Origin of the sequence: Amycolatopsis sp. NPDC088138, from assembly GCF_044741685.1 — a bacterium.
In the GTDB taxonomy this organism is placed as follows: domain Bacteria; phylum Actinomycetota; class Actinomycetes; order Mycobacteriales; family Pseudonocardiaceae; genus Amycolatopsis.
In genome coordinates, this window is record NZ_JBIUTB010000002.1 from 1,319,475 (window position 1) to 1,431,254 (window position 111,780).

105 protein-coding genes, 2 tRNA genes, 1 pseudogene and 1 riboswitch (1 of these 109 cut by a window edge) are annotated in these 111,780 nt (G+C 70.6%); of the genes and pseudogenes, 48 read left to right on the forward strand and 60 right to left on the reverse strand.

Annotation, left to right across the window (positions count from 1 at the left end; all coding sequences use genetic code 11):
- The 7 genes from ACIOD2_RS13820 to ACIOD2_RS13850 form a co-directional block, all read right to left on the reverse strand.
- Positions 1-2,840: NACHT and WD repeat domain-containing protein (locus ACIOD2_RS13820; protein ID WP_400537545.1), on the reverse strand; the 2,840-nt coding region annotated here is incomplete at its 3' end.
- Positions 2,841-3,277: 437 nt separating this feature from the next.
- On the reverse strand, positions 3,278-3,862 hold the full coding sequence (locus ACIOD2_RS13825) for a CU044_2847 family protein (protein WP_400537547.1): 585 nt from the start codon (positions 3,860-3,862) through the stop codon (positions 3,278-3,280).
- 359 nt (positions 3,863-4,221) lie between these two features.
- Positions 4,222-7,989, reverse strand: coding sequence for an SAV_2336 N-terminal domain-related protein (locus tag ACIOD2_RS13830; protein WP_400537549.1), 3,768 nt, complete (start codon positions 7,987-7,989; stop codon positions 4,222-4,224).
- The gene (locus ACIOD2_RS13835) at positions 7,982-8,896 is read right to left on the reverse strand and encodes an AAA family ATPase (protein WP_400537551.1); all 915 of its coding nucleotides are present in this window, start codon (positions 8,894-8,896) and stop codon (positions 7,982-7,984) included. The genes ACIOD2_RS13830 and ACIOD2_RS13835 overlap by 8 nt, the downstream gene beginning before the upstream one ends.
- Positions 8,893-10,893, reverse strand: coding sequence for a hypothetical protein (locus tag ACIOD2_RS13840; protein ID WP_400537553.1), 2,001 nt, complete (start codon positions 10,891-10,893; stop codon positions 8,893-8,895). The genes ACIOD2_RS13835 and ACIOD2_RS13840 overlap by 4 nt, the downstream gene beginning before the upstream one ends.
- On the reverse strand, positions 10,890-11,771 hold the full coding sequence (locus tag ACIOD2_RS13845; RefSeq protein ID WP_400537555.1) for a hypothetical protein: 882 nt from the start codon (positions 11,769-11,771) through the stop codon (positions 10,890-10,892). The genes ACIOD2_RS13840 and ACIOD2_RS13845 overlap by 4 nt, the downstream gene beginning before the upstream one ends.
- 547 nt (positions 11,772-12,318) lie before the next feature.
- Positions 12,319-13,266 carry a hypothetical protein gene (locus tag ACIOD2_RS13850; RefSeq protein WP_400538064.1) on the reverse strand — a complete coding sequence of 316 codons (948 nt, stop codon included), beginning with the start codon at positions 13,264-13,266 and terminating at the stop codon, positions 12,319-12,321.
- Positions 13,267-13,348: 82 nt separating this feature from the next.
- On the opposite strand from ACIOD2_RS13850, the gene ACIOD2_RS13855 reads away from it, so the two are divergent.
- Entirely contained in the window at positions 13,349-14,731 is a 1,383-nt protein-coding gene (locus tag ACIOD2_RS13855; RefSeq protein WP_400538044.1) for a tyrosine-type recombinase/integrase, read from the forward strand.
- A gap of 65 nt (positions 14,732-14,796) precedes the next feature.
- Here the strand turns inward: ACIOD2_RS13855 and ACIOD2_RS13860 are convergent.
- Positions 14,797-14,869: transfer RNA gene (locus ACIOD2_RS13860), tRNA-Lys, on the reverse strand.
- Positions 14,870-15,035: 166 nt separating this feature from the next.
- On the opposite strand from ACIOD2_RS13860, the gene ACIOD2_RS13865 reads away from it, so the two are divergent.
- Entirely contained in the window at positions 15,036-16,232 is a 1,197-nt protein-coding gene (locus tag ACIOD2_RS13865) for an Ig-like domain-containing protein (protein ID WP_400537557.1), read from the forward strand.
- Here the strand turns inward: ACIOD2_RS13865 and ACIOD2_RS13870 are convergent.
- Entirely contained in the window at positions 16,229-16,567 is a 339-nt protein-coding gene (locus ACIOD2_RS13870) for a winged helix-turn-helix transcriptional regulator (protein ID WP_392761845.1), read from the reverse strand. The genes ACIOD2_RS13865 and ACIOD2_RS13870 overlap by 4 nt on opposite strands.
- A gap of 75 nt (positions 16,568-16,642) precedes the next feature.
- Here ACIOD2_RS13870 and ACIOD2_RS13875 point away from each other — a divergent pair, with 75 nt between their 5' ends.
- Positions 16,643-17,320: an alpha/beta fold hydrolase gene (locus ACIOD2_RS13875; RefSeq protein WP_400537559.1), complete on the forward strand. Its 678-nt coding sequence runs from the start codon at positions 16,643-16,645 to the stop codon at positions 17,318-17,320.
- On the opposite strand, the gene proP is transcribed toward ACIOD2_RS13875, so the two are convergent.
- The 3 genes from proP to orn all read right to left on the reverse strand — a co-directional run bounded on the left by proP (position 17,317) and on the right by orn (position 19,621).
- On the reverse strand, positions 17,317-18,723 hold the full coding sequence (proP, locus tag ACIOD2_RS13880; RefSeq protein ID WP_400537561.1) for a glycine betaine/L-proline transporter ProP: 1,407 nt from the start codon (positions 18,721-18,723) through the stop codon (positions 17,317-17,319). The two genes, ACIOD2_RS13875 and proP, sit on opposite strands and share 4 nt — an antisense overlap.
- 139 nt (positions 18,724-18,862) lie before the next feature.
- A tRNA-His gene (locus ACIOD2_RS13885) sits at positions 18,863-18,938 on the reverse strand.
- 74 nt (positions 18,939-19,012) lie between these two features.
- Entirely contained in the window at positions 19,013-19,621 is a 609-nt protein-coding gene (gene orn, locus ACIOD2_RS13890) for an oligoribonuclease (RefSeq protein WP_400537563.1), read from the reverse strand.
- Between the two features lie 114 nt (positions 19,622-19,735).
- Here orn and ACIOD2_RS13895 point away from each other — a divergent pair, with 114 nt between their 5' ends.
- Both ACIOD2_RS13895 and ACIOD2_RS13900 read left to right on the forward strand, forming a co-directional pair.
- Positions 19,736-21,271, forward strand: a complete 1,536-nt coding sequence (locus tag ACIOD2_RS13895; protein ID WP_400537565.1) for a helicase HerA-like domain-containing protein — start codon at positions 19,736-19,738, stop codon at positions 21,269-21,271.
- Positions 21,272-21,344: 73 nt separating this feature from the next.
- A complete protein-coding gene (locus ACIOD2_RS13900) occupies positions 21,345-21,722 on the forward strand; it encodes a DUF3224 domain-containing protein (protein WP_400537567.1) in 378 nt (125 codons plus the stop codon).
- 123 nt (positions 21,723-21,845) lie between these two features.
- Here the strand turns inward: ACIOD2_RS13900 and ACIOD2_RS13905 are convergent, their stop codons facing one another.
- The 3 genes from ACIOD2_RS13905 to ACIOD2_RS13915 all read right to left on the reverse strand — a co-directional run bounded on the left by ACIOD2_RS13905 (position 21,846) and on the right by ACIOD2_RS13915 (position 25,071).
- Positions 21,846-22,859, reverse strand: a complete 1,014-nt coding sequence (locus tag ACIOD2_RS13905) for a S1C family serine protease (protein WP_400537569.1) — start codon at positions 22,857-22,859, stop codon at positions 21,846-21,848.
- Positions 22,860-22,968: 109 nt separating this feature from the next.
- The gene (locus ACIOD2_RS13910) at positions 22,969-24,291 is read right to left on the reverse strand and encodes a M20 family metallopeptidase (RefSeq protein WP_400537571.1); all 1,323 of its coding nucleotides are present in this window, start codon (positions 24,289-24,291) and stop codon (positions 22,969-22,971) included.
- Positions 24,292-24,300: 9 nt separating this feature from the next.
- Positions 24,301-25,071: a class I SAM-dependent methyltransferase gene (locus ACIOD2_RS13915; RefSeq protein ID WP_400537573.1), complete on the reverse strand. Its 771-nt coding sequence runs from the start codon at positions 25,069-25,071 to the stop codon at positions 24,301-24,303.
- Between the two features lie 165 nt (positions 25,072-25,236).
- On the opposite strand from ACIOD2_RS13915, the gene ACIOD2_RS13920 reads away from it, so the two are divergent.
- The 3 genes from ACIOD2_RS13920 (at position 25,237) to ACIOD2_RS13930 (ending at position 28,715) form a co-directional block, all read left to right on the forward strand.
- Positions 25,237-26,154: a DNA-3-methyladenine glycosylase family protein gene (locus ACIOD2_RS13920; protein ID WP_400537575.1), complete on the forward strand. Its 918-nt coding sequence runs from the start codon at positions 25,237-25,239 to the stop codon at positions 26,152-26,154.
- Between the two features lie 373 nt (positions 26,155-26,527).
- Positions 26,528-27,250 (forward strand): M50 family metallopeptidase, encoded by a 723-nt coding sequence (locus ACIOD2_RS13925; RefSeq protein WP_400538046.1) that lies wholly within the window; start codon positions 26,528-26,530, stop codon positions 27,248-27,250.
- 232 nt (positions 27,251-27,482) lie between these two features.
- Positions 27,483-28,715 (forward strand): aldehyde dehydrogenase family protein, encoded by a 1,233-nt coding sequence (locus ACIOD2_RS13930; RefSeq protein ID WP_400537576.1) that lies wholly within the window; start codon positions 27,483-27,485, stop codon positions 28,713-28,715.
- Between the two features lie 65 nt (positions 28,716-28,780).
- Here ACIOD2_RS13930 and ACIOD2_RS13935 read toward each other — a convergent pair whose 3' ends face one another.
- Positions 28,781-29,056, reverse strand: coding sequence for a hypothetical protein (locus ACIOD2_RS13935; RefSeq protein ID WP_400537578.1), 276 nt, complete (start codon positions 29,054-29,056; stop codon positions 28,781-28,783).
- A 55-nt stretch (positions 29,057-29,111) separates the two neighbouring features.
- Between ACIOD2_RS13935 and ACIOD2_RS13940 the strand changes: the two genes are divergently transcribed.
- Entirely contained in the window at positions 29,112-30,203 is a 1,092-nt protein-coding gene (locus ACIOD2_RS13940) for a dihydrofolate reductase family protein (protein ID WP_400537580.1), read from the forward strand.
- Positions 30,204-30,253: 50 nt separating this feature from the next.
- Here the strand turns inward: ACIOD2_RS13940 and ACIOD2_RS13945 are convergent, their stop codons facing one another.
- Entirely contained in the window at positions 30,254-31,462 is a 1,209-nt protein-coding gene (locus ACIOD2_RS13945; RefSeq protein ID WP_400537582.1) for a chitinase, read from the reverse strand.
- Between the two features lie 195 nt (positions 31,463-31,657).
- Between ACIOD2_RS13945 and ACIOD2_RS13950 the strand changes: the two genes are divergently transcribed.
- On the forward strand, positions 31,658-32,449 hold the full coding sequence (locus ACIOD2_RS13950; protein ID WP_400537584.1) for a hypothetical protein: 792 nt from the start codon (positions 31,658-31,660) through the stop codon (positions 32,447-32,449).
- Here ACIOD2_RS13950 and cobN read toward each other — a convergent pair.
- Positions 32,413-36,003 (reverse strand): cobaltochelatase subunit CobN, encoded by a 3,591-nt coding sequence (cobN, locus tag ACIOD2_RS13955; protein ID WP_400537586.1) that lies wholly within the window; start codon positions 36,001-36,003, stop codon positions 32,413-32,415. The genes ACIOD2_RS13950 and cobN overlap by 37 nt on opposite strands.
- 50 nt (positions 36,004-36,053) lie before the next feature.
- Positions 36,054-36,129: riboswitch (cobalamin riboswitch) on the reverse strand.
- Positions 36,130-36,275: 146 nt separating this feature from the next.
- On the opposite strand from cobN, the gene ACIOD2_RS13960 reads away from it, so the two are divergent.
- Both ACIOD2_RS13960 and ACIOD2_RS13965 read left to right on the forward strand, forming a co-directional pair.
- Positions 36,276-36,446, forward strand: coding sequence for a hypothetical protein (locus ACIOD2_RS13960; RefSeq protein ID WP_400537588.1), 171 nt, complete (start codon positions 36,276-36,278; stop codon positions 36,444-36,446).
- A complete protein-coding gene (locus tag ACIOD2_RS13965) occupies positions 36,443-37,195 on the forward strand; it encodes a hypothetical protein (RefSeq protein ID WP_400537590.1) in 753 nt (250 codons plus the stop codon). Before ACIOD2_RS13960 ends, ACIOD2_RS13965 begins: the two co-directional genes overlap by 4 nt.
- Here the strand turns inward: ACIOD2_RS13965 and ACIOD2_RS13970 are convergent.
- The 3 genes from ACIOD2_RS13970 to ACIOD2_RS13980 are packed head-to-tail and all read right to left on the reverse strand — an operon-like array spanning position 37,192 to position 39,203.
- A complete protein-coding gene (locus tag ACIOD2_RS13970; protein ID WP_400537592.1) occupies positions 37,192-37,425 on the reverse strand; it encodes a helix-turn-helix transcriptional regulator in 234 nt (77 codons plus the stop codon). The genes ACIOD2_RS13965 and ACIOD2_RS13970 overlap by 4 nt on opposite strands.
- Before the next feature lie 3 nt (positions 37,426-37,428).
- Positions 37,429-38,280 carry an ABC transporter permease gene (locus ACIOD2_RS13975; protein WP_400537594.1) on the reverse strand — a complete coding sequence of 284 codons (852 nt, stop codon included), beginning with the start codon at positions 38,278-38,280 and terminating at the stop codon, positions 37,429-37,431.
- The gene (locus tag ACIOD2_RS13980) at positions 38,277-39,203 is read right to left on the reverse strand and encodes an ABC transporter ATP-binding protein (RefSeq protein ID WP_400537596.1); all 927 of its coding nucleotides are present in this window, start codon (positions 39,201-39,203) and stop codon (positions 38,277-38,279) included. Before ACIOD2_RS13980 ends, ACIOD2_RS13975 begins: the two co-directional genes overlap by 4 nt.
- A gap of 108 nt (positions 39,204-39,311) precedes the next feature.
- On the opposite strand from ACIOD2_RS13980, the gene ACIOD2_RS13985 reads away from it, so the two are divergent.
- From ACIOD2_RS13985 to ACIOD2_RS14000, 4 genes are read left to right on the forward strand one after another with little or no spacing between them, the layout of a single operon-like run.
- Positions 39,312-39,626 (forward strand): DUF6191 domain-containing protein, encoded by a 315-nt coding sequence (locus ACIOD2_RS13985; protein ID WP_400537598.1) that lies wholly within the window; start codon positions 39,312-39,314, stop codon positions 39,624-39,626.
- Between the two features lie 4 nt (positions 39,627-39,630).
- On the forward strand, positions 39,631-40,695 hold the full coding sequence (locus ACIOD2_RS13990) for a precorrin-3B synthase (RefSeq protein WP_400537599.1): 1,065 nt from the start codon (positions 39,631-39,633) through the stop codon (positions 40,693-40,695).
- Positions 40,692-41,315 carry a precorrin-8X methylmutase gene (locus tag ACIOD2_RS13995; RefSeq protein WP_400537601.1) on the forward strand — a complete coding sequence of 208 codons (624 nt, stop codon included), beginning with the start codon at positions 40,692-40,694 and terminating at the stop codon, positions 41,313-41,315. Before ACIOD2_RS13990 ends, ACIOD2_RS13995 begins: the two co-directional genes overlap by 4 nt.
- The gene (locus ACIOD2_RS14000; RefSeq protein ID WP_400537603.1) at positions 41,312-42,799 is read left to right on the forward strand and encodes a precorrin-2 C(20)-methyltransferase; all 1,488 of its coding nucleotides are present in this window, start codon (positions 41,312-41,314) and stop codon (positions 42,797-42,799) included. Before ACIOD2_RS13995 ends, ACIOD2_RS14000 begins: the two co-directional genes overlap by 4 nt.
- Positions 42,800-42,859: 60 nt before the next feature.
- On the opposite strand, the gene ACIOD2_RS14005 is transcribed toward ACIOD2_RS14000, so the two are convergent.
- From ACIOD2_RS14005 to cbiE, 6 genes are all read right to left on the reverse strand, one after another.
- The gene (locus tag ACIOD2_RS14005; RefSeq protein ID WP_400537605.1) at positions 42,860-45,955 is read right to left on the reverse strand and encodes an arabinosyltransferase domain-containing protein; all 3,096 of its coding nucleotides are present in this window, start codon (positions 45,953-45,955) and stop codon (positions 42,860-42,862) included.
- A 33-nt stretch (positions 45,956-45,988) separates the two neighbouring features.
- Positions 45,989-46,633 (reverse strand): 5,6-dimethylbenzimidazole synthase, encoded by a 645-nt coding sequence (bluB, locus tag ACIOD2_RS14010; protein WP_400537607.1) that lies wholly within the window; start codon positions 46,631-46,633, stop codon positions 45,989-45,991.
- Positions 46,630-47,349 carry a cobalt-precorrin-6A reductase gene (locus tag ACIOD2_RS14015; protein ID WP_400537609.1) on the reverse strand — a complete coding sequence of 240 codons (720 nt, stop codon included), beginning with the start codon at positions 47,347-47,349 and terminating at the stop codon, positions 46,630-46,632. Before ACIOD2_RS14015 ends, bluB begins: the two co-directional genes overlap by 4 nt.
- On the reverse strand, positions 47,346-48,362 hold the full coding sequence (locus ACIOD2_RS14020) for a Gfo/Idh/MocA family protein (RefSeq protein WP_400537611.1): 1,017 nt from the start codon (positions 48,360-48,362) through the stop codon (positions 47,346-47,348). The genes ACIOD2_RS14015 and ACIOD2_RS14020 overlap by 4 nt, the downstream gene beginning before the upstream one ends.
- The gene (cobM, locus tag ACIOD2_RS14025) at positions 48,359-49,117 is read right to left on the reverse strand and encodes a precorrin-4 C(11)-methyltransferase (protein WP_400537613.1); all 759 of its coding nucleotides are present in this window, start codon (positions 49,115-49,117) and stop codon (positions 48,359-48,361) included. Before cobM ends, ACIOD2_RS14020 begins: the two co-directional genes overlap by 4 nt.
- Before the next feature lie 961 nt (positions 49,118-50,078).
- Complete coding sequence (cbiE, locus tag ACIOD2_RS14030) at positions 50,079-51,287, reverse strand: precorrin-6y C5,15-methyltransferase (decarboxylating) subunit CbiE (protein ID WP_400537615.1); 1,209 nt, start codon at positions 51,285-51,287, stop codon at positions 50,079-50,081.
- Positions 51,288-51,363: 76 nt separating this feature from the next.
- Here cbiE and ACIOD2_RS14035 point away from each other — a divergent pair, with 76 nt between their 5' ends.
- The 4 genes from ACIOD2_RS14035 to cobC are packed head-to-tail and all read left to right on the forward strand — an operon-like array spanning position 51,364 to position 56,279.
- Positions 51,364-53,325, forward strand: a complete 1,962-nt coding sequence (locus ACIOD2_RS14035; RefSeq protein ID WP_400537617.1) for a putative cobaltochelatase — start codon at positions 51,364-51,366, stop codon at positions 53,323-53,325.
- Positions 53,325-53,939 (forward strand): cob(I)yrinic acid a,c-diamide adenosyltransferase, encoded by a 615-nt coding sequence (gene cobO / locus ACIOD2_RS14040; protein ID WP_400537619.1) that lies wholly within the window; start codon positions 53,325-53,327, stop codon positions 53,937-53,939. Before ACIOD2_RS14035 ends, cobO begins: the two co-directional genes overlap by 1 nt.
- Positions 53,933-55,270, forward strand: a complete 1,338-nt coding sequence (locus ACIOD2_RS14045; RefSeq protein ID WP_400537621.1) for a cobyrinate a,c-diamide synthase — start codon at positions 53,933-53,935, stop codon at positions 55,268-55,270. Before cobO ends, ACIOD2_RS14045 begins: the two co-directional genes overlap by 7 nt.
- Complete coding sequence (gene cobC / locus ACIOD2_RS14050) at positions 55,263-56,279, forward strand: Rv2231c family pyridoxal phosphate-dependent protein CobC (protein WP_400537623.1); 1,017 nt, start codon at positions 55,263-55,265, stop codon at positions 56,277-56,279. The genes ACIOD2_RS14045 and cobC overlap by 8 nt, the downstream gene beginning before the upstream one ends.
- Here cobC and ACIOD2_RS14055 read toward each other — a convergent pair.
- From ACIOD2_RS14055 to ACIOD2_RS14075, 5 genes are all read right to left on the reverse strand, one after another.
- Positions 56,254-56,730, reverse strand: coding sequence for a hypothetical protein (locus tag ACIOD2_RS14055; RefSeq protein ID WP_400537625.1), 477 nt, complete (start codon positions 56,728-56,730; stop codon positions 56,254-56,256). The two genes, cobC and ACIOD2_RS14055, sit on opposite strands and share 26 nt — an antisense overlap.
- Complete coding sequence (locus ACIOD2_RS14060; protein ID WP_400537627.1) at positions 56,727-57,242, reverse strand: SigE family RNA polymerase sigma factor; 516 nt, start codon at positions 57,240-57,242, stop codon at positions 56,727-56,729. The genes ACIOD2_RS14055 and ACIOD2_RS14060 overlap by 4 nt, the downstream gene beginning before the upstream one ends.
- Before the next feature lie 14 nt (positions 57,243-57,256).
- Positions 57,257-57,988 carry an adenosylcobinamide-GDP ribazoletransferase gene (locus ACIOD2_RS14065; RefSeq protein ID WP_400538048.1) on the reverse strand — a complete coding sequence of 244 codons (732 nt, stop codon included), beginning with the start codon at positions 57,986-57,988 and terminating at the stop codon, positions 57,257-57,259.
- A gap of 196 nt (positions 57,989-58,184) precedes the next feature.
- Positions 58,185-59,198, reverse strand: coding sequence for a nicotinate-nucleotide--dimethylbenzimidazole phosphoribosyltransferase (cobT, locus tag ACIOD2_RS14070; protein ID WP_400537629.1), 1,014 nt, complete (start codon positions 59,196-59,198; stop codon positions 58,185-58,187).
- A 13-nt stretch (positions 59,199-59,211) separates the two neighbouring features.
- Positions 59,212-59,814, reverse strand: a complete 603-nt coding sequence (locus ACIOD2_RS14075) for a bifunctional adenosylcobinamide kinase/adenosylcobinamide-phosphate guanylyltransferase (RefSeq protein ID WP_392761758.1) — start codon at positions 59,812-59,814, stop codon at positions 59,212-59,214.
- Positions 59,815-59,850: 36 nt separating this feature from the next.
- Between ACIOD2_RS14075 and ACIOD2_RS14080 the strand changes: the two genes are divergently transcribed.
- The gene (locus tag ACIOD2_RS14080; RefSeq protein WP_400537631.1) at positions 59,851-60,909 is read left to right on the forward strand and encodes a cobalamin biosynthesis protein; all 1,059 of its coding nucleotides are present in this window, start codon (positions 59,851-59,853) and stop codon (positions 60,907-60,909) included.
- The gene (locus ACIOD2_RS14085; RefSeq protein WP_400537633.1) at positions 60,906-62,387 is read left to right on the forward strand and encodes a cobyric acid synthase; all 1,482 of its coding nucleotides are present in this window, start codon (positions 60,906-60,908) and stop codon (positions 62,385-62,387) included. Before ACIOD2_RS14080 ends, ACIOD2_RS14085 begins: the two co-directional genes overlap by 4 nt.
- Before the next feature lie 3 nt (positions 62,388-62,390).
- On the opposite strand, the gene ACIOD2_RS14090 is transcribed toward ACIOD2_RS14085, so the two are convergent.
- The 3 genes from ACIOD2_RS14090 to ACIOD2_RS14100 form a co-directional block, all read right to left on the reverse strand.
- Positions 62,391-63,014, reverse strand: coding sequence for a septum formation family protein (locus ACIOD2_RS14090; RefSeq protein WP_400537635.1), 624 nt, complete (start codon positions 63,012-63,014; stop codon positions 62,391-62,393).
- Between the two features lie 64 nt (positions 63,015-63,078).
- On the reverse strand, positions 63,079-63,846 hold the full coding sequence (locus ACIOD2_RS14095; protein ID WP_400537637.1) for a CbtA family protein: 768 nt from the start codon (positions 63,844-63,846) through the stop codon (positions 63,079-63,081).
- Between the two features lie 18 nt (positions 63,847-63,864).
- The gene (locus ACIOD2_RS14100; RefSeq protein ID WP_323334015.1) at positions 63,865-64,074 is read right to left on the reverse strand and encodes a CbtB-domain containing protein; all 210 of its coding nucleotides are present in this window, start codon (positions 64,072-64,074) and stop codon (positions 63,865-63,867) included.
- Positions 64,075-64,267: 193 nt separating this feature from the next.
- On the opposite strand from ACIOD2_RS14100, the gene ACIOD2_RS14105 reads away from it, so the two are divergent.
- Complete coding sequence (locus ACIOD2_RS14105) at positions 64,268-65,167, forward strand: ROK family protein (RefSeq protein WP_400538050.1); 900 nt, start codon at positions 64,268-64,270, stop codon at positions 65,165-65,167.
- 332 nt (positions 65,168-65,499) lie between these two features.
- Here the strand turns inward: ACIOD2_RS14105 and ACIOD2_RS14110 are convergent, their stop codons facing one another.
- The 4 genes from ACIOD2_RS14110 to gltB all read right to left on the reverse strand — a co-directional run bounded on the left by ACIOD2_RS14110 (position 65,500) and on the right by gltB (position 73,995).
- Positions 65,500-66,285, reverse strand: coding sequence for a DeoR/GlpR family DNA-binding transcription regulator (locus tag ACIOD2_RS14110; protein ID WP_400537639.1), 786 nt, complete (start codon positions 66,283-66,285; stop codon positions 65,500-65,502).
- A 50-nt stretch (positions 66,286-66,335) separates the two neighbouring features.
- Positions 66,336-67,733 (reverse strand): Dyp-type peroxidase, encoded by a 1,398-nt coding sequence (locus tag ACIOD2_RS14115; protein WP_400537641.1) that lies wholly within the window; start codon positions 67,731-67,733, stop codon positions 66,336-66,338.
- Between the two features lie 246 nt (positions 67,734-67,979).
- Positions 67,980-69,431: a glutamate synthase subunit beta gene (locus tag ACIOD2_RS14120; RefSeq protein ID WP_400537643.1), complete on the reverse strand. Its 1,452-nt coding sequence runs from the start codon at positions 69,429-69,431 to the stop codon at positions 67,980-67,982.
- Positions 69,424-73,995, reverse strand: coding sequence for a glutamate synthase large subunit (gene gltB / locus ACIOD2_RS14125; RefSeq protein WP_400537645.1), 4,572 nt, complete (start codon positions 73,993-73,995; stop codon positions 69,424-69,426). Before gltB ends, ACIOD2_RS14120 begins: the two co-directional genes overlap by 8 nt.
- Positions 73,996-74,527: 532 nt before the next feature.
- Between gltB and ACIOD2_RS14130 the strand changes: the two genes are divergently transcribed.
- Together ACIOD2_RS14130 and ACIOD2_RS14135 are read left to right on the forward strand one after the other, a co-directional pair.
- Positions 74,528-75,160, forward strand: a complete 633-nt coding sequence (locus tag ACIOD2_RS14130) for a YigZ family protein (RefSeq protein ID WP_400537647.1) — start codon at positions 74,528-74,530, stop codon at positions 75,158-75,160.
- A gap of 283 nt (positions 75,161-75,443) precedes the next feature.
- The gene (locus ACIOD2_RS14135; protein ID WP_400537650.1) at positions 75,444-78,164 is read left to right on the forward strand and encodes a GH92 family glycosyl hydrolase; all 2,721 of its coding nucleotides are present in this window, start codon (positions 75,444-75,446) and stop codon (positions 78,162-78,164) included.
- Between the two features lie 40 nt (positions 78,165-78,204).
- Here the strand turns inward: ACIOD2_RS14135 and ACIOD2_RS14140 are convergent, their stop codons facing one another.
- The 3 genes from ACIOD2_RS14140 to ACIOD2_RS14150 all read right to left on the reverse strand — a co-directional run bounded on the left by ACIOD2_RS14140 (position 78,205) and on the right by ACIOD2_RS14150 (position 79,656).
- Positions 78,205-78,771 (reverse strand): GNAT family N-acetyltransferase, encoded by a 567-nt coding sequence (locus ACIOD2_RS14140; RefSeq protein ID WP_400537652.1) that lies wholly within the window; start codon positions 78,769-78,771, stop codon positions 78,205-78,207.
- A 43-nt stretch (positions 78,772-78,814) separates the two neighbouring features.
- Positions 78,815-79,072, reverse strand: a complete 258-nt coding sequence (locus ACIOD2_RS14145) for a hypothetical protein (RefSeq protein WP_400537654.1) — start codon at positions 79,070-79,072, stop codon at positions 78,815-78,817.
- 128 nt (positions 79,073-79,200) lie between these two features.
- Complete coding sequence (locus tag ACIOD2_RS14150) at positions 79,201-79,656, reverse strand: Lrp/AsnC family transcriptional regulator (RefSeq protein WP_400538052.1); 456 nt, start codon at positions 79,654-79,656, stop codon at positions 79,201-79,203.
- Positions 79,657-79,736: 80 nt separating this feature from the next.
- Between ACIOD2_RS14150 and ACIOD2_RS14155 the strand changes: the two genes are divergently transcribed.
- The 3 genes and pseudogenes from ACIOD2_RS14155 (at position 79,737) to ACIOD2_RS14165 (ending at position 82,016) form a co-directional block, all read left to right on the forward strand.
- Positions 79,737-80,747, forward strand: coding sequence for a Glu/Leu/Phe/Val dehydrogenase dimerization domain-containing protein (locus tag ACIOD2_RS14155; RefSeq protein WP_400537656.1), 1,011 nt, complete (start codon positions 79,737-79,739; stop codon positions 80,745-80,747).
- 321 nt (positions 80,748-81,068) lie between these two features.
- A pseudogene (locus ACIOD2_RS14160) lies at positions 81,069-81,266 on the forward strand (cold-shock protein); the annotation flags it as partial.
- A 30-nt stretch (positions 81,267-81,296) separates the two neighbouring features.
- Positions 81,297-82,016, forward strand: coding sequence for a cold-shock protein (locus ACIOD2_RS14165; protein WP_400538054.1), 720 nt, complete (start codon positions 81,297-81,299; stop codon positions 82,014-82,016).
- A 304-nt stretch (positions 82,017-82,320) separates the two neighbouring features.
- On the opposite strand, the gene ACIOD2_RS14170 is transcribed toward ACIOD2_RS14165, so the two are convergent.
- Complete coding sequence (locus tag ACIOD2_RS14170; protein WP_400537658.1) at positions 82,321-83,130, reverse strand: PHP domain-containing protein; 810 nt, start codon at positions 83,128-83,130, stop codon at positions 82,321-82,323.
- A 37-nt stretch (positions 83,131-83,167) separates the two neighbouring features.
- On the opposite strand from ACIOD2_RS14170, the gene ACIOD2_RS14175 reads away from it, so the two are divergent.
- Complete coding sequence (locus ACIOD2_RS14175) at positions 83,168-85,906, forward strand: FAD-binding and (Fe-S)-binding domain-containing protein (protein WP_400537660.1); 2,739 nt, start codon at positions 83,168-83,170, stop codon at positions 85,904-85,906.
- Between the two features lie 10 nt (positions 85,907-85,916).
- On the opposite strand, the gene ACIOD2_RS14180 is transcribed toward ACIOD2_RS14175, so the two are convergent.
- The 5 genes from ACIOD2_RS14180 to ACIOD2_RS14200 form a co-directional block, all read right to left on the reverse strand.
- Positions 85,917-86,480, reverse strand: coding sequence for a TetR family transcriptional regulator (locus tag ACIOD2_RS14180; RefSeq protein WP_400537662.1), 564 nt, complete (start codon positions 86,478-86,480; stop codon positions 85,917-85,919).
- Between the two features lie 42 nt (positions 86,481-86,522).
- Complete coding sequence (locus ACIOD2_RS14185) at positions 86,523-86,720, reverse strand: ferredoxin (protein ID WP_400537664.1); 198 nt, start codon at positions 86,718-86,720, stop codon at positions 86,523-86,525.
- A gap of 10 nt (positions 86,721-86,730) precedes the next feature.
- Positions 86,731-87,945, reverse strand: coding sequence for a cytochrome P450 (locus ACIOD2_RS14190; RefSeq protein ID WP_400537666.1), 1,215 nt, complete (start codon positions 87,943-87,945; stop codon positions 86,731-86,733).
- Positions 87,942-88,445: a PadR family transcriptional regulator gene (locus ACIOD2_RS14195; RefSeq protein ID WP_400537667.1), complete on the reverse strand. Its 504-nt coding sequence runs from the start codon at positions 88,443-88,445 to the stop codon at positions 87,942-87,944. Before ACIOD2_RS14195 ends, ACIOD2_RS14190 begins: the two co-directional genes overlap by 4 nt.
- Before the next feature lie 229 nt (positions 88,446-88,674).
- Entirely contained in the window at positions 88,675-88,920 is a 246-nt protein-coding gene (locus ACIOD2_RS14200; protein WP_400537669.1) for a hypothetical protein, read from the reverse strand.
- Between the two features lie 160 nt (positions 88,921-89,080).
- On the opposite strand from ACIOD2_RS14200, the gene ACIOD2_RS14205 reads away from it, so the two are divergent.
- Complete coding sequence (locus ACIOD2_RS14205; RefSeq protein WP_400537671.1) at positions 89,081-90,271, forward strand: cytochrome P450; 1,191 nt, start codon at positions 89,081-89,083, stop codon at positions 90,269-90,271.
- A 15-nt stretch (positions 90,272-90,286) separates the two neighbouring features.
- The gene (locus ACIOD2_RS14210; protein WP_323334049.1) at positions 90,287-90,502 is read left to right on the forward strand and encodes a ferredoxin; all 216 of its coding nucleotides are present in this window, start codon (positions 90,287-90,289) and stop codon (positions 90,500-90,502) included.
- Here ACIOD2_RS14210 and mtnA read toward each other — a convergent pair.
- Positions 90,499-91,467 (reverse strand): S-methyl-5-thioribose-1-phosphate isomerase, encoded by a 969-nt coding sequence (gene mtnA / locus ACIOD2_RS14215; protein WP_400537673.1) that lies wholly within the window; start codon positions 91,465-91,467, stop codon positions 90,499-90,501. The genes ACIOD2_RS14210 and mtnA overlap by 4 nt on opposite strands.
- Positions 91,468-91,503: 36 nt before the next feature.
- On the opposite strand from mtnA, the gene ACIOD2_RS14220 reads away from it, so the two are divergent.
- On the forward strand, positions 91,504-91,911 hold the full coding sequence (locus tag ACIOD2_RS14220) for a RidA family protein (RefSeq protein WP_400537675.1): 408 nt from the start codon (positions 91,504-91,506) through the stop codon (positions 91,909-91,911).
- 6 nt (positions 91,912-91,917) lie between these two features.
- On the opposite strand, the gene ACIOD2_RS14225 is transcribed toward ACIOD2_RS14220, so the two are convergent.
- Positions 91,918-92,712, reverse strand: coding sequence for a PIG-L family deacetylase (locus ACIOD2_RS14225; RefSeq protein ID WP_400537677.1), 795 nt, complete (start codon positions 92,710-92,712; stop codon positions 91,918-91,920).
- Between the two features lie 71 nt (positions 92,713-92,783).
- On the opposite strand from ACIOD2_RS14225, the gene ACIOD2_RS14230 reads away from it, so the two are divergent.
- Positions 92,784-93,266, forward strand: a complete 483-nt coding sequence (locus ACIOD2_RS14230; RefSeq protein ID WP_400537679.1) for a DinB family protein — start codon at positions 92,784-92,786, stop codon at positions 93,264-93,266.
- On the opposite strand, the gene ACIOD2_RS14235 is transcribed toward ACIOD2_RS14230, so the two are convergent.
- Positions 93,263-94,063: an Fpg/Nei family DNA glycosylase gene (locus ACIOD2_RS14235; protein WP_400537681.1), complete on the reverse strand. Its 801-nt coding sequence runs from the start codon at positions 94,061-94,063 to the stop codon at positions 93,263-93,265. The two genes, ACIOD2_RS14230 and ACIOD2_RS14235, sit on opposite strands and share 4 nt — an antisense overlap.
- Before the next feature lie 20 nt (positions 94,064-94,083).
- Complete coding sequence (locus tag ACIOD2_RS14240; RefSeq protein WP_400537683.1) at positions 94,084-94,722, reverse strand: TetR/AcrR family transcriptional regulator; 639 nt, start codon at positions 94,720-94,722, stop codon at positions 94,084-94,086.
- A gap of 74 nt (positions 94,723-94,796) precedes the next feature.
- On the opposite strand from ACIOD2_RS14240, the gene ACIOD2_RS14245 reads away from it, so the two are divergent.
- The 4 genes from ACIOD2_RS14245 to infA all read left to right on the forward strand — a co-directional run bounded on the left by ACIOD2_RS14245 (position 94,797) and on the right by infA (position 97,631).
- Positions 94,797-95,654, forward strand: a complete 858-nt coding sequence (locus ACIOD2_RS14245) for an NAD(P)H-binding protein (protein WP_400537685.1) — start codon at positions 94,797-94,799, stop codon at positions 95,652-95,654.
- A gap of 324 nt (positions 95,655-95,978) precedes the next feature.
- Positions 95,979-96,638 carry a hypothetical protein gene (locus tag ACIOD2_RS14250; protein WP_400537687.1) on the forward strand — a complete coding sequence of 220 codons (660 nt, stop codon included), beginning with the start codon at positions 95,979-95,981 and terminating at the stop codon, positions 96,636-96,638.
- A gap of 40 nt (positions 96,639-96,678) precedes the next feature.
- Positions 96,679-97,410: a GNAT family N-acetyltransferase gene (locus ACIOD2_RS14255; RefSeq protein WP_400537689.1), complete on the forward strand. Its 732-nt coding sequence runs from the start codon at positions 96,679-96,681 to the stop codon at positions 97,408-97,410.
- A complete protein-coding gene (infA, locus tag ACIOD2_RS14260; protein ID WP_392761619.1) occupies positions 97,410-97,631 on the forward strand; it encodes a translation initiation factor IF-1 in 222 nt (73 codons plus the stop codon). Before ACIOD2_RS14255 ends, infA begins: the two co-directional genes overlap by 1 nt.
- Here infA and ACIOD2_RS14265 read toward each other — a convergent pair.
- The gene (locus ACIOD2_RS14265) at positions 97,594-98,553 is read right to left on the reverse strand and encodes a helix-turn-helix domain-containing protein (RefSeq protein ID WP_400537690.1); all 960 of its coding nucleotides are present in this window, start codon (positions 98,551-98,553) and stop codon (positions 97,594-97,596) included. The two genes, infA and ACIOD2_RS14265, sit on opposite strands and share 38 nt — an antisense overlap.
- A 72-nt stretch (positions 98,554-98,625) precedes the next feature.
- On the opposite strand from ACIOD2_RS14265, the gene ACIOD2_RS14270 reads away from it, so the two are divergent.
- The gene (locus ACIOD2_RS14270; protein ID WP_400537692.1) at positions 98,626-98,961 is read left to right on the forward strand and encodes a cupin domain-containing protein; all 336 of its coding nucleotides are present in this window, start codon (positions 98,626-98,628) and stop codon (positions 98,959-98,961) included.
- Here the strand turns inward: ACIOD2_RS14270 and ACIOD2_RS14275 are convergent.
- A complete protein-coding gene (locus ACIOD2_RS14275) occupies positions 98,958-99,578 on the reverse strand; it encodes a glyoxalase (protein ID WP_400537693.1) in 621 nt (206 codons plus the stop codon). The genes ACIOD2_RS14270 and ACIOD2_RS14275 overlap by 4 nt on opposite strands.
- 75 nt (positions 99,579-99,653) lie before the next feature.
- Between ACIOD2_RS14275 and ACIOD2_RS14280 the strand changes: the two genes are divergently transcribed.
- Genes ACIOD2_RS14280 through ACIOD2_RS14290 form a run of 3 tightly spaced genes read left to right on the forward strand, consistent with a single transcriptional unit; the run spans position 99,654 to position 101,695 of the window.
- Complete coding sequence (locus tag ACIOD2_RS14280) at positions 99,654-100,433, forward strand: SDR family NAD(P)-dependent oxidoreductase (RefSeq protein WP_400537694.1); 780 nt, start codon at positions 99,654-99,656, stop codon at positions 100,431-100,433.
- Positions 100,434-100,445: 12 nt separating this feature from the next.
- A complete protein-coding gene (locus ACIOD2_RS14285) occupies positions 100,446-101,063 on the forward strand; it encodes a hypothetical protein (protein ID WP_400537695.1) in 618 nt (205 codons plus the stop codon).
- Positions 101,060-101,695 (forward strand): Fic family protein, encoded by a 636-nt coding sequence (locus tag ACIOD2_RS14290; RefSeq protein WP_400537696.1) that lies wholly within the window; start codon positions 101,060-101,062, stop codon positions 101,693-101,695. Before ACIOD2_RS14285 ends, ACIOD2_RS14290 begins: the two co-directional genes overlap by 4 nt.
- Here the strand turns inward: ACIOD2_RS14290 and ACIOD2_RS14295 are convergent.
- Together ACIOD2_RS14295 and ACIOD2_RS14300 are read right to left on the reverse strand one after the other, a co-directional pair.
- Positions 101,679-102,140, reverse strand: coding sequence for a phage tail protein (locus tag ACIOD2_RS14295; protein ID WP_400537698.1), 462 nt, complete (start codon positions 102,138-102,140; stop codon positions 101,679-101,681). The two genes, ACIOD2_RS14290 and ACIOD2_RS14295, sit on opposite strands and share 17 nt — an antisense overlap.
- 49 nt (positions 102,141-102,189) lie before the next feature.
- Complete coding sequence (locus ACIOD2_RS14300; protein WP_400537700.1) at positions 102,190-103,053, reverse strand: alpha/beta fold hydrolase; 864 nt, start codon at positions 103,051-103,053, stop codon at positions 102,190-102,192.
- A 65-nt stretch (positions 103,054-103,118) separates the two neighbouring features.
- On the opposite strand from ACIOD2_RS14300, the gene ACIOD2_RS14305 reads away from it, so the two are divergent.
- A complete protein-coding gene (locus tag ACIOD2_RS14305; RefSeq protein ID WP_400537702.1) occupies positions 103,119-103,574 on the forward strand; it encodes a MarR family winged helix-turn-helix transcriptional regulator in 456 nt (151 codons plus the stop codon).
- Between the two features lie 6 nt (positions 103,575-103,580).
- Here the strand turns inward: ACIOD2_RS14305 and ACIOD2_RS14310 are convergent, their stop codons facing one another.
- The gene (locus tag ACIOD2_RS14310; RefSeq protein WP_400537704.1) at positions 103,581-104,213 is read right to left on the reverse strand and encodes a TetR/AcrR family transcriptional regulator; all 633 of its coding nucleotides are present in this window, start codon (positions 104,211-104,213) and stop codon (positions 103,581-103,583) included.
- Between the two features lie 115 nt (positions 104,214-104,328).
- Between ACIOD2_RS14310 and ACIOD2_RS14315 the strand changes: the two genes are divergently transcribed.
- Genes ACIOD2_RS14315 through ACIOD2_RS14325 form a run of 3 tightly spaced genes read left to right on the forward strand, consistent with a single transcriptional unit; the run spans position 104,329 to position 107,304 of the window.
- Positions 104,329-105,315, forward strand: a complete 987-nt coding sequence (locus ACIOD2_RS14315; protein ID WP_400537706.1) for a PhnD/SsuA/transferrin family substrate-binding protein — start codon at positions 104,329-104,331, stop codon at positions 105,313-105,315.
- Positions 105,312-106,304, forward strand: coding sequence for a 4,5-dihydroxyphthalate decarboxylase (locus ACIOD2_RS14320; RefSeq protein ID WP_400537708.1), 993 nt, complete (start codon positions 105,312-105,314; stop codon positions 106,302-106,304). Before ACIOD2_RS14315 ends, ACIOD2_RS14320 begins: the two co-directional genes overlap by 4 nt.
- Before the next feature lie 10 nt (positions 106,305-106,314).
- Positions 106,315-107,304, forward strand: coding sequence for an amidohydrolase family protein (locus ACIOD2_RS14325; RefSeq protein WP_400537710.1), 990 nt, complete (start codon positions 106,315-106,317; stop codon positions 107,302-107,304).
- Here the strand turns inward: ACIOD2_RS14325 and ACIOD2_RS14330 are convergent.
- Positions 107,294-108,190: an SDR family NAD(P)-dependent oxidoreductase gene (locus tag ACIOD2_RS14330; RefSeq protein ID WP_400537712.1), complete on the reverse strand. Its 897-nt coding sequence runs from the start codon at positions 108,188-108,190 to the stop codon at positions 107,294-107,296. The genes ACIOD2_RS14325 and ACIOD2_RS14330 overlap by 11 nt on opposite strands.
- On the reverse strand, positions 108,187-108,804 hold the full coding sequence (locus ACIOD2_RS14335) for an NAD(P)-dependent oxidoreductase (RefSeq protein ID WP_400537714.1): 618 nt from the start codon (positions 108,802-108,804) through the stop codon (positions 108,187-108,189). The genes ACIOD2_RS14330 and ACIOD2_RS14335 overlap by 4 nt, the downstream gene beginning before the upstream one ends.
- Before the next feature lie 116 nt (positions 108,805-108,920).
- Between ACIOD2_RS14335 and ACIOD2_RS14340 the strand changes: the two genes are divergently transcribed.
- Positions 108,921-109,679: a hypothetical protein gene (locus ACIOD2_RS14340; protein WP_400537716.1), complete on the forward strand. Its 759-nt coding sequence runs from the start codon at positions 108,921-108,923 to the stop codon at positions 109,677-109,679.
- A 42-nt stretch (positions 109,680-109,721) separates the two neighbouring features.
- On the opposite strand, the gene ACIOD2_RS14345 is transcribed toward ACIOD2_RS14340, so the two are convergent.
- Positions 109,722-110,402: a hypothetical protein gene (locus ACIOD2_RS14345; RefSeq protein ID WP_400537718.1), complete on the reverse strand. Its 681-nt coding sequence runs from the start codon at positions 110,400-110,402 to the stop codon at positions 109,722-109,724.
- Between the two features lie 76 nt (positions 110,403-110,478).
- Here ACIOD2_RS14345 and ACIOD2_RS14350 point away from each other — a divergent pair, with 76 nt between their 5' ends.
- Positions 110,479-111,303: a DUF72 domain-containing protein gene (locus tag ACIOD2_RS14350; protein WP_400538056.1), complete on the forward strand. Its 825-nt coding sequence runs from the start codon at positions 110,479-110,481 to the stop codon at positions 111,301-111,303.
- A gap of 40 nt (positions 111,304-111,343) precedes the next feature.
- A protein-coding gene (locus ACIOD2_RS14355) for an SAM-dependent methyltransferase (protein ID WP_400537720.1) crosses the window boundary here: on the forward strand, positions 111,344-111,780 show its 5' portion. The gene runs 337 nt beyond the window's last position; the window shows 437 of its 774 coding nt (coding positions 1-437); it begins with the start codon at positions 111,344-111,346; its stop codon lies beyond the right edge, outside the window.

Consider the following 111,780-nt stretch of genomic DNA (forward strand, 5'->3'; position numbering starts at 1 on the left):
CCTGTGGCCGGGTCCCATAGCCGCACAGTCTGGTCGTTGCTGGCGGAGGTGAGTAGATCGCGACCATCGACCCGCACTGCACACACTCCACGCACACGGTTGGTGTGGCCGGTGAACTTGCGAACCTCTGCACCAATATCCGGATCCCATAGTCGCACCGTGCGATCTTCGCTAGCGGAGGCAATCAGGTCGCGGCCGTCAACTCGCACTGCGCACACGTCGCGTACCCGGTTGGTGTGGCCGGATAGTCGGCGGATTTCCTCGCCTGTGGCGGGATCCCATAGCCGCACCGTGCGATCGTCGCTGGCGGAGGCGAGCAGATTACGACCATCCACCTGCACCGCGCAAACCTCAACCACCCAATTCGTGTGGCCGGTAAGCTGCCGTATTGTCTTGCCCGTGGTGGGATCCCATAGTCGAATCGTGCGCTTGTCGCTGGCGGAGGCGAGCAGATCACAACCATCCACTCGCACCGCACATACCCCAAACATCCGGCCGAGGTGGCCGGTGAGTTTGCGAACCTCCGCGCCTGTAGTTGGATCCCACAGTCGTACTGTGTGATCGTCGCTGGTAGAGGCGAGCAGGTCCCGGCCGTCCACCTGCACCGCGCACACTCCGAGCACTATGTTTGTATGGCCTGTAAGCGTTCGGATATTTTCTCCTGTGTTCGGGTCCCAAAGTCGTACCGTGTGATCGCTGCTGGCGGAGGTAATCAATTCTCGGCCGTCGACCTGCACAGCGCACACCCCAACCACCTCATTAGCGTGGCCGGCCAGTTGGCGGATTTCCCTACCTGTGGTCGGATCCCATAGTCGCACAGTGTGATCGTTGCTGGCAGAGGCGAGCAGGTTTTGGCCGTCCACCTGCACAGCGCATACCGCGCGCACCCGGTTGGTGTGGCCTGCGAACTGACGGATCTCCTCGCCTGTGGTCGGATCCCATAGTCGCACGGTGTGGTCGTTGCTGGCAGAGGCGAGCAGGTTTTGGCCGTCCACTTGCACCGCGCACACTCCAACCACCTCAGTGGCGTGGGCAGTCAGGATGGAACGTTCGGCCCGAGGCGCAACCTTCGCCCACTGGGCCCGATACGGAGCCGGGCCAGGGTGTCTGCGATACCCGGTATCGAGCGCGTCCAGTGCCTCGGTTACCGAGAACAAGGCGAGTCGATTACCGGGATCGGCGTCAATCGCAGCAGGCGTACGGTGTAGCAGGCTTACAATGCTCCTGGCTCGCTCGCTGGCAGTCGATGAGGCATGGATGAGCCGGCGCAGGTCCGCGTGCAAAGTGAAGTCGACGTCAGTTAGCAGCTCGTCGACCAAGCCGGAGCGCTGGGCCAGGGACGGGAGCATTCTTCGCAAGTACGCTGGAGCAGAATGCCAGCCCAGCTCTCGCCCGTAGCTGATGAACGCTCGCGCGATCGCAGCCTGATCCTCGATCGGTGACGACCGATCAGCAAGAGTCTCGTTGAGAGCCTGATGAAACAATCGGTATACCGGGTCGTTGGAATGGGTGGCCTCCACCAGAAAGTTCGCCGCCGAAGTGCTAGCAAACTCTCGCAACTGGTCATGTGTCGGGGCGTGGCCGAGTAATGCATGCACGGCCACGCGCCACAAACTGATAGGCACACCCGGTGCGTCGATGTAGGCCAGCCCGGTTAGAAGATCTACTGGGGACACTCCATCGATTTGCGGTAGGTGTCGCAGAAATTCAAATAGGGCGTCTTGGACGCTGGGCGTGAACTGCAGTTCGTCTACGGCGATGGGGTAGCTGTCGTACAAGCCGTGCGTTCGCGCTACCAGCCCGGCGACCAGGAAGTTTTGCTCGGCCAACACCGCGATACGTCGCGCGACTGGCTCGGCGACGTCGTCTGACTGATACGGGTTGTCGAAGCGTTCTGAGCCTAATAACTGAAGAGTAGCTTGCGCGTACGCGGCCAGGTCGTCCACGTCAAAGTACGTGGCGCTGTCTAGGTCGATCACCAAAACGCGCGAACCAAAGACCCGGAGTAGGTCCCCGTCCGCGTCGAAGCGACGCGTGCCAACCAGGATTTGTGCGTTCGCGTGGCCGCGTCCGGCCACGAGCGGCAGCAGCACGTCCCGAACAATTATGCGGGCCTGGTCTGGATCGCTGGCTTCATCCAGTGCGTCCAGGACCAGCGTGAAAGGACTGGCCCGTCCGGCCAGCACCGCTGCCAGGATGGCGGGGAGCTCGGCTGCTTCCTGCGGCAACCGAGCAGAAGCAGAACGTGCTATTTCTTGTGCGACCTCCAATGCTGTCTTTCCCTTGACATGCACCGCGCACGCCACCGATCCAACCGGAGCTTGCACGCTCTCCTCTACGGCCATTTCGGGCGCCAGATCTTCAGCCTCGCCGTCTGCAGTTACCACGATTCTGCCTAGTACTGCAGATTTTCCTGCTCCCGGCGACCCGGTGACGATCTGGACCGGACGGTCGCTGGCAGGTCGGACCAACCAACTCACGATCTGCTGCAGTGCGGTGGTGCGGCCGCGGAATCGGTGGCCGCGCTCAGCGACGGACATAACGCCCCTCGACCTGGGGCGCCAGTGTCGGTCTGCTTCCTTATCACTCGCCAGCGTCCATCTCCAGCCCCACGCCTGCTGTGCGATTTCACCACTTGAACGCACGCTCCAACCAGCCAGCAAGACGATCTTGTCCTCGGGTAGGAACTGGTCGGCAAGAAGCAGTGTCAGTGCCTGCCCGTCGCCGCGGGCGTTGGCTTCACCGACGACAGCAACTACCGCGTCGTAGTCCGGGCACCACAGGCCCCCTCCGCTAAAGCCTTGGTCAACCGGGTAGCGAGAGGTGGTGTCCAGTCGCACCCATCCGTAAGCCAGACTCGGCCCGAATACCCCCCGCGCGTCGTTGCCTTTCCAATCTCCGTCCGGAAATCCGAATCCGCGCCACCGCAAACCTTCCAGTGCGTCTGGAGGGGGACATCGCAATCGCGCTGGGACGACGCCGGCAGGCACAGGGCACTCCAAGTCTAGGATCGCGAGATCCGCTTGGTCGGCAACCGCGTGGCGGACCAGTCGCACGCGAACGCGAGTAAGTACCCCGTCTAGTCCTGCAAATGGAAATGCAACCCACAGATCTGCTCGTGGCCGTCCGCCTGCACGGGTTACGTGTGCGGCGGTCAGAATCCTGCGCTCGTCCAGTACCAGTCCGGTCCCGACCGGCGTTGAGTCCTCTGGGGACACGTGCACAGCCGCGATCCATGACCATGACGGCGATGCGGGGCCGCTGCTCATGTCCGTGACTACCCTTCCGCTGCGGGCTGTGCGGTGGCAGGCTCCACGGGGGGCTCCTCCACCGCGCTCGGCCGCCAGATCATCTCAACTTCGAAGTTCCCCTCAACTGACGTCTTGGCTACCAGCCAGGTCGCGCCGCCGCCCACCTTGATGCCGAACTTCAGTTTCACCTCGTCCGGACGGACTTGGCGCACGCGATCTAGCACCACCCGGGCGGCATCCACGGCGGGGGAGACTGCCTCCCGGATCCGGCCGGCGATCTCCTCGGCGCCAGCCGGACGAAATCCCGGCGGCGGCTCGATCTCGAACCGTACTACAGTCTGATCATCTATCGAGTACTGCACGACATTCGACATTGCGGCTACCCCTTGCATCTGGTTTGGTTGACCATCACGGCTTGACGTCGCATGCGGCCGCTGGATTGTTACGTGCATTTCGATGATTGCAATCAGATTGTAATTTGCTACGTCGTCGACCGAGTGTCTTTGAAACACGGCGGCCGAGGCGGTTTGGCATCCGCAAAAGGACGTTGGTGAGTTTTCAGTTGATCTCGATTTCCGGCCGGCGGTGTTTACTGTGAGCGTGTCAATCAACGGCGGATCGGCGATGTCCGAAATTCGCCGCGCGTGGCATCCGGTAGTTGTGAACAGCTGGCCGGCCGGGGTGGTCGAACATGGGCAGTCGCCTCCAGTGAGAGGTAACGTTGACCCGTGTGCGCGCATAATGACTCTTATGCGTGACTATGTATAGCTGTCCTTAAAGCTATCCGAGCGGCGGGCGCCGCTACGTCGGTGGCGTCGAAGCAAGGTTTTTGTCGCTGTGAAATTGGCTTCTCGGGTGTGCGAACTCCACGCTGCGTGGCTGCGGCGCCGAGTCGATGGCTGGAGCAGTCGGAAATTTGCTGCCAAATACCGGAACGTGGGGCCGACGCACGCTGCGCTGCGCATGTTGCTCACCTCTGCAGTTGTTCGACGATGCGGTCCCATAGTGCTGTGAAGAACTCCTCCTTTGTATATGTGCGATCGCTGCTACCTATGCTGCTGAAGACGGAGAAGTCCATCATTTTAAGCTTCGGAATCTGTGCTTCAAGATCGAAGTATGGTGTGGCGTATCCGTTGCTCGAGTTGCCGCCTGATCCTGTACGTCGGGTTCCGATGACGAAGTTGAGGCTGTTGTCTCCGAATGAGCTGCTCTTATGTATGTCGAGTCCGTAGACCGGTCGGCTCTGGTGTTCGATGCGGACGGTGATCTTTGACGCTCCTTGGTGCACGGTGGCGATAAAGCCGACAGACTCGAGTTGGTGCACAGCACCTTGCAGCTGATCGGCCAAGTAGTCGTAGGTGATGTCGAGTTCTCGGGAAGAGCTGAAGTTCTGCGGTGCGACGTGTGGCATGCGGAACTGGAATGCTTCCTTCGCAATCTTGCCGACGTCGCGGGTCGACTGCTGGCCGCTCACTCTGATGCGCTGTGCCGCGACGTCCGCCAATTGCTCCGGTGTGTAATCTTCCGCGTTCACGTAGGCAATAGCCGGGCTCAATAGGTCGGTCGGCACCTCGACGCGCCCCAAGAGGACAGGTAGCACATAGCCGTCCCCCTGGTTGAACGCGGCCCTCATCGCAGCTCGCAACCCGTCTCGCGAGATCGGTTGGGTCAGGTATTCATTTGAGATGAAAGGCATGAAGTAGCGGACGGTCTTGCCGTTGACTTTGCCCAGCTCGTGGATGAAATCCTTCCCCCGCCACTCGTCGGTGAGATCGCGGTCGTAAAAGACGGAGATGCCTCGTGCCTTGCAGGCCTCGACGAACTGGTCGACGTAGTCACGCTGCTCGGCAGCGAAGGAGACGGCGATGTCATAGGTCGAGGCGGCATTTTGCTGGTCCAGCTGCCGAAGGATCTCGGCAGCCTCGTCGGCCGTAGTTAGGCCTTCCGTGTGGTGGCCGAGGAGGTTGAGCAGGTGCGCGCGGTTGTTGAGGCTCGTCGCGAGGTTGGCCAGGTAGGCGTCGGGACGCTGCTGGACTAGCCGGCGGTAGATGTTGATGGCCTCATCGATTGCGACCAGGCCTTCCGTGTGGTGGCCGAGGAGGTTGAGCAGGTGCGCGCGGTTGTTGAGGTTCATCGCGAGGTCGGGCAGGTAGGCGTCGGCACGCTGCTTGACCAACTGGCGGTAGGCGACGACGGCCTCATCGATCGCGGTCAGGCCTTCAGTAGGACGTTGCAGTGCACTGAGGCAGGCCGCAAAATGTGTGAGGCTCGTCGCGAGGTCGGGCGCGTAGGCGTCGGGACGCTGCTTGACCAGCTTGCGGTAGGTGTCGACAGCCTCGTCAATCGCAGCCACCGCCTGGTCACGCCGCTCCACCGTGCCGTAATGGACGCTGAGAGCGCTTAGCGCGCCGGCGAGGTCGGGCAGGTAGCCGGGATCCTGCTGGGCCAGAATTCGATACTGTATGAGGGCTTGTTCGGTCAGGTCTACTGCCTCGTGACGTTGCCTCACCTCGCCGTAGCGGACGCTGAGGTTGCTCATCGCGATCGCGAGGTTAGGTAGGTAACCCGGGTTCTGCTCCGCAAGAACCCGATATCGGGCTACAGCTGCTTCGGTTGACTTCACTGCCTCGTCACGCCGCCCCACTGCGCTGAGACGATTGCCGAGATTGCTGTAAGTCATCGCGAGGTTAGGCAGGTGGTCTGGGTTTTGCACTGCCAGGTCCCGGTACTGGGTGAGGGCCTGCTCTGTCAGCTCGACTGCCTCGTCAAGCCGCCCTGCCGCGCCATAGCAGATCCCGAGGTTGTTCATCGCCATCGCGAGGTCAGGTAGGTGGCCCGGGTTCTGCTTCGCCAGAATCCGATATCGGGTGACTGCTTCTTCGAGCAGGGCCATCGCTTCGTTACGCCGGCCCACTGTGCTGTAGCGGACGCCGAGGTCGCTTAGCGCGCCAGCGAGGTAGGGCAGGTAGCCGGGAATCTGCTGGTTCAGAATCCGATAGCGGACGACAGCTTCTTCGAGCAGGTCCTCCGCTTTGTCACGTCGCCTCGCATCGCCGGATTGGACGTTGTGGTCGCTTAGCGCGCCGGCGAGGTCGGGCAGGTAGCCGGGAACCCGCTGGTTCAGGATGCGATACCGGGTGAGGGCTTGTTTGGTCACGTCCACCGCCTCGTCGCGCCGCTCCGCCGGATGGGCGTGATTGCCCGGCGCGGTTAAGGCTGTGGTGTCCGATGGGGCAGTGGGTTGGTTTGAAAGGACGCCCAGCAGGCGGAGGGTGTCCGTAGTGGCCGCGGCGAAGGGGCGTAGTTCTGCAGGAAGTGCTTCCTGGCCGGTCGGTGTGTGGGCCAGCGCCAGCATGGACTGGGTCACGTCGGGGTGGGCGGCGATGAATGACGTCAGCGCGTGATGGGCAGTCCATAAGTCGTCGGTGGTGACGTGGTCGAGGAGATAATCGCGCGCGGCTGGGTGGTAGGTCAGCACCGGGTTGGCGGCGCGTGGGTCGTCGATGGTGGCGAGGCCGCTGATCAGAAGTTCAGCCAGGTCGGCCGGTTCGGCCTCGGGGACTGCGTTGGCATGCAGCAGCCGCAGGAGGGACAGGCTGAAGTGTTCGAACGACGCGGATAGAAGGGCAAGACGAGCAGCGGGGGCAGCCGCCGTGTGCAGAAATGCCTCTGCGGCGAGGCTGGGCCCTGCGGAGGCCGGGGGCGGTGCGGCCCGATGGGCGGGCACAAGTAAGGCGTCGCAACCGTCGGGGTCAGTGCGGATGATGGTGCGGGCCCAGCGATCCACTGCGGCGGGAGTTATGGGAAGCGCGGGCACCGGCAGCCATGAGTCGCCGGCTAGGCGAGCGCGGAGCGGCACTCGGAAGCTCAACGCTGACGTGGGGCCAGGGGGACCGACTGCTTTGGCGCGGACGGCTGGGAGGTCCATGCCGGAGTGCGCCCAAAAGCGGACGGGTAGCGGGTTGACGAGCGCTGCAGGAGTTGCGCGCGCCCAGGCCGTGACCAGCTTCCATGGCGCTGGCTCCCGCCAGGCGGCGCTCGCGAAATCGGAGACGATCAGTATGAGGCGGCGGGCGTGCGGTACCCGGGCCATAGCGGCGGCGTCGGCAAGGGGAACGGCTCTGCCGAGGTGGTCCTTCACGACGGCGTCGGTCAGGGACCAGCGATGCACCGCGCGGAAGAATCCCGTTCGGGCGAGCATGCGGACGAACTCCGCGATCGTGTCGTGCCAGACGGCCATCGTCGGTGCGTCGTCGACGACTACTGCGACGTCGAACCAGCGCTCGGGAGCCGTGCGCAGGACCGGGGTGAGTACACGGTGCTCGGCGTAGCGGTCGACGGTGGCGTCGATGTCGAGTTGGGTCGCGGTGCCCTGCCGCCACGGCCGGGTGAACGGGCGCAGCGCCCGGGCGATCGCAGCGGCCTGCGGCAGCGGCGGCGGAACCGGCACTCGCACGGGCTTGCCACGCATCGGCGTACCGGATTCATGCCGTTCGGATAGCGGCGCGGGCGTCGCCGTCGTGGCGATCGTCGTCGACTTCAGATGTGCTGTGCTGTCGAGCGATGGCACGTCGTGCTGTTCTTGCCGTGGTTGCGGGGCGTCGACGGGCTCGGGAGTGTTCTGGCTCGGTGGTGAGGCGGCCGCTGCAAGCCAGACTGCGTCCGCCAGTGTTCTGGCGTCCACATCTCCCGCTACCGCAGCAATTGCGGTAGCGAGCCGGTCCAGGTGGTCAGGCACGCGAGAGCTGTCGCAGAAGGAGGCTTGCCAGGCGCTCCCGTTCTCCGGGGTCGGGAAGGTGGTCGCCGCTGAGCACGAGGACGGCGTTAAGGAGTTGATCGATCGCCAGGAGCTCACCGCTCGCGACTCGCTCGGCGAAGGTTTCGATCATGTCTGTCGCACTGTCGGCTGCGTCGCCGAGATGGGCTCGCACGATGCGAGTCAGCTCGCCGGGGGTCGGGGCGGGCATGGTGAAGCGGACGCAGCGGCGCAAGAAGGCAGGGGGGAAGTCGCGCTCGCCGTTGCTGGTCATCACGATGAATGGGAAGTTCGTGCACCGAACAACGCCATCGGCGATGTTGTGGGTGTTTCTGCTCTCCCAGCCCCGTACCGCGACCGAGCTGGTGTGGTATCGGGTGAGTTCAGGGATCTCGAATTCACCACGCTCCAAGACGTCCAGCAGGTCGCTCGGCAGGTCCAGCTCGCTCTTGTCGATCTCATCGATCAGGAGCGCGCGCGGCTGGTCCGTCGGAACCAGCGCCGTGCCGAGCGGCCCAAGTTGCAGGAACGGACCGATGTCGTCAGCAATGTCGTCGATGTTGTGCGCGTGGATGCGGGCCAGCGCGTCATAGCGGTAGAGCGCGTCGCGCAGCGTGCTGCGAGACGTGACGTGCCAGCGCAGCACGTCGCCCAGCTTCAGCTCGTGCGCGACTTGGTCGACCACGGTCGACTTGCCGAATCCCGCGGGGCCGGTGATCAGCAGGGGCCTGCGTAGGTGTACTGCGGCGTTCACAGCCTCGATGAGGCCGAGCGGCGGCCGGAAGCGCTCGTGCTGAGGCTCGCGGGGGAACCTCCGCCACGGCGGCGGCGCGGCGATGGTCACGTCACGAGCCACACCGTCGCCACGGTAGTACGGCGTCCAGGTCACGGTTTCTCCTCGAGTGGGCCGAAGGTGCGGGTCTCGAACCAGTGGCAGAACTCCAGCCACTGTTCGTCGTGCCACGCGGTGCGCAGACACGACTCGGGGTCGGTGGTGCCGTCGCTCAGCCGATGCCGGTAGGCCAGCAGCAGGCCGCCCGGCCAGGTGTGCCAGCGCTGGTTGGCTGTGGCGGGGAGGGTCGCGCCCTGGCTGCCCTGGCGCGGCCAGAGCAGCACCGGCGAGTGCGGCAGCAGCAGATCGAGCACGTCGGGCAGGTCGTCCGGTACGTGGTTGACGCCGATCGCGCCACCGAATCCGCCGGTTTTGAGGCGCCGCTTGAGAGCGTCCGGGTCGGCGAGTTCGGCGGCCGTGATCCAGTCGACCGGGGTGCGCTCGGCGGCTGCCATCCGCGTGAGGATTGTGCGAGCGGCGTGGTTGATGTCGCCGTTTGCAGGTGCCGGCCTCAGCCGCCCGCTCCACCTCGGCGTCACCAGGTGGTGCACCCCAAGCAGGTGAGCGCCGATGTCTGCCTCTTCCGGATACCACGACGCGAGCAGGTGCGCTGGCGCGACCACGTCGATGTGCTCAAGCGTCTCCGTGCCGGTTAGCGTGCTGCGTGCCCAGCGGATCACCGCGCCGATCGCTGCTTCAACACCGGGGCGGTCGGGCCGCTCGCACGCCTCCCGGTGGTGCTTCGGCAGTTGCTGTCCTCGCCGCAGCCACGCCTCGACCTGCTCGGGCCAGCCGGTGAGCGCGTTGGCGAGGCTCACGACCAGCCGTGTGTCCGCGGCCTGGCGGGTCGCGGCCTGCACGGCGAACGCGTCGTTTAGTTCGGTGGTCACTTGTCGCTCGGCGGCCCAGGCGCGCAGGCCGGGGTCGCTGGCGTCGATGCCGACGGCCAGTGCGAGGGCGGCGACGAATCGGACGACCGGCTCCAGCCGATGCCTACGGATCCTGGCGTGTCGCAACGCGGCACGTTCGAGAAGATCACGCAACAACGCGGTACCGGATAACGTACGGTTCAACTCGATTTCGGAGATGCGTGCGGCGGAGCGCAGATGCTCTGTTGTCAGCCGCGACCCTGCGATGTTGGTTAGCGCGGCCGCAGTGCGAACGCATTCGAGAATTGTCGCGACACGCTGCAAAACCATCTGCTCGACAGGTGCCGAGGCATCAGCGAGATAGTCAGCGAGCTCGTTGAGCGCAGACTCGCTCCAGCGTTCCGGGAATTTGTCGTCCGGCCGCCACGCCGATACCGCGGCACGTAGCTGACTCTGCCCGGTCAGGCCGACGACGTCGGACACTTCTCCGGCTCGGTGGGCCACGTTGCGCGCGAGCCACAATTCACCCATCGCGTACGGATCGGCGTCGTAGTTGAGGCTGCCGGCGTTTTGGCCAACGGTCCCGTCGCGCAGCCGAGTGACCAGGTCGTGGCCTAGGTGCAGCCAGGGACCGACGCCCGCGATTCCGTCGCGGAGCACCGAGTTGAGCGCCGTGGTGAACTGCATGCCGTAGGCGGCCTGGTCCGCTGTCGATGCGAACAACACAGCCACCTGGGTACGGCCGCCACCCGCGCCACCCGCGACGCGGTGCACCTCCGGCACGCCGCCCGCGGCATGGCAGGTGTCGATCAGCAGGATGACTCCGGCAATGCCTGGTTCGCCTGCGGCTTCGGTGACCAGCCTGGCAACGTCCACTCCGCTGGCCGGGCTGGCGACACGGCTGTCTGCGGCCACGTAGTAAAGGTGGCTGTCCTGGTCGGTGGTGAACCCGTGGCCGAGAAACGCCAACACGAGTACCGCTCGGCGCGTGCCCGCGGTCTCGATCGCGATGCTCACCGCCTGCTCGATCTCCCCTTTCGTGCTGGGACGTGCGTCGATCGGGGCGCAGGCGCCGATCTCAGGGTCGGCGAGTCGCGCGCGCAGGTCGGCTGCGGCTGGCTCGAGGGAATCAAGATGACCGGCGGCCTTGTTCTGTGTGGCCACCACCAAGCTGACCCGGTTCATCTCAGCGCGTCCGCGATTGCGATTGCAATTTGCGGCTGTGCGAGGTACTTCGTGGCCGTGTGGGTCCATATCCCCGTCGAATCGACACGTGTCGACTCCGGGACTACGCCAAGTTCGTTGGGCAGGAAACGTCGGTTGAGCCGGGGACGGGCGACCACGATGTCGTCGCGATCCCAGTAGTTCAGCCAGCGGGCCACGCACGCCGGCGTCCCCGGTGGCCTCGGCGTAAGCCGGTGCCACACGACTGTGCTCATCGCGAGCGGAGAGCCGAGCGTCACCAGCAGAGGGACAGGTCCGGCGTGCTCGTGCAGCGCCTCGAACGCGACGACCGAACCGAGGGAGTGGGCTACGACGACCGAGGGTCCGTGTGCCAGTGCCTCGCGTACTCGGTTACGAATTCGCAAGTCGAGACCGTCTCGCTGCAGATAACGGGACACCTGGGCGACATGTCCGAGTAACGCACGGCCGCTGGCCCACTGTCCGGCCCTGCGCAGCCCGGGCAGCGCGAGCACAGTTGTCAGCACGTTGGCCAGCGTCCGCACCGCCCGACCAGGACCCTGTTCAGCGACGGCGGAGAGCTGCATCCGCGCGTCTGCGAGCACCCGAGAAGAGACGGAGTCCGCGTCCTCGGACAGCTCGGCGACCAGTTCGTCGACGAGCTCCAGCAGCAGGTCATTCTCGATCTCGTCCTGACCCTGCGCTTCACGTACCGTGAACTCAGAGCTGTAGTCGACGAAGCGGGTCTCAAACGCGGCTAAGTCGGCGCTGCGTGCAAGCGCAGCCAGCCACGTGTCGCGTTCCGTCACGGCATCGCGGAGCCCGCCGATGCCATGCACGAACACCAGCTGACGAGGCTCCCCGGCCACCACGTCGTCCACTCACCCGCCTCCATAGAGCACTTGAACAGACAGTCGAGCCTAGCGGCGTCCGTGTTTCAAGGGTCACGTGCACGGGCTGCGGCTGGCAGCCCGCCCGCCTCGCAACGCGGCAGGTGAGTCCAGGGCAACGAGGACGCGACCGCGTATGGCGGGTCTCGCCTTGCCGGTGGGGCCGTGCGCTGACCTGTAGGGTGCCCGTGCGCATCTAGCTGTCGAACTAGGGCCGATTTAAGGGTGAAATTGCAGGTCGAACGAGTTGACTGACGTCGACTGACGGCATGAGCGATTGCAAACATCTCAGTTAGATCGACTGACGTCGACTCGAACCAGTAATCCGGAGGGTTTCTGGTTCGAGCCGAGCGAGTGGAGCAGCCGTTCGATGACGCTTCATCTGCCTGCGTAGCGACCTTACCTGCGGGACGCTCGGCTTGGCGTTGCCTCGGCAGTCGGCGATGACGACGCCGCCGAGTGCCTGTCCGACTCGGACAGCGTGCCGAAGCTGCTTGGGGACACCCACGAGGTTCGGCGTCCCGGTTGTTGATCTCGATTAGCGACGGAAGGGGCGTCGGGGGTCTCGTGGGTCCAAGTCGAGGAACCGTTCGAACCAGGCTTGCGGTCGGTAGTCGCCGATGCCGAGTTCTCGGTTTTGGTCGGCGTCTGGGTCTTCGATGCCGTCGAGTTGTTTGCTGAAGAGCGCGAGTATGTCGAGGTCTTGGAACAGTGTTTCGGTGAGCATCTCCCAGTCGTGGTCGTCGTCGTGCTCGGGCAGGTCTGCGTAGCGTTCGGCGAAGCCAGCCCAGTCGTCGCCGACGGCGACTTCCGCGGAGCGCAGGATGAGGTGCAGGGCCATCTCCTCGGCTGGGCACCGTGGTTGGGGCCAGTGGCCGGCGGCGAGGTCGTCGCTGAGGTCGTCGAAGGAACGTGCGGCTTGCCGTCGCCAGACGGCGTTCTGTCGCCAGGTGATCCGCGGGAACTCGTCGAACACTGCCCAATCGCCCGTGTCGTCCACGGGCTCGTCGCCGTGTTCGAGGACATCGTCGTAGGCCTGATCCGTGAGGACCCCGGCTGCGGTCCACAGGGCTGCTGCCGTTCGTGGTGTCAATTGGAAGCCGCCACATCGGTTGCAGTCGTCCGCGCCGCAGGTGCACAGGGGGAAGAGTGCGGCGAACTGAGGCCAGGCCGACAGATGTACGCCGAGTTCGTCGATCTCGACCACGGATTCAGTGGCTTCGACGAACTCGACCCCGGGACGATCATCGAGTATGCCGCCTGCGTCGACGAGCCATTGCACGGCGGCGACCGCGTCGCCGCGGATGTGGTCCTGCTCGTCCTGTCGGACCTGCGCGACGCTGAGGTCGCTGCCCTCGGAGACGGAGAACTGGGCTGTTTCGATGTCGGCGATGGCGGCCTGTTCGAGTGTGTGCTCGTCGGTGATGTCGATGATCGCTTCGACGGTCACCTTGACTCTGCGGCTGCGTCCCTGGGCGCGGGTCATTCATCCAGGCTATCCCCGCGGGCAGCCTGTGGTGGTCGAGGCCGCGGGGGCGCACGCTGAGCTGGTCGACAAGGAGGTCGTGATGGGACGAGCAGCGGTCTACAAGCGGTGCGGCTGCAAGGCGCGAGGAGAAGCCGGCGGCGAGCCAGGTGCCCTGTGTCCGCGGTTGACTGAGCGGGGGCATGGGAGTTGGTACTTCTCGCTGGAGCTACCGTGCGGCCGGGACGGCCGGCGGCATCGGGTACGTCGTGGCGGCTTCCGGTCCCGTGCGGCCGCAGAGCAGGCGCGGGCGTACCTACTCGGGGCTGATGTCGTTCCGGGGCGGACCGCGGTGACGGTAGGGCAGTGGTTGGACATCTGGCTGGAGATGCGGCAGACCCTGAGCTTCAACACCCGCCGCTTGTACACCCAGCATGTGAATGACTATCTGAAGTCGTATCTGGGGAGTGTGCCGTTGCGGTCGTTGACGGTGGCGCGGGTGCAGGCGATGTTCGTGGCGTTGGCCCGGGCGAACGCGACACGGGAGCGGCCGCTGTCGCCGGCTACGTTCGTGCGGATCCGCGGGACGCTGCACGCGGCGCTGAATGGCGCAATCCGGGTGGGGTTGATCGAGCGGAACCCGGCGCATCTGGTGGAGTTGCCGTCGGGGCGGCGGCCACGCGCGGTGGTGTGGACTGATGCGCGGGTGGCGCATTGGCGGGCGACGGGGGAGCGTCCGCCGGTGGCGGTGTGGACGGCTCGGCAGACGGCCGAGTTCTTGGAGCAGGCGCGTGGTCATCCGATGTATGTGCTGTATCTGGCGGTCGCGTTGCTCGGGTTGCGGCGCGGTGAGGCGACCGGGCTGCGCTGGTGCGATCTGGACCTCGACGCCGGGGTGGTGCAGGTGTCGCATCAGGTTCAGGACCGGGGCGGCCGGACGGTGGTGTGTCCGCCGAAGACCGAGACGAGCGTCCGCACTTTGGCGCTGGATCATGGCTTGGTGGCTGCGCTGCGGGCGCTTCGGTCAGAGCGGCGCGAGCAGAGCGGGGAGCCGGTCGGGTTCCTGTTCACCAACGGGTATGGCGGGCCGTTAAGCCCGGGGTATGTGACGCACACCTTCAGACGTTTAGTCGCGCAGGCGGGGTTGCCGCCGATCAGGTTGCACGACCTGCGGCACGGCGCGGCGAGCCTGTCGCTGGCGGCGGGGAACGACTTGAAGGTGGTGCAGGCGATGCTCGGGCATTCCAGCATCGTGCTCACTGCGGACACCTACACCAGCGTGCTGCCTTGCCTGGCCCATCAGGCCGCCGAGGCAACGGCGGCTTTGGTGCTGGCGGCGGCTCGCGATGCGGCGGCCTCGTTGCGCAGCCGGGGGAGCGGGAAACAACGCGGGCGAGGCAAAGAACGCCACGCCCGCAACAAGAAGGCCAAGAACAACGGTCGACAAGCGCGGTCTCATTCGGCCCCACGCCGGTCCCACCCATGATCAAAGCCCACCGGCAAGATCCTCGTGATCAAGGATACCCGCAGGTGGGCTTCGATTCAGTGGGGTGCGCCATCAGGGACTCGAACCCCGAACCCGCTGGTTAAGAGCCAGCTGCTCTGCCAATTGAGCTAATGGCGCCGGTGTCTGCCGGAGGTTTCCCTCGGCGACGTGGAAAAGATTAGCACCAGCTTCGCAGCCCGTTTCAAGGGGGGTCACCTTACGCGGGTTCGGGTGTTCGCGCCCCGGTGTCCGGCCTGGTCGGGCACACTGGAGCCGGACACGGACGACGAAACAGGCGGGTGGCATGAGGCGTTCGACCGGCATGAGGGTGCGGCTGCTGGTGGCCGCGGGGGTGATCGGCCTCACGGTGGCCGGGTGCAGCAGCGGTACTCCCTCGGGTGAACCGCCGTCGGCGACGTCGTCGAAGCCCGCGCCGAAACCGGTGGTGAAGCCGGCCGTGCTCACGTTGAGCCCGGCCAAGGACGCCAAGGACGTCGCGCCCGGTGAGCCCGTGACCGTCGCCGTCGCCGACGGGAAGGTCGGGGACGTGAAGCTGACCGGGGCCGACGGGAAGGCCGTTGCCGGGAAGCCACGGGCGGACGGCGCCGGCTGGGACTCCGCCGAGCCGCTCGGGTACGGCAAGGCCTACAAGCTGACCGCGACGGCGACCGGCACCGACGGGAAGCCGGTCACCGCGGAGTCGAGCTTCACGACCGTCAAGCCCGCCCGCCAGCTCGGCGTCTCCGTGAACCTCGTCGAAGGCGAGACCGTCGGCGTCGGGCTGCCGCTGATCTTCACCTTCACCGGCAACGTCGCCGACAAGGCCGCGGCCGAGAAGGCGCTGAAGATCACCGCCGAGCCGGCCACCGAAGGCGCGTTCCGCTGGTCCGGCGACAAGCAGGTGACCTGGCGGCCGAAGGACTACTGGAAGAGCGGGACCAAGATCAAGGTCGACGCCGCCGTCTACGGCAAGCCGCTCGGCAACGGCAGCTACGGCCGTGAGGACAAGACGATCAGCGGCGCCGTCGGCGACAAGCTCGTCGCGGTCGCCGACGGTGGCACCCACCAGATGACGGTCTCGGTCAACGACCAGGTGGTCAAGACCATGCCGACCTCCATGGGCAAGCCCGGCCACACCACCCCGGCCGGCAACTACACCGTCATGAGCGAGCACACCGGCTACACGATGAACTCCGCCACCTACGGCGTCCCCGAGGACGCTCCTGGCGGCTACAGCACCTACGTCCAGTACGCGATCCGCCTGTCCTACAGCGGCATCTTCTACCACTCCGCGCCGTGGTCGGTCCGGCAGCAGGGCCACAGCAACGTCAGCCACGGCTGCCTGAACCTGTCCACCGAGAACACGAAGTGGCTGATGGACACGTCCAAGAAGGGCGACATCGTCACCGTCCAGAACAGCGGCGGCCCGAAGCTCGAGGCCACCGACGGCTGGAGCGTCTGGCAGCTGTCCTGGGACGAGTGGCGGACCGCCGCGAACTAGCGGTTGTCGTACGCCGCGCGGGCGGCGTCGATGTGCGGCAGGTGCTCGATGCTCCACTCGAGCAGCGGCGCGGTGGCCTCGCGCAACGTCCGGCCCATCGGCGTCAGCTCGTAGCTGACGTGCGGTGGCATGACGGCGAGGACCGTGCGCGTCAGGATGCCGTCGCGCTCCAGGTCGCGCAGGGTCACGGTCAGCATGCGCTGGCTGATGCCGTCGATGGACCGCTTGAGCTCGGTGAAGCGCCGCGGCCCGTCCTTGAGCATGCGCACGACCAGCAACGCCCACTTGTCCCCGACGATCCCGAGGACTTCGCGTGCCTGGCACGGGTCCTGCATGGTTACCTCCTGAGAACCGGGGCACCAATTAGTGCCGTATTGCCCGGTGCGCGCCGAGTGGATCACGATGGTGACATGTCCACGTTTCTGCTGGTACACGGCGCCTGGCACAGCGGGCGCTGCTGGGACCGGGTCGTTCCCCTGCTGGAGTCCGCCGGGCACCGCGTGTTCGCGCCGTCGCTGACCGGCTACGGCGACCAGGCCCACTTGCTGAGCCCCGAAGTCGGCCTCGGCACCCACGTCGACGATATCGCCGGCCTGGTCGAACGCGAGCGTCTCGACGACGTCGTGCTCGTCGGGCACAGCTACGCCGGGATGGTCATCTCGGGCGTCTCCGCCCGGGTCCCCGAGCGGATCGCGCGCCTGGTGTTCCTCGACGCGATGGTCCCGGAAGACGGCGAGACCGCCGCCGACGTCATCCCCATCACGAAACAGCTGATCGACCAGGCCGTCGACGGCTGGCGGGTGCCGCCGATGGGCCTGTTCGGCGTCACCGATCCCGCCGACGTCGCCTGGCTGCGCTCGATGCTGTCGGACCAGCCGGTGCGGTGCCTCACCGAACCGGTCCGGCTGGACAACCCGGCGGCGAAGGCGATCCCGCGCACGCACATCCACTGCGTCGTCGGCCGCCCGGACGGCATCACCCGGCGTCCCGTCCCGGCGGGTGAACCGGTGCGGGAGCTGCCGACCGGCCACGACTGCATGATCACCATGCCCGCCGAGCTGGCCGGCCTGCTGCTCGAGGCGGCCTAGCCCGAGTCCCGGACGAGCTTCCGGGCCTCGGCCTCGGTCTCGACCGCCGGGCCCGAGCCCCAGAGCGGCTCGTTCGCCGTCTCCCGGCTGAAGTAGACCGCGACCGCGCCGACCGCGCCCGCCGCCATGAGGTACCAGGCCGGCCAGAAGTCGTTGCCGGTCGAGGAGATCAGGGCCTGCATGACCAGCGGTGTCGTGCCGCCGAAGAGCGACACGGAGATGTTGAACGCGATGGACAGCGCGCCGTAGCGGATCGCGGTCGGGAACAGCGCGGGCAGCGCCGCGGGCATCGAGACCTCGAAGCAGAGCAGCAGCAGGCCGAGGCCCATCAGGCCGAGGAAGGTGAGGACCAGGCCGCCGTCGTGCACCAGCAGCATGAGCGGCCACGACAGCACGAGGTAACCGAGGCAGCCGGCCATCATCACGGGCTTGCGGCCGACCTTGTCGGTGATCCGGCCGCCGACCAGGATGATCAGCATCATCACGACCATCACGACGATGATCAGCAGCAGGCCGTGCGTGGCGTCGAGGTGCAGCTGCTCGGACAGGTAGGTCGGCATGTACGACAGCAGCATGTAGTCGGTGACGTTGAACACGAGCACCAGCCCGACGCAGATCAGCAGCGCGGGCCAGTAGTCGGTGAACATCTTCCAGAACGGCTCGCCGGAGCGGCCGCGCTTCTCGGCCTCCGCGGCGTGCTTCTGGAACGCCGGGGTCTCTTCGAGCTTGAGTCGCATGTAGAGGCCGATGATGCCGAGCGGGCCGGCGACGAGGAACGGGATCCGCCAGCCCCAGTCGAGCAGCGTCTCGTGCGGGACCCAGGCCTTCATGGCGGTGACGACGGTCGCGCCGAGCACGTACCCGGACAGCGTGCCGAACTCCAGCCAGGAGCCCATGAAGCCGCGGCGTTTGTCGGGGGAGTATTCGGCGATGAACGTGGTCGCGCCGCCGTACTCGCCGCCGGTGGAGAAGCCCTGCACCATCCGGGCGAGCACGAGCAGGATCGGCGACCAGACGCCGATGGAGGTGTACGACGGGATCAGGCCGATGCAGAGGGTGCCGATCGCCATCATGATCATGGTGACGGCGAGGACCTTCTGCCGTCCGATCCGGTCGCCGAGCGGCCCGAACACGAGCCCGCCGAGCGGCCGCATGAGGAACGCGGCGGTGAACGCCCCGAACGTCCCGATCAGCCGCACCCCGGGCGCCACGCTGGCGGGGAAGAACACCTCGGAGATGGTGTCGGCGATGTAGGCGTAAACGCCGAAGTCGAACCACTCCATGGCGTTGCCCAGCGCGGCGGCCCCGACAGCCCGCTTGAGCAGCGATTGGTCGACGACGGTGATGTCCTCGTACCGCAGCTTCTTCTTCCGACCCCGGATCTTCGGCCCTGAAATTCCCACCGCTCCACGGTGCACCGGCAACCGGCGGCTCGCACGCTGAGCCATCCGGTCGTGAGGGTTACCACCAATGGCCGTTCGGAGTGAAAGCAAAAACCCCAGCTTGGTGGAGGGCCACGAAGGCCCGACCAAACTGGGGTGATGGGGTGAGCGACGGGTTTCGAACCCGCGACCTCCTGGACCACAACCAGGTGCTCTACCAGCTGAGCTACGCCCACCATCTGAGGCAACCGCGTGCGATCACCTCGATGATGTAATCGTAGCGGGTGCCGTCGAGAGGTTTTGAACGGGGTTACCCCTGGTGCTGTTCCTGCACCTCAGCGGCGGCGGCCTTGGCTTCGTCGCTGGTGGGGCCGGGCTGGGGGACGAAGGCGACGCGCCGGTAGTAGTCGAGTTCGCCGATCGATTCCTTGATGTCGGCGAGGGCGCGGTGCGCCAGTCCCTTTTCCGGCTTGGCGTAGTAGATGCGCGGGTACCAGCGGCGGACGAGTTCCTTCACGGAGGAGACGTCGACGAGGCGGTAGTGCAGGTGCGCGTCCAGGGCCGGCATGTCGCGGGAGATGAAGCCGCGGTCGGTGGCGATGGAGTTGCCGGCCAGCGGCGCGGTGCCCGGTTCGGGGATGTACTCGCGGATGTACTCGAGGACGCGGCGCTCGGCTTCTTCGAGGCTCACGGTCGAGCGGCGCACTTCTTCGGTGAGGCCGGAGTGGGCGTGCATCTCGCGGACGATCTCGGGCATGCCGCCGAGCTTTTCCTCGTCGGCGTGGATGACGATGTCCACACCCTCGCCGAGCACAGTCAGCTCCGCGTCGGTCACGAGGGCGGCGATTTCGATCAACGCGTCCTTGCCGAGGTCGAGCCCCGTCATTTCGCAGTCGATCCAGACTAGGCGGTCGGTCACCTCGTGACCCTAACCCGACACGGGGATGAGAGGTGCGTTACCTGCGCGTACGGCGCGTTTACGCTCGCGAGGCGCCATCGGGTGTGGTGCAGGACACAGATCGGGGAGTCGCGAGTGACGGAGCAGGGGTCCCCGGCGGGCGAGATCGCCGCCGGTTATGCGAGTGAGGGTGCCGCGCTGGAGCTGGGCGCGGTGGTGATCGACGGCCAGGCGGACGCGGGTGCCGCCGTGCGCCTGCCGCTGGCGACGCTGAACCGGCACGGGCTGGTCGCGGGGGCGACCGGGACGGGCAAGACGAAGACGTTGCAGCTGGTGGCGGAGCAGTTGTCGGCGGCAGGGGTGCCGGTGGTGCTCGCGGACGTCAAGGGCGACCTGTCGGGGCTCGCGGCGGCCGGCGAGGCGAACGACAAGGTGTCGAAGCGCTCGCAGGAGCTGGGTGACGACTGGGCGGGCACGGCGTTCCCGGTGCAGTTCCTGTCGCTGGGGACCGGCGGGAAGGGCTCGCCGATCCGGGCGACGATCACGAGTTTCGGGCCGGTGCTGCTGTCGAAGGTGCTGGGGCTGAACGAGACGCAGGAGTCGACGCTCGGCCTGATCTTCCACTGGGCCGACCAGCGCGGGCTGGCGCTACTGGACACGAAGGACCTGCGGTCGGTCATCACGCACCTGACCAGCGACGAGGGCAAGGCGGACCTCAAGGGCATCGGCGGCGTCTCGGCCGCGACGGCCGGGGTGATCCTGCGCGCGCTGTCCAATCTGGAGGCCCAGGGCGGGGAGGACTTCTTCGGCGAGCCCGAGCTGGACGTCCACGACCTGATGCGCCAGACGGACGGCAAGGGCGTCGTCACGCTGCTGGAGCTGGACAACCTGCAGGCGAAGCCGGCGTTGTTCTCGACGTTCCTGATGTGGCTGCTGGCCGAACTGTTCGAGGAGCTGCCCGAGGAGGGCGATCTCGACCAGCCGAAGCTGGTGTTCTTCTTCGACGAGGCGCACCTGCTGTTCAACGACGCGTCGAAGGCGTTCCTCGAGCGCATCGAGCAGACCGTGAAGCTGATCAGGTCGAAGGGTGTCGGCGTGTTCTTCTGCACGCAGTTGCCCACGGACATCCCGAACAACGTGCTCTCCCAGCTGGGCGCGCGGATCCAGCACGCGCTGCGGGCGTTCACGCCGGACGACCAGGCGGCGCTGGCCAAGACGGTCAAGACGTACCCGAAGACGAAGTTCTACGAGCTCGACACGGCGTTGACGTCGCTGGGTATCGGCGAGGCGATCGTCACGGTGCTGTCGGAGCGGGGCGCGCCGACGCCGGTGGCGTGGACGCGGCTGCGGGCGCCGCGGTCGAAGATGGGCTCGATCGGCGCGGAAGCCGTTGCCGCTTCGGTGGCTTCTTCGGACCTGCACGCGAAGTACGCCGAGACGATCGACCGGGAGTCGGCCTACGAGAAGCTGGCCGCGAAGGTGGCCGCGCCGGTTCCTGCTCCCGACGCTCCTGCTCCGGAGGCTGCGCCTGCTCCCAAGAAGGAGAAGGAAGAGCCCGGGTTCGTGGAGTCGGCGATGAAGAACCCGGCCGTGAAGTCGTTCATGCGGTCCGCCGCCAGCGCGCTGGGCCGGGAGATCACGCGCGGGCTGTTCGGCAACCGGAAGCGCTGAGAAAACCTGACGTGACCTGTCAGGTATCGCTGCGAAGGTGGCACTCACCTTCGAAGAACAGGGGAAACCAGCCATGACCAGCACCGCCACCGCGTCGTTCGTCCTCGACAAGTGGGAGCCGCAGGCGACCGACGAGGCCGCGGGCACGGAGTTCGCCCGCGTGGCGATCGCCAAGACGTTCACCGGCACGGTCGAAGGGACCAGCACGGTCGAGATGCTCACGGCGTCCAACGCGACTTCGCGCGCGTACGTCGCCTTCGAGCGTCTCGCCGTCTCGGTCGACGGCCGCAAGGGCGCGTTCGTCCTGCACCACACGGCCGACGACACCGGCCTGACGCTGAAGATCCTCACCGGCTCCGGCTCGGGTGAGCTGACCGGGATCTCCGGCACCGCGAACATCGAGATGGACGCGGAGCAGAACCACACCCTGACGCTCACGTACGAGCTGTAGACAGCGCGAAGGCCGTTTCGAGAGCCCCCGATTGACTCTCGAAACGGCCTTCGCCGGATGTCCTCCACGCCCCGACGCGGGAGGACTGGGAGGGCCGCCCCGATTACGGCCCGTCCACGTCTTTCAGTTGTTCACGATCTGGTCGACGATCTTCTTGGCGTCGTTGATCGGGATGGCGAAGCCGATCCCGACACTGCCCGCGGAGCCGTTCGCCGACGCCGTCGGGCTGTAGAGCGCCGAGTTGATCCCGATCACGTTGCCGTTCGCGTCGACCAGCGCGCCGCCGGAGTTGCCCTGGTTGATCGAGGCGTCCGTCTGGATCGCGGTGTAGCTGGGCGAGTCGCTGGTCTGGTTCGAGGTGCGGTTGAACGGCGACTGCTGCTGCTGTTCGTCGCCCTGGCCGATGTCGGACAGGTTCCGGTTCAGCGCGCTGACGATGCCGGTCGTGACGGTGTTCTGCAGCCCGCCCGGCGAGCCGATCGCGACGACCTCCTGGCCGACGGCGAGCTTGCTCGAGTCACCGAGGCTGGCGGCCGTCAGACCGCTCGCGTTCTTCGCCTGGACCACCGCGATGTCCGCCTTGGTGTCCGCGCCGACCACGCTGGCCTGGTACTTCGTGCCGTCGGACGTCGTGATGACGACGCTCTGGGCACCGTCGACGACGTGCGCGTTGGTGAGGATCCGGCCGTCCGCGGTGAGGATGACGCCGGAGCCGATCGCCTCGCCCTGGTCGGTGGTGACGTTGATCTGGACGACGCTTGGCGTCACCTTCGCCGCGACGCCGCTGACGTCGCCGGAAGTGCTGTTGGAGACCGTCTGCCCCGTCGCCGCCGGTGCGCTCACCGACGTCGTGCCGTCCGCGGAGGTCGCGGTCAGCCCGACGATCGCGGCACCGCCGACCCCGCCGACCAGCGCGGCGCCGAGCGCGGTGGCGCCGACCAGCATCGCGACCCGGCCGCCCTTGCGCGGCTTCTTGACCGCCTGCGGCGCCGGCGGCGGCTGCGGGGTGAAGAGCGGGTTCGGCGCCGCCTGCTGGTGGTAGGCGTACTGCGCGTACGGCCCGTACTGCTGAGTGCTCTGGTGCGGCTGGTGCCCACCGGTGGAGGCGGGGCCGGGCCGACTCTCGTTCTCGGTCATGAACCAAGATTCGCGCCTGTGGTTGTGAACAACCTGTGGAAATCCCTCAGGCTTTGCTGAGAAGAATCAGCTGAGAAAACTCAGGCGGTTCTCAGGCTTTCCGCGCGGCTCAGTCGAAGAAGGACGGAACGTCCAGCGCACCTCCCGCGGCTTCGAACTCGTCGTGGACGGCCTTCCGCAGCTCGGCGTCGCCGAGGTAGTCCGCGGCGGTCAGGGCCAGCCCCAGCGCGCCGTCGCGGACGCCCGCGTCACCCGTCTCCGAACCGGCCGCGGCCGCGAACTCCTTGGTGTGCAACGCGACCGTCGGGCCGGAGATCCCGAGCATCGGGTGCAGGGCCGGCATCCGGTAGGAGAGGTTGCCGAGGTCGGTCGACCCGGTGAGCGACTCCGGGACGATGCCCGGCGGCAGCGGTTTGCGGCCGGTGCCGGCCTGGTTGACCGACCAGCGCCCGGCGAGCGCGGTGTTGAACCGGATCGGCAGGTAGGCGGCCTGGGCGTCCCAGATCAGCTCGACGCCGCAACCGGTCATCGCCGCCGCGCCCTCGGCGATCGACGTCATGCGAGCGGCCAGGTCGCGCAGGGTCTCCGGGTTCTGGGAGCGCAGGTAGAACAGCAGCGCGGCGCGGGCCGGGATGACGTTCGGCCTCGCACCGCCGTCACTGAACACGCCGTGCACTCGGTCGCTCTGCGGGAGCTGCTGCCGCAGCGCCGAGACGCCCTGGTAGGCGGCGACCGCGGCGTCGAGGGCGTTGCGGCCCATGAACGGCTGGGCCGAAGCGTGCGCCCCGACGCCGTGGAACACCATCTCCAGTTGGCGGCGGCCCAGGAACGGGTGCAGCGCGACGTCGTGGCTGAACGGGTGCAGCATGATCACCGCGTCGACGTCGTCGAAGACACCCGCGCGGGCCAGGATCTCCTTGCCGCCACCGCCTTCCTCGGCCGGCGTGCCGATGAGGCTGACGCGCCCGCCGAGCCGTTCGGCGACCGCGGCGGCGCCGAGGAAACCGCCCGCGGCGGTGGTGCAGATGACGTTGTGGCCGCACGCGTGGCCGAGGCCGGGCAAGGCGTCGTACTCCGCGAGGACGGCGATGTGCGGCCCGTCCCGCTCGGGTGTGCTCACGCGCAGCGCGGTGTCGAGGCCGCCCACGCCGACGGTCGCTTCGTGGCCATGACGTTTCAAGAGGTCCGCGAGGGCCTGCACCGAGCGGTGCTCCTGGAAGCCCTCCTCGGGGTGAGCGTGCAGATCTTGGCTCAACGCCACCAGATCGGGTGAGCTTTGTTCGACCGCGGCGGTCACCTCGGCCCGGGTCGCCTCGTCCGCGCCGGTGTGCGCCGACGGCAGCGGTTCGGCCGCCGCCACCGCTTCGGCCGTGGCTTCGACCAGGGAGCGGAGGTAGCTGTCGTCGGGCGGGACGGGGTCTGCGTGGGTCATGGGGCGATGCTAACCGCCACCCCCGACAGTGCGCGCCGATCGGCCCGCCACGATCTGCGTCACCCCGGCGTACCGCTCGGTGATGCCGGTGAAGCCGCGGGCGCGCAGGCTCGCCGCGATTTCGCCGCGGTCGAACATCTTCTGCCCGCTGACGATCCCGCCGGCGGACTCCAGCAGCCGCACGGGTTGCCGGCCGCGGCGGGCGCTGGTGAGCAGCACGATCCGGCCGCCTGGTTTCAGTACGCGCGTGAAGGAGTCCAACGCGGTCTCCGGTTCGGTGAACATGTGAAGCGCGGCGAAGCAGCAGACGGCGTCCACTGTGGATTCTTTTAGCGGGAGCCGCACCGCGTCCGCGCGCAGGTACGCGACGCTGCCCGGGCCGCCCTCGGTGACGGCCTTGGCGAGCATCGTGCGCGCGCCGTCCAGGCCGATCGCGAGCCCGCCCGGGCCGACGGCCTCCCCGAACGCGCGGGTGAACCGCCCGGTGCCGCAGGCGACGTCGAGCGCGGTCTGGCCCGGTTGCAAGCCGAGGAGCTTCGTGGCGAGCCGGACCTCGCCCGCCATGCTGGGGCCGGCCGGGCCCTTGAGCGCACGGCCGAGCGCGGGACGCCAGTACCGCTCGTAGACCCGCGGGAGCAGGGTGGTGCGCATCAGGCGCTGCGTGATCCCGGTCGGCGGGCCGGCCTGGTCCGCGGTGCCGAGCAGGTCGAGGAAGCCCTCGCGGGCCTCCGCCGGGGTCTGCAGCAGCTGGTCGAGCCGGTCGAGGGCAGTGGTCGGCACAGGCGCTCCCGTCATTCGGATACCGGCAGTATGTCAAAGCTGTGGTCACTCGACCGAGTGAACAACGCCGGGCTCAGGCGTTCGAGGCCGGAAATTGTCGGTGTCCCTTCCTAACGTCGTCGGCGAGGTTCGGATCCGCCGAGCCCACCGCTCCGAGGAGGAGTCATGACCGTTTCGACCCTTTCCCCGCCCAGCACGGAAATCCTGATCCACGGTGGCTTCGACCTGGCCGCGGCGGCCGGGTTCCTGATGGGCTTCGCGCCGGCCGGGCGGCCGGAAGCGGGCGCGGAGCCCGGAGCGCTTCGCGTGGCGTTCCCGGTCGACGGCGTGTGGACGCCGGCGGGAGCGGTGCTGAGACAGAGATCGCCGGATGCGGTCGAGGTCGAGGTCCACGGCCCCGAGGAGCACACCGAAGCGGTGGTGGCCCAGGTGACGCGGATGTGCTCGCTGGACGTCGACGCCACGGAGTTCCCGGCGGCGGGCCGCCGCGATCCGGTCGTCTCGCTCCTGCAGGACTTGCACCCCGGCCTGCGCCCGGTCCTGTTCGCGTCGCCGTACGAGGCGGCCTGCTGGGCGGTGCTGAGCCACCGGATCTGGATGACCCAGGCGGTACGGCTGCGCCGCCGGCTCACCGACCGCCTCGGCACGGAGGTCGACGTCGGCGGGGTACGCCTGCCGTCGTTCCCGGCCCCGAGGGAGCTGGCGAAGCTCGAGTACCTGCCGGGCGCGCCCGCCCACAAGCTGCAGCGCCTGCGCGGAATAGCCCAAGCAGCGGCCGACGGCCTACTCGACGCGGCGGCGCTGCGGGCGATGCCGGCCGAGGACGCCCTGAAACAGCTGCAGCAGTTGCCGGGCGTCGGCCGGTTCAGCGCGGAGCTGATCCTGATCCGCGGCGCCGGGCACCCGGACGTCTTCCCCCGAGGCGAGAGCCGCCTGCACGAGATCATGCGCGAGGCCTACCACCTCCCGGACGCGAGCGTCGCCGAGCTGACGGAGATCGCCGAGGCCTGGGCACCGTTCCGGAGCTGGGCGTCGTTCCTGTTCCGGGTGGAGGGCGAGGCCCGGATGCGGGAGTCGCGATGAGCTGAGCCCAGCCGTCGCCCCGGGACGGTGTTCGCAGCCAAGCGGTGTCGGTGATGGATCGTCGCTCCGACGTCTCGGGTGCGCCTTGGGATGCAGGGCCGAGTACTCACCCCGATGTGTCGTGGAGCGGCCACAGGCCCCTGATTCCGAATGCTTGCCCGGCGGCCGTGGGCGAATGTCCTCTCAACCGTCCAATGACTCCATCCCGGTCCAACCTGAAGAAAGGAGGTGCATCGACGATCCGACCCAATACCGGAGGCCGCGAACCCGCCTGCAGTGGGGACTCACCGTAGCCAGATGTCGCCTGTGGTGAGGTGTCCGGGTGAGCTCGCCCGTTCAACTCGCGCTCGGCAGCACGGCTCGTGACGTCCCGGTGGCCCTCCAGGCCGCTGCCGACCCGGCCGGGACACTGCTGGAGCAGGCCCAGACGCCCGCCGTGATCACCCTGATCGCCGGGGGTGTGGCGCTGCTGGTGGTGCTCGTCGGCGGCACGCCGTGGCGGCGGGCGCGCAACGTCGTCACCATCGTGCACGAGGCCGGGCACGCGCTGGCCGCCGTGCTGGTCGGCCGGCGGCTCCAGGGCATCAAGCTGCACTCGGACACCTCGGGCGTCACCGTCTCGCGCGGCAAGCCCGAGGGGCCGGGGATGGCGTTCACCGCGATGGCCGGGTACCTGGCGCCGTCGGTGCTGGGGCTGCTGTTCGCCAGCCTGCTGGGCAACGACCTGGTCGGCACGGTCCTGGTGCTCGTCGCGCTGCTGCTGCTCGGCGTGCTGGTGATGGTGCGCAACACCTACGGGGTGTTCACCGTGGTCGTCAGCGCGGTCGTGCTGGCGCTCGTCGCCTTCGTCGCACCGGTCGAGGTCCAGGCACCGTTCGGCTACCTGCTGACGTGGTTCCTTTTGTTCGGCGGGGTCCGGCCGGTGATCGAACTGCAGACCAAGCGCCGTCGTGGCCAGGCCCGCGACTCCGACGCCGACCAGCTCGGCCGCCTCACGGCCGTGCCCCCGGTGCTGTGGGTCCTGGTGTTCGCGGTGGCGACGGTCAGCTGCCTCATCGCCGGCGGCCTGTGGCTGCTGGAGCCCGTGGCCGCCTGACCGGCACCGGCGATCGCGGACCGCTGCGGCCCCGGCCGGGGCGGGTGATCGCGGATCGGCGGCCCGAACCGCGGCGCGGTGTCGTCCGGCCCGGCGAGCGCATTCGGCTGTGCGCGGTGCGCTGTCTCGCCGTGGTCGGCCGTCGCCCGTGGTCGTGGCGGAGCCCCTGGCCACCGGGCCGGGTCCATGCGGCAAACTGGACTCTCGCTGGTCCGCCGGAGGGAGCCGAACGATGGACGAGGTCGCCAAGGCCGTGGAGGAATGCGCACGGGCGGCGAAGCTGGCCGCGCCGTCGCTCGCCGCCGCCAGTGCGGAGGCCATCGATGCCGCCCTCGGCGGGATGGCCGAACGCCTGCTCACGCACCGGGACGAGATCCTCGAGGCGAACCGGGCCGACGTCGAGCGCTCGAGCGCCGAGGGGATGAGCGCCGGTCTGCTCGACCGGCTGACCATCACCCCGGAGCGGCTGACCGGCATGGCCGAGCAGCTGCGGCTGCTCGCCGGCGCCCCGCACCAGGAGCGCTCGGTCGAGGTGTCCGCGCTCGACGGCGGGCTGCGGCTGGTCGAACGGCGCCGTCCGGTCGGCGTGATCGGCGCGAACTACGAGGCGCGCCCGAACGTGACCGTCGACGTCGCGTCGCAGCTGGTCAAGTCGCGCAACGCCGGCGTGCTGCGCACCGGCTCGGCCGCGCTCGGCTCGGCGCAGCGGCTGCGTGACGTGGTCATCGCGCCGGCGCTCACCGAGGCGGGCATCAACGCCGACTGCGTCCAGCTGGTGCCGCGGGTGGAGCGCGAGGCGGCCTCCGCGCTGGTGCGGCTGCCGGACCTGGTGCCGCTCGTCATCCTGCGCGGCAGCGGTGACAGCACCCGAGCCCTGGCCACCGAGGCGGCGGTTCACGGCGTGCGCACCCTCGCGCACGCCGACGGCGGCGGTGTCCTGTACGTCGACCGCGGTGCCGACGTCACCAAGGCGCGCGACCTGGTCTTCGCCAGCCTCGACCGGCTGGGTGTGTGCAACCGGCTGAACCTGCTGCTGATCCACGAGAACATCCACGACGACGTCTGGCCGGGCATCGCCGACGCGCTGGCCGAGCGGGGCGTCACGCCGTCGCTCGCGCCGCACGAGCACGCGATCGGCTACGAGTGGGCCCTGGACTCCGACCGTGAGGCGACGGTCACCGTCGCCAAGGTCGGCGCCCTGGCCGACGCCGTCGAGATCGCGAACGAGCAGACCTCCGGCCTGGCCGCGGGCATCGCGACCGAGGACGAGGCCGCCGCCGACGCGTTCTTCGACGGCTACACCGGCACGGGCGTCTTCTGGAACGCCCCGACCCGCCTCCTGGACGGCTTCAAGCTCCTCGCGGTCCCGGAAACGGGCATCAACCTGGACAAGGTCCCCGGCCCCCGCGGCCCGGTGACGTACACGGACCTCTACGTCCGCCAGTACGCGGTCCTGCCCGCCTGAGCGGCGCCGCCCGACGGGGGCCAGGCGCCGCCGGGGTCCGGCACCGCGGGCGAAACCGGGCGGCCTCAGGGGCGGCGGCTCCGCCGGAGCTGCCGCACCGGGGCGATGCCCGTCATCGTGTGCAGGTCGGCCGCGGTGTCGGTCGCGTTGGCCACCAGCTCCGGGCGGTCGTCGAGGTCGTTCAGGTGGCGGAAGATCGCCGTGGGGCCGTCGCCGACCGCGATGACCGCCACCAGGCGGCCCTCCGGGTCGCGCGTGAGGCCGGTCGTCACCGCTACCCGGCGGCCCACCGTGTCGACCGTGGTGATCGTCCGCTCCTTCTGCCAGCCTCGCGTGGTCATGGTCCCTAGGACGTCCCGATCGCCCGCGCTGTTACGGCCCGGCATACTGGGCCGGGTGATCGACCGGCCGCACGTCCTGCTCTCCGCAGCTCAGTCGCTCGACGGCTTCCTCGACAACACGTCACCCGAACGGCTGGTGCTGTCCACTGAGGACGACTTCGCGATCGTCGACCGGTTGCGGGCCGAGGCGGACGCCATCCTGGTCGGGGCCGGGACCGTGCGGGCCGACAACCCGCGGCTGCTCGTGCGGTCACCCGAGCTGCGGCGGCAACGCCTCGAGCAGGGGAAACCCGAGCAGCCGGTCAAGGTCACCCTGACCACCCGCGGCCTCGACCCCGGCGCGCAGTTCTTCACCGTCGGCGATACCGAAAAGATCGTCTACGCGCCGCCGGGAGCGGCTGACGCGCTCAAGGAGGTCGCCACCGTCGTCGACGCCGGGGATCCGCCCGACTTCGGGCGGGTCCTGGACGACCTCGGGGCGCGCGGCATCAAGAACCTGCTGGTCGAGGGCGGTGGCGGCATCCACACCCGGTTCCTCGCCGAAGGACTTGCCGACGAGCTGCGGCTCGCGATCGCGCCGTTCTTCGTCGGGCAGCCGGACGCGCCGCGGTTCGTCGGGCCCGGGCTCTTCCCGCGGCCGCTGCGGCTCACCAGCGCCCGCGAGCTCACCGGCATGGCGATCCTCGAATACCGCGCGGCCGACGAGCCGACCGGCCGGGACGTCCGGCGGCTGCGGGAGGCCATCGCGCTCGCCGCCGAATGCCCGCCGAGCCACACCTTCCGGGTCGGGGCCGTCGTCGTCGACGCCGACGGCGAGGTCATCGCGACCGGTCACTCCGGGGAGGGTGATCCGCTCAACCACGCGGAAGAAGCTGCCTTGGCCAAGTGCGCGGGCGATCCCCGGCTGGCCGGGGCGACCGTGTACAGCTCGCTCGAACCGTGCAGCAACCGCAGCTCTCATCCCCGCAGCTGCACCCAGCTGATCCTCGACGCCGGGATCCCGCGGGTCGTGTTCGCCTGGCGGGAGCCACCCGTCTTCGTCGACGCCCAGGGCACCGAGCTGCTGCGGCAGGCCGGGCGGCACGTCGTCGAGGTGCCCGCGCTGACCCCCGAGGTCCAGCGCGAGAACACCCACCTCGAGTTCTGACGCGAAAAGGCCGCCCCGGGCGAACCCGGGACGGCCTTAGGCGAACGAGATCAGCAGGCGCCGTTGTCGGCCCAGACGCCCCATTCACCGGTCGTTCCGGGCTCTTCGCCCTGGGTCCACCACTTCGCGGTGAACTTGTGGCTGTTGTGCTTGACCACGTCGTCCTTCACGTAGACCTTGGTGCGATCCCACTCCGCCGCCGTGCAGGAGCCGCCGCCCGGGGTGGTCGGCGTTGTCGGAGTGGTCGTCGGCGTCGTCTGGGGCGGGGTGGCCCCGGCGAAGCGGACGCTGAACTTCGTGAAGTCCCAGTCGTTCTGCGGCACGTTGCTGCAGACGCCGTTGTCGGTCGTGCCGACGCAGGCGCGGTCGCGGTTGACCGACCAGAACGTGAAGCGGCCCAGGCCGTGGCTGGTCGCGTAGTCGTACACCGTCTGGAAGTCCGAGGTGTAGAACATCTCCGCCGCGTCCGACTTGCCGTTCATGCCGGAGAAGCCTTCGTGCGAGTACGCCGTCGCGCTGTCCCAGCCCATGTGCGACATCAGCAGGCCGTGCAGGGCCTCCAGCGCGGACACCTGCGAGGAACCGCCGTTGAAACCGCCGTCGAACGGCATGATCGAGAAGTTGTTGGGGGAGAAGCCGATCGACTTCGCCTGGTCGAGCAGCTGCGTGCCGAACCAGCCGGTGCCGGCCGCGGTGCCCGGCATGGTCACCGACACGAACAGGCCGGGGTTGTTGGCCTGCAAGGTCTTCGCCGCGCCGAGCTCGTTCGCGATGGCCGCGGTGTTCTCGTACTCGGGCTCTTCGAGGTCGAAGTCGATCGCCTTGAGCGAGTACTTCGAGATGACCTGCTGGTACGCGGCGGCGGTCGCGGCCACGTTCCCGCAGGTCTGGCCGAGCTTCGTGCCGCCGTACCCGCCGACGGACACCGAGACGTCACCGCCCGCGCCGCGGATCCGGGAGATCACGCCGGCGACGTTCGTGTCGGAGGAGACCGCCGCGGTGCCGTCCCAGGTGGGGCTGCAGCCGCCGCCGTTGGGCGCCAGGATGAACGCCAGCTGGAACGCCTTGAGCCCGGTCGCGTTCATCACGGTGACCGGGTCGGGTGGATTGTTGCTCACGGGCATCAGATACGGCGCCGCGGCGTACCAGTTGTTGCCCAGCGCCGCTGTCGCGGAGGGCGCGCCGATCACGAGACTCACTGCTGTACCGATGAAGGTGGCGGCGGCGAGCCCGACGGCGGCCAGTCTGCTTCTGCGCATGATCTGTCCTCCCGGTGGGGTTCGAGGGTGGACAGATCATTGGACTAGACCATTTCAAAGTCAAGGCGAAGACGGAGTTACGGGCGAAACCCGAGAAATGTCGCATTCGACGCACGACGAAAGAGGGTTGCGCCACCCGCGGTATCGCCCTCGGCCGGCTGGCCGTCACGTAGGCCGTGACCTAGGGTCGTCGCGGTGAGCAACCCTGACGACTTGCCACGCACGCCGATGTCACGGCTGCTCGAGGAGATCTCGTGGGACGGCCGCAGCGTGTCCAAGTACCGCGATGGCGGCCGTGGCAAGGAGAACGTGCTGACGGCCGAGGTGCTGACCGCGTTGGACTACCTGCCCCGCGACGCCTACCTGGCCAACGTTCTCCGGCACGCGCACGGCCCTTCGGCCGCGGCCGAGCTGGCCGCCGCCGAAGCCGAGGCCGCGGAGATCATCTTCCTTCCTGAAGAGATCGCCCTCAATCCCGCGGCCAAGAGCGGCAGCCAGTTGATCGTGCAGCCGGATGCGACGATCACCTCGCCGAGCACCGTTGTGCTTCTAGAGGCGAAGGCCATTCGCGCGGGCACGTTCGGGCCGGAGCAGCTGGCTCGCGAATACCTCGCGGTCACCGCGATGGCCGGGCGCCGCACGCCGCTGCTGCTGCTCGTTCTCGGGACGCCGCCGCCCGTCAAGATCCGGGGCGGACGGGTGCGGCTCGACGTCACCGACGCCATCCTCGCGAACCTCGAAGACATCTATCGACGAGCCGCACCTCATCCCTGGTCACTCGGTGAGCTGCGCCAACGAGTCGCCGCGTGTTATGCGTGGCTGACCTGGACCGAACTGGCCGAGCTGGTCATCGCTGAACACGCTCTTGGCCGTCACTCCGGCACCTTCGCCGCGGGGACCGTCGATCGGCTCGTCGACACGATCGAACGGGCCGTCAAGTGGCACGGTGGTCACTCCGACTCGAGATCGCCCTCCAGGGACAGGTAGACCTCACGCATCTGCGCCAGCAGCTCGGGGTCCGGTTCCTCCCACAGCCCGCGGTCCGCCGCCTCGTTCAAGCGCTCCACGATGCCGCGCAGCGCCCACGGGTTGGCCTGGCGCAGGAACTCCTGGTTCGTTTCGTCCAGTACGTACGACTCGGTCAGCTTCTCGTACATCCAGTCGCCGACCACGCCGGCCGTTGCGTCGAAGCCGAACAGGTAGTCCACCGTCGCCGCCAGCTCGAACGCGCCCTTGTAACCGTGGCGCCGCATCGCCGCCAGCCAGCGGGGGTTCACCACGCGGGCGCGGAACACCCGGGCCGTCTCCTCGCCCAGTGTGCGGGTGCGGACGGCGTCGGGTGTCGTGCTGTCGCCGACGTACGACGCCGGGGCCGTGCCCGTCAGCGCGCGGACCGTGGCGATCATGCCGCCGTGGTACTGGAAGTAGTCGTCCGAGTCGGCGATGTCGTGCTCGCGAGTGTCGGTGTTCTTCGCCGCCACCACGATCCGCTTGTACGAGCTCTCCATGTCCTCGCGCGCCGGCCGCCCGTCGAGGTCGCGGCCGTACGCGAAACCGCCCCAGACCGCGTACACCTCGGCGAGGTCCTTGTCGTCGCGCCAGTTGCCGGACTCCATCAGGGGCAACAAGCCGGCGCCGTACGCGCCCGGCTTCGAGCCGAAGATCCGGGTGGTCGCGCGCCGGTCGTCGCCGTGTGCGGCCAAGTCGGACGAGACGTGTGCTCGGACGAAGTTCTCCGCGAGGGGCTCGTCCAAGCCCGCCACCAGCCGCACCGCGTCGTCCATCATCGTGATGACGTGCGGGAAGGCGTCGCGGAAGAAGCCGCTGATGCGGATCGTGACGTCGATGCGCGGGCGGCCCAGCTCGGACAGGGGAATCGCCTCGATGCCCGTGACGCGCCGTGACGCCTCGTCCCACACCGGCTGGACACCCAGCAGCGCCAGGACCTCCGCGGCGTCGTCGCCCGACGTGCGCATCGCCGACGTGCCCCACACCGACAGCCCGACCGAGCGCGGCCAGTCGCCGGTGTCCTCGCGGTAGCGGCGCAGCAGCGAGTCCGCCAGCGCCTGCCCGGTCTCCCACGCCAGCCGGCTCGGGATCGCCTTCGGGTCGACCGTGTAGAAGTTCCGCCCGGTCGGCAGCACGTTGACCAGCCCGCGCAACGGCGATCCGCTCGGCCCGGCCGGGATGTAGCCGCCGTCCAGCGCGTGCAGGATCGCGTCCAGCTCGCCCGTGGTCGCGGCCAGCCGCGGCACGATCTCGTTCGCCGCGAACTCCAGGATCAGCTGCACCTGCTCGTCGGGGCCGCCCAGCTTGTCGTCGATGATGCCGCGCACCGCCGTGACGTCCCAGGAACGCCACTCCATCGCCTCGACCAGCGAGCGGGCCGTCTTCTCGATCTTGTCCACTTCGGACGTCGGCGCGTCGGAGTTCTCCTTGAGCCCCAACGCCGATCGCAACCCGGGCAGCGCGCCCTGCTTGCCGCCCCAGACCTGCTGCGCGCGCAGCATCGCCAGCACCAGGTTGACGCGCGCCTCGCCGGTGGGCGCCGCGCCGAGGATGTGCAGGCCGTCGCGGATCTGGGCGTCCTTGACCTCACACAGCCAGCCGTCGATGTGCAGCAGGAAGTCGTCGAACTCCGCGTCGTGCGGCCGCTGCTCGATGCCGAGGTCGTGGTCCAGCTTCGCGGCCTGGATGAGCGTCCAGATCTGCGCGCGCACGGCGGGCAGCTTGGCCGGGTCCATCGCCGCGATGTTCGCGTGCTCGTCCATCAGCTGCTCGAGGCGCGCCATGTCGCCGTACGACTCGGCGCGCGCCATCGGCGGGATCAGGTGGTCGACGATCGTCGCGTGCGCCCGCCGTTTCGCCTGCGCGCCCTCGCCGGGGTCGTTGATCAGGAACGGGTAGACCAGCGGCAGGTTCCCGAGCACGGCGTCCGGCGCGCACGACGCCGAGAGGCCGGCCGTCTTGCCCGGCAGCCATTCCAGCGACCCGTGCTTGCCCAGGTGGACGACGGCGTGCGCGCCGAACTCCTCCTCCAGCCAGCGGTAGGCGGCCAGGTAGTGGTGGCTCGGCGGCAGGTCCGGGTTGTGGTAGATCGCGACGGGGTTCTCGCCGAACCCGCGCGGCGGCTGGATCATGATGATCACGTTGCCGCTCTTCAGCGACGCCAGCACGATGTCGCCGTTGTCGACGTACAGTTGGCCGGGCGCGGGACCCCAATGCCCTTCGATGCCTTCACGCAGTTCCGCGGGCAGCGCGTCGAACCACTCCTGGTAGCGCGCGGCGGGCACTCGGATCGGGTTGCCGGCCAGCTGCTCCTCGGTCAGCCACTCCGGGTCCTGGCCGCCTGCGGCGATCAGCGCGTGGATCAGTGCGTCGCCGTCGGGCTGGTCGGTGCCGGTCGGCTCGACACCCGGGAAGGTGTCCTCGCCCAGGTCGTAGCCCAGCTCGCGCATCCGCCGCAGCAGCTCGATGGCCGACGCGGGGGTGTCCAGCCCGACCGCGTTGCCGACGCGCGAGTGCTTCGTCGGATACGCCGACAGCATCAGCGCGATGCGCCGCTCCGACGTGGGCGTGTGCCGGAGGCGCGCGTGGGCCAGGGCGATCTTCGCGACGCGGGACGCGCGCTCGGCGTCCGGGAGGTAGCGCGGCAGGCCGTCTTCGTCCAGCTCCTTGAACGAGAACGGCACGGTGATCAGCCGCCCGTCGAACTCCGGGACGGCCATCTGGTTGCCCGCGTCGAGCGGTGAGAGGCCGTCGTCACTCGCCGCCCACGTCTCGCGGTCGCTGGTCAGGCACAGCGCCTGCAGGATCGGGACGTCGAGCGCGGCCATCTCGGCGACGTCCCAGGCCTCGTCGTCGCCCCCGGCACCCACCTCGGACGGCTTCGTGCCGCCGGCCGCGAGCACGGTGACCAGCAGCGCGTCGACCTTCCCCAGCTCGGCCATCATCTCGGGCTCGCGCGTCCGCAGCGACGCGGTGAAGATCGGCAACGCGCGCCCGCCGGCCGCCTCGATCTGGTCGGCGAGCGTGTGCACGAACGCCGTGTTCCCGGACAGGTGGTGCGCCCGGTAGTAGAGGATCCCGACGAGCGGGCCGTCCGCGCGCGTCGAGGGCCGCTCGAGGATGCCCCAGCCGGGCTGCTCGGCGGGCGGCTCGAAGCCGTCGCCGGTGAGCAGGAGCGTGTCGGAGAGGAACCGGTGCAGCTGCGTGAGGTTCGCCGGGCCGCCCTGCGCGAGGTAGGCGTGGGCCTCGGCGGCGATGCCCGCCGGGACGGTCGAGAGCTTCATCAGCTCGGCGTCCGGCGTCTGCTCCCCGCCGAGGACGACGACGTGCGCGCCCGACGCCCGCAGCGTGTCGAGGCCCTCCTGCCAGGTCCGCGGGGTGCCGAGGATGCGGACGACCACGATGCGGACGCCGTCGAGCAGGCCCGGCAGCTCGGCGAGGTCCAGCCGTGACGGGTTCCCCAGCCGGAATTCGGCGTCGCACGAGCGCGCGCTGAGCAGGTCGGTGTCCGAAGTGGACAGAAGCAGGATCACGAGGTTCCTCCTCGGGGTCCGCGCCCCGGGTAGTACGGGCGCGCCGGCCGGAGTTCCTGGCTCCCCGGAGAGCGGGGCTCTCCGGTGACAGTGGCGGGACCGCCCCGGACTCTCACCGGGTTCCTCCACCTGCCGACGCGTGGGTATCGGACTCACTCTCCGGTGCGCCCGGGCGTGGCGTCAAGGTGACGTGTACGGCTATGGTGGGAGCAGCGCATCGACCGCCGCGCCGGGGTGGGGATCCTGTCAACCGGGCGGTCCGAGGAGTTCACGTGACCACCGTTCCGTGGGGGTTCGTGGCGTTGACGCTCATCCTGCTGGCCTGGACCGCGGGAATCGTCCTGGCGCTGGTCCACAAGATCCTCGCGGCACCCGAGCGCGACATCCGCGTCCGGATCCGCGTCGTCCCCTGGCCCCGGGTGGAGATCGACGTCAAGCGGTGAGCGGCTCACGATCCGGCGGTGTGGACTCCCTGCTGCGCGGCTTCACGGCCGCGCAGTCGGCTCGCCAGCCGTACCGCGTGCCCACCCCGGCCGAGCTCCGGACCGCCGAGAGCGCGTTCGCCGCCTTCCTCGACCACCGGTCCCACGACCTCGGTGAGCTGGGATTTTCCGTCGAGGGTGACACGCTGGCGGTGCAGGAGCCGGGCACCGAACGCGCCTGGGGGCTCTACGCGGTCGACCGGTCGGCGCCACCCTCGCTGGTCGTCGAGGTGCCGCACGCGTCGTCCGACCTGCGGACCGACCGGATCGGGCTCGCGCTCTTCCGGCAGGTGCCCGGGGCCGTCCTCACGATCTGCGGCGCCCACCGCCGCCGCGAGGATCCCGCGCACGAGACCCGCAGCGTCTTCCACGTCGTGACGACGCTGCTCGCCCGCCGCGGCCTGCCGCAGGTCCAGCTCCACGGCTTCGGCGACACCACCCTGACCTCGGCCGACGTCGTGCTCTCGGCCGGCGCCGCCGAGGCCGGCGACGCGGCCCGCCGGGCGGCCGACCGGTTCGCCGCCGCCGGTTTCCGCGTCTGCCGGGCCTGGGACGAGCCCTGCCGCGGCCTGGCCGGGACGACGAACGTCCAGAGCCAGGCCGCCGCGGGCACGCCGTTCCTGCACGTCGAGCTCAGCCGGACGGTCCGCGAGACCCGCCGGGCCGACGTCGTCCGCGCACTGCTGGACGCCGACCTCCGCAAGCCCTAGGCGGACCGCTCTCCCAGGCGCGGGAACGGCTTCGTCGAGAACAGGATCTCGACGTTGACCTCGAAGAAGTCCGCGATCCGCAGCGCCAGGTAGAGGCTCGGGCTGTACTCACCGCGCTCGAGGTAGCCGATCGTCTGGTAGTGCACGCCCAGCGCGTCGGCCAGCTCGCGGCGCGAGATCGACCGTTCCGCGCGCAGCATCGCGATCCGGTTGTAGACGACCTCGCTCATGACTCACCCCACACGCTGCATGGCCTTCTCCCGGCGCTGCGCCAACGACGAACCCGCTTCCCGCCGCGCCATGCGGCGCAGCAGGACCGGGGCCAGCGCCAATCCGATCACGGCCCACGCGGCGAGCACGCCGAGGGTCGGCAACGTCCGCCACGACTGGCCGATCTCGACGACCACGGTGCCCTCCGGCAGCAGCGCCGAGCGCATGCCCAGGCCCAGCCAGTACATCGGGAACACCTGGCCGATGTACTGCACCCACACCGGCAGCGCCGTGATCGGGTAGAAGATCCCCGAGATCGCGCCCAGCCCGAGGATCGGCATCGTGATCAGCCCGATCGCCCGGGGGCTGCCGGCGAGCGACCCCAGCGCGGCCCCGAGCGGCAGGGTCGCGACCAGCCCCAGCGCCAGCACCCACACCAGGTGCAGGTACGACCAGGCACCATCGGGCGCGAGCGAGGGGTAGAGGAACAGGCACGGGACCAGCGTCAGCAGCATGCCGGTGACCTGGGTGAGCGACACCGACGTCGTCTTGCCCGTCAGGTAGCCGAGCATGCCGTTCGGGGTGGCCTTCGCGCGCAGCAGCGTGCCGTCTTCGCGCTCGACGGCCAGGTAGCCGGCCGAGCTGCTCAGCCCGCTGAAGACGATCCCGGCGCCGAGGACACCGGGCACGCTGGCCGCGCCGAGCGAGAACCCGGTGCCGGGCAGCGTCGCGTGGCGCATGAAGAACAGCGCGCCGAGGAAGAGCACGACGAAGACGAACTGGCCGATCACGTCGTCGGGGTTGGTCCAGGTCTGCTTGAACTCGATCCAGCCGCGCTCCAGTCCGGAGCGCACAGCGGCGGTCCTGGGGTTCATCGTGCACCCGCTTCCTGGAGGCCGAGCTCGGTTTCGCCGCCGGCTTCGGCGCGGTGGACCAGTGTCATGTAGGTGTCCTCCAGCGACGCGCGGCGGACTTCGAGGTCCGCCACCGCTTCGCCGTGCTGCTTGAACAGGTCGTGGACGTACTTCGTGGCCTCGGTCGTCGAGTGGACGAACCGCTGGCCGCCGACCGTCCAGCGGACCTCGGCCTCGCCGGCGATCTGCCGGCTGAGGGCGTCGGCCGAGCCGTCGGCGATGATCCGGCCGCCGTTGAGGATGAGGATCCGGTCGGCCAGCTTCTCGGCCTCGTCGAGGTCGTGCGTGGTCAGCAGGATCGTGGTGTCGAGCTCGTCGGACAGGCGGTGCACCAGCTCGTGGAACTCGCGCCGGGCCTCCGGGTCGAAGCCCGCGGTCGGCTCGTCGAGGAACAGCAGCTCGGGACGGCCGACGATGCCGATCGCGACGTCGAGGCGCCGCCGCTGGCCGCCCGAAAGGTTCTTGATCTTCTTCTGCGCGTGCTCGGTGAGCCCCACCGTCGCGATCAGCTCGCCGGTGTCCCACGGCCGCGGGCTCGACGGCGTCGAGTACGGCGCGTAGTACCGGCCGAGGTGGGCGAGCAGCTCGCGGACGCGCCACTTCCCGTGGTCGCGCCAGGACTGGAGCACGACCCCCAGGCGTGCCCGCCAGTCCTCGCCGCCGTGCGCCGGGTCGACGCCCAGCACGCTCACCTCACCCGCCGACCGCATCCGGAAGCCCTCGAGGATCTCGATCGTCGTCGTCTTGCCCGCGCCGTTCGGCCCGAGCAGGCACACGACCTCGCCCCGGTACGCCTCGAACTCGACGCCGTGCAGGACGTCGTTCGCGCCGTAGCGCATCCGCAGCCCGCTCACGCGGACAACGGCGTCCCCTGGATCTCTCATGGTCTGACCCCCATCTGACTGATGTGATGAAATGTAGCACACCTACTACATTTGAAATGACTTCTGCTGCACCCGGAACTTGACCGGCGGTCATCCGGTTCGCGGGGCATGGGAACTTGGCTGGGGCTGGCCCTTCCGGGCGGCGTGGTGATCCTGCTGGTCATGGCCGCGATCGAGCTGCGGCCGCGCAAGAGCGGCTCGCGGTTCAAGGCGCGGCTGTCCGCGACCTACGTCGAAGAGACCACCGCGTTCCTCTACGGCACCAAGCGGCGTGAGCTGGAACACCGGGAAACGATGTCGATGCTCGTCGAGCAGGACGCCGACGGCGCGCCTCCCCGGCGTGACGTGGACCTGGACGCCGGAACCGCCGTCCTGCGCCCGCGTCCGGCCCCTCGGGAGCCGGGGAACCGCGAGTTACAGTGACCTCATGCCGACCCCCGCGCGTGTGCGAGCCGACGCGTGCCCCGGTGTTTTCGCCACTCACGACGCCGCCGACGGCCCGTTGGCGCGGGTCCGGCTGCCGGGCGGTGCGGTTTCCGCCGCGCAGCTGCGGGCGCTGGCCGACTGCGCCCAGTTGTGCGGCGACGGCGACCTCCACCTCACCTCGCGGGGCAACGTCCAGCTGCGTGGAGTCACCCGGCCCGGCCTCGCCGCCCGGCTGACCGACGCGGGCCTGCTGCCGTCGCCCTCGCACGAGCGGGTCCGGAACGTGCTGGCCTCGCCGCTGAGCGGGCTTCACGGTGGCCTTGCCGACGTCCGCGGGCTGGCCTCTTCGCTGGATCTTGTCCTGTGCTCGACCCCGGAGCTGGCGTCGCTGCCCGGACGGTTCCTCTTCGCTTTCGACGACGGCCGCGGTGACGTCGCCGGGGAAGGTGCCGACGTCTGCTGGCGCGCGACCGGCCCGTCGTCAGGAACCTTGCTGCTCGCGGGGGGCGACACCTTCCGCCGGGTGGCGCGCGCCGACGCCGTCTCGGCGCTGATCGACGTCGCGCTGGAGTTCCTCCGGGTGCGCGGGTCCGCGTGGCGCGTCGCCGAACTCGACGATCCGGCGTGGCGCGGAACGCCGGTTCCCCGCGCCGACGTTTCGGTGCCGGTGGGGATGATCTCCGGGTCCGCTGCGGGCGTGGTCCCGCGGTTCGGGCAGCTGTCGGCCGCCCAGGTGCGCGCGCTGGCGTCCTTCGGGCCGGCGGTGGTCACGCCGTGGAAGTCTCTGGTCCTGCCGGATGTGCCCGCCGATGTCTTCGAACGGCTGGGTTTCGGCGGCGAGGCGCTCGGGACCAGCGCGTGCACCGGACGTCCGGGCTGCGCGAAGTCGCGCGCCGACGTCCGCGCCGACGCCGTGTTCCGGCCCGGCCTGCGTGCCCATTTCTCGGGCTGTGAACGGCGGTGCGGCCGGCCGTCACAGTCCCATGTGGACGTTGTCGCCGAGGCGGGCGGCTACCGGGTCGACGGCCGGTGGGTGCCGTTCGAAGAGCTGAAAGGAACGCTGTGATCGACTACCTGCGGGACGGTGCCGAGATCTACCGGCACTCGTTCGCCACGATCCGCGAGGAGGCGGACCTGGCGATCCTGCCCGACGACGTGGCCGGCCTGGCGGTCCGGATGATCCACGCCTGCGGCATGGTCGATCTGGTCGACGACCTGCGTTACACCCTCGACGTCGTCGAGTCCGGCCGCGCCGCGCTCGAGGCGGGCGCGCCGATCCTGTGCGACGCGCAGATGATCGCGAGCGGCGTCACCCGGCGTCGGCTGCCCGCGGGCAACGACGTCATCTGCACGCTGTCGGACCCCAGCGTGCCCGGTCTTGCCGAGCGGATGGGCACCACGCGTTCGGCGGCGGCGCTGGAACTGTGGCGTGACAAGCTGCCCGGCTCGGTCGTCGCGATCGGCAACGCCCCGACGGCGTTGTTCCGCCTGCTGGAGATCCTCGGCGAAGGCGTCGGCGCGCCCGCGGCGATCATCGGTGTGCCGGTCGGGTTCGTCGGCGCGCTGGAGTCCAAAGTGGAGCTGGCGCGGAAGGCGCCCGCCCCCTACCTGGTGGTGCACGGACGTCGTGGCGGCAGCGCGATGGCTGTGGCCGCGATCAACGCGTTGGCGAGCACCGAAGAATGACCGGCACGCTGTACGGCGTCGGGCTCGGCCCCGGCGACCCGGAACTGATGACGGTCAAGGCGGCGCGGCTGATCTCGGAAGCCTCGGTGATCGCGTACCACTGCGCGCGGCACGGCCGGAGCATCGCGCGATCGGTGGCCGAGCCGTACCTGCGTGAGGGGCAGGTCGAGGAGAAGCTCGTCTACCCGGTCACGACCGAGACGACCGACCACCCGGGCGGCTACGAAGGCGCGATCGCCGACTTCTACGAGCTGAGCGCGAAACGGCTGGCCGAGCACCTGGACGCGGGCCGCGACGTCGTCGTGCTGTGCGAAGGCGACCCGTTCTTCTACGGCTCGTACATGTACATGCACGAACGGCTTTCCGGCCGGTTCCCGGCGGTGGTCGTGCCCGGGGTGACGTCGGTGAGCGCGGCGTCGTCGGTGCTCGGACGGCCGCTGGTCCAGCGTGACGAGGTGCTGACGATCCTGCCGGGCACGCTGCCCGCGCCGGAACTGGCGCGTCGCCTGGCCGACACCGACGCGGCGGCGGTTCTGAAGCTGGGCCGGACGTTCGGCTCGGTGCGGGAAGCGTTGGCGGAGGCCGGAAAGCTCGACGACGCGTTCTACATCGAGCGGGCAACGTGGGGGGAGCAGCGGATTTCGCCGTTGGCCTCGGTGGATCCGGCTTCGGTGCCCTACTTTTCGCTGGCGTTGCTGCCCTCGCCGGCTTACGCGTCCCGCCAGTCTCCCGTCACTGCTTCTCCTGAGGCTGCCTCGGGTGGCGAGGTGGTCGTCGTCGGCCTGGGTCCGGCGGGCCCGGAGTGGCTGACCCCGGAGGCTTCGGCGGAGCTTGCGGCGGTCGACCACATCGTCGGGTACGGCCCGTACGTCGCGCGGGTGCCGCAGAAGGCGGGCCAGCAGCGGCACGCGTCGGGCAACCGGGTGGAGGCGGACCGGGCTCGCGATGCCCTGGCGCTGGCTTCGGGTGGTTCCCGGGTGGCGGTCGTGTCCTCGGGCGACCCGGGGGTGTTCGCGATGGCGTCGGCGGTACTGGAGCAGGTGTCCTCAGGCCACGGCGCGGGGGTGCGCGTCCGGATCGTCCCGGGCGTGACGGCGGCCCAGGCGGCGGCGTCCCGGGTGGGCGCACCGCTGGGCCACGACTACTGCGTGCTCTCGCTGTCGGATCGGCTCAAGCCGTGGGAGATCATCGAGAAGCGCCTGTCCGCGGCGGCGGAAGCGGACCTGGTGCTGGCGCTGTACAACCCGGCGTCCCGCACCCGCACGACCCAGCTGGCGGATGCCCGCACTGTCTTGCTGCGGCACCGCACCCCGTCGACCCCGGTGGTGGTGGCCCGGGACGTGGGCGGCCCGGAGGAGGACGTCCGGATCACCACGCTGGGCGAGCTGGAACCGTCCACAGTGGACATGCGCTGCCTGCTGATCGTGGGCTCTTCGCGGACCCGCGCGGAGAACGGCATCGTCTGGACGCCCCGGAGTTACTGAAAGCCGTGAAGGCCACCTTGAGGGACTCAGAGTCCCTCAAGGTGGCCTTCACGGACAACGTCAGCGGGTGGGGTCTTTGCCGTTCGGCTGGCTCGGGCCGGGGCCCGGTGACCACCAGCCCGGGATGGTTTTCTCCCCGTGGATCACCGTGGGCGCGATGCCTTCGGTGAACGGCTCGATCTGCAGCAGCTGGCCCCACGACTGGCTCGGCTGGCCGATCAGGTAGCTCGGCACCTCGGGCTCCTCGGCCAGCTCCTCCAGCCAGCCGATCGGGCCGCCGTTCGTCGAGGACGCCCACTCCGCCTCGTCCGCCAGGCCGCCTGCCGTGATGCGGTACTCCGGGACCTGGGAGATCCCGTCGTGGGACGTCACCGGCTGGGCGCACGGGTAGACGAACGACGCCGGCCAGTCGATGTACACCGGCTTCGACCCGATCTTGTCCGTCAGCGTCGTGAACGTCGGGACGCGCGGGGCCGACGCGGCGATCCAGCCGTCCTCCGTGAGGTCGTTGTCGACGATGTTGATGCGCACCGCGTTCGTCTCCGCGGGGAGGTCGCGCAGGTTGATGCGGGTGTCGCTCCAGCCGCCCGTGCCCGAACCCGGCGGCAGCACGAACTGGCTGCGCAGGATCTTCACGCCCTCGGGGGTGTTGACGCCGTAGTCGAGGCTGACCGACGTCGGCCGCCGGGGTGCGCCCGCCGTCGCCACCACCACCTGGCCGTCACCCGGTTTCTCCGTCAGCGCGTACCAGTCGCTGCGCAGGCGGCCCGCGCGCGTCTCCGAGTCGAGGTAGCTCGACCACATCGGCACGTTCTCCGGCGTGAACCCGTGCGGCGGCTCGGCGAGGGGGTCCTTGTCGTCGACCGGGCGGGTGTGGAAGCCCGTCTGGACGCGGCCGTTGTCGCGGTCGGGGTTGGGCAGCGGCGAGTTCTCCGGCGGCTTGGTCTCGTCGGCGACCGTGCGCTGCTCGGTCTGCGGGTGCAGGATGCTCGTCGCGGCGTCGCGCTCCACCATCACGTGGTCGGAGAGGTTGCAGCTCTTGCCGAACAGGTGCCCGACGTTCGCCGCGCCCAGGCTGTAGCTGCCGGCCTGGTTGTGGATCGCCCACGCCATCGTGACGAACTCGCCGCCCGCCACCAGGCCGCAGACCACCACCAGCGACAGCGAGCCGAGCCGCAGCGCGCGCAACCGGCCTTCCTGCACCGGGGGCGCGGCGGTGGGCCGATGGGCGCGGACGTTCTCGACGAACGCGTAGATCCCCGCGATCGCGGCCGCCACCAGCAGGATCGTGGACAGCCCGATGCCGCCGATCGACGGCGCCACGTTCGTCCACTGGACGCCGAGGCGGGAGACGAACCAGTACGTGTTGGGCCCGGTCGCGGCGAGCGCGCCGACGACCAGCAGCCCGGCCAGGAACGCAGCGCGGTTGCGTTTGGACCGCAGCACGGTCGAACTGGTCGCGAGCGCGGTCAACGCCGCCATCGACGCGCCGACCGCGGCGAACGCGCCGAAGTGGTGCGTCCACTTCGTCGGCGTCAGCGCCAGGAGCAGGAAGAACAACGCCGTCGTGCCGATCAGGCGGCGCGCCGGGCCGAGCGACGCGCCCTGGATGCGGCCGCGGCGCAGCAGCATCACCAGGCAGGTGGCCGTGCACAGCACGATCAGCAGCACCGGGAACCGGCGTGGCGCCGAGCCGTCCGGCAGGTCGGCGAACAGCAGCTGGTAGCGCGCGAGCTCCTGGAACCACGACAGGTTCGGGCCGACCTGCGTGCGGATCCGCGTCGCCTCCTGGACCGTCGCGAACGTCTGGTCGGCGAACACCACGACCAGCACCAGCAGCCCGGCCGCGGCGACCGGCGCGAGCACCGGCAGCCAGCCGTTCTCGTTGGCGCGCTGGCGGATCAGCTTGAACAGCGGGCGCGCGGCGACCAGGAACGGCGCCACCGCGATCAGCCCGGTCGGCGTCGCGGCCAGGGTGAACCCGGCCGCGGTCAGGCCGAGGCACAGCGGCAGCAGCCGCCGGGTCACCAGCGTCCGTTCGACGGCGCAGATCGCCAGCAGCGACCCGAGCGCGGCGACCGGTTCCGGGCGGACGCCGTTGTTGTAGGGCATCCACCAGACCAGGAACACCGTCGCGGCCGCCCAGCTGGCCGGGCGGCTGGTGCGGACCTGGGCGCCGAGGCGGGGCATGACCTCGCGGCTGATCAGCAGCCAGCACAGGACGCCGAGCAGGAACGACGGCAGCCGGATCCACGGCGGCACCACGCTGACGTGCGCCATCAGCTCGAACACGTGGTAGAACCAGCCGAACGGCGCCTCGGCGACGCCGAACCAGCGGTGGTAGTTCGTCAGGAACCCGGTCTGCTCGGTGACCCGGGCCATGGTCAGGATGTAGCCGTCGTCCGAGGTCACGGGCCCGATGAAGACCCACGCGCCGAGCGCGGCGATCACCGTCGCGTCCCGCAGCGTCAGCCGCCACCAGCCGACCGGCGCCCAGCGCGGCGCGCGGCGGGCAAAGCCGGAGTCGCGGCGCCAGACCGCGATCATGCAGCCGATCAGCGACAGGATGGCGAGCACGCCGACGGCGACCTTCAGCGCGGTCGGCGACGTCTGGTAGCGCGTGTCCGGCACGACCGAGACGTGCAGGCCGGTGATCGGGTCCTTGCCCGAGTTGATCGAGGAGTAGATGCCGACCACGCGGGGCCGGACGTCGCCGCCGGTGTGGAAGATCGGCGTCCCGGCCACGGCGAGGGTCATCTGGGTCGCGTCGACGTCCAGCTCGACGTCGCACTTCTCGGCGGGCAGCGGCTGCTGGGCGATCTGCTGGCCCTGGCTGGAAGCGAACAGCACGCCGTTGTCGACGCGCAGCTGCAGGCCGACGCCCTTGCCGGCGTTCGGGTCGGTGCGGCCGTCCGGCACGGTGGCGAAGAGCAGGCCGGGACCGTTCGTGCGGGCGTCGACCGAGCGGATGGCCGCGCACGGCAGCTCGGCGCGCAGGTCCTGGGCCCAGTACCCGGTCAAGGGCGCGTTGACGGAGCGGGTGTCGCTGCCGGTCGGCCAGACGACCTCCGCCGTGTCCTGCACCACCGGCAGGAAGGGGAAAGCCAGCGCGCACAAGGCCGAGAGCAACCCCAGCGCTACGGCAATCAGACGCATCGGCGCAACGCTAACGGGTCAGACCGAGGCGCTTTACGCAGGCCCCGGGTCGTGCGGCGTGAACCGCCCGTGGTGTATCGCCGCGCTCAGGGGACGGCGGCTGCGCCAGCCGTGGCGCTCCAGGTCGGGCAAGGTTTCGAGCCGGCTCACCGGGCCGACGCAGAGCCACGCGACCGGGCGGACGCCGTCGGGGATGCCGAGCAGCTCGCCGAGGAACTCCTCGCGGTAGAAACTGACCCAGCCGACGCCGAGGCCTTCGGCGGTCGCGGCCAGCCAGAGGTTCTGGATGGCCAGGCAGACCGAGTACAGGCCGGCGTCGGCGATCGCGTGCCGGCCCAGGACGTCGGGGGCGCCGCGCGCCGGGTCGTAGGTGACGACGATGCCGAGGCTCGACTCGAGAACGCCCTCGATCTTGATGTTCGCGAAGGTGCCGGCTCGCTCTTCGCTGAGCTGCTCGGCGAAGACCTCCCGCTCCTCGTGGACGTGCTTCGCGAACCGCTCGCGGGTCGTGTGGTCGTCGACCAGCACGAAGTCCCAGGGCTGCGTGAGCCCGACGCTGGGTGCGGCGTGCGCGGCTTCGAGGATCCTCGTCAGCGTCGCGCCGGGGATCGGCTCGCCGGTGAATTCGCCGCGGACGTCCCGGCGTTTGCGCAGGACCTCGTAGAACTCTTCGATCATCGCTTCAGGACCCATTCGACGGCTTCGGGCACGGTCTCGGCGGTCTCCGTGACGGGCCTCGGCGGCCGCCGGACCAGCAGCACGGGCACACGCAGTTCGCGTGCGGCCGTGAGTTTGGCACTGGTCAGGCCGCCACCGGAATCCTTCGTGACGAGGACGTCCACGCGGGTGAGCAGTTCGCGCTCGCTGTCCACTTCGTACGGTCCGCGCGCGAGGAGCAGCTCGTGGTGCCGGGGCAACGGCGGTTCGGGCGGGTCGACGCAGCGGATCAGGAACCAGAGGTCGTCGAGGTGCGCGAAGGCGGGCAGCCCCTGGCGCCCGCTGGTCAGGAAGACGCGTTTGCCCAGGTCCGGGAGCTTTCTCGCGGCGTCGGCGAGGTCGTCCGCCCAGTGCCAGAGGTCGCCTGGGTGCTCCTGCCAGCCGGGCCGGGCGAGCCGCAGCAGCGGGATCTTGGTGAGTTCGGCGGCTTTCGCGGCGTTGGCGCCGATTCGCTCGGCGAAGGGGTGCGTCGCGTCCACGACAGCGCGTACGTCGTTCTCGCGCAGGTACGCCGCGAGACCTTCCGGGCCACCGAAGCCGCCTACGCGCACTTCGCCGACGGGGAGCCGCGGCCGCGCGACGCGTCCCGCCAGCGAAGACACGACGCGCACTCCGCGGTCTGTCAGCTCCGAAGCGAGCTTCCGTGCTTCGCCCGTTCCGCCGAGGACGAGGATCACGAAGGACGTCCGTAGCCGACGGCCTCGCGCCAGCGGTCGAGCGTCCGCATGTTGGCCAGCGTCTCCGCCCAGGTCAGCTCGGGCGCCTGGCGGTCACCGATGTGCGTGGCGACGTGATCCGCTTCGCGCGCGAAGAGCCCCTGGCTGGCTTCGATGTCGATGACCTCGGGCTCCCCGTCGAGCGGGGTCAGGATGATCTGCGACGTCACGGGCTTGCGGAGCGCGTGGATCCACGCCGGGCGCGGCACGCTGAGCCGGCCTCGGCTGCCGTAGACGTGGATGCCGTCCTCCTGGGCCAGCCGGAAGCCGCACGACAGCCGCGCGAGAATGTCGCCCGGCAGCCGCAGCAGGCCGGTCGCGTACTCGTCGACGCCGGACGCGGACAGCTTCGCCATGGCCGTCACCTCTTCCGGCTCGACGACGTCGACGCCGAGTGCCGCCTGCGCGACCAGCCTCGCCAGCGACGTGCAGTAGCAGCCGACGTCGAGGATCCCGCCGCCACCGAGCGCGAGGTCGCCGAGCCGATCGACTTCGGTGTCTTCGACGTCGTAGCTGAAGGTCACGTCGACCGCGCGCACCTCGCCGATCGCGCCGGACGAGATCAGCTCGGCCAGCCGCCGCGTCTGCGGGTGCAGCCGGTACATGAACGCCTCCATCAGGAAGACGTCCTGCTTGCGAGCCGCGGCGATGACGTCCTCGGCGTCGGCGGCTGTGACGGTCAGCGGCTTTTCGCACAGCACGTGCTTGCCCGCTTCGGCCGCCGCGATCGCCCACTCCTGGTGCATCGGGTGCGGCGTCGAGACGTAGACCGCGTCGATCTCCGGGTCGGCGAGGAGGTCTTCGTAGCTGCCGTAGGCCTTCGGGATCTCGAAGCGCGTCGCGAATTCCCGCGCCCGGTCGGCGGACCGCGCGGCGACGGCGGTCAGCACGCCGTGCCTGCTCTCGTCGACGCCCGCGGCGAACTCGGCGGCGATGGTCCCGGCGGCCAGCAGCCCCCAGCGCAGTTCCGTCACAACGACTCCGGTTGGTTCGCCCGGTCGCGGGCACTGGAATAGAGGAAGCTGTCGGGAAACCCGGCCGCGGCGAGCACCCGGCCGACGAAGATGGTCGCCGCCCGCGTCATCCCGGCTGCCCGCACCAACTCCGGAAGTTCGGCCAGCACCCCGCGCACGACGGTTTCGCCGGGCTGGCTGGCGAGCGCCACGACGGCGACGGGGCAGTCGGCGCCGTAGTGCGGGCTCAGCTCGCTGGTGACCCGCTCGACGTGGTTGATCGCCAGGTGCAGCGCGAGGGTCGCCCCGGTGGCGGCGAACGCGGCGAGGGTCTCGCCCGGCGGCATCGCGGTCGACCGGGCCTGGACGCGCGTGATGATCAGGCTCTGCCCGACCTCGGGCACGGTCAGTTCCCGCCCCAGCACAGCAGCCGACGCGGCAAAGGCCGGCACGCCGGGCACGACCTGGTAGGGCACACCGGCGGCGTCGAGCCGCCGCACCTGCTCGGCGACGGCGCTGTAGAGCGACGGATCACCGGAGCACAACCGCACGACGTCGTGCCCGGCTTGGTGTGCGCCGACCAGCTTTTCGACGATCTGCTCGAGGCTCAGGCCGGCGGTGTCGACCTGCTCGGCGTCGGGGCAGTACGCGAGCAGGTCGGGCGGCGTCATGCTGCCGGGATAGAGGCAGACGCCGCAGCGGCCCAGCAGATCCCGCCCGCGCACGGTGATCAGGTCCGCGGCCCCGGGGCCGGCACCGACGAAGTACACGGTCACCGGCTGCTCCCCGGGGTGTTGGCTGCGGTGGCGCGGCGAGTCGTCGGCTGGGTTCCGCAGGCGCAGGTGAAGCCATCGGCCGATGGTCGCGCCCCGCAGGTGTGGGCTTCGACGGCGCGACCGGTCATTGGCTGTGCTTCAGGCGTGCGGGCCGTGGCGGTGTGGCCGGTCGGGTGCCGTCGCCCGCAGGTGCGGGCGCCGGTGGCGCGACTGGTCGCTCGCCTCGGTTCGCGGGCAGGGGCCGCGGTGGCGCGACCGGACAGCCATCGTGCTCCGCAGGTACCGGCAGCGGTGGTGCATCGGGTCGCTCGCCGTGCCCCGCGGGTGTGGGCTGTGGTGGTGCAACCGGTCGTCGGCCGTGCCTCGGAGACTCGGGCCACGATGGCACCGCCGCCGGTTGTCTGCGCCTCCGGCGCTTGGGCAGGCGTGGCGCAGGCGGTCGCTCGCGGTGCCTCGCAGGTGCTGGCCGGAGTGGCGCAGCCGGGCAGGCGTGGTGCCTCGTAGGTGCGGCTGCGATCGGCCACTCGCCGGCCTACCCGGGTATGGGTTGCGGTGACGCAGCCGGACGATCGCCGTGCCCTGTAGGTGAGGTCGCAGGCGGTCGCTGGCGGTGCCGCGCAGGTGCTGGCCGCGGTGGCGCAGCCGGATGGCCGCCGTGCCCTGTAGCTGCGGTCGCAACCGGTCGCTCGCGGTGCCCTACAGGTACTGGCCGCGGTGGCGCAGCCGGACGGTCGCCGTGCCCTGTAAGCGTGGCCGCAATCGGCCGCTCGCGGTGCCCCGTAGGTGCTGGCCGCAGTGGCGTAGCTGGACGGTCGCCGTGCCTCGTGGGTGCGGCCGCAATCCGCCGCTCGCCCCACGCGGGTGTGGGCTGCGGTGTCGCAGCCTGCCGGTCGCCGCTTCTCGGGGGTGCGAGGCGGAGTGGTGTGGCCGGGCGTGCGGTCCCAGGCTGCGGCAAGGCCGGTCATTGGCTGCTCCACTGCGTGACCGTGCGCGCCGGTGTCCAGCCGGTGAAGCCGCCCAAAGGCGCGGCTCGCTCGACCGCGATCCGCAGCAGCTCGCCGCCGTACTGCTCGTACGCCCTGGCCAAGACCTGCTCGGCCTCCAGCGTGACCCCGTGCGCCACCACTCGGGCGCCGGTGGCCAGGCACGCGTCCAGGACGCCCGGCAGCGTCACCCCGCCGCCGATGAAGACGGCGTCCGGTTCGGGTAATGCGCTCAGCGCTTCGGGTGCGTCTCCGGTCACCACCTCCAGTTCCGGTACTCCCAGGTCCACCGCGTTGCGGCCGATCCGCTCCGCGCGCTCGGGCTCACGCTCGATCGCGATCGCGCGGTTCAGCCCGTGCATCCGCGACCATTCGATGCCGACGCTGCCCGCGCCCGCCCCGACGTCCCACAGCAGTTCGCCGGGGGTCGGGGCGAGCCGGGCGAGCGCCGAGACCCGCAGGTCGCGCTTCGTCAGCTGGCCGTCGTGGGCGTACACGTCGTCCGGGATGCCGATCAGGGGCAACGCCGGGCCGGTGCACTCCAGCGCGAACACCGTCAGCGGACCGGGATCGCCGGTCCAGCCGTCGGAGATGCGCTCTTCCGGCCCGCCCAGGTTCTCCAGCGCGAACAGCTCGCTCTCGCCATAACCCCGCACGGTGAGCAGGGAGCGCAGAGCCGCCGCGTCGGCACCCAGCACGAGCACTCGCCGGAACGGCGCCAGCACCCGGGCCACGCGCGCCGACGATCGGCCGACGAGGGTCACCACCTCGGTCTCCTCGGCGGACCAGCCCAGCCGGGCCCGGGCCAGTGTCACCGACGAGAGCGCGGGCAGCGCCTCGACTTCGTATCCATGGGCCACCAGCGTAGAACCCACCCCCGACAAAAACGGATCTCCGCTGGCCAGGACGCACACACGGTGGCCTTCGTGCTCGGCGAGCAGCGCGTCGAGCCCGGGCAGCAACGGCGACGGCCAGGTCACCGCCGGCACGTCCGGAGGCAGATACCCCAGCTGCCTCGGCGCGCCGATGACGACGTCGGCGCCGAGCACCAGGGCCTGGGCCTGTTCGGACAGGCCGGGCCAGCCGTCGGCCCCGATCCCGACCACCGTCAGCCGTCGCCGGTCCCGCGGGGGGAGCACGTCGGCGAGGTCGCCGGTCACCGCTGGTGGACGTGATTCTTCGCGCACGATTTCCCACCCTAAGCGAGGCGGGCGCTGTGCGATGATCGGCTGGTCGCCGACCTCCGCCGCTGAAGGAGCGCTGTTGAAGCCGTACCCGTTCACCGCCGTCGTCGGGATGCCGGACCTGCGCCTCGCGCTGATCCTGTCCTCGATCTCGCCCGCCGTGGGCGGGGTGCTGGTGCGGGGTGAGAAGGGCACCGCGAAGTCGACCATGGTCCGCGCGCTCGCGGGCCTGCTGCCGGGTGTGGATGTCGTCGACGGCTGCCGCTTTTCGTGTGATCCCGCGGCTCCCGACCCGCTCTGCCCGGACGGCCCCCACGACGGCGCGAGCAGTCACCGACGTCCCGCACGGCTGGTCGAGCTGCCCGTCGGCGCGGCCGAAGACCGCGTCGTCGGCTCGCTGAACCTGGAGAAGGCCCTGGCCGAGGGCGTCACGGACTACCAGCCCGGTCTGCTCGCCGCCGCGCACCGCGGGCTGCTGTACGTCGACGAGGTCAACCTGCTGCACGACCACCTCGTCGACACCCTGCTCGACGCCGCCGCGATGGGGCAGGCGACCGTCGAGCGCGAGGGCGTCTCGGTGTCGCACGCGGCGCGGTTCGTGCTGATCGGCACCATGAACCCCGAGGAAGGCGAGCTGCGCCCGCAGCTGCTGGACCGGTTCGGCCTGACCGTCGAGGTCGCCTCCAGCCGCGATCCGGAGCAGCGCGTCGAGGTCGTCCGCCGTCGCCTCGCCTACGAAGCCGACCCGGACGCCTTCGCCGCCGGGTACGCCGACGACGACACCCGCCTGGCCGAGGAAATCGAGTCGGCGCAACGGCTTCTGCCCGCCGTCAAGCTGCCCGACGACGCGCTGCGGCAGATCGCCGAGATCTGCGCGTCGTTCGAGGTCGACGGCATGCGCGCGGACATCGTCACCGCGCGCGCCGCGGTCGCGCACGCCGCCTGGGCCGGCCGCGACGAGGTGACCACCGAAGACGTCCGCGTCGCCGCGCGGCTCGCGCTGCCGCACCGGCGGCGCCGCAACCCGTTCGACGCCCCCGGGATCTCGGAAGAGCAGCTGGAGCAGGCCCTTCAGGACGCCCAGCCGCCCGAGCCCGGCCCCGAGGACGACGGCCCGGGCAGCGGTTCGACGCCGCCCGAGGCACCGCAGGAAGTTCCGCCGGAGGTTCCGCAGGGCGACGCGCCAAAGGGCCAGCCCCAGCAGCAGGGCGGGCAGCAGAAGACCGTCGGCGCCGGGGAGACGTTCAAGGCCCGCGTGTTCCGCGTCAAGGGCATGGGTGAGGGCGAGCGCGGACGCCGGTCGCGCGCGATCACCGACAGCGGGCGCACCATCGGCGTCCAGCCCCCGAGCGTCCGGGACGGGCGGCCGCACCTGGTCGCGACCGTCAAAGCCGCGGCGCCGCACCAGAAAGCGCGTGGCCGCGAGGGCGCCGGGCTGAAGATGCGGCGGCAGGACCTGCGGTTCGCGCTGCGCGAAGGCCGTGAGGGCAACCTCGTGCTGTTCTGCGTGGACGCGTCGGGCTCGATGGGCGCGAAGGCCCGCATGCGCGAGGTCAAGTCCGCGGTGCTTTCGCTGCTGCTCGACGCTTACCAGCGTCGTGACAAGGTCGGGCTGGTCACTTTCCGCGGTGACACCGCCGAGCTCGCGCTGCCGCCGACGATCAGTGTCGACGCGGCCGCGTCCCGCCTCGAAGGCCTGCCGACCGGCGGCCGCACCCCGCTGGCCGAAGGACTCCTGGAAGCCGCGCGAGTCCTGCGTGTCGAAGAGATCCGCGATCCGCGACGCCGTCCGCTGCTGGTCGTCGTCACCGACGGCCGCGCCACCAGCGGCGCGAACGCCGTCGCGCGCGCCCAGGCCGCGGCCGGGCTGCTCACCGGCGTCACGACCGTGGTGATGGACTGCGAAAGCGGCAGGATGCGCCTCGGTCTCGCCGCGGATCTGGCCGCGCACCTCGGCGGCGAGCACGTGCCGCTGGCCGACGTCGCCGCGGAGTCCCTGGCCGACGCCGTCCGCGCGCGCACCGCGGGAAGGGCTGCCTGATGCCGCAGGGGAAACCGGACGTCGTCCCGAAGGACGGGCTGACCACGCGCCAGCGCCGCAACCGGCCGCTGCTCGCGGTGCACACCGGTGAGATGAAGGGCAAGTCGACCGCGGCGTTCGGGATGGCGCTGCGCGCCTGGAACCAGGGCTGGTCGATCGGCGTGTTCCAGTTCGTCAAGTCGGCGAAGTGGCGCGTCGGCGAGGAAGCCGCGTTCCGCGCGCTGGGCAAGCTGCACGACGACACCGGCGAGGGCGGGCCGGTCGAGTGGCACAAGATGGGCGAGGGCTGGAGCTGGGCGCGCAAGTCCGGCACCGATGAGGACCACGCCGAGAACGCGCGTGAGGGCTGGGCCGAGATCAAGCGGAGGCTCGCCGCCGAGACGCACGACTTCTACGTCCTCGACGAGTTCTCCTACCTGCTCAAGTGGGGCTGGCTCGAAGTCGACGACGTCGTGTCCACTTTGGCCGATCGGCCGGGGCACCAGCACGTGGTCATCACCGGCCGGTACGCGCCGCCGGAGCTGATCGAAGCCGCTGATCTCGTCACCGAGATGACCAAGGTGAAGCACCCGATGGACGCCGGCCAGAAGGGCCAGCGGGGGATCGAGTGGTAGCGCGCGTGGTGATCGCCGCGCCCGGTTCCGGGCACGGCAAGACCACCATCGCCGCCGGCCTGATGGCGGCCCTGCGCGCGGCCGGGCATCGGGTGTCCGGGCACAAGGTCGGTCCCGACTTCATCGACCCGAGCTACCACGCCCTCGCGACGGGGCGCCCGGCGCGGAACCTCGACCCGTTCCTGCAGGGTGAGGACACGCTGATCCCGTTGCTGCGCCACGGTTCCCGCGACGCGGACATCGCCGTGATCGAGGGCGTGATGGGCCTGTTCGACGGCGCGCTCGGCACCGAGGGCTACGCCTCGACCGCGCACGTGGCCCGCCTGCTGGACGCACCGGTGGTCCTGGTGGTCGACGCTTCGGCGGCCTCGCGCAGCGTCGCGGCGACCGTGCTGGGGTTCGCTTCCTACGACACGCGGGTGCGGCTGGCCGGCGTGGTACTCAACAAACTGGGCTCGCAACGGCACCTCGACGAGATCGCGTCCGCGCTGGAAGCCACCGGCGTGCCGCTGCTGGGTGCGTTGTACCGCAACGAAGAGATCCACGCGCCGAGCCGCCACCTCGGTCTGGTGCCCGCCGCTGAACGGTCCGCGGAGGCCGAGCGGGTGCTGCCTTCGCTCGCCGCGTGGGTCGCCGACGGCGTCGACCTGGAGGCGATCGTCCGGATCGCGTCGGGGGCGTCCCGGCTTTCGGCTCCGATGTGGGAACCGTCCGGTGTGGACGGTCCACGGGTGACGGTCGCGGCCGCGGGCGGCCAGGCGTTCACCTTCCGCTACACCGAGAACCTCGAGCTGCTCGCGGCCTGCGGGGTCGACGTCGTGGACGTCGACCCGTTGCGGGACAAGACGTTGCCGGACGGCTGCGCCGGACTGTACTTCGGCGGCGGGTTCCCCGAGGTGCACGCGGCCGAGCTGTCGGCGAACACGGCGTTGCGCGCCGAGGTCGCGAAGGCCGTCGACCGCGGGATGCCGGTCAGCGCGGAATGCGCCGGGCTGCTGTACCTGTGCCAGTCGCTGGACGGCGTGCCGATGGTCGGCGCGGTGCCGGCCGACGCCAAGATGACGGCGCGGGGCAAGCTCGGGTACCGGCGGGCGGTCGCCGTCGAGGACAACGTGCTGGCCACGGCCGGTCAGCGCGTCACCGGGCACGAGTTCCACCGCACGGAAGTCACGCCGTCGCACGGCGCTTCGGCGGCCTGGGGCTGGGACCGGCAGCTGGACGGCTTCGCGTCGCCGACGCTGCACGCGTCCTACCTGCACGTCCACTGGGCGGGGTATCCCGAACTGGCGCAGCGGTTCGCGTCGAGCGTCCGCGCTTTCGCCCATGGGTGACTACGACCTCCACCACCACGGCGACCGCGAGGTCGGGCCGGGGCTGGTGGATCTCGCGGTGAACGTCCGCCTGCCGCGGCCGCCGTCCTGGCTGCGGGCCGAGCTGGCGTCCGCTTTGGACACTCTCGCGGCCTACCCTTCTGCCGTCGAGGCAACTTCCGCCGTGGCGGCGCGGCACGGACGTTCCCCTGCGGAGGTGCTGGTCACCGCAGGCGCGGCGGAGGCGTTCACGCTGCTGGCGTCGGCGCTGCGGCCGCAGCACGCGGTCGTCGTGCACCCGCAGTTCACCGAGCCGGAGGCCGCGCTGCGGGCCGCCGGGCATGCGGTCTCGCGGGTGGTTCTGTCCGAAGTGGATGGGTTCGTGCTGGACCCCGCTGCGGTGCCTGAGGACGCGGATCTGGTGTTCGTCGGCAACCCGACGAACCCGACGTCGGTGCTGCACCCGGCGTCTTCCCTGCGTGCGCTCGCCCGGCCCGGGCGGCTGGTCGTAGTCGACGAAGCGTTTCTGGACGCCGTGCCAGGGGAGGCTGAAAGCCTGGCGTTTGGTGTGCCGGGTGTCGTTGTGCTGCGAAGCTTGACCAAAACCTGGGGTCTAGCGGGATTGCGGGCGGGTTATGTGCTGGCCGAGCCGGACGCGATCGAGCGGCTGCGCGCGGTCCAGGTGCCGTGGTCAGTGTCCACTTTGGCCGGTGTCGCGACGGTGGCGTGCTGCCGTCCGTCCGCTGCGGAGGAAGCCGAAAAGCTTGCTGTGGCGGCGGAATCCGACCGTGAGTACCTGGTGTCCGGCTTGGCTGCGGTGGGGGTGCCGGTGCTGGGCGAGCCGCGTGGCCCGTTCGTGCTGGTGCGGGTGCCCGGCGGTGCCGACGTCCGTCTGCGGCTGCGTGACGCGGGCTACGCGGTCCGCCGCGGCGACACGTTCCCCGGGCTGGGGCCGGACCACCTGCGCCTGGCGGTGCGCGACCGCGAGGTGACCGACGGATTCCTCACGGCACTACGCAGGTGTGTTTGAACGACGTCGCGCCGCGGCGGACCAGGAAGTTCACCTCGTGGCCGAGGGAGTCGCGGAAGATCATCCCGGAGTCCGTCATGAACATCGTGCCCTCCTGGTAGGGGTCGCCCCAGCCCGCCGGTGCGCCACCGTTCGGCCCGTACAGCGGCTTTTCCGCTTCGAAGAAGGTGATGCCGCTCTGCATCTCGTCGACGCCGCAGTGGGTGGTGAGCGCGAAGTTCGGCAAGAAGCCGTGGGTCTGCTGCGGTAGGCGAACAGCGGGGACGAGTGTCTTGGGCGTCGGTTCGTCCTGGCTCGCGAACACGATCGCGCCGGCGACCAGGATCGTGACGGCCGCGACCAGCGCGGGAACGAGCACCCGCCGTCGTGGCTTCGTCTCGGTTTCTGCGACGTCGACGCGGTCGGCGAGGGCTTCGAAGGCGTTGCGCAGCCGGGTTTCGACGTCGGTCATCGGAGCTGTCCTTCCAGTTTCGCGAGCGCGCGGGACGCGCAGGTTTTGACCGTGCCGCGGGAGACGCCGAGCGTGTGGGCGATCTCGGCTTCGGAGAGGCCGGACCAGTACCGCAGCACCAGCACCTCGCGTTGCCGACGCGGCAGTTGCCGCACGGCCGCGATGACCTCGCGGTGTTCCTCGTCGAGCAGGGTTTCGGCGTCGGCGGGCGGGCCGTCGTCCCGCTCGGCCTTGCGGTGCCGCAGGCGCAGGGCGGCCCGCCGCTGGGCGGAGCGGGCGCCGTTGACGACGGAGACGCGCAGGTAGCCGCCGGCGCCGTCGGGGTCTTCGAGCGGCCATCGTTTGAAGAGCGCGACGAAGGCGTCCTGCACGACGTCCTCGGCGAGGCCGCGGTCGCCGAGCAGCAGCACGGCCAGCCGGACGAGGCCGGGGCGGTGGGCACGGAAGAGTTCCGCCAGGTCCACGGCGGTGTCAGCGCTCAGGGTGTCCTCCTTGGCGTTTACCTGGTACACGCCGGGCGGAGGCCTCAGGTTGACAGCGCGAGCAACGCGGCCGCAACGCCCACCTCGACGCCCGCGCCGAGGACGTCGCCGGTGACGCCGCCGAGCCGCTTGGTGCAGCGCCAGAGGAGCGCCGCGGCGACGGCGTAGGCCAGCAGGACGGCCAGCGGCCCGCGCCACCAGGCCAGGCCCGGCGCGAGTGCGGTCACTGCGGCAGCGACCACGGCCACTGCGACGGCCGCGGCCCTGGGCACCGAGCCCGCGACGGTCGCGCCGAGCCCCTCCGGCCGGGCCGGTGGGACGCCGTTCGCGCAGGACATCGACAGCGTGCAGCGCCCGGCGAGCACCGCCACCACGGCGGCCGCGATGCCGTGGTTCGCGGTGATCGCCCCGGCCAGCGCGCCGACCTGGACGAGCAGGACGAACACCAGCGTCGCGACCCCGGTCGGCCCGGAGTCGCCGCGGCGCATGACGTCGAGGGCCTTGGCGCGGTCGTAGGAGGCGCCGAGGCCGTCGGCGGTGTCGGCGAGCCCGTCGAGGTGCAGGCCGCGGCTGCCGAGGGCGACGGCGCCGAGCGCCAGCCCGGCCGTGGCGAGGGCGGGCAGGTGCACGGCCTGCCCGGCGGCGACCACCAGCGCGGCCGCCGCGGCCAGCGGAATCGCGGCGAGGGGAGCGAGCAGCATGGCGCCCCCGGCGACGCGCCGATCGATGACGCGCGGCGCCGGGACGGGCACGGTGGTCAGCGTCCCGGCGGCCATCCGCGCGGCATCACCCCAGCGGCTCACGTCACCGTGTCCGGCTCGAAGTCGCGGTCCGCTCGACCGCCTCTGAAGTTGTCCACAGCCGCGGTGGCGTCGGCGGAGTTGTCCACAGATCGCCGAACGGGGCTTCCCGCCCCCCACCCGCCGGTAGACTGGACAGGGGACGCCCCCCAGGGAGTGGTGGGGGCTGGGGTCATGCCAAGTCCGCCAGCAGGCCCATTTCCGCGATGATCGCCCGGGCCGCGCGCAGCGTCGGGATCGCCTGCACGGCGCCGCTGCCTTCGCCCAGCCGCAGCCCCAGGTCCAGGATCGGTTCCAGGCCCAGTGCCTTCAGCGCGAACGCCTGCGACGGCTCCGTCGAGCGGTGCCCGGCCAGCCACCACTGCTCCGCGCCCGGTGCGATGTCGCGGGCCACCAAGGCCGCCGCTCCCGAGAAGACGCCGTCCAAGACCACCGGGATGCCGTGGACCGCGGCCTGGACCAGGAACCCGGCCGTCGCCGCCAGGCACGCGCTGCCCAGCGCCGTCAGCCGCTCGAACGGGTCCTCCACCCGGCCCGCGGTGCGCGTCAGCGCCGCCGAGACCGCCGCCGTCTTGCGGTCCAGGCCCGCCTCGTCGACGCCGGTGCCGGTGCCGACGACCTCAGCGGCCGGCAAGCCGAGCGAAGCCGCGACCAAGGCCGCGCACATCGCCGTGTTGCCGATGCCCATGTCGCCCGGGATCAGCACGTCCGCGTCGCGCTCTTCGTCCGCGATCGCGCGGCCCGCGTCGAACGCGGCCTGCGCTTCGCCCGGCTCGAGCGCGTCCTCGACGTCGATCGAGCCCGATCCGCGGCGGATCTTGTGGGCCGTCACGTCCGCGGGGACGTCCGAGCCGTCCCAGTCGACGCCGATGTCGGCGACCCGCACCTTGGCCCCGACCTGCGCGGCCAGCACGTTCACGCCGCTCTTGCCGGCGAGGAACACCCGCACCATCGCCGCGGTCACCTCGCGCGGGTAGGCCGAGAGCGCGGACACGCCGTGGTCACCCGCGAAGACGACCACGCGGACGTCGTCCAGCGGGCGCGGCGGCACACTGCCGTGCGCCGCGGCCAGCCAGGCGCCGATCTCCTCGAGCCTGCCCAGCGAGCCGAGCGGCTTGACCAGGCCGTCGAGCCGCTCGAGCGCGGCGGCGCGGGCGGCGGGGTCGGGCACGGGTACGTCGAACACGGGCGCCTCCGGTCTACAGGTCGAGCACCCGCCCCGCGACGACCAGCTGGACCCGGTCGGCGTCGGCGGACACCCGGTTGTTGAGTGCGCCCAGCACATCACGGAACAGCCGTCCGGACGACGTTGCGGGCACCACACCGCTGCCGACCTCGTTGCTGACCGCGACCACCGGCACCCGCGCCGCGGCCCACGCGGCGAGGAAGTCCTCGAGCCGGTCGTCCAGCCGGTGTTCCCAACCGCGCTTCTGCTCCCACGCGCCGACGTCGTCGAGCACCCGCGAGAGCCAGGTGCCGAGGCAGTCGATCAGCAGCGGCTCGGTCGCTTTCCGGAGGGTGCCGGCGAGGTCCGTCGTCTCGACGGTCTTCCAGTTCGACGGCCGCCGCGCCTGGTGCGCGGCCACCCGGGCGGCCCATTCGGGGTCGTCGTCGCTCGCGGGCAGGCCGGGCGCGACGTAGACGAGGTGCGGGTGGCGGGCGACGAGCCGCTCGGCGTGCCGTGACTTCCCCGAGCGGACCCCGCCGAGGACGAGCACCTTTCCTTCGTCGCGTCCGTACCGGCGGAGGGCGCGCGCCAGGTTTTCGAGATACCCGGCTAGCCGGTGCGTCAGCTTGGTCATACCGGGCATTGTGGTGCACGCGCTAACGTGCGCCACGTGCCACTCCGTCTAGGGACAACCGCGGCCGGACTCGTTACCGGATATGTCGCCGACGCACTGTTCGGTGACCCCCGTCAGGGTCATCCGGTCGCGATCTTCGGCACGGCCGCGACACGTCTCGAACGCCGCATGTGGGCCGACTCGAAGCCGCGCGGAGCCGTGTACGCGGGCTTGTGCGCCTTCGCCGCTGTCGGCCTCGGCGTCGCGCTTCAGACCGCGACGCGGCGAAGGCCCTTCGCACGCTTCGCGGCTACTGCCGTCTGTACGTGGGTCGTACTCGGTGGACGCGGTCTAGCGGACGAAGGCGCGGAGATGGCGAAGCTGCTCGAAGCGGGCGAAGTGCCTTCGGCGCGTCAGCGGCTCTCGCACCTCTGTGCGCGCGACGCGACGACGCTCGACTCCGCGGAGCTGGCCCGCGCGGCGACCGAGTCGATCGCGGAGAACACGTCGGACGCCGTGGTCGCGCCGCTGTTCTGGGGTGCCGTCGCCGGGCTGCCCGGACTGCTCGGCTACCGGGCGCTCAACACACTCGACGCCATGGTTGGCTACCGCTCGCCGCGCTACCGCGAGTTCGGCTGGGCCGCGGCACGCGCCGACGACCTGGTGAACCTGGCGCCGTCCCGGCTCGGCGCCGCATTGACGGCGTTGTGCGCGCCCCTCGCCGGTGGGCGTTCGCGGGCGGCCTGGCGGGTCTGGCGCCGCGACGGCGGGCTGCACCCGAGCCCGAACGCGGGTCAGGTGGAGGCCGCGTTCGCCGGCGCGCTGGACATTCGGCTGGGTGGGACGAACAGCTACGGGGGTGAGGTCGAGCGCCGGGCTCGGCTGGGCGAGGGGCGCGACCCCGAGCCGGTCGACCTGCGGCGGGCGGTGCGGCTGTCCCGCCTGGTCGGGCTCGCCGCGGTCGTGGTCGCCGCGGTGGCAGCCCCCACCACTCCCTGGGGGGCGGCCCCTGTCCAGTCTATCGGGGTGGCGGCCGGGGGAAGGGCCGCTCGGCGATCTGTGGACAACTCGGCCGGTGCCCGGCCGGCTGTGGACAACTCCGGGGGTACGCGGTGAGCGGCCTGCTCGTCGCGGGGACGACGTCCGATGCCGGCAAGAGCCTCGTCACCTCCGGGATCTGCCGGTGGCTCGCCCGGCGCGGGGTGCGCGTCGCGCCGTTCAAGGCGCAGAACATGTCCAACAACTCGATGGTCTGCGCCGACGGCGCCGAGATCGGGCGCGCCCAGTGGCTGCAGGCGCGCGCGGCCCGCGTCGAACCCGAAGCCGCGATGAATCCCGTGCTGCTCAAGCCCGGCAGTGATCGGCGCAGCCACGTCGTCGCGCTCGGGAAGCCCTTCGGGACGCTCGAAGCCGGCGAGTACGCGACCGGGCGGGCCGGGCTCGCCGAGATCGCCTTCGGCGCGTTCGAAGACCTCAGCGCGCGCTACGACGTCGTCGTCTGCGAGGGCGCCGGCAGCCCCGCCGAGATCAACCTGCGCGGCGGCGACTACGTCAACCTGGGGCTGGCGCGGCGGTTCGGGCTGCCCGTGCTCGTCGTCGGCGACATCGATCGCGGTGGCGTGCTCGCCGCGATGTTCGGCACCCTCGCGCTGCTCTCGGCCGAGGACCAGGCGCTCGTCGCGGGCTGGGTGGTCAACAAGTTCCGCGGCGACGTCGGCCTGCTGCGCCCCGGGCTGGACAGCCTCGAGAAGGTCACCGGACGGCCGGTGCTGGGCGTGCTGCCCTGGCTCGACCGGGTGTGGATCGACTCGGAGGACGCCCTGGCCGCGGCCGGCTGGCGCCGGGAGGCCCACCGCGGCGGCCTGAGCGTGGCGGTGGTCCGGTTCCCGCGCGCGTCCAACGCCACCGACGTCGACGCCCTCGCCGCCGAACCCGGCGTCACGGTGTCCCTGACCGCCGACCCGGACACGGTCGCGGCGGCGGACGTCGTGGTGCTGCCCGGGTCCCGCGCCACGGTCGACGACCTGGCCTGGCTGCGCGCCCGCGGCCTCGACACGGCTCTGGCGGCCCGGGCGGCGGCCGGGAAGCCGGTCCTCGGCATCTGCGGTGGTTACCAGATGCTCGCGGAGTCCATTGTGGACGACGTCGAGTCCGGCGTCGGCGAGGTGGCCGGCCTGGGCCTGCTGCCGGCGCGGGTGACGTTCGCCGAGGAGAAGGTGCTCGCCCGCCCGTCGGGCGAGTGGCGCGGCACCCGCGTCGACGCCTACGAGATCCACCACGGCTCGGTGACGGCGTCCGCGCCCCTGGAGTCCTTTCTGGACGGTCACCGGTCCGGCGCGGTCTGGGGAACCCTGTGGCACGGCGCGTTCGAGAACGACGCCTTCCGCCGCGCGTGGCTCACCGAGGCAGCGGCGCAGGCGGGCGTCGCGTGGACGCCGTCACCGGACGCGCCGGGCTTCGCCGACCTGCGCGAGGACATGCTGGACCGGCTGGCGGACGCCGTCGACGAGCACCTCGACACGGCTGCACTGCTCACGGTGCTGGAGCTGGGCGCGCCGAAGGGCCTGCCGTTCGTGCCGCCCGGCGCGCCCTAGCCGTCACGGCCCGACGTGCCCGGTGAGCTTGCCGCTCGCCTTCCCTAAGGTGCAGGTCGCCTCCCGGGCTCCGGCACGCCAGGACGACTCGGTCGGGACGTGCGCGCGGAACTCGAGGCCGGGCGGCGGGGCGCCGTTCGTGAAGTACGCGGGCCCCGCGATCCGGCACAACGGCTCCGCCAGCTCCCGCAGCTTGGCGAGGCCCGGGTAGGCCTCCTCCCCGTTGGCGACGTCGACCCGGCCGGCGATCTGCTCGTCGTGCGGCACGTCGCAGGCCATCCGGATCACGTTCGCGCCGTCCGGGTCGGCGTCCAGGCAGTCGCCGATCGCCATGCCGCTGACTTGGTCCGGGCCGGCCGCGCGCTGCGGTGTGATCGCCACCAGACCGGCGCCCAGCCAGAGCACGCCGAGCACCATCCCGGCGATCGCCAGCCCGCTGCCGCTCCGGCCGGTGCGGCTGGTCCGGATCACTGCGCGGATCCCGAAGCCGAACGCGAGCGGGACCAGCCCGAGCAGCCCCGTGACGAACGCCGTGATCGCGAACCCGTCGGTCCCGGCGGACTCGACGGGCCCGCGGACGGTCGTCTGGGTGTGGTTGGACAGCGTCGAGCGCGTGTCGTCGAACAAGATTCCCCTCCGGAATCCCCCGACCCGGCGGGGAAATCCTAGAGGAGCGGCGCCGGTTGCGTGATCACGAAACGGCGGCGGCCGGGGCCTTCTTGGTCAGCGACTTCTCCGCGAGGGCACCGAAAGACAGTCCCAGGGCGAGCCAGAGCGTCGCCTGGGTGCCGATCGAGGCCGTGCGGAAGCGCCAGAGCGTCGACGCCGGGAACGCCGCCGGGACCTCGTCGACCACCGGCATCAGCCACGCCACCAGGGCGACCACCACGACGTAGCCCGCCGCCGCGAGGAGGAAGCCGTTCAGCGCGCCGAAGCGGTCCGCGAGCTTGCGGCCGAACACCGTCGCCAGGATGCCCGCGAGCAGCGACACCGCGACGAACCCGAAGTACAGCTCGGTGCGCGAGCCGATCGTGCCCGGCTGGCCCACTGCGGGCGGGTTGGCCGGGTACTTCAGGAACGGGATCAGGAACACCACGGCGAACGCGCCGCCGGTGAGCAGCAGCGCCGTCACGCGCGGCCGCAGGTTGCCGAGCCGGCCCTGGGCGAACGCGAAGGCAAGGGAGAGCAGGCCGCCGATCGCGACGGCGTAGACCAGCACCCCCGCCGCCAGCCCGACGGTGCTCTGGATGTCCCGCGGGACGAGCTCCTCTTCGGGCGCTTCGGCGGCCTGACCGGTGTCGGCGGCTCCGGCGTCGTGGGCGTGGTCGTGCGAGAGGGTCTCTTCGAGGCCGATGGACGTGTCGACCGGCGGCTCACCGAACGCGTAGGCGAAACCGAACGCGAGCACACCGGCGATCAGGCCCGCGAGCATGCCGCGGACCAGCAGGTTCTTCATCATGGGAGTACGTGCCGCCGATCAGTGGCAGGGGAAGGCCAGCAGGTGCCGGCCGTCGTGCACGAACTCGTGGACGTACATGTTCGCGAAGATCGAGGTGGCGCCCTGTTCGGCGCTCACGAAGTAGACCGCGATCAGGGCGAGGAGCACCACGAACACCGCCCACGGGACGATCTCACGGATCGGGATCCGGACCGGGAGCGGAACGGCGGGAGCTGCCGCTTGCGACATGGTGGGGGCCTCCTCGGGCTTTCGCGGCCTCATCGGGGTTCATACGACGGTCCGGGTCTGGCTTCCCCCTGGCGGGGGTCACAGTGGCGCGACCGCGCGGACTTGCACCGCGTTCCGGAATTCGTCGTCTTGCCGGTTGAGCGTAGGTCCGCACTTCCGGGCCCGTCAATGTGACAATGCGCCGGTGACTCGAATGGTGGCGGCCCTCGACGTGGGCGGTACGACGATCAAGGCGGCGCTGCTCGACGAGCAGCTGCAGCCGAAGGCGACGCTGCGGGCCGAGACGGCGCGCAGCGCGGACGGCACGGCGCTCGCCGCGCAGGTGGCGCAGATCGTGGCTTCGTTGTCGGAGCAGGCCGGCACGGGGACACCCGCGGCGGTCGGCGTGGTGGTGCCGGGGATCGTCGACGAGGAGACCCGGATCTGCCACTTCTCGGCCAACCTCGACTGGCGCGAGGTCCACTTCGGCGAGCTGCTGGAGGACGAGGTCGGGCTTCCGGTGGCGTTCGGGCACGACGTCACCGCGGGCGGCATCGCCGAGTTCCGCGTCGGCGCCGGGCAGGGGGTGCGGAACGCGGCGTTCATCCCGGTCGGCACCGGAATCGCGGCCGCGCTGCTGCTCGACGGCCGGATCCACCGCGCGGGCGGGCAGGCGGGCGAGGTCGGCCACATCGACGTCGGCCACTCGCTGAAGTGCGGCTGCGGCGCGATCGGCTGCCTGGAGGCGATCTCGTCGGCGGCGGCGATCGCCCGCCGCTACACCGAGCGCACGGGCCGCCCGGCCGACGGCGCCCGCGAGGTGGTGGAGCTGGCCCGCCACGGCGACGAGGTGGCGGAGGAGGTGGTCCAGGACGCCCTGGACGGCCTCGGCCACGGCATCCGCACCCTGCTGACGCTGCTCGGCCCGGAGGTGATCGTCCTGGGTGGCGGCCTGTTCACGGCGGCGGACTACGTCCTCGAGCCGGTGCGCGACTGGCTGGCCTCGCACCTGACGTTCCAGAAGATGCCGGAACTGCGGATCGCGAAACTGGGGGACGAGGCGGGACGGCTGGGCGCGGCGCTGCTGGCCTTGGACCGGCTGGCGGCGCTCTGACGGCAAGGGCTTTCGGTTTGTCGGGATTGTGGCTCGGCCCGCTGATCCCCGGTCCGTCGCCCCTGAGGATCACTGCCCGGCGGTGTGTCAAGTCGCTTGTCCACAGCCGGGCAGTTGTCCACAGATTCTGCGCGGGCGGGTTTTCGCAGGTCAGGGCCGATAGACTGGACAGGGGACGCCCCCCGGGAAGGGTGGGGGCTGCTCTGGGGCCGCCCGGTGTCCACACTGGGGCTGGGAAGAGCGGTGGGCCGCGACGTCGATCGCAGCAGACGGGCCCGTGCCGGCACAGCACCTGGCGCCGGGCTGCGAAGGCGCTCCGGCGACCTAGCCGCTCAGGCCGTCACGACCTCGACTCCCGCCGCTTTGAAGGCCGCTACCTGCTCCGGGTCCGCGCCCGAATCCGTGATCAGCTGGTGGACCGCCGTGGTGTCGCAGATGCGGGCGAACGCGTGGCCGCCCAGTTTGCCGCTGTCCGCGATCACCACCACCTGGCGCGCCCGCGAGGCCAGGAGCCGGTTGATGCTCGCTTCGCCTTCGTGGTGGGCGTACGCGCCGCGCTCGGCGTCGAACGCGTCGACGCCCAGGAACACCAGGTCCAGGGTGATCTGGTCGAGGAACAGGCTGGCCAGCGGGCCCGTCAGCTCGAACGAGTGCTGCCGGGCCACGCCGCCGGTGACCACGATCTTGATGTTCGGCCGCACCGCCAGCTCGTGGGCGATGTTGAGCGCGTTCGTCACCACCGTCAGCGCCGGGGAGCCGTCGCGCTCGGCCAGTTCCGGGCGCAGGGCCAGCGCGCGGGCGACCTCGGTGCTCGTCGTGCCGCCGTTGAGGCCCAGCACCATGCCGCGCTCGACCAGCCGTGCGGCGGCCGCGCTGATGCGCTGTTTCTCGGGCGCATTGCGCGCGGCCTTGTGCCGCAACGGCAGGTCGTACGCGACGTTGCTCGCCACCGCCCCGCCCCGGGTGCGGGTCAGCAGCCGGCGGCCGGCCAGGTGGTCCAGATCCCGCCGGATCGTGGCGGGGGAGACGTCGAGCTCCTCCGCGGAGGCCTCGACGTCGATCTTGTCCCGCTGCCCCACCATGTCCAGCAGTGCGCTGAGCCGTTCGTGCCGGTCCAACCCAGTCCCTTTCGCCGCACTTCACCCAGAGCGACCAAGGTACCGGGTAATCAGAGCGAGCGGAGGAACGCCAGCGACGGCATGAAGAAGTACTCGCCGCCCTTGAGCGTCACCGACTGCGGCACCGGCTCCGCCGTGCGCTGGGCCGAGCCGCCCCAGTCGACCGTGTAGTCGGACGGTGCCCGGGTGCCCTGGCCGATCACCGGGTCCAGGCCCGGGGTGACGCCCTCGACGATCGGGAAGCCCGGGTTGTCCGCCCAGATCGCCTGGGTGAACTCGAACTGGTTGCCCAGCACCGAGTTGAAGGCCATGAACAGCAGCCCGACCCCGCCGCTCGGGCGCGCGGCCGGCGGCAGGTCCGCGTTCGGGTCGTCCGGGCGCTCGCCGTAGGTGACGCCGCGGCGGGCCATCAGGTGCAGCCGCTCGCCGGGCGGCTCCTCGGCGCCGCCGGAGCCGCGCGGGTTCGTCTTGCGGATGTGCGCCTGGAACGGGCACTTGAGCGCGGCGCGGTCGCTGTCGTAGGTGAAGTTGTTCGAGACCGGGCTTTCGGCGCCGTCCTCCCGCTGGGTGGTCAGCGGCGTGCCGTCCTCGAACCGGCCGATGATCATCGCACCGGCGCGCTCGCGGTCGTCGCCGGTGAGGCCGAGCGTGTCGGCCAGATCCGATTCCGCCTGCTTGAACCGGCGCACGTTCTGTTCCAGCTTGCGGAAAACGAAGTAACTGCCGAAATGCACCTCCGGATCCGGTGCCGCGGTGTCGGCCACCAATACCTGGGAAAGCGGCGCCGCCGGGTTCCACACGTTGATGCCGTCCGTGTTGTTCTTTTCCGCGTCGACGTCTTCGGTCAGGAACAACGGCTGGCTCCGGCCGTCGACGTACCCGAAGTGCTCGATGCCCTCGCCGCGCGCGTTGACCCGGCCGAGCCCGGTCTCCTCCGCCGCGACCGTGACGGAGTCCGGCAGCAGGTCGAGGATCTCGTTGCGCCGCGCGGTCATCGCCTTGTCGGTGGCGTCCCCGATGAGCACCACGGCGTGGATTTCGCTGTGGTAGCCCGGATCGAACGTCGAGCGCGGCGGGTCGTTCAGCCGCCGCCGGGTGTCCGGCGCCGTCATGCCGCGCAGGAACGCCTCGTCCTGCGGGAAGTTCTCGACGCCGAGCACGCGGTAGCCCGCCGCGGTGAGCCCGGCTCCGACGTACGGTGTTCCGGCGGCGCCGCCGCTCTTGAACCCGCCGACCTCGGTGAGGTGGTCCTTGGCGGACTTCATCTTCCCGGTGGCCGCGACGAGGAAGGCCCGCGCCTCCGCCGGGTCGGCGAACGTCAGGAACAGCGCCGAAAGGTGATCACGCACGTGCGCCTTGAGGATGTTCGGCTGCAGTTCGCCGAGCATCGTCGCGGCGTCGCCGCTCGCCGTGGTCCAGGACAGTGTGGTGGACAGATCGACAGGCATCAGGGTCCCCTCCCCAAGTAAACCGCCTCGCGGCGGTACCCGGCCGGCGTCTCCCCTTCGGCCGGCCGGGCCCCCTGAGCACAGAATGCAACGAACCGGCGGCCTCGCGCCACCGGTTCGGCGATTTCACACGAAAGATTAAGTTGAACGCGAAAACGGAAACGCGGGTCCGCGTTTCCGTGCAAAACGGCCGTGGGGCAGCGCCGGCGGAGGTGGCGACTTTGGCACCCCCGCCGGCGCCGGGCTCTAGGCGATCGGCCGGTCCGTCGGAGCGATCGGCGCGGGCAGGATGCCGCGCCCGGTCAGGAACGCGTCGACGCCCGCCGCCGCGGAGCGGCCTTCGGCGATGGCCCAGACGATCAGGGACTGGCCGCGGCCCATGTCGCCCGCGACGAACACGTTGTCCAGGCTCGTCTTGAACGCCTTGTCGCGCGCCACGTTGCCACGCGCGTCCAGCTCGACGCCGAGGTCCTCGACCAGGCCCTGCTTCTGCGGCCCGAGGAACCCCATCGCGAGCAGCACGAGCTGGGCGGGCAGCTCGGTCTCGCTGCCCTCGACGGGGACGAACTTGCCGCCCTCGTTGCGCACCTCGACCAGCTTCAGCGCCCGCACCCGGCCGTCCGGGTCGGCCACGAACTCCTGCGTGTTCACCGAGTACAGCCGCTCGCCGCCCTCTTCGTGCGCCGAGGACACCCGGTAGATCATCGGGTAGGTCGGCCACGGGTGGGCGTCGGAACGGGCCTCCGGCGGCCGCGGCATGATCTCCAGCTGCGTCACCGAACGGGCACCCTGGCGGTGCGACGTCCCGACGCAGTCCGCGCCCGTGTCGCCGCCGCCGATCACGACGACGTCGAGGCCCTCGGCCGAGTACGGCGAGACGTCGAGGTCACCCGAGGCGACCCGGTTGGCCGGCGGCAGGAACTCCATCGCCTGGTGGATGCCGTCGAACTCCCGGCCGGGGATCGGCAGGTCGCGCCAGTCGGTCGCGCCACCGGCCAGCACCACGGCGTCGTACGAAGACTGCAGCTCGTCGACGGACACGTCCACGCCGACGTTCACCGAGGTGCGGAACTCCGTGCCCTCGGCCTCCATCTGCGCGATCCGCCGGTCCAGGCGGTGCTTCTCCATCTTGAACTCGGGGATGCCGTAGCGCAGCAGCCCGCCGATCTTGTCGGCCCGCTCGAGGACCACGACGCTGTGGCCCGCGCGCGTGAGCTGCTGCGCCGCGGCGAGACCCGACGGGCCCGACCCGACGACCGCGACCTTCTTGCCGGTGCGCGCCTCGGGCACCTCCGGCGTCACCCAGCCTTCGGCGAAGGCGCGGTCGATGATGGAGATCTCGACGCGCTTGATGGTCACCGGGTCGTCGTTGATCCCGAGCACGCACGCGGTTTCACACGGGGCAGGGCACAGGGTGCCGGTGAACTCCGGGAAGTTGTTGGTGGCGTGCAGCCGGTCGGCCGCCTGCTGCCAGTCCTCCCGCCACACCAGCGTGTTCCACTCCGGGATCAGGTTCCCGAGCGGGCAGCCCTGGTGGCAGAACGGGATGCCGCAGTCCATGCAGCGGCCGGCCTGCTTCTCCAGCTTCGTCGACGCGAAGTCCTCGTAGACCTCGCGCCAGTCCATCAGGCGCAGGTCGACCGGACGCCGCTTCGGCTCTTCGCGCGTGGTGGTCAGAAAGCCCTTGGGGTCAGCCATGTGCGGCCTCCATGATCGCCTCGTTCACGTCGCGCCCGTCCCGTTCGGCCTGCACCTGGGCGGCGAGCACGCGCTTGTAGTCCTTCGGCATGACCTTGCCGAACCGGTCGACGCCGGCGTCCCAGTCGGCGAGCAAGGCCCGCGCGACCGCGGATTCCGTTTCGTTGTAGTGCTTTTCGAGGGCCTCGCGCAGGAAGTCGGCGTCCTCGGAGTCGAGCGGGTCGATGTCGACCATCTCCGGGTTGACGCGGTGCACCGGCAGGTCCAGCACGTACGCGACCCCGCCGGACATGCCGGCCGCGAAGTTGCGGCCGATCTGCCCGAGCACGACCATCCGGCCGCCGGTCATGTACTCGCCGCCGTGGTCGCCGACGCCTTCGACGACGGCCAGCGCGCCCGAGTTGCGCACGCAGAACCGCTCGCCGACCTTGCCGCGGATGAAGATCTCGCCGCTGGTCGCGCCGTAGGCGATCACGTTGCCGGCGATGATGTGCTCCTCGGCGGCGTACTGCGCCTCCTTCGGCGGGCGCACGATCAGCCGGCCGCCGGAGAGACCCTTGCCGACGTAGTCGTTGCCGTCGCCGTAGAGCCGCAGCGTGATGCCCTTCGGCAAGAACGCGCCGAACGACTGGCCCGCGGTCCCGGTGAAGGTGACGTCGATCGTGTCGTCCGGCAGCCCTTCGCCGCCCCACCGCTTGGTCAGCTCGGACCCGAGCATCGTGCCGACGGTCCGGTTCACGTTGCGCACCGGCAGTTCCAGCCGCACCTTGTCACCGGAGTTCAACGCACCCTCGGCGAGCTGGATCAGTGTGTTGTCGAGCGCCTTCTCGAGCCCGTGGTCCTGCTGCGTCTGCTGCAGCCGCAGGCCTGCCGGAGCCATGTCGGGCACGTGGAAGATCGGCGACAGGTCGAGCCCGGAGGCCTTCCAGTGGTCGATCGCCTTGCGCTTGTCGAGGAACTCGGCGTGGCCGACGGCCTCGGCGATCGTCCGGAAACCCAGCTCCGCCAGGTACTCCCGGACCTCCTGGGCGATGAACTCGAAGAAGTTGACGACGTACTCGGCCTTGCCGCTGAACTTCTCGCGCAGCTTCGGGTTCTGCGTCGCGACCCCCACGGGGCACGTGTCGAGGTGGCAGACGCGCATCATGATGCAGCCCGACACCACCAGCGGCGCGGTCGCGAAACCGAACTCCTCGGCGCCGAGCAGCGCTGCGATGACGACGTCGCGGCCGGTCTTGAGCTGGCCGTCGGTCTGCACCACGATCCGGTCGCGCAGCCGGTTGGCCAGCAGCGTCTGCTGCGTCTCGGCCAGGCCCAGCTCCCACGGGCCGCCGGCGTGCTTGATGGACGACAGCGGCGACGCGCCCGTCCCGCCGTCGTGACCCGAGATGAGCACGACGTCCGCGTGCGCCTTCGAGACGCCCGCCGCGACCGTGCCGACGCCGACCTCGGACACGAGCTTCACGTGGATGCGCGCGCGGGGGTTGGCGTTCTTGAGGTCGTGGATCAGCTGGGCCAGGTCCTCGATCGAGTAGATGTCGTGGTGCGGCGGCGGTGAAATGAGCCCGACACCCGGCGTCGAGTACCGCGTCTTCGCGATCCACGGGTACACCTTCGCGCCGGGCAGCTGCCCGCCTTCGCCGGGCTTCGCGCCCTGCGCCATCTTGATCTGGATGTCGTCGGCGTTGACCAGGTACTCGCTCGTGACGCCGAAACGCCCCGACGCGACCTGCTTGACCGCGCTTCGCCGCTCCGGGTCGTAGAGCCGCTCCGCGTCTTCGCCGCCCTCGCCGGTGTTGGACTTCCCGCCGAGGCGGTTCATCGCGATGGCGAGGGTCTGGTGCATCTCCATCGAGATCGAGCCGTAGGAGATCGCGCCGGTGGCGAACCGTTTGACGATCTCCGAGACCGGTTCGACCTCGTCGATCGGCACCGGCGCGCGCTTGCCGTACCGGAAGTCGAACAGCCCGCGCAGCGTCAGCAGCTTCTCGGCCTGGTCGTCGACGGCCTTCGTGTACTCCTTGAAGACGTCGTACTTCCCGGACCGCGTGGAGTGCTGGAGCTTGAACACCGTCTGCGGGTTGAATAGGTGTGGCTCACCTTCGCGGCGCCACTGGTAGTCGGCGCCGGTCTCCAGCTCGCGGTGGGCGGCGCGGACGCCGTCGGCCGGGAACGCGTAGAGGTGCCGCTTGGCGACCTCGTCGGCCAGCGTGCCGAAGCCGACGCCGCCGAGGCGCGAGGTCGTGCCGGTGAAGCAGTTGTCGACGACCTCTTCGCCGAGCCCGATCGCCTCGAAGATCTGCGCGCCGGTGTAGGACGCGACGGTCGAGACGCCCATCTTGGACATCGTCTTGCGGACGCCCTTGCCCAGCGCCTTGATCAGGTTCTGGGTCGCCTCCTTCGGCGTCACGCCCGGGATCAGGCCCTGGTGGGCCATCTCCTCGACGGTCGCCATCGCGAGGTACGGGTTGACCGCGGCGACGCCGTAGCCGATGAGAAGCGCGATGTGGTGCACCTCGCGGGCGTCACCGGCCTCGACGATCAGGCCGACCTGCGTGCGCGTCTTCTCGCGGACGAGGTGGTGGTGCACCGCGCCGGTCAGCAGCAGCGACGGGATCGGCGCGTGGTTCTCGTCGACCCCGCGGTCGGACAGCACGATCAGCCGTGCGCCGTCCTCGATCGCCTCGGACACCTCGGCGCGGATCTCGTCGAGGCGCTGGACGAGCGCCTCGCCGCCGCCGTGGACGTTGTACCGGCCGAGCACGGTGACGGCCTGGAACTCCGGCAGCGTGCCGTCGTCGTTGACGTGCACGAGCTTGGCGAGCTGGTCGTTGTCGAGCACCGGGAACGGCAGCGCGATCCGGCGGCACGACGCCGCGTCGCCGACCAGCAGGTTCGGCTCGGCGCCGATCTGCGTGCCGAGCGCCGTCACCAGCTCCTCGCGGATCGCGTCCAGCGGCGGGTTCGTGACCTGCGCGAACAGCTGGATGAAGTAGTCGAACAGCAGCCGCGACCGGCTGGACAGCGGCGCCAGCGGCGAGTCGTTGCCCATCGAGCCGATCGGCTCCGCGCCGGTGCGGGCCATCGGCTCGAGGATCGTTTCGAGGTCCTCCTCGGTGTAGCCGAACGCCTGCTGGCGGCGCACGAGCGCGGCGTGCAGCGGCACCTCGCGGTCGCGCTCGGGCAGGGCGTCGAGGTGCAGCAGGCCGGCCTCGACCCACTCGTCGTACGGGTGCGCCGTGGCGAGCTCGCCCTTGATCTCCTCGTCCTCGACGATCCGGCCGGCCTCGGTGTCCACCAGGAACATCCGGCCGGGCTCGAGACGTCCCTTGCGGACGATCGTCGCCGGGTCGATGTCGAGCACGCCGACCTCCGAGGCGAGCACGACGAGACCGTCGTCGGTCACCCAGTAGCGGCCGGGGCGCAGGCCGTTGCGGTCGAGCACCGCGCCGATCTGGCTGCCGTCGGTGAAGGCGACCAGCGCCGGGCCGTCCCACGGCTCCATCAGCGTCGAGTGGAACTCGTAGAAGGCGCGCCGCGCGGGGTCCATCTCCTGGTGGTTCTCCCAGGCCTCCGGGATCATCATCAGGACGGCGTGGGGCAGCGGGCGGCCGCCGAGGTGGAGCAGCTCCAGGACCTCGTCGAAGGACGCCGAGTCGCTGGCGCCGCGCGTGATCACCGGGTAGATGCGCTTGAGGTCACCCGGGATCAGGTCGGTCTCGAGCAGCGCCTCGCGGGCGTCCATCCAGTTGCGGTTGCCGCGCAGGGTGTTGATCTCGCCGTTGTGCGCGACGTACCGGTACGGGTGCGCCAGCGGCCACGACGGGAAGGTGTTGGTGGAGAAGCGGGAGTGCACCAGGCCGAGCGCGCTGGTGACCCGCTCGTCGGTCAGGTCGGCGAAGAACCGCTCGACCTGCGGCTCGGTGAGCATTCCTTTGTAGACGATGGTGCGCGACGACAGGCTGGGGAAGTAGACGTCGTCGTCGACCAGTTCGTGCTCGGCGCGCTTCCGGACGCAGAACGCGCTGCGCTCGATGTGCAGCGGGTCCGAATGCTCCGGCTTCGGGCGGCGCGCGGCGAGGAACAGCTGCGTGAAGTGCGGCATCGTCTCGGCCGCGGTCGGCCCGCAGTGCTCGGGGTGCACCGGCAGCTCGCGCCAGCCGAGCACGCGCATGTCCTCTTCGGCCGCGATGCGCTCGATGGTCGTCATCGCCCGGCCGCGGCGTTTTTCGTCCTGCGGCAGGAAAGCGGTGCCGACGGCGTAGGTGCCCGGTTCGGGCAGCGCGAAGTCGACGACCTCGCGGTAGAACTCGTCCGGGATCTGGATCAGGAGCCCGGCGCCGTCCCCGGTGTCCGGTTCGGCGCCCCGCGCCCCTCGGTGCTCCAGGTTGCGCAACGCGACCAGGGCCTTCGAGACGATGGCATGGTCCCGGCGCCCGGTGAGATCGGCGACGAACGCGACACCGCAGGCGTCGTGTTCGTATTCGCTCCGGTAGAGGCCGTTGGCCTCGGCGTTGCTGAGCTGCTCCCCCGACGGGGGGAGGGCGCTGGCACGGTGGGTCACGGCTGGCCGCCTCCCAAGGCGTTGGCGTGACCGGTACTCACCTCATCGAGTGGTTCGAACTGAACCGGTTAACGAAGTAGTCCGGTAGCGCGATGGTCAGTCGAGAACAGTTGCTGTTGTCGAAGTGCAAGATGCCGCGGGGGATCGGCCGGGCTGAGAAGCCCGGAAACCGGACGCGGGTCATCTGGGAGGCCGCACAACGCTGGGCAGCCGAACATGTCGGTCCTGCGTGCGCGCGAAGACAGACCACTGTGGTGGGGGTCAGCCGGAGCGCGCGGTGTTACTCCCGGGTTCGCCGGGTCTTATGACGATAGTGTGAATTCGCTGTTATCGACATACGTCGTTGTCCCCGGGTGGGAAATGCCACGCTTGCGTTGACGACCCCCGGGGTAGTCCCATATGCCGGGCCGGGCCTCCCATTTGCTCGTCGAATATGCCTCTGACCTGCGGAAACGTCCGTCCCAAGTGGTCTGATGCGGGTGTTGCGACCCAGCCCGGGGGTGGCAAGCTGGGTACATGGTGAACCCGTCCGATGACTGATCGTTATCTCTCCGTGGCTCGACAGGGCAGCCACGAGGTGGAGATCAAGCGCTCCCGGTTCCTCTGCGCGCTCGCTCCGGTGACGTCGGAGGACGCCGCGCGGGAGTTCATCGCGGGCCGCAGGCGCGCCGATCCGGGTGCCCGGCATCACTGCCACGCCTTCGTTCTCGGGCCCGACGGGCGCACTCAACGTTCCAGTGACGACGGCGAACCGGCCGGCACCGCGGGCACGCCGATGCTGGAAGTGCTGCGCCGCCGCGAGTTGACGGACACCGTCGCGGTCGTGGCGCGTTACTTCGGCGGGGTGCTGCTCGGCGCGGGCGGGCTCATCCGCGCGTACGGACAGGCTGTCGCACAAGCGATCGACGTTGTAGGCGTACTAGAACACCGTCGACTCAAGGTGTTCGAGGTCGCGGTCGGCTACGACCGCGCCGGCCGCTTGGAGAACGACCTGCGCGCGTCGCGGTACGTCCTGCGCGCGACCCGCTTCGACGAGCTCGCGCGCTTCGAGATCGGCCTCGCATCCGATGAGGACACGGAGTTCCACGGCTGGCTCGCCGACCTCACGAACGGCGAAGCCACGGCGACCGAACTCGGCGAGCACTGGGTCACCGCGGGCTCCTGACTGCGGACCACCACCGGGCAGTGGGCTGACCGTTCGCGGATTCGCTTGGCGCACAACGGTGATTCGGACTTTCGGTGCTACCGCGGAGGTATTCGCCCGTGGCACCATGTCCCTTCCCCGACCCCCGGATCACCACCCCGCCCCCGACGCGGGCCGCGCACCACCTCCATCACCACATCGGCCTCACCAGCCCCGAAAAGCCGAGCTTTCGCTACGAAAGTGCGGTTCGAGGCGCGAGGTGACAACGTTGTCATCGACTGCGTGACGAGGAGAGGAAGGTTTCATGTCCGGACCACTGTCCAGGTTCAGGAGACGGCTTCGGGGAGCGGCGCTCGCCGCGGTCCTCGCCGGCGCGGGGCTCGCCGCCCTGCCCGCCCCGCCCGCCGGCGCCGCGGCACTCGCCCTTACGCAGTACGTGAATCCCTTCATCGGCACGGACAACAGCAACTCGCCCAACCCGGTGCCCGGCGGGGCCGGCGGCAGCACGTACCCGGGCGCGGTCGTGCCGTTCGGGATGACGCAGTTCAGCCCGGACACCCCGACCGGGTCGCCGTCCGGCTACCGCTACGGCGACACCAGCATCGAGGAGTTCAGCCTCACCCACTTCAACGGCGCGGGCTGCCCCAACAACGAGGACCTCGGCCTGCTGCCGATCACCGGCGCGATCGGCACGTCGCCGGGCACCGGCTGGACCGGGTACGCCGGCCGCTACACGAAGGCGAACGAGTCGGCCGCGCCCGGCTACTACAAGAACAAGCTGGACAACTACAACACGACCGTCGAACTGTCGGCCACCAAGCGGTCCGGCTTCATGAAGCTGACCTACCCGAACACGACGACCGCGCGGCTGCTGGTCAACCCCGGCCGCAGCGCGACCGGCAACCGCGCCGGATCCGTCAGCATCAGCGGCAGCCAGCTCACCGGCTCGGCGACCGGTGGCGGCTTCTGCGGTTCGTCCAAGACGTACCAGATCTTCTACGTGATCCAGTTCGACCGCGCGCCCAGCGGCTTCGGCACCTGGCTCGGCGGCACGGTGAACGCCGGGTCCGCGAGCAGCAGCGGCACGAACGCCGGCGGCTACGTCACGTTCGACACCTCGAGCAACGCAGTGGTGCAGGCGAAGGTCGGCATCTCGTTCGTCAGCCTGGCCAACGCGCAGGCGAACCTCGCGGCCGAGAACCCCGGCTTCGACTTCGCCGGGATCCGCGCCGCGGCCGACACGAGCTGGAACACCATCCTCAACCGCGTCCAGGTGACCGGGGGTGCCGCCGCGGACCTGCAGAAGTTCTACACGGCGCTGTACCACGTGTTCCAGAACCCGAACATCGCCAGCGACACCAACGGCCAGTACCGCGGGTTCGACCAGGCGATCCACACGGCGACCCACACCGTCTACCAGAACTATTCGGGCTGGGACATCTACCGGTCCTGGGCCGCGCTGATCGGGCTGGTTGCACCCAGTGAGGCGAGCGACATCGCGAAGTCGATGGTGCTGGACGGCCAGCAGGGCGGGCTGCTGCCCAAGTGGTCGCACAACAACAACGAGCACTTCGTGATGACCGGTGACCCCGGGCCGATCGTCGTCGGCAGCATGTACGCCTTCGGTGTCCGCGGCTTCGACACGGCCGCCGCGCTGACGCTGATGGACAAGAGCTCCAACGGCGGCACCGCGCAGGGGCAGTCGATCCGCGGGCGCCAGTCCGGGTACGTCAGCCGGCACTACGTCACCGAGGACCCGTCGGACTCGCTCGAGTACTCGGCGTCGGACTTCGCGGTGGCGCAGTTCGCCAAGTCCGTCGGTGACACGGCGAAGTACACCACGTACATGCAGCGCGCCCAGTGGTGGCAGAACGTGTTCGGGACCGACTCCGGCTACGTCCAGCCGCGGGGCAGCACCGGCACGTTCGCCTGGCCGGTCGTGCCGTCGAGCAACAGCGGCTACACCGAAGGCAACCCGTCGCAGTACACGTGGATGGTGCCCTACAACTACCAGGGCGTGATCAACCTGATGGGTGGCAGCAAGACCGCCGTCCAGCGGCTGGACCACCACTTCACGCAGCTCAACGGCGGCCTCACCCAGCCGTACTTCTACATCGGCAACGAGCCCGAGCACGGGGTGCCGTGGGCGTACAACTACGCCGCCCACCCGCAGGGCACCAGCTCGGCGGTGCGGCGCGTGATGAACGAGTCGTTCACCACCGGCGCGGGCGGGGAGCCCGGCAACGACGACCTCGGCGCGACCTCGGCGTGGTACGTCTTCGCCGCGCTGGGGATGTACCCGGCGACCCCGGGCGCGGACGTCCTCGCCCTGCACGGCCCGCTGTTCCCGTCGGTCTCGATCATCCGCCCGAGCGGCACGATCCAGATCAACGGCAGCGGCGCGGGCCAGGGCTCGCAGTACGTGCAGAGCCTGAGCGTCAACGGCGTTTCGACGACGAAGTCGTGGATCCGCTACGGCGACATCGCGGGTGCGTCGACGCTGAACTACACGATGGGCTCGTCGGCGAGCGCGTGGGGCACGAACGCGGCGGACGTCCCGCCGTCGTACAACGACGGGTTCACGCCGCCGGCCGCCGCGCCGGAGCTCGGCACGAACCTGGCGCAGGGCAAGGCGGCGACGGGTTCGGCGGCGTGCGCCTCGTCCGAAGGCGCGGCCAACGCCGTCGACGGCAGCCTGGCGAACAACAGCAAGTTCTGCACCACGGCCGCCACGAAGTTCCTCCAGGTGGACCTCGGGTCGGCGCAGAACGTGTCCTCGTTCGTCGTCAAGCACGCCGGCCTCGGCGGTGAGACCACGGGCTGGAACACCGGCGCGTTCACGATCCAGACGTCGACCGACGGCACGAACTGGACGTCGGTCGCGACCGTGACCGGCTCGCGGGCCAGCCGCACGTACCACCCGATCACGACCCGGTCGGCGCGGTACGTGAAGCTGAACATCACCACCCCGGCCAACGACGGCAACGGCGCGGCCCGGATCTACGAGTTCGAGGCCTACCGCTGAGTCACCGGGGACTCGTGGGTGCCGCCTGGGTGGGCGGCACTCACGAGTCCCTGGCCCACTGCTCGCGGGTGATCGCGTATTCGACCTCGCCGTGCTCCGAACCCGGGGCACGTTCGTGCTCCGGGAACTCCTCGAAGTACGTGCGGACGAACGTCATCCCCAGTTTCTCCATCACGCGCCGCGAACGCTGGTTCACCGTCATGGTGAACGCCGTGACGCGCTTGACCCCCAGGTCCTCGAAGCCCTTCGCGAGCAACGCGGCCGAGCCTTCGGTGCCGTAGCCCTTGCCCCAGGCGGACTGGTGCAGCCGGTAGCCCAGCTCGGGTTCGTCCGGTGGATCGGCCGGCCGCGGCCGGTAGTGGAACCACCCCAGGAAATCACCGGTCGGCTTCTCGATCGCGGCCCAGAACCCGTAACCGGGGAAACGCTCGTAGTAACCGAGGAACGCGGGAAGATCGAGCGTGACGATCTCGGTGCGATCCGCGGGACTGCCCCCATTGAGGTACTTCATCACCGCGGGGTCGTTGTAGAGCTCGTACAACGCGTCCGCGTCGTTCTCGGTGAACCGGCGCAGGATCAGCCGCTCGGTTTCGAGGAATACGTGCATCGGATGATGCTGGCAGTGCCCCCACTGCATGGCAAAACAATAATTACGCGGCGGCCGCGAAAACTTCACCCAGAGCGTTCGATCCGGCTTCGGTGAGTAGTGCCGGAACGCGCTCGCCGCACTTGCCCGGGCGGGCCGGCGCGATCAGGCCCAGGCGGGCCAGCCGGTGCACGGTGGACTGGTCGCAGCAGCTCAGGCCGTCGATGAAGAGGTCGGGTTCGCAGCTGCAGCTGATCTCGGCGTGGCCCTCTGCCACGGCTCTCAATGTGGCCCGCTCACGATGGTTCAGTTCGGTGATCATGGCGGCGCCTCCTTCCCGTCGTGCTCATTAGACGCCCCGCCACCGACAGTTTCCGCCTCTCAGCGTGCGAATCCGGGTATTTAGGGGGTGTACTCAGGGGTGGCGTGCCGGCCATGTCCGGGTACCCCTTAGGCCAGGGGTTCCAACGTCGTCTTGCGGAGGTGGCGGAAAATGATCGAAGTGCGGAAGCCGACTACCTCCCGGCGGATCGCGAGCCGGTCGGCGAGGAACGCGTGCAGCCCGTCGATGTCGGGTGCGGTGACTTCGATCAGGAAATCGTCGCTGCCCGCTGTGACGTAGACCGAAAGCACCTCCGGCAGTTCGCCGATCGACTGCTGGAACGCGTCGATCACCGCCCGGCTCAGCGGCCGCACCTGCGCCGCGACCAGGGCGCGGACGCCGCGGTTGAGGCTCGCCAGGTCGATGTCGGCGTGGTAGCCGCGGATGACACCGCGCTCCCGCAGCAGCCGGATCCGCTCGAGGCAGGTCGAGGGCGCGATGCCGACCTTCCGCGCGATTTCGCGGTTGGTCTGGCGCGCGTCCTCCTGCAGCAGCCGCACGATCGCCGAATCAAGTTCGTCCAGCACCGGGACCTCCTGGTCGTCACCGAATTTAGTTCGGCCATGGATCTGTATCGCCGATCTTCACTTTAACTTCGGACGTTATGACCGCACATGAGCAACTCATCGCCCGACGTGGCCGCCGATCCGGCGTCACGACGATGGTCGCCGTCCATTCGAGCGCACTCGGCCCGGCCGTCGGGGGCTGCCGCTTCAAGGCTTATCCGAGCCTGACGGCGGCCGTCGAGGACGCCCTGCGCCTGTCGGCCGCGATGACCGCGAAGTGCGCTGTCGCGGGCCTCGCCTTCGGCGGCGCGAAGAGCGTCATCGCGCTCGAGCCCGGCCGGGTGCTCTCGCCGGAGGAACGCCGGGACGTCCTGCTCGACCACGGTGAGCTGATCGCTTCGTTCGACGGCGGGTATCTGGCCGGCCCGGACGTCGGCACCGGCCCGGCCGACATGCTGGTGCTCCGCGAGGTCACGCCCCACGCGTACTGCACGCCCGAGGCGGCGGGTGGCACCGGCTCGTCCAGCGGCCCGACCGCGGCCGGCGTCCTCGCCGCGCTGCGGGCCGCGTCGGGAACGCGGTCGATGGCCGGGCGCCGGGTGGTGATCAGCGGGTACGGCTCGGTCGGCGCCCACCTGGCCGCGAGCCTGCAGGCGTCCGGCGCGTCGGTGGTGGTGTCGGACATCGACCCGTCGAAGCGTGCCGAGGCGCGCGACTTCGAGTGGGTTCCGCCGGAGAAGGCGCTCACCATGCCGGCGGACGTGCTGATCCCGGCGGCGGTGGGCGGCGTGCTGACCCCGGAGACGGTGGCCCGGCTCGACACGCCGCTGGTGGTGGGGCCGGCGAACAACCAGCTGTCCGAGGACGCCGTCGCGGACGCCCTCGCCGCTCGTGGCGTGCTGTGGGTGCCGGACTACGTGGCCAGCGCGGGCGGGATCGTCTACACGCTTTCGCGGGAAGCCGAGGGCCTGGACCACGCCGCGGGGTTGGCCCGCGTGGAGGCGATCGAGGACACGGTGGCGGACATCCTGGCGGCCGCGAAGGCTCACTCGACCACTCCGCTTTTTGAGGCGGCCGCACTGGCCGAGCGCCGCCTCGCCTCGGTCTGACCCCGAGCGCGCCAAGGCGGCCTTGGGTGCGTGTGACGCACCGAAGGCCACATTGGGGCGTTTGGGCTCCGCGGCGCAGGGCGGGGAGCGCCTCGGGCGGTCGCGAATTGCACCGGCTCGCGGTGGGCACTGGCTGAAGCCGTGGGTCGTGAGGGGCACCCTCATGGTCTTGAGACCTGGTCTCAAAACTCGGCGTGTCGCTGGGTGAACCAACGGCCCGCCCTGGCTCCGCACCGCCCGCCGGTGGGCCCGGCCCGACGGACCGGAGGTCTGTCAGAGAGACTGGGGGCCAGTGCCCGCCCTCTCGACCTGGAGCCGTTGATGCCGCAAGGGACCGTCCGTTGGTTCGACGCCGAACGTGGTTTCGGCTTCCTCGCGCCCGAGGACGGCTCGCCGGACGTGTTCGTGCACGCCTCCGAGATCGTCGGGGACGGCGACGCGAGAGTGCTCCGCGAGGGTCAGGCCGTCGTGTTCGAGGTCGGTGAGAACGACCGCGGGCCCCAGGCGCTGCGCGTTCGCGTCACCGCCGATGCGGCCACCAGCAGCGCCGTGGGCCTGCTCGGCACCGTCAACTGGTACGAGCCGGGCAAGGGGTACGGCTTCGCGTCGCCGGACGGCGGCGGCGCCGACGTCTTCGTGCACAGCTCCGCCATCGTGACCGGCGGCGTGGTCGCCGAGGGGCAGCGGGTGGCCTTCCTGGTCGTCGAAGGCGAGCGCGGCCCGCAGGCCGGGCACGTGATCCCGCTGGGAGCAGGGGCCGGCTCACCCGCTGCGGCCGGTATCGCGGACGGTGCCGACGGCACGGTGGCCTGGTACGACGAGGACAAGGGCTTCGGCTTCATCAACCCCGACTCCGGCGCCGGGGACGTCTTCGTTCACGCCCGGGCCCTGGCCGAGGGGCTGACGTGGCTCGCGGAGGGCGACCGCGTCGCCTACGAGGTGGCCAGTGGGGACAAGGGCCCGCAGGCCCGCGACGTGCACCTGGTCCGGGGCGCCGAGCCCCAGACGGCGCCGCAGCGGCCGGCACCTGCCGCGGCCGCAGGGCCGGCGGCGCGGGACGTGCCCGTACGAGGCGGCGAGGGCGTCGTCGCGCGCTACGACGACGACCGCGGCTTCGGCTTCATCACCCCGGACGCAGGCGGCGACGATCTCTTCGCCCACGCGTCCGTGATCATGGGGTCGGAGCCGCTGCAGAAGGGTGACCGGGTCCGGTACGCGGTGCGTCAGAGCGACCGGGGCCCGCAGGCCGACCGCATCGAACGCCTCTGAAGAGGCGGCAACGCGGCTGCGGCCTCCTCCAGGAGATCGATCTCCCTCGTGGTGGCGGGGCCCGTGCCGACCCGAACTTGATGAGCCGGCGGACGTTGATCACGGTGCAGGCCAGCGTGAGTAACGCCGGCGTGGTGCATTCGGTCCGGTCGTAGCGCAGCCCGAGGCCGGTCTTCGACCCGCCGCTGCTGCGTCGTCTTCGCCACGACTGCCCGCGATCGACGACCAGGACCGGCAGGTTACGCAGTGATACACCCTTAATTTGAGACCAGGTCCAAGCGCCATGAGGATGCCCTTCATGGCGCTAGGGGCGCAGGGCGGACAGGACCTCGGGGGTGGTCGTGAAGTCGCCGAGGTGGACCGGCTTGCGGTCGCCGTGGAAGTCGCTCGAGCCCGTCGTGAGCAGGCCCAGCTCGGCGGCCACCGCCCGCAGCCGCTGCCGGACCTCCGGTGGCTGCTCCGGGTGGTCGGCCTCGATCCCGGCGAGCCCGGCCGCGGCCAGCGTGGCCAGCTGCGCGTCCGTCACTGACGCCCGGCGCTTCACCGAGCGCGGGTGGGCCAGCACGGCCGTGCCGCCGGCCGCGCGGACCAGGGCGATCGCGGCCGCCGTGGGCAGGACGTGCTTCGGGACGTCCGCGCGGCCGCCGTCGGCGATCCAGTCCTGCGTGAACGCGTCGGTCGTCACCCCCGATGCCACCAGCGCCGCCGCGACGTGCGGGCGGCCTAGCGGGGCGCCCGCCGCGATCGCGGAGACCTGGGCCAGGGTGATCGGCGCGCCCAGCTCGCGGCAGCGCTCGACCATCCGTTCCGCACGGCGGGTGCGGTCGGTGCGGATCAGCTCCAGCTCGCCGGCCAGCGGCTCGTCCACCGGGTCGACGAAGTAGCCGAGCAGGTGCACCTCGGCGTCGTCGAGGCGGCAGGAGATCTCGACGCCGGGCACCAGCTCGACTCCGACTTCCGCGGCGGCGGGCGTCGCCAGAGCCAGGCCGGCGAGCGTGTCGTGGTCCGTGAGCGCCACCACGGTCAGGCCCGCCCGCGCCGCCAGCCGGGGCAGGTCAGCCGGTGGTGTCGTCCCGTCCGAGGCCGTGCTGTGGGCGTGCAGGTCGATCGTCACACAGCGGATCGTGCCACCGATCGTCTTGAATGGGGGCGTGGAGATCCTCACCGACGCCGCCACGCTCGCGCTGTACACGACCGACGCCTCCAACTACCGCCACGTGCCCCGGGGCGTCGTGCTGCCGGAGACGGTCGACGACGTCGTCGCCGCGGTCGCCGCCGCCCGCGCCCGGGACCTGCCGGTGATCGCCCGCGGCGGCGGCACCAGCGTCGCCGGGAACGCGTGCGGGCCCGGGCTGGTGATCGACACCTCGCGCCACGTCGGCGGGGTGCTCTCGCTCGACCCGGACGCGCGGCTGGCGCGGGTGCTGCCCGGCACGGTGCTGGACGACCTGCAGGCCGTCGCGGCGCCGCACGGGCTGCGGTTCGGCCCGGACCCCTCGACGCACAGCCGCTGCACGATCGGCGGGATGATCGGCAACAACGCGTGCGGCTCGCACTCGGTGGCCTGGGGCCGCACGGTCGACGTCGTGCGCTCGCTGGACGTCCTGCTCTACGACGGCACCCGGCTGCGGGTGGGGCGGGACGAGCCGACCGAAGGCCGGATCTTCGACGAGCTGCGCGCGCTGGTCCGGGACAACCTGGCGGTGCTGCGCAAGGAACTCTCGACCTGGGGCCGCCGGGTGTCCGGCTACGGCCTCGAGCACCTGTTGCCGGAGAACGGGTTCGACGTCGCGAAGGCCCTCGTCGGCTCGGAAGGCACCTGCGTCACGGTGCTCGAAGCGACGGTCGCGCTCGCCGAGGTGCCGAAGCAGCGGGTGCTGGCGGTGCTGGGGTTCCCGTCCGACATCGCCGCGGCCGACGCCGTGCCGCAGATCCTGCCGTGGTCGCCGCTGACCGTCGAAGGGGTCGACGCCGAGCTCGTCGCGATGATGCCGGGGCGCGCGGACGACCTGCCGCCGGGCGGAGCCTGGCTGTTCGTCGAGCTGGCGGGGGAGGACCCGGCCGGGCGGGCCCGCGCGCTGGCGGCGTCGCTGGAGCTGACCGGGTCCGCGGTGCTCGACGACCCCGTGGCGCAGCGGCGGCTCTGGCGGATCCGCGAAGAGGGCGCCGGCCTGGCGACCCGGCTCGCCGGCGGCGCCGAGGCGTGGCCGGGCTGGGAGGACGCGGCCGTCCCGCCCGAGCGGCTCGGCGCGTACCTGCGCGAGTTCAAGGAGCTGATGCGCGCGCACGGGCGCAAGAGTGTCGTCTACGGCCACTACGGCGAGGGCTGCCTGCACCTGCGCCTGGACTTCGATCTGCTGTCACCGCAAGGGATCGCCGGCTTCCGGCGGTTCCTGGAGGAGGCCGCGGACCTCGTCGCGTCCCACGGCGGCTCGCTCTCCGGCGAACACGGTGACGGCCAGGCCCGGTCGGAGCTGCTGTCCCGGATGTACAGCCCCGAAATGCTCGACGTCTTCGCCCGGTTCAAGGCGATCTTCGACCCCGCCGGGCGGATGAACCCCGGGATCCTCGTCGAGCCGCGCAAGGTCGACGCGAACCTGCGGGTCCGCACCGCACCACTGTCCATAGAGGACGTCACGGTGCTCGGCTACCCCGAGGATCGCGGCAGTTTCGGGCAGGCGATGCGGCGCTGCGTCGGCGTGGGGAAGTGCCGCAACACCAGCGGTGGTGGCGTGATGTGCCCGAGTTTCCGCGCCACCCGTGAAGAACGGCATTCGACGCGCGGCCGGGCGCACCTGCTCGCCGAGATGATCAACGGCGAGGTCATCACGGACGGCTGGCGCTCCGCGGAGGTCCACGACGCGCTCGACCTGTGCCTGTCCTGCAAGGGATGCCTGTCGGACTGCCCGGTGGACGTCGACATGGCGACGTACAAGGCCGAGTTCCTGCACCAGCACTACCGGCGCCGGCTGCGCCCGGCGTCGCACTACTCGATGGGCTGGCTGCCGCTGTGGCTGCGGGTGAGCGGGCGGATGCCGCGGCTGGCGAACGCGGCGGGACGTTCGAAAGTGCTGTCCGGTCTGCTGAAACGGCTGGGCGGGATCGCGCCGGAACGCGCGCTGCCGGAGTTCGCGCGGACGCCGTTCACCCGCGCCCGGGCCGACCTGCGGCGCAGTGCGTCCGGCGAGCGGAAGGTCGTGCTGTGGCCGGATTCGTTCAACAACTACCTGACGCCGTCGGTGCTCGACGCGGCCCACGAGGTGCTGACCGCGGCCGGGTACGACGTCGTGCTGCCCGACCGTGGTGTCTGTTGTGGACTGACGTGGATCTCGACCGGCCAGCTCGACGTCGCGCGCCGGGTGCTGCGCCGGACGTTGGACGTGCTGCAGCCCTATTTGGACGCGGGTTACGAGGTCGCCGGGCTGGAACCGAGTTGCACGGCGTTGTTCCGCGGCGACCTGCCCGCGCTGCTGCCCGGTGACGCTCGGGCGGAACTGCTGGCCTCCCGGACGGCCACCTTCGCGGAACTGCTGGAGCGCGCCCCGATCCCGTTCGCGGCACTGGACGTCGACACGATCACCCAGGTGCACTGCCACCAGCACGCGGTCCTCGGCTTCGGCGCCGACGAGTCGGCCATGGCGGCGGCGGGCGTTCGCAACACGACGCTGGATTCGGGGTGCTGCGGCCTCGCGGGCAACTTCGGCTTCGAGCGCGGCCACTACGACGTGTCGAAGGCGGTGGCGGAGGACCGGATGCTCCCGGCGATCCGCGCGGCCTCGGACGACACGGTCGTCGTCTCCGACGGCTTCAGCTGCCGGACGCAGATCGCGCAGGAGTCGGGCCGCCAGGCCGTGCACCTGGCCGAGCTGCTGCGGCGCGCGCTGCCCTGACGGGCCTCGGCTATTCGGTGCGCTCCAGCAACGTGCGGGTGGCGGTGAGCACGAGACGGCAGATGTCGTCCGGGTCGGCGCTGGCCAGCGGTTCCTTGGCGGTGATCTCGCGGACCAGCCCGATGCCGAGCAGCCAGGCGATCGCGAGGTCGGCGCGCAGCTCGGCGTCCGGCGCGTCGGTCAGTTCCGTCAGCGTGGCGGCGTATTCGCGGCCCAGTTCCTGCCGCATCGCCGCGGCGGCGCTGTCGCTGCCCGGCGACCGCAGGTAGGTCTCGAGCGTGCGGTTCCGTTCGCTGCCGGGCTCCAGCATGGCGCGCAAGGTCGCGCTGAACAGGCGTTCCGGCGAGTTCGAGGCGATCTGCTCACGCGTGTTGCGCGCGATGACCGCCTCGAACAGCGCCTCTTTGCTGCCGAAGTACCGGAAGAGCAGCGACTGGTTGGCGCCGGCCTCCTTCGCGATGTCCCGCACCGTGGTGCGGTCGAAACCCCGCTCGGCGAACAGGTTCGCGGCGGCGTCGAGCAGCGCCAGGCGCGTCGCGGCGGCGTCCCGCTTCCGGCCCGGCTGTTCGGTCACCGGTGAAGGTTAACCGGCAAACCGGACGCGGGTGCGGCGCGCCTACGCCTCGGCGAGCCGGATCGCCGCGGCCGGGCAGGTCAGCTCCGCCTGCCGCGCCGCGTCCCGCTCCCCGGCCGGCGGCTCCGCCGCGAGCAGGACCACCGTGCCGTCCTCTTCGTTCTGGTCGAACGTCTCCGGCGCCAGCAGCACGCACTGTCCGGAAGAGACGCACTTCTCGGTGTCGACGCTGATCTTCACGATGCGCTCCTCACCAGGTGACGGGGACGCGGTCGACGCCGCCGGCGACGCGGTTCACGCGGACCGCGATGTCGTCGAGGCCCACGGCGAGGCGCATCTCCGGGAAGCGGCGGAACAGGGCCGGGAAGACCGTCCGCAGCTCGGTGCGGGCCAGGTTGGCGCCGATGCAGACGTGCGCGCCGGTGCCGAAGGCGAGGTGGACGTTCGGGGTGCGGCCCGGGTCGAACTCGTCCGGGTCGGCGAACGCCGCGGCGTCGCGGTTGGCCGCGTCGCTGGAGACGAGCACGGCGTCACCGCGCATGATCCGGGTCCCGGCGATCTCGACGTCCTCGTGGGCGTAGCGCAGCAGGCCGGTGCCGCTGGTCGCGGTCATCCGGAGGATCTCCTCGACCGTCTGGTTCACCTCGCCGTCGGGGTCGGCGGCGAAGCGGTCGCGGCGGGCGGTGTCGGTGAGCAGGAACAGCACGCCCATCGCGATCCGGGTGGACGTCGTCTCGTGGCCGGCGAACAGCAGCCCGGCGCCCATGCGGGCGAGGTCGTCGTTGGTGAACGTCGGGTCGTCGGCCTGGACCGCGACCATGTCGGAGATGACGTCGGGCTGCGGGTTCGCGCGCTTCGCGTCGGCGAGACCGGTCATGTAGGCCTTGAACTCGTTCATCGCGGCCTGCGCGTCCGCGCCGCCGTCCATCACCGCGATCCGCTCGGACAGGTTCCGGAAGTGCCCGCGGTCCTCGAACGGGACGCCGAGCAGCTCGCAGATCACCAGCACCGGCAGCGGGAACGCGAGCAGCTCGGTCAGGTTGACCGGCTCGCCGGGGTGGGCGTCGTGCGCCGCCTGCATCTCGTCGAGGCAGCGGGTGGTCAGCTCGTCGATCCGGTCGCCGAGGGCGCGCATCCGCGGCGCGGAGAACGCGGGCGCGAGCATCCGCCGCATCCGCTTGTGCTCTTGTTCTTCGGTGTCGAAGTCGCCGCTCGGGCCGTCCTGGATCGCGGCGTGGGAGATCCGCGACGCCTGTTCCGGCGCCGGGTGCGAGCGGCCGAACCGCTTGTCGCGGAAGACTTCCTTGGCCTCCTCGAACGAGGTCACCAGCCACGCCGGGTCGCCGGCGGGGGTGAGCACGCGGCTGATCGGAGCCTGCTGCCGGAGCGCTTCGTAGTCGGGCGCGATCGCGAGCGCGTTGGCGCGGGCGAAGGGCAGCCGAGGGGTCTCTTCGGTGGTGGTCATGAGTTCGCTCCTCGTTTCAGTTCGGAGAGCCAGGCGCGTTCGGTGTCGAACTGCTCGCAGACGTGCCGCATGGTCGCCCGGCTCCACGGATCGGCCTGCTCGGCGAGCAGCCGCGTCAGCCGCTCGCGCTCGGCGGCCAGCGCGCGGTCGCGGACCTCGATCACGCGCACGCGTTCGTCCTCGCGCAGCCAGCCGAAGTTCCCCACCCTGGCCAGGAATTCGGCTTCGTTGAGCCCCAGTTCGCCCGGGAAGTCGGCGAGCATGTCGTGCAGCAGCTCCCGCCCGACATCGGTGACGGTGTAGACGTGCCGCGGCGGTTTGGCCTCCTGTTCCTCCGCGCTGCGGCTCACCGCACCGGCGTCGACGAAGCGCCGCAGGGTCGGGTAGAGCGAGTTGTTCGACAGGGTGTGGCCGGTGGACGCCTCCACGGCCTTGCGCAGCTCGTAACCGTGCATCGGTTCGCGGGCCAGCCTCGACAGCAGCAGGATCTCGATCCACACCTAGGTCACCGTAACCTAGGTCTCCGTGACTCGGCAATGGCTCACGGTGACACCCGGCCGGAAACTTTCCGCCGAGCACTGGACAAAAACTGGTCGATAACCGCGCAGACCTGGGACAACGGCGGCGCGCACGGCATCGTCGGTGGCGGTCGCTTCGGGGGGATGCGGGCGGCGTACGGCGGCGCCTCGGAAGCCGGCCTGGGGGCTGCTTCCGAGGCGTTCGCCGCCGCTAGTTCTTCAGCGTGATGACGGCCAGGACGAACCCGGCGATGCCCAGGAGTTCGGAGGCGAGGGTGAGTGCGTTCTTGTGATGGCCGCCGCCTCCGCCCATGGTGACGCCGCGCTTGACCGCCTTGAAGAGAAGCAGCGCGGCCAAGCACGCTGCCAGGCCGATCAGGTAACTGGTGCCGCTCAACGACAACATGACGTAGGCCGCCGCAGTGCCGAACAAGCCGATGATGACGATTCCCCGCATTGGCCCTCCTCGCGGCATGACACTTCGAGAGTGACGGACCACGCCTCTGCCGATGGGGTGAGCTCTACGCAGCGTGGTCACCAGAGCGCTCGACGTGAGCCTCGAAGCTGTGTAGCGTTTGCAAGCAGTTGCTTACAAACGAGGACCACGGGGGTTCCGGATGACCACCACGCACACCGAGCCGCTCGCGTACCCGTTCAACGAGGAGGCCGGGCTCGATCTCAACGAGGCCTACGCCGCCGCGCGGGAGGGGGAGGGCCTGGTGCGGGTCAAGATGACCTATGGCGAACCCGCTTGGCTGGCCACCCGGTACGCCGATGCCCGGCTCGTGCTCGGGGACCGTCGCTTCTCTCGGGCTATGGAGAAGGAGAAGGACGCGCCGCGGCGGTCGCCGATGCAGCGTGACGGCGGGATCCTGCAGATGGACCCGCCCGACCACACGCGGCTGCGGACGCTGGTCGCGAAGGCGTTCACCATGCGCCGCGTCGAGTTGCTGCGGCCGCGTGTCGTCGAGCTCGCCACCGGGCTGATCGCGGACATGAAGGCCGCCGGCGCGCCCGCGGACCTCGTCGACGCCTACGCGCTGCCGATCCCGGTCGCGGTGATCTGCGAGCTGCTCGGCGTCCCGGTCGCCGACCGGCCGAAGTTCCGCGTCTGGAGTGACGCCGCGCTGTCGACCAGCGGGCTGACCCCCGAGGAGTTCGAGCGCAACCGCGAAGAGCTGCGCGACTACATGCGCGGCCTGATCGCCGAACACCGCGAGCAGCCGCAGGACGACCTGATGACGGCGCTGATCGAGGCCCGCGACACGCGGGACCGGCTGACCGAGCTGGAGCTGGTCGACCTGTGCGTCGGCATCCTCGTCGCCGGCCACGAGACCACCGCGAGCCAGATCCCCAACTTCGTCTACGCGCTGCTGGACCAGCCCGGGCAGTGGGACCGGCTGTGCGCCGACCCCGAGCTGATCCCGGCCGCGGTCGAGGAGCTGCTGCGGTTCGTGCCGCTCGGCGCCGGTGCCGGGTTCGCGCGGTACGCCACCGAGGACATCGAGGTCGGCGGGGTGCTCGTGCGCGCGGGCGAGCCCGTGCTGGTGGCGGTCGGCGCGGCCAACCGCGACCGGCTGCAGTTCGACGACGCGGAGGGGCTGCGGTTCGACCGCGAGGACAACCACCACCTCGGCTTCGGCCACGGCGTCCACCACTGCCTCGGCGCGCCGCTCGCCCGGCTCGAACTGCAGGAGGCGCTGCGCGCGCTGGTCACCGAGATGCCAGGGCTGCACCTGGCCGGCGATATCGTGTGGAAGACGCAGATGCTCGTCCGCGGACCGCGGTCGATGCCGATCGCCTGGTGATTTCGGAAGGTGACCATGAGCTGGCACGTTGAGGTCGACGAACACACCTGCATCGGCTCCGGGATGTGCGCGTCCCTGATGCCCGAGGTGTTCGCGCTGGACGGCGCGGTGGCGCACACGGTCACCGACGAGGTCGACGGCGACGAGACGGTGCTCGACGCGGCCGACTCCTGCCCGGCCATGGCGATCCTGGTGACCGACGGCGGCCGCGAGATCGGCCCGCGCCCTTAAGCAGGCTCGTAGCGGCCGTGTTCGGTGACCACGGCCGTGATCAGCGCCGCCGGGGTGACGTCGAACGCGGGGTTGAACACCTCCGCGCCCGGCGGCGTGATGCCGGCCCCGGCGTATTCGGTGAGCTCGCGGGCGTCGCGTTCCTCGATGGTGATGCCCGTGCCGTCCGCGAGCGAGCTGTCCACTGTGGACGACGGCGCGACGACGACGAACGGCACCTTGTGGTGCGCGGCGGCGATCGCCAGGCCGTAGGTGCCGATCTTGTTGGCGACGTCGCCGTTGGCCGCGATCCGGTCGGCGCCGACGAGCACGCAGTCGACCATCCCGCGGGCCATCGCGGCGGCGGCCGCGCCGTCCGGCTGGACGCGGTAGGGGACGCCGGCCTGCGCCAGCTCCCACGCCGTCAACCGGGCGCCCTGCAGCAGCGGGCGCGTCTCGTCGACGAGCACCTCCTCGACGAGGCCGCGTTCCTGCAGGTGCCAGACGACGCCGAGCGCGCTGCCCCACCCGACGGTCGCGAGCCGGCCCGCGTTGCAGTGGCTGAGCAGCCGCAGCGGCCGGCGCGGGCACTCGGCCAGCACGATCTCGGCGGCGTGCGCGGAGGCCGTCTTGTTCAGCTGTTCGTCTTCGGTCAGCAGGGCTTGCGCTTCGGCGAGGACGGCGTCGGCGCCCTGGCCGAGTTTGGCCAGCGCGCGTTCCACGCCCCAGCGCAGGTTGACCGCGGTGGGGCGGGCGCCGGCGATCAGCTCGGCTTCCGCCCGGACGTCCCCGCCGAGGCGGGCCGCCAGCGCGACGCCGAGCGCGCCGGCACCCCCGAGCGCGGGCGCGCCGCGGACGGCGAGGCGCTTGATCGCGTCGACCAGCTCGCCGACCGTGCGCAGCTCCAGCAGCTTGTACTCGGCGGGCAGCGCGGTCTGGTCGATGATGACGATCGCGCCGTCCGCCCAGTCGATGGTCCTGCGCACGCGCCCTCCCGAAATCCGGTTGCCCGCCCGGAGAGGATGCGGGTTGTGACCATTCAACGGCAGAACCCGCCCGGACTGCACACGACGCCGGGGTACCACCACGTCACGGTGGCCTCGGCGGGCCGCACGGTGTACCTGGCCGGCCAGTGCCCGCTGGCCGCGGACGGCAAGGTCGTCGACGGTGACGTGCTCGCCCAGACCGGCCAGGTGATCGCCAACACGGCGCTCGCGCTCGCGTTCGCCGGCGCCACCCCGGAAGACGTGGTCCGCACGGTGATCTACGTGGTCACCGACGACCGCGCGACGCTCTCGGCGGTCTGGGACCGCTTGACGGAGTCGGAGATCGGCGCGGCCTTCACCACGGCGAGCACGCTGCTGGGTGTCGCGCAGCTCGGGTTCCCGGACCAGCTGGTGGAGCTGGACGTGACGGCTGCTCTCGCCTGAGCCGGTTCAGAGTCCGGCCATCAGATCCGTTTCCGTGATCCCCGGCCCCTGGCCGGCTCGGATGTACCACTCGGTGCCGAACGCGAAGGCGAACGCGTCGTCCGGCATCGCCAGCATGAACGTGTCCTCGCTGATCTGGCTCGGGTGCGCCCGCATCGCCGCGCGTTTCACGTCGACGTACTTCGAGACGTCCACCGCCGCGGTGATCTCGGCCTCGGGCTTGCCGAACTCGACGTTCTCCGGGGGCGTCGGGGCGGCCTCCGGCGGCATCAGCCCCTGTTCGATGGCCTCTTCGAAGCCGCGCTGCATGAACTCGCGGTTGAACGTCGCCTGGAAGACGCGGGCGGTGCCGGCCAGCTCGGCCGCGCGGACGCCGACGCGGTGGACCTGGATGTGGTCCGGGTGGCCGTAGTCGCCGTTGTCGTCGTAGACGGTCAGCACGCTCGCCGACTCCTCGCGCAGGATCGCCGCGAGCCGGGCGGCGGCGGTTTCGACGTCGGCCTGCCAGAAGCACCGCGGGTCGTCGTTCGTCGCCTCGCCCATCATCCCGGAGTCGCGGTAGCCGAGGAACTCGACGCGCTCGACGCCGAGGATCTTCGCGGCCGCGTGCGCCTCCTGGACGCGGCGGTCCTCGAGTTTTTCGCCCTCGGCGAGAAAACCGTCGGGTACCTCGCCGACCTCGCCGCGCGTCGCGACGACCAGCACGACGCGGTGCCCGTCTTCCACGGCTTTCCGCATGACGCCCGCGGTGCGCAGGCACTCGTCGTCGGGATGGGCGTGGAAGGTGACCAGTGTTGCCATGGATCCGACGCTACCGGGTACCTCCGACATTTTCCGTTCGCCGTCGTGCGGAGTCGCTAGGGTCCGCGGTCGTGGAAGGCGAAAAGAGTGTGCTGCTGAGGTACCTGCGCGCGCAACGCGCCGTCGTCCTGGCGGTGCTCGAAGGCTTGAGCGAGGCGGCGCTGACGACCTCGGTCCTGCCGTCCGGGTGGACGCCGCTGGGAATGGTGGAGCACCTCGGGTACGCCGAGCGGTACTGGTTCCAGGAGATCGTCACCGGGCGGGCCGACCCGGTGGCCTGGCCGGACGACGACCACGCGCCCCTGACCACACCGCGGTCCCCGGAGGTCGTTTTCGCGTTCTACCGGCACCAGTGCGCGCGGTCCGACGAGATCTTCGCCGCGACACCGCTCGACACGCCCTGCCACGGACGTTATCCGGACCTGCCCGAAGCGGAGGTCGGTGACCTGCGCGGGGTGGCGCTGCACGTGATCGAGGAGACCGCCCGGCACGCCGGCCACCTCGACGTCGTGCGTGAGCTGATCGACGGCCGCACCGAGCTCGGGCCGCGTTAGCCCGCCTGTTCCTTCGAGCACCACCAGGTCGACCGGCCGCCGACCGTGCCGTGCGCCATTTCCGCGCCGCAGCGGGGGCAGTGGCCGCCGGGCCGGCGGTGCCCGATGATCTCGCCGGTGTGCACCCCGCCGTGCTTGATCGCGGCGCGCAACGACTTCTTCAGGGCATTGTGGAGCTCGGTCAGGTCGTCGCCGGTCAGGCCGTCCACCGGTTGCGACGGGCTCAGCGCAGCCTGCCACAGGGTTTCGTCGGCCAGCAGGTTGCCGATCCCGGCGACCACGGACTGGTCCAGCAGCCGCGCCTTCAGCGGCGCCCGGCCACGGCCGACCCGCTCGCGGAACTCGGCGCGCGCGACCTCCCCGGCGTCGGGGCCCAGCGCGTCCAGGTCGGGGTCGAGGCGCACCCGGCTGAGCCGTCGCGTGTCGAAGAGGAGCAGCTGTTCGCCGTCGGTGAAGGTGATCCCGAACCGGAACCACTCGGGCTTCTCCACCCGGCGACTGAGTTGTTCGGGGCCGAGCGGCCCGCGCTCGTCGCCGAGCCGCAGCTGCCCGGCCATGCCCAGGTGCAGGCCGAGGTTCGGGCCGGGGCGTCCGTCGCCGCCTTCGGTTTCGCACCACAGGGTCTTGCCCCGCCGGTGGGCGGCGGTCAGCCGCCCGCCGGCCAGCGCGGCGGCGATGTCGCCGGGCGGGTGCGGCCGGCAGACCCAGTCGTCGTGGTCGTCGACCTCGCGGATCTTGCGGTCCAGCGCTCCGGTGAGGACCTGGCGGGCGAGCTCGACCTCGGGCAGTTCCGGCACGGGCCCAGTCTGCCCCAGGCTCAGCCGCCGGGCCGGTCGAGCCACTCGGCGAGCAGCGCGCGTTCGGCGGCGGTCAGCTTCGACAGGTCGGGCGTGGCGACACCGGGAGCCGGGGCGTCGGCGAGGATCGCGTGCAGCACCGCCTGGTACATCGTGTCGGCGAGGCTGGTGTCCCGGCCGTCCGGCGGCATGGCCAGCAGCGTGAGCACGGCGCCGGTGCCGGCGGCGTGGACGAGCTCGACCGCGCGGCGCTCGGTGACCCGCAGGCGCCCGGTGGCGGCGACGCGGTGGACGCGGGCGCGCAGGACCGCCATCCCGATGGCCGCGGCCGGGCCGGCGGCCCGCCGTGGGTCGATCAGCAGGCCGAACAGCGGAGCGTTGGCCAGGCCGAAGGCGATGTGCGCGTCCCACCCGGCGCGCAGGTCGGCCAGCGGGTCGGCCGATTCGTCGGGGGTCTTCCCGGTGACGTAGGCGGTGAACACGTGCTCGGCGACGGCGTCGAGCAGGGCGTCCTTGTCCGCGAAGAACCGGTAGATGGCCGGCGGCTGCAGCCCGGCCGCCTGCGCGACGGCGCGGATGGTGACCGGGCTCTCGTTCCGCAGCAGTCGCGCCGCGACCTCCACGATGTTCGCCCGCGTCTCGTCCCTGACCGTCGTCATGTTTTCAATGATAACTCATCTGTGGTATCCATGATGCTAACGTCGTTACTATCAACGTTAGCGAGAGGTGGACCATGATCGTCATCACCGGTGGGACCGGCAAGCTCGGCTCCCGGATCGTCCAGCGGCTGCTCCAGCTCGTCCCGGCCGAGCAGATCGGTGTCAGCGTCCGTGACGTCGAGCGCGCCGGAGACCTCGGCGTGCGCGTGCGGCGCGGTGACTTCGGCGACCCGCAGTCCCTCGCCGAGGCTTTCGAGGGTGCTTCGCAGGTGCTCGTCGTCTCGGCGAACGAGACGGGCGGGAAAGCGGTCGAAAGCCACGTCACGGCGATCGAGGCCGCGGTGGCGGCGGGCGCCGGGCGCATCCTCTACACGAGCCACCAGGGCGCGGCCGAGGATTCGCTGTTCGCGCCGATGCCCGACCACGCGGCGACCGAGGCCCACCTGGCCAAAACGGGCACGCCGTTCACGGTGCTGCGCAACGGTTTCTACGCGAGCACGGTGCCCCAGCTGCTCGGCGCGGCACTGGAGACCGGCGAGCTGGTCGCCCCGGCGGACGGCCCGGTCTCGTGGACCGCGCACGCCGACCTGGCCGAAGCGGCGGCGATCATCCTGGCCTCCGACGGTTCTTTCGACGGCCCGACCCCGCCGCTGACCGCGCCGGTCGCCTTGGACCTCACGGACGCCGCGCGCATCCTCAGTGCCCTGACGGGCCGCACGATCCGCCGGGTCGTCGCGGACGACGAGGAGTGGGTGGCGTCCCTGACCGGCCACGGGGTTCCGGAGCCGCAGGCGCGGATGCTGCTGGGGATGTTCCACGCGTCCCGCCGCGGCGAGTTCGCCGAGGTGAGCCCAGAACTGGAGCGGCTGCTGGGGCGCCCGGCGACGCCGTTGCGCTCGGTGCTGGCGGAGGCCATCGAAGCGGCGGCGTAACAAAGCGGCTTCCGGCGCGACCACGGGAGTATGGCGAGGTTCGTGCAGTTCCCCCACCCCGGACCGGAACACTGCCCGGCGAGCGACAACATGCCCTGGAACGCGGGGGCCCACGGGCGGAAGTTCCTCATCTCGAACGGCTGCTACATCGATGGTGGCAACCAGGTGAGGCAGGGGGAGCTGGTCTTCTGGGGTGAGTGGGAGCCGCCGTCGCACGTGGAGCGCCGGTGGCCACGAAACGGTCGGCTGCCCCGGGTCCTGCACCGGCCGTACTGGGGTCGCGGGTTCGGGCAGAACACCGATCCGTGGGTGTTCGGTGACCGGATGCGCTACAGCAACTGCAGGCAGGTTCGGGGTGAACATCGGCCCACCTCGATGCAGGCGCTGTCGCCGGGTTCGGTGATCTGCTTCGGGTCGAAGCTCGACCACGGGTTCTGCGTCGACACCGTGTTTGTCATCGCCGAGTCCGAGCCATGGACGCCGGCAGAATCCGCCGACCTCGGCGAGGACGAGGCGTTCATGGCCTGCACTGCCGAGCAGCTGGCTGCCGGGGCCGACGCCCACACGCCGTTGACGCTTTACCGCGCGGCGACGTTCGAGAACCCGGTCCACGGCATGTACAGCTTCGTTCCGGCCCTTCCGGCCGACGGCGAGGGGCCGCGGTTCGCCCGGCCCGCGCTTCGCATGCCCGATCTGATCAACCCGGCCGTCTGCATGAACACCTGGGGTTCGAAGCGGCCACTTGAGGTCGCCGAAGTACGGAACGCCTGGAACTCCGTCCGCGAGCAGGTCTTCGAGGCCGGCTTGGTCCTGGCCACCCACCTCGAGACCCCGGCCGGCACCGCCGGAAAAGGAGTTGGGTGCCGTGCCGTTCAGCCGGTAACCTGCGCGGGAACCGTGACACCGGCCCAGGAGGTGAGACCCCGTGAACGTTGCAGCGATGTGGGTGCTCCCCTTCCCAGCACGGTCGGGCGGCTGACGTAGGTGTCGCCGGGAGCGCCAAGCACTCCCGAAAGGTGACACCATGAATCATTCAGGCACCGCCGTCGTGACGCGGGTCGCGGAGCGGCATTGGCACGCGCTGGAGGACGACCTCGTGGTCGGCCGCGGCGAAGCGTCCCAGCGGCCCGATGGGCGGACCTTCCTCAGCATCGACGCCTGGCACGGCGCCGTCTTCGATCACCTCGCCGAGGCGATGCTGCGTGATCTGCCTAGGCCGCTGTACACCGTGGTCGACGAGGCCGATCTCGACCTGACCACCGACTGGCTGCGCGCCGGCTTCTCGATCCGCCGTCGCGAGTGGGAGTACGTCGTGCCCACCGGGCCCGGCAAAACAACCCCTGGCGTGACCGTCATCCCAGTCGGCGAGGCGGAAGAAAAGCCGTTGAAAGAGCTGGATCGGGTGATCCGCGCCGAGGTCGAAAGCAGTGTCGGCTGGCAGGAGATGCCCGCCGAAGTGCGGTCCGCGCTCGACCCGTCGAGGTACGCCGTGGCCGCGCTGGGCGGTGACTACGTGGGGCTCGTCCGGGTGATACCCCTGCGGCAGCCCCGGATCGGGCTGATCGCGGTCCGGGCCGGGCTGCGACGCCGGGGCATCGCCCGGGCTCTGCTCGCCCAGGTGCTGGATTCCTTGCACCACAAGGGAATCGAGACGGCGTCCGCCGAGGTCAACGAGGCCAACGCGGCGGCCACGGCGTTGTTCGAGGGCTTCGGCGCCCGGCGGGCGGGCAGCAACCTCGAGCTGGTGATCCGCTGATGGCGAAGACCGGCAGCATCGAAATCGAGGGCACGGTCACGGAGTGCCTGCGCAACGCCACCTTCCGGGTGGAGCTGGAAAACGGGCACAAGGTGCTCGCGCACATCAGCGGGAAGATCCGGCGGAACTACATCAAGATCCTGCCGTTCGACCGGGTGCTCGTGGAACTCAGCCCGTACGACCTCAGCCGCGGCCGGATCCTGTTCCGCTACCGGAGCTGAACGCCCGCCGGTAGGCGCCCGGGGTCGTGCCGACCAGGGTGCGGAAGCGGCGGCGGAGGTTGACCGCGGAGGTGAGGCCGACGCGCGCCGCGATCGCCTCCACCGGCAGGCCGGTCTCCTCGAGCAGGGTGCGGGCCTCGGCGACCCGGCGCGAAAGCAGCCAGGCGCCGGGGCTCGTGCCCAGCTGCTCGGTGAAGCGCCGCGCCAGCGTGCGCGGGGAAACGCTCAGGTGCGCGGCGAGGTCGCCCACCGACAGGGACGTCCCGAGGCGCGCCCCGGCCCACTCGAGGAGGCCGTCCAGCGCGTCCGGAGGTGGGGCCGGCGGCGCGTACTGCGCTTGGCCGCCGTCGCGGTGCGGCGGCATCACCATGTGCCGCGCGACGAGCGCCGCGTGCGCGGCCCCGTGGTCCTTCCGCACGAGGTGCAGGCACAGGTCGATCCCCGCGCCCGCGCCGGCGCTCGTCGCGACGTCGCCGTGGTCGACGTACAGCGCGTCGGGCTCGACGCGCACGTCGGGGAACTCCGCCTGCAGCTGCGCGGCGCGCTGCCAGTGCGTCGTGGCCGAACGGCCGTCCAGCAGCCCGGTGCGGGCGAGCGCGAACACGCCGGAGCAGATCGTGACGAGCCGCGCGCCACGGGCGTGGGCCCGCAGCAGGGCGCTGCGCACGCGCGCGGGCAGCGGCTCGTCGAGCGGCGCCCAGCCCGGGATGAGCACGGTGTCCGCGGACGCGAGTGCCGAAAGGCCCCGCGGCACGGACATCGTGTACCCGGCCGTCGTCGGCACCGGGCCGGGCGTCTCGGCGCAAACGTCGAACTCGTAGTGCTGCGGCACCCCGGCCCGGTGCGTGCCGAAGACCTCGGCGCCGCAGCCGAGCTCGAACGTCGACTGCACCGGCCGGACCAGCGCGACCACACGATGCATGGCAGAAAAGTACCCCACGGTGTCTTTGTCGACACTGTTCCGGCGGGGCCCGGGCGCGGCACCGTGGGGGACATGCACCCCGAGATCCTCGCCCAGCCGGGCTACACCGCCGTCTCCGTCCGGGAAGCCCCCGTCCGGGAGCTCTTCCCCGGCATCCGGTTCCGTCCGTTGTGGACGGACCCGGGCGGCGCGCACGCTGGGGTGCTGGAGATGGACCCGGGCACGTCCTGGCCGCGCCGCGACGTCCACGAACCCGGCCCGGAGGAGGTCTACGTCGTCGCGGGTACCTTCAACGACGGCGCGGCCGACCACCCGGCCGGGACGTTCCTGCACGCGCCGGCCGGCTCGTGGCACGTGCCCCAGTCGGTCACCGGCTGCACGCTGTTCCTCTTCTACCCGCAGGGTTAGGACGCGGCCGCGATCGACGTGGTCTCCCAGGCGAAGCCGTCCGGGTCGGTGAAGGGCGTTCCACTGCCGGCGATCGCGATCCGGTGCGACCCCTCGCCTTCGGGCGAGACGCCGGCGTCCTTCGCGAGTGCCTTGCGCCGGTACAGCCCCAGCTTGAGGCCGGTGGTCTCGAACTCGACGTACATCCGGCCGAAGCTCTTCCCGACGGCGATGCCGTGGTCGACGTAGAACTTCTTGCTCGCGGCCACGTCGGCGACGCCGAGCAGGAGCACGACGTCGTCGACCTCGCGGGTGGCGGGTCCGGTGTCCTTCTTGGCCGAGGTCGCGATCTTCCAGATCGTGCCGTCCGGGGCCCGGACGACGCCGCCGTAGCCCCACATCGACTTCGCGGCGGGCTTGAGGGCCGTCGCCCCGGCTTCGAGGGCGGCACCGATCAGGGCGTCGACGTTCGCGGGCTGGGACACGGTGAGCGAGAGGGTGAAGCCGCGGAAGCCGGCGGTCGGTTCGTCCGAGGCCCGCACCCGGAGGCGGTCGCCCAGGCCGAAGGCGGTGGTGTAGAAGCGTTCGGCGGCCGCGGGGTCGGCCACCTCGAGGGTGAAGGATTCGATGGAGGTCATGGCGGTAACGCTAGGCGCGCGGCGGTGACCAGGGCTTCTTGATTCCTGATCGGTCTGGGTGCACTGTGACCCACCATGGAGCTGAACCTGTCCGGCAAGATCGCCGTCGTCACCGGCGCCAGCAAGGGCATCGGCCTGGCGATCACCCGCGCGCTGGCCGCCGAGGGCGTCCACGTCGTCGCCGGCGCCCGCACGCTCACCCCCGAACTCGCCGGGCTCACGTCCGTCCGCGCGGTCCAGGTCGACCTCGCCGCCCCGGACGGCCCCGCACGGCTGGTGGACACCGCGATCGGCGAGTTCGGCGGCCTGGACGTCCTGGTGAACAACGTCGGCGGGGTCACGCCGCGCACCGGCGGATTCCTGTCCGTCACCGACGAGGACTGGACGACGGCGCTGACGATCAACTTCCTCTCGGCGGTCCGCACGACCCGGGCCGCGGTGCCGCACCTGATCGAGCGAGGCGCCGGGACCATCGTCACGGTCGCGTCGGTCAACGCTTCGCTGCCGGACCCGCTCGTCATCGACTACAGCGCCGCGAAAGCCGCGTTGCTCAACTTCAGCAAGTCGCTGTCCAAGGAGCTGGGACCCCAGGGGATCCGGGTCAACACGATCAGCCCGGGCCCGGTGAGCACCGGCCTCTGGCTGGGTGACGAGGGTGTCGCGGCGACGGTCGGCCGCGCCAAGAGCCTGGATCCGGACGCGATCGCGAAGCAGGCCGCGGGCGACGCGGTGACGGGCCGGTTCACCCGGCCCGAAGAGGTGGCCGACCTGGTGCTGCTCCTGGCGGGCAACCGCGCGGCGAACGTGACGGGCACGGACATCGTCATCGACGGCGGGATGACACCGACCCTGTGAAATGCTCGGGTGATGACCGAAGCCGTCCTGCCCGTGGACCTGTCCTGGGACGACGTCGATCCCCGGCGTCACCCGTTCGACGCCGGGACCGCCCTCGACGCGATCAAGGCCCTCCCGCCCGCCGCTCGGGTACCCGAAGGCGCGGCTTGGGCGGACGAGCTGGCCCAGGCCATCACCGGCCACTTCGGGAGCTGGGCTTCGGGCTGGCGCTGGGCGCGCGACGAGGGGGACCTCGGCGGCGGCCCGGTCGCGGCCTGGTGCTGCCCCCGCCACTCGATCACCACCCCTGACGAAACGCTGAGCCGCGTCGGGGAGGCCCTTTGCCAGTGGCGAGACTGGCTGGAGGACCTGGCCGAACGGTTCGACCGGTACCCGTTGGAAGACGCGCCGGGTGCGGAGCGTGCCACCACCGACCTGGTGAACGCCGTCGTCGAGCGAACCGGCGCCGGAGACGCCTGGTACTTGCACTGCCGGCAGGTGCTCACCTGGTACCTGACCCGCTGGGGAGTGCCCGCCGAAACGGCTCAGGAGCAGGTCGAACGCGCCGTCTCCGGTGAGTTCGAGAGCTGGGTCGCGCCGGACGCCGACGCCCTGGACGAGGTCGCCGGACGGTTCGCGGCCCAGGGGTGACCGATCACCTCGCGGCGTGGCTGTCCGTCCGGGATTCCGTTCCGTGGCACCAGGTGCGCGGCATTGCGCCGGGGGTGGTCGTCCCGGTGCGAGACGGGCCGGTGCACGACATCCGCGTCCGCGACCACCGCCGTGACCCGGCGAGGGCCGCCCGCCTGCTCGACGCCCTCGCGTGCGTCCGTGCCGACGCCGAATCCGGTGCGACGCCGAGTTTCGAGTTGCTGAGCGCGTGGCAGTGCCGTGTCCTGGACACCGCCGAGGCGCCGTTCCGGACGCTTCCGGCGTTCGCCAAGGGCGGTCGTGAACGCTACGGCGTGGATCCCTTGCTGCGCGGCCGGTTCGACCGGTGCCTGGCGCAGGCCCACGAAGAGGACCCGCCGCTGCCCGCCCGCGCCGCGCGGCTCTACCTCGACGTCTGCTTCTTCCACCCGTTCGACGACGGCAACGCCCGCTCCGCGTTCCTGGCGCTCACTTTCCTGCTGGCGAGAGCGGGGATCACGCTCGACCAGGTGGGTCCCGTCCGCAGCGTCGCGCGCCGCGCCGACGCCCCCGAGGACGCGCTCGCGCTGGCGGACCTACTGGCCGTCCTCATCACGAACACCGCCCGGCGCGGGGTCAGTACTCGTTCTTGATGACGAAGTAGGAACCGCGGATGGTGCCGGCCAGCTTCGACTTCTGCCGGGCGAACTTGAACGCCGACAGTTCTTCGGGGATCTCCATCCCGTCCGACAGCTTGAACCCGACCGCGCGTTTCCCGGACTCCTCGATCGTGTACATCACGTTGATCGACAGGCCGTCTTCGTAGAAGACGTAGGCCATCCGGATGCCCTCGACCTCGAACGCGGTCGCCTCGAGCGGGCGCGCGCCGATGACGATGCCGCGTTCTTCCTTGAGGATCCGGTGCACCCAGTCGACCGTCGACGCGGCCTCGCCCGCGGGCTCGACCGTGAAGACGTGGTCGTACTTGTTCTTGAAGTACCGGGCCTCGTTCGCCCGCAGCCCGGCGAGGGCGTCCGCGATCGGCGACGATTCGAGGCCGACCGTCGACACGGTCGTGAAGTCCACGGCGTAGGACATGGCGGATTCCTCCGGAGGGCGAGGGAAGTACAGCGCCGCTGAGCATAGGTCATTTCCGGTCGATGTCCGCGTAGAACGAGCGGAGGGCGGCGGCCAGCTGCTCGGGGGCTTCCATCGCCACGTAGTGGCCGATCCCTCCGATGTGGACTTCCGTCACGTTGGTGGCGACCTGGCGCAACGTCGCGGGTGTGCGGTCCGAGAAGGACGCCACCGCGAGCACGGGCAGGTCTAGTTTCCGCGCCGCGAGCTGCCGGAGCTCCTCGCCCTCCGTGAGCAGGGATCGGTACAGCCCGGCGGCGCCGGCGAACCCGCCTGGACGCTCGTAGGAGCGGACGAGCTCGTCGACGTCGCTCTCGGAGAACGCGCCGGGGCTCGCGGCGAGGGACGGGATCGCGTAGTCGGCGAGGAACGCGCGCTCGCGTCCGGCGAGGAGCATCTCCGGGATGCCGGGAGCGGCCAGTACGCCGATGTGCCAGGCACCACCGTGGGTGACGTCGGCGAGCGCCTCGGCGCCGAACCCCGGGAGCGCGGTCTCGATCCCGGCGTAGCTGCGGACGAGGTCGGGGCGCGTCGCGGCGACGCGGAACGTCGCGGGGCCGCTGACGTCCTGGCCGGTGAGGTGGACGGGGCCGACGTCCAGGTGCGCGATCAGGTCGGCGAGGTCCTGCGCCGCGGTCGCGCTGTCGTGCTCCGGGCCGGCGGTGGCGGAGTCGCCGAACCCGCGCAGGTCGGCGGCGAACACCCGGTGGTGCTCGCTGAGCAGGGGGATCAGCTTGTGGAAGACCCACCAGGTCTCCGGGAAGCCGTGGACCAGCAGGACGGGGGACCCGGACGTGCCCGCGGCGACGTAGTGCAGCTCGGTGCCGTTGAGGCTGACGCGGTGGTGAGTGAGGGAAGCAGATAGACAAGTCACTTGTCGAACTATAGAAGATAGACAAGCGCCTTGTCCATATCGGCGGGCCTCGTACAATCGGCCGCATGGCACAGTCCAGCGGCGCCGAGCTCGCGCTTCTGCTGCTCGGCGGGTTCCACTCGATGGTCGACGAGGTGAACGTGGAGCTCGCGAAGCGCGGCCACGAAGGCGTCCGCCCGGTGCACGAGTTCGCCTTGCGCGCCGTGGACGCGGGCGCGGACACCGCCTCCGAGCTGGGCCGCCGCCTGTCGGTCACCAAGCAGGCCGCGGCGCAGACGATCGCCACCCTGGAGGATTTCGGTTACGTCGACCGCGAGGCCGACCCGGCCGACGCCCGCCGCAAGCGCGTCCGGGTCACCCCCCGGGGCCACGAGCTGATGACCATCGGCGGCGCCCTCTTCGACGACGTGCGCAGCCGCTGGGCGGCCCGGATCGGGCCCGCGCAGCTGGAGACCCTGGAAGCGCACCTGGCCCAGCTGACCGAGCGCCGCTCGTTCACCGCGGAGAACCTGCAGGACTGATCCCGGCTAGCGGAACAGCCCGGCGTCGCTGAGCGCGATGCGGACGTCGCGGGTGAAACCGGCGGTGTCGTCCAGTCCGAAGGCCGTGTACTGCAGGACAAAACCGTGCAGCAGGGCCATCACGATCCGCGCGCCGCGGTCGGGATCCAGGTCGGCCGGCACGCTGCCCGCCCGCTGACCGGTGCGGAGCGCGTCCGCGATGCGTCCGCGCACGTGCTCGAAGCCCGCTTCGGCGTGCTGCCGCAGCCCTTCGTGACGTAGCAGCTCGCCCCACGCCTGGACGGCGCAGCGCAGGAGCTCGTCGACCGGGACGGCCTGGCCCGCTCCGTCGACGGCGACGTCGCCGCTCACCGGCTCGATCGCCGCCGCGACCAGGTCGGCGATCGTCACGTCGCCGGCCGCGTCGACGAAGTGCTCGACGGGGTCGAACATCACCCGGAAGGCGTCGCCGGCGATCTCGAGGATGATCTCTTCCTTGCCGGCGAAGTAGCGGTAGGGGGCGCCGACCGACACGCCCGCCTCGGCCGCGATGTCGGGCATCGACGTCTGGTGGAAGCCGTCACGGGAGAAGCAGCGACGGGCCGCGGCCACGATCTGTGACCGGTTCGCCGCCCGGCGTTCGGCGGTGATGCGGGGCACGGGTCACCTGCTTCCGTGAATGGTCATTCGCCTTGACGATAGCAGGGGTCCCGGGGCATCCTCAAAGTGAAAGGTCGTTCACGGAAGCGGCCCCGCGAGACGGAGGAGGACTGTCATGACCGACCGGAAGCTCAAGATGGGCGTCTACCGGTACGAACACACCGAGCCCCTGTTCGACGGGCGGGTCGAGATCGACGCCACGCTGGAGACCTCGCCGCTGATCTCCGACGTCTTCCAGCGCATGGCCGAGGGTGAACTGGACATCGCCGAGTACGGGCTGACCTACTTCCTGCGCTCGTTCGATCTGGCGGACTCGCCCTTCCTGGCCCTGCCGATCTTCCCGAACCGCAACTTCCGGCACTCGTCGCTGTTCGTGAACGCCGACAGCGGGATCGAGCGGCCGGAAGACCTCGCGGGCAAGACCGTCGGCGAGTTCGCGCTGTACGGCTCCGACCCGGGTGTCTGGGTGAAGGGGGTCCTGGCCGACGAATACGGCGTGACACCCGAGCAGATCGACTGGGTGATCGGCGGCACCGACCACCCCATCCCGTCGTTCGGCTGGATCCCGCAGCCGGTCCCGGACGGCGTCCACGTCCGCCACGCCGGCGACGACCAGACGCTGGCCGCCCTGCTCGAGGCGGGGGAGATCGACGCACTGCTGTCGGTCGACGTGCCGCAGAGCGTGCTCGACGGCTCGACCAAGAAGATCCGCCGGCTGTTCGTCGACTACGAAGCGGTCGAACGGGACTACTACCGCCGCACCGGCATCTTCCCGATGATGCACGTCGTCGCGATCCGCCGGGAACTGGCCGAAGTGGACGGCCTGGCCGAGTCGGTCTACCAGGCGTTCAGTCAGGCCAAGGAAATCGTGCAGGAGCACTACCGGGACAACGCCGCGAAGCAGCACATGGCCGTGATCACGCCCTGGTTCAGCGAGCTGTTCGCGGAGAACCGCGCGTTGCTGGGCGAGGACTGGTGGCCCTACGGCCTCGACGCCAACCGCAAGGCCGTCGACACTTTCCTGCGGTACCACCACGAGCAGGGACTGTCGCAGCGGCTGCTCACGTCCGACGACATCTTCGTTCCCGGGGTCGGCCGGTGACCGTGCGCGTGGGCACCATGCCCTACGACACCACGCAGGCACTTCTCGACGGCAGCGTCACCTTCGACGGGATCCCGGCGACGGTCGACACCGCCGACATCGCGTCCGACATCTTCCGCCGGATGGTCCGCGGCCGGGAGTTCGACGCGGCGGAGCTCGGCCTGACCGTGTACCTCCGGTCGCTCGAGGCCGGTGAAGCGCCGTTCGTGGCGATACCGGCGTTTCCCGCCCGGGTCTTCCGGCACTCCTGCGTCTTCGTCAACACCGCCAGCGGGATCTCCCGGCCGCAGGACCTCGCCGGGAAGACGGTGGGGGAGTTCGGGATGTACGGCCAGGACGCGGGAATCTGGATCAAGGGCATCCTGTCCGACGACTACGGCGTCACCCCGGACCAGTGCCGCTGGGTGATCGGCGGCGTGGACCGCCCGATGCCGCCGTTCGACTTCGTGCCCCAAGTCCGCCCCGCTGGTGTCCACGTGGAGGAAGCGCCTCCCGGACGTTCCCTCGGCGCGATGCTCGAGGCGGGCGAGATCGACGCGCTCGTCTCGTCCAACGCCCCGCAGTGCGTGCTGGACGGGTCGCCCGCCGTCGCCCGGCTGTTCCCCGACCACGAGGCCGTGGAACGGGATTACTTCCGCCGCACCGGAATCTTCCCGATCATGCACACGGTCGTGCTCGCCAGGTCGTCGGTCGCGCAACAACCCGGCCTCGCGCGGACCGTCTACAACGGATACCTGGCCGCCAAGAACGCGGGCATGGAACGGTATCGCGCCGGTCGCAGGGTCTACCAGGTCCGCACAATGCTCCCCTGGGCGAACGCGCTGTTCGAGCGCAACACCGAGCTGTTCCCGGACGACTGGTGGCCGTACGGGCTGGCGGCGAACCGCACGACGCTCGACACCTTCCTCAGGTACCACTTCGAGCAGGGCCTGTCGGCCCGGCGCATGACCTGCGAAGAGCTGTTCGCCCCCGAATTCCTCGACACGTGAAGGAGAACTCGTGAAGGTCATCGGCCTGGAAGAGCATTTCGTGACGCCCGACGTCGTCAAGGCTTGGCGTGCGCTGGACCCCGAGTGGCAGGACCTGTCGCTGACGCCGTCCACGCAGGGGGATTCCGCACGGCGTCTGGCCGACTTCGGCGACGAGCGGCTCGCCGAGATGGCGAAGGCGGGGCTCGACGTCCAGGTGCTGTCGCTGAGCACCCCGGGCGTGCAGAACCTGGCCCCGGCCGACGCCGTCGCGCTGCAGACCGCCACCAACGACCTGCTCGCCGACGTGACCCGCGCCCGTCCCGGCAGCTTCCAGGGCCTGGCGACCCTGGCCACCCCGCGCCCCGGCGCGGCCGCCGCCGAGCTGGAACGCGCGGTGACCGAGCTGGGCCTCGACGGCGCGATGGTCTTCGGGCGCACCGGAAACCAGAACATGGACGAGCCGGCGTTCTGGCCGATCTACGAGGCGGCGGCCGCGCTCAGGGCGCCGCTGCACCTGCACCCGCAGTCCCCGCCGCCGGCGGTGCGCAGCGCCTACTACAGCGGATACGGCACCCGGGTCGACGCCGCCCTGGCCACGCACGGCATCGGCTGGCACTACGACAGCGGCGTCCAGCTCCTCCGGCTCATCCTGAGCGGTGTGTTCGACCGCTTCCCCGACCTGCAGGTGATCGCCGGTCACTGGGGCGAGATGATCCTGTTCTACCTGGAGCGCATCGATTCCCTGAACGGCGTCGCCGGCCTGCGGCGACCGGTTTCCGACTACTTCCGCACCAACATCCACCTGGCGCCCAGCGGCATTCTCAGTCAGCGTTACCTGCGCTGGGCGATCGAGCTGGTCGGCGTCGACCGCATCCTGTTCTCGACGGACTACCCCTTCGTCGCCACACCTCCGGCTGGGGTGGGCGCGTTTTTGGCGCAGGCAAAGATAAGCGACGACGATCGGCAGAAGATCGCCTCCGGCAACTGGGACCGGCTTCGCTCCGCCATCAGGCGGTGAAGTGGGCCTGGCTCAGCGCGAGGAGTTTCCGCTGGGTGGCAGGGTCGTGGGACACCGGGGGAGTGCCGGATTCCGTGTCACGGCTGAAGTAGCGGCCGGTGACACCGGCCAGGGCGGGGTCGGTCGCGATGCGGGTCGCGCTTTCCGCTCCTTCGGCGGGGGTGAGCATGCTGCGGCGGATCAGGGAGCCCATCGGGCGGAGCAGCGGCGGCACGAGGTCGTTGATGATGTCGGTGGCGACGATCCCCGGGTGCAGGGCGTTGACGGTGACTCCGTCGGCGGCGAGGCCGCGGGCGAGGGCGTAGCCGGCGGTGACGGTCATGAGCTTGGCGCGTGCGTAGGCTTCGAACGGCACGAAACCGTGGGCGGGGTTGAGTTCCGCGAGGTCGTCGACGCCGGCCAGGTCGAGGGTCGCCGGGCGGGCCTTGCCGGCGAGCTTGATCTGCCGGGTGTCGTTGAGGGTGTCGCTGGCGACGTTCACCACGCGGGCTTGGCCGCGTCGCAGCGGCCCGTCCAGCAGGGTCGTGAGGCCGTAAGCGGCGAGGTAGTCGAGGGCGATGTGCATCTCGATGCCGTCGGCCGAGACGCGGTGTTCGGAGTAGTGCGCGCCGACGTTGTTGACGAGGATGTGGATCCGGTCGTGACGGTCCGAAATGGACTTCGCCGTGGTCACGACGTCCGCGCGCCGGGACAGGTCGCCGGGGATGACCTCGAGCCGGTCTGCTGCTTGTTCGCCGATGCGTGCGCGCAGGGCGTCGGCACGAGCGGGATCGCGGGCGACGGTGATCACGTGCGCACCCGCGCGGACGAGGTCGGCGGCGATGACCTGGCCCATGCCGCCGGTCGCACCGGTGACGACGGCGACCTTCTTCGTCAGGTCGTTCATCGGGTGACTCGCGGGCACGCGTGGGTGTACCGCGGGGCTTCGGCCTCGTCGACCAGGAACGCGGCGAGATCGGCGCGCCCGACCGAGCTCCACACCCGGATCGGCAGGTCGGTGCCGGCCCGGTACTTCCCGGCCTTTTCGTGGTCCGACAGCTTCGGCGGCCGCGCGATCGTCCACTTCAGACCGGAAGCGGTGATGAGCTGCTCCATCGTTTCCTTGTCGTGCATGCGCTCGGCCACGTTCGCCCACACCGCCAAGGAGTACAGCGACTTGTCGTGTGTCTCCAGCACGCCGTGCGCGCTGACGGCGACCAGGCGGGCCACTCCCGTCGCCTTCATCGCGGTGACCGCGGAGCGGATGCCCTCGGTGCAGACCGTCGTCGGCCCCTTGTCCGCTCCGCCCAGCGCGCTGATCACCACGTTCGTGCCCGGCAGGGCGCGCGTGAGGGCCGGGACGTCCGTGACCTCGGGCCAGGTCACTTCGTCCAGCCCCTCCTCCGGCGCGAACGTGCCGGCCCGGCGGGTCAGCGCGACCACGTGGTGCCCGCGCTGAAGGGCCGTGGACACGACGTGACGGCCGGTGGCACCACTGGCCCCGAGGACGGCCACGGTCATCTGTGATACATCTTGTCTCATGGTTTGATAATGCCCGCTCGCCGTACTGTGAGTCAAGATGTCTCATAGAATCAGTCGCCGGTAGGCTCCCGACGCGAACGTTGAGGGGGGCTTCGATGTCGAGATTCGTCAGACCCGTGCTGTGGACCTTCGGATTTCTCGTCGTCGGCGGGCTCGGGTTCTGGCTGCTGCTGGCGCTGAACATCCCGTACCGCAGCTCCGCCACCCCGGAAACCACGCCGGCCACCACGCCGGTGACCACTCCGTACTCGCCGCCCGTGCCGGCTCCTCCGAAGGACATGTCGGCGTGGGTCACCGACATCCGGCCGGGCCCGGACGACCACAGCGCGGTGCTGCACGTCAGCCTGCCCGACTGTGCCGTCGCACCGCACCTCCAGGTCACCGAAGCCGCCGACCGGATCAACGCCGACGTCCTGTTCAAGCCCAAGCTCGGCCCGGCCTGCAATCAGGTCCCGGCCGACTTCCCGCTGAAGACGGCGGCACCGATCGGGAAGCGCCCGGTGATCGTCAACGCCGGGGAAACCTGGGCGCCGGCGGCCGGCGGCTGGAAGAAGTGCGACAAGACCCTCGGTTGCGATCCGCCCGCGGACCACTGCGACCGGGCGTGGGTCGCGCAGGCGGAGTTCGGCGCGGAGGCCGAGCACCCGGGCACCACCCGGGCGTGCGACCAGAACTGGCTGATCCACGACCTGCAGCGGCGCAGCGGCCAGGCACCGAACCGGGTCGCCTACCGCTGGGCGGGCAACGGCTGGGTGAGTTTCGCCTCGGCGAACGGCGGCGGCTGCGGGGAAATCCTGGCCGTCGAGCCGAAGTTCCCCACTTCCCTCTGCCAGAACCTCGCCCCCACGTCGTGAGGGCCGGAGCCGCGGTGATCAGGGCGGCTCGCCGGACGACGGTCACGGTTCGAGAGGGACCTGGAGTTCGACCCGGTGCCGAAGGTAGTCGTCGCCGGACGTGCGGGCGATCCGCACGGCCTCGGTCACCAGGTCGTGCAGCTCGGCGGGGTACAGCGCCTGGTCCAGGGGCAGGCCGGGCAAGATGCACCGCCGCACGTCGAGATCGGTTTCGCCGACGAAACGGCGCAGCGCGAGCCGGTGGTATCGCCCGCGCAGGTCGAGGCTCTGTGCGGTCGGGGTGTCGGAACCGGTCAGGTAGCCGACGGCGATCTCGGTCCAGTACCAGGCACGCGCGGCACCGGCCATGTCGGGAGCGGTGCCGGTGTCCAGGTGAGCGATGAGAGCGAGCTGCACCCGAAGGTGCCCGAACGCGGTGATGGCGGGTTCGACGAGCTGCCGGGTGAAACTCGGGTCCGGTTCGTGCACCGCGGCACGGATCAGCGGCTCGAACCACTCCTCGGGCGCGAGTCCCTCTTTCGCACGGTGCGTGACGGTGGTGCCGACCAGCCTGCGGGCTCGATGGTGCCATTCCACCCGGGCGCCGGGCTCGTCCGCCGCGGGAGACTCGGCGCCGACCAGGTCGAGCAAGTCCCGCAACAGCGCCAGATAGGCGGCAGAGCGGTCGGTCGTGCGCCCCGGCAGTGGCGAGAGCGGAATCGGCTCGTTGTCACTGGGCGTCATAGGTTGGCAGGGTAGTAGTTTCACCCAGGATCGAGGGAGGCTGACGGAAGTGGCACGTCTTCATGTCGGCTGCGCGATGTGGACGCACAAGGCGTGGCCCGGGCGGTTCCTGCCGCAGTCGCTGCCGGCCAAGGAACGCCTGCGGGCGTACGCCGGCTGGTGCAACGCGGTCGAGGGCAACACGACCTTCTACGCGACTCCCGCCCGGGACACCGTCGTGAGCTGGGCGGAGCAGACCGATCCCGGCTTCCGGTTCGTGGTCAAGGTGCCCAAGGTCGTCACGCACGAGCGCCGGTTCGCCGGGGTCGAGGCCGAGATGCGGGCGTTCCTGGATGCGATCGAGCCCCTCGGCGAACGGGCGGTCCTGTGGACCCAGCTGCCCGCCTCGTTCGGCCCGCCGGACGTCGACGACCTCGGCCGCTTCCTGCGCCGGCTCCCCGCCGGCCTCCGGCGCGCCGTGGAGGTGCGCCACCCCGGGTTCTTCACCGACGCCGGCTCGACGTCACTGCTGGAAGGGACGCTCGGCGGCGCGGACGCCGAGTGGGTGCCGTTCGACACCGAGGTCTTCTTCCAGCGCCCGCCGTCCAGCGAAGCCGAGCAGGAAGCCTGGGCCAAGAAACCGCGGCTGCCGCGGCGGACGCGCGCCCTGACCGACCGGCCGGTCGTCCGCTACCTGGGCCGGGACTCGGTCGAGGAGACGGTCGAGGGGTGGCGGCCGTGGACCACGGTGGTCGCCGGCTGGCTGCGCGAGGGCCGGTCGCCGACGGTTTTCCTGCACACCCCGGACAACAACGACGCACCGGCACTCGCCCGCCGCTTCCACGACGACGTACGGGCGCTGGTGCCCGGCCTGGACGCGCTGCCGGAGCCGGAGCCGGTCGAGCCCGCGACCCTGTTCTGAGCGGTGCGGCTTCACCGCCCCCGCGTGAGATGGTCGGGGAGTGACAAAAAGCGCTGCGGAGTTCGACCGCTGGTACGCGGACCGGGTCGAGTCACCGGTTGCCGACGAGCTGGTGCGGCGGATGCTCGGTCTTCCGCCGGACCTGCAGTCCACCAGCCTGCTGGGCGGAGCCGGGCTCGACGAGGTCGTGACGGCGCTCGGCCTGCGTGCCGGGCAGGTCTTGCTGGATCTGGCGTGCGGTCGTGGCGGGTACGGACTGGAGATCGCGCGACGCAGCGGTTGCCGGGTGGCCGGGGTGGACTTTTCGGCGGTCGCGATCGAGCAGGCCCGGCGTCGGGCCCAGGAGCTGGGGCTGGCGGATCGGGCCGACTTCCGGGTGGGTCAGCTGACCGGCACGGGCCTGGGCACGGCGTCGGTCGACGCGGTGCTCGTCGTCGACTCCCTGCAGTTCGCCGAGCCGGCACTGGACGCTCTGCG

Coding starts and splice junctions, on each gene's coding strand:
- ACIOD2_RS13840 (WP_400537553.1), bottom strand. CDS start 10,893: ATGAACCGGGTCAGCTTGGTGGTGGCCACACAGAACAAGGCCGCCGGT.
- ACIOD2_RS13850 (WP_400538064.1), bottom strand. CDS start 13,266: ATGACCCGCGCCCAGGGACGCAGCCGCAGAGTCAAGGTGACCGTCGAA.
- ACIOD2_RS13855 (WP_400538044.1), top strand. CDS start 13,349: ATGGGACGAGCAGCGGTCTACAAGCGGTGCGGCTGCAAGGCGCGAGGA.
- ACIOD2_RS13865 (WP_400537557.1), top strand. CDS start 15,036: ATGAGGCGTTCGACCGGCATGAGGGTGCGGCTGCTGGTGGCCGCGGGG.
- ACIOD2_RS13870 (WP_392761845.1), bottom strand. CDS start 16,567: ATGCAGGACCCGTGCCAGGCACGCGAAGTCCTCGGGATCGTCGGGGAC.
- ACIOD2_RS13875 (WP_400537559.1), top strand. CDS start 16,643: ATGTCCACGTTTCTGCTGGTACACGGCGCCTGGCACAGCGGGCGCTGC.
- ACIOD2_RS13900 (WP_400537567.1), top strand. CDS start 21,345: ATGACCAGCACCGCCACCGCGTCGTTCGTCCTCGACAAGTGGGAGCCG.
- ACIOD2_RS13905 (WP_400537569.1), bottom strand. CDS start 22,859: ATGACCGAGAACGAGAGTCGGCCCGGCCCCGCCTCCACCGGTGGGCAC.
- ACIOD2_RS13910 (WP_400537571.1), bottom strand. CDS start 24,291: ATGACCCACGCAGACCCCGTCCCGCCCGACGACAGCTACCTCCGCTCC.
- ACIOD2_RS13920 (WP_400537575.1), top strand. CDS start 25,237: ATGACCGTTTCGACCCTTTCCCCGCCCAGCACGGAAATCCTGATCCAC.
- ACIOD2_RS13930 (WP_400537576.1), top strand. CDS start 27,483: ATGGACGAGGTCGCCAAGGCCGTGGAGGAATGCGCACGGGCGGCGAAG.
- ACIOD2_RS13935 (WP_400537578.1), bottom strand. CDS start 29,056: ATGACCACGCGAGGCTGGCAGAAGGAGCGGACGATCACCACGGTCGAC.
- ACIOD2_RS13945 (WP_400537582.1), bottom strand. CDS start 31,462: ATGCGCAGAAGCAGACTGGCCGCCGTCGGGCTCGCCGCCGCCACCTTC.
- ACIOD2_RS13970 (WP_400537592.1), bottom strand. CDS start 37,425: ATGAGCGAGGTCGTCTACAACCGGATCGCGATGCTGCGCGCGGAACGG.
- ACIOD2_RS13975 (WP_400537594.1), bottom strand. CDS start 38,280: ATGAACCCCAGGACCGCCGCTGTGCGCTCCGGACTGGAGCGCGGCTGG.
- ACIOD2_RS13980 (WP_400537596.1), bottom strand. CDS start 39,203: ATGAGAGATCCAGGGGACGCCGTTGTCCGCGTGAGCGGGCTGCGGATG.
- ACIOD2_RS13985 (WP_400537598.1), top strand. CDS start 39,312: ATGGGAACTTGGCTGGGGCTGGCCCTTCCGGGCGGCGTGGTGATCCTG.
- ACIOD2_RS13990 (WP_400537599.1), top strand. CDS start 39,631: ATGCCGACCCCCGCGCGTGTGCGAGCCGACGCGTGCCCCGGTGTTTTC.
- ACIOD2_RS14000 (WP_400537603.1), top strand. CDS start 41,312: ATGACCGGCACGCTGTACGGCGTCGGGCTCGGCCCCGGCGACCCGGAA.
- ACIOD2_RS14005 (WP_400537605.1), bottom strand. CDS start 45,955: ATGCGTCTGATTGCCGTAGCGCTGGGGTTGCTCTCGGCCTTGTGCGCG.
- bluB (WP_400537607.1), bottom strand. CDS start 46,633: ATGATCGAAGAGTTCTACGAGGTCCTGCGCAAACGCCGGGACGTCCGC.
- cobO (WP_400537619.1), top strand. CDS start 53,325: ATGCCGCAGGGGAAACCGGACGTCGTCCCGAAGGACGGGCTGACCACG.
- cobC (WP_400537623.1), top strand. CDS start 55,263: ATGGGTGACTACGACCTCCACCACCACGGCGACCGCGAGGTCGGGCCG.
- ACIOD2_RS14055 (WP_400537625.1), bottom strand. CDS start 56,730: ATGACCGACGTCGAAACCCGGCTGCGCAACGCCTTCGAAGCCCTCGCC.
- ACIOD2_RS14065 (WP_400538048.1), bottom strand. CDS start 57,988: ATGGCCGCCGGGACGCTGACCACCGTGCCCGTCCCGGCGCCGCGCGTC.
- ACIOD2_RS14075 (WP_392761758.1), bottom strand. CDS start 59,814: ATGACCAAGCTGACGCACCGGCTAGCCGGGTATCTCGAAAACCTGGCG.
- ACIOD2_RS14095 (WP_400537637.1), bottom strand. CDS start 63,846: ATGATGAAGAACCTGCTGGTCCGCGGCATGCTCGCGGGCCTGATCGCC.
- ACIOD2_RS14100 (WP_323334015.1), bottom strand. CDS start 64,074: ATGTCGCAAGCGGCAGCTCCCGCCGTTCCGCTCCCGGTCCGGATCCCG.
- ACIOD2_RS14105 (WP_400538050.1), top strand. CDS start 64,268: ATGGTGGCGGCCCTCGACGTGGGCGGTACGACGATCAAGGCGGCGCTG.
- ACIOD2_RS14115 (WP_400537641.1), bottom strand. CDS start 67,733: ATGCCTGTCGATCTGTCCACCACACTGTCCTGGACCACGGCGAGCGGC.
- ACIOD2_RS14120 (WP_400537643.1), bottom strand. CDS start 69,431: ATGGCTGACCCCAAGGGCTTTCTGACCACCACGCGCGAAGAGCCGAAG.
- ACIOD2_RS14130 (WP_400537647.1), top strand. CDS start 74,528: ATGACTGATCGTTATCTCTCCGTGGCTCGACAGGGCAGCCACGAGGTG.
- ACIOD2_RS14135 (WP_400537650.1), top strand. CDS start 75,444: ATGTCCGGACCACTGTCCAGGTTCAGGAGACGGCTTCGGGGAGCGGCG.
- ACIOD2_RS14140 (WP_400537652.1), bottom strand. CDS start 78,771: ATGCACGTATTCCTCGAAACCGAGCGGCTGATCCTGCGCCGGTTCACC.
- ACIOD2_RS14145 (WP_400537654.1), bottom strand. CDS start 79,072: ATGATCACCGAACTGAACCATCGTGAGCGGGCCACATTGAGAGCCGTG.
- ACIOD2_RS14155 (WP_400537656.1), top strand. CDS start 79,737: ATGACCGCACATGAGCAACTCATCGCCCGACGTGGCCGCCGATCCGGC.
- ACIOD2_RS14190 (WP_400537666.1), bottom strand. CDS start 87,945: ATGACCACCACCGAAGAGACCCCTCGGCTGCCCTTCGCCCGCGCCAAC.
- ACIOD2_RS14200 (WP_400537669.1), bottom strand. CDS start 88,920: ATGCGGGGAATCGTCATCATCGGCTTGTTCGGCACTGCGGCGGCCTAC.
- ACIOD2_RS14205 (WP_400537671.1), top strand. CDS start 89,081: ATGACCACCACGCACACCGAGCCGCTCGCGTACCCGTTCAACGAGGAG.
- ACIOD2_RS14210 (WP_323334049.1), top strand. CDS start 90,287: ATGAGCTGGCACGTTGAGGTCGACGAACACACCTGCATCGGCTCCGGG.
- ACIOD2_RS14220 (WP_400537675.1), top strand. CDS start 91,504: ATGCGGGTTGTGACCATTCAACGGCAGAACCCGCCCGGACTGCACACG.
- ACIOD2_RS14225 (WP_400537677.1), bottom strand. CDS start 92,712: ATGGCAACACTGGTCACCTTCCACGCCCATCCCGACGACGAGTGCCTG.
- ACIOD2_RS14240 (WP_400537683.1), bottom strand. CDS start 94,722: ATGACGACGGTCAGGGACGAGACGCGGGCGAACATCGTGGAGGTCGCG.
- ACIOD2_RS14245 (WP_400537685.1), top strand. CDS start 94,797: ATGATCGTCATCACCGGTGGGACCGGCAAGCTCGGCTCCCGGATCGTC.
- ACIOD2_RS14250 (WP_400537687.1), top strand. CDS start 95,979: ATGCGCTACAGCAACTGCAGGCAGGTTCGGGGTGAACATCGGCCCACC.
- ACIOD2_RS14255 (WP_400537689.1), top strand. CDS start 96,679: ATGAATCATTCAGGCACCGCCGTCGTGACGCGGGTCGCGGAGCGGCAT.
- infA (WP_392761619.1), top strand. CDS start 97,410: ATGGCGAAGACCGGCAGCATCGAAATCGAGGGCACGGTCACGGAGTGC.
- ACIOD2_RS14265 (WP_400537690.1), bottom strand. CDS start 98,553: ATGCATCGTGTGGTCGCGCTGGTCCGGCCGGTGCAGTCGACGTTCGAG.
- ACIOD2_RS14270 (WP_400537692.1), top strand. CDS start 98,626: ATGCACCCCGAGATCCTCGCCCAGCCGGGCTACACCGCCGTCTCCGTC.
- ACIOD2_RS14275 (WP_400537693.1), bottom strand. CDS start 99,578: ATGACCTCCATCGAATCCTTCACCCTCGAGGTGGCCGACCCCGCGGCC.
- ACIOD2_RS14280 (WP_400537694.1), top strand. CDS start 99,654: ATGGAGCTGAACCTGTCCGGCAAGATCGCCGTCGTCACCGGCGCCAGC.
- ACIOD2_RS14285 (WP_400537695.1), top strand. CDS start 100,446: ATGACCGAAGCCGTCCTGCCCGTGGACCTGTCCTGGGACGACGTCGAT.
- ACIOD2_RS14295 (WP_400537698.1), bottom strand. CDS start 102,140: ATGTCCTACGCCGTGGACTTCACGACCGTGTCGACGGTCGGCCTCGAA.
- ACIOD2_RS14305 (WP_400537702.1), top strand. CDS start 103,119: ATGGCACAGTCCAGCGGCGCCGAGCTCGCGCTTCTGCTGCTCGGCGGG.
- ACIOD2_RS14315 (WP_400537706.1), top strand. CDS start 104,329: ATGACCGACCGGAAGCTCAAGATGGGCGTCTACCGGTACGAACACACC.
- ACIOD2_RS14330 (WP_400537712.1), bottom strand. CDS start 108,190: ATGAACGACCTGACGAAGAAGGTCGCCGTCGTCACCGGTGCGACCGGC.
- ACIOD2_RS14335 (WP_400537714.1), bottom strand. CDS start 108,804: ATGACCGTGGCCGTCCTCGGGGCCAGTGGTGCCACCGGCCGTCACGTC.
- ACIOD2_RS14340 (WP_400537716.1), top strand. CDS start 108,921: ATGTCGAGATTCGTCAGACCCGTGCTGTGGACCTTCGGATTTCTCGTC.
- ACIOD2_RS14345 (WP_400537718.1), bottom strand. CDS start 110,402: ATGACGCCCAGTGACAACGAGCCGATTCCGCTCTCGCCACTGCCGGGG.
- ACIOD2_RS14350 (WP_400538056.1), top strand. CDS start 110,479: ATGTGGACGCACAAGGCGTGGCCCGGGCGGTTCCTGCCGCAGTCGCTG.